The organism is uncultured Tessaracoccus sp., assembly GCF_947286155.1.
Lineage (GTDB): Bacteria > Actinomycetota > Actinomycetes > Propionibacteriales > Propionibacteriaceae > Arachnia.
Genome location: NZ_CAMYPD010000002.1, coordinates 1 through 113424 on the forward strand (window position 1 = coordinate 1; position 113424 = coordinate 113424).

The 113424-nt window shown below is 64.1% G+C and carries 98 protein-coding genes and 1 pseudogene; 32 read left to right on the forward strand and 67 right to left on the reverse strand.

Translation table 11 applies throughout. The features are described 5' to 3' along the window. The 3 genes from Q0X68_RS00635 to Q0X68_RS00645 form a co-directional block, all read left to right on the forward strand. The coding region (locus tag Q0X68_RS00635; protein ID WP_297746050.1) for an NADP-dependent isocitrate dehydrogenase at positions 1 to 1293 on the forward strand (1293 nt) is incomplete at its 5' end. 115 nt (positions 1294 to 1408) lie between these two features. Continuing rightward, on the forward strand, positions 1409 to 1789 hold the full coding sequence (locus Q0X68_RS00640) for a helix-turn-helix transcriptional regulator (protein WP_297746053.1): 381 nt from the start codon (positions 1409 to 1411) through the stop codon (positions 1787 to 1789). A 5-nt stretch (positions 1790 to 1794) separates the two neighbouring features. Further along, positions 1795 to 2724, forward strand: a complete 930-nt coding sequence (locus Q0X68_RS00645) for a cation diffusion facilitator family transporter (RefSeq protein ID WP_297746056.1) — start codon at positions 1795 to 1797, stop codon at positions 2722 to 2724. Positions 2725 to 2791: 67 nt separating this feature from the next. Here the strand turns inward: Q0X68_RS00645 and Q0X68_RS00650 are convergent, their stop codons facing one another. The 6 genes from Q0X68_RS00650 to Q0X68_RS00675 all read right to left on the reverse strand — a co-directional run bounded on the left by Q0X68_RS00650 (position 2792) and on the right by Q0X68_RS00675 (position 10418). After that, positions 2792 to 4954 (reverse strand): glycoside hydrolase family 3 N-terminal domain-containing protein, encoded by a 2163-nt coding sequence (locus Q0X68_RS00650; protein WP_297746059.1) that lies wholly within the window; start codon positions 4952 to 4954, stop codon positions 2792 to 2794. 64 nt (positions 4955 to 5018) lie between these two features. Then, positions 5019 to 6026, reverse strand: coding sequence for an ABC transporter permease (locus Q0X68_RS00655; protein WP_297746062.1), 1008 nt, complete (start codon positions 6024 to 6026; stop codon positions 5019 to 5021). Position 6027: 1 nt separating this feature from the next. Then, a complete protein-coding gene (locus Q0X68_RS00660; RefSeq protein ID WP_297746065.1) occupies positions 6028 to 7011 on the reverse strand; it encodes an ABC transporter permease in 984 nt (327 codons plus the stop codon). Then, a complete protein-coding gene (locus tag Q0X68_RS00665; RefSeq protein ID WP_297746068.1) occupies positions 6999 to 7784 on the reverse strand; it encodes an ABC transporter ATP-binding protein in 786 nt (261 codons plus the stop codon). The genes Q0X68_RS00660 and Q0X68_RS00665 overlap by 13 nt, the downstream gene beginning before the upstream one ends. 17 nt (positions 7785 to 7801) lie before the next feature. Then, complete coding sequence (locus Q0X68_RS00670) at positions 7802 to 8638, reverse strand: ABC transporter ATP-binding protein (RefSeq protein ID WP_297746071.1); 837 nt, start codon at positions 8636 to 8638, stop codon at positions 7802 to 7804. A gap of 73 nt (positions 8639 to 8711) precedes the next feature. Then, positions 8712 to 10418: an ABC transporter substrate-binding protein gene (locus Q0X68_RS00675; protein WP_297746074.1), complete on the reverse strand. Its 1707-nt coding sequence runs from the start codon at positions 10416 to 10418 to the stop codon at positions 8712 to 8714. Positions 10419 to 10523: 105 nt separating this feature from the next. Between Q0X68_RS00675 and Q0X68_RS00680 the strand changes: the two genes are divergently transcribed. From Q0X68_RS00680 to Q0X68_RS00690, 3 genes are all read left to right on the forward strand, one after another. Continuing rightward, positions 10524 to 11159: a TetR/AcrR family transcriptional regulator gene (locus tag Q0X68_RS00680; protein WP_297746077.1), complete on the forward strand. Its 636-nt coding sequence runs from the start codon at positions 10524 to 10526 to the stop codon at positions 11157 to 11159. A 481-nt stretch (positions 11160 to 11640) separates the two neighbouring features. After that, positions 11641 to 13683 carry a discoidin domain-containing protein gene (locus Q0X68_RS00685; protein WP_297746312.1) on the forward strand — a complete coding sequence of 681 codons (2043 nt, stop codon included), beginning with the start codon at positions 11641 to 11643 and terminating at the stop codon, positions 13681 to 13683. A gap of 139 nt (positions 13684 to 13822) precedes the next feature. Next, the gene (locus tag Q0X68_RS00690; RefSeq protein ID WP_297746080.1) at positions 13823 to 16378 is read left to right on the forward strand and encodes a glycogen/starch/alpha-glucan phosphorylase; all 2556 of its coding nucleotides are present in this window, start codon (positions 13823 to 13825) and stop codon (positions 16376 to 16378) included. 77 nt (positions 16379 to 16455) lie between these two features. Here the strand turns inward: Q0X68_RS00690 and Q0X68_RS00695 are convergent, their stop codons facing one another. The 7 genes from Q0X68_RS00695 to Q0X68_RS00725 all read right to left on the reverse strand — a co-directional run bounded on the left by Q0X68_RS00695 (position 16456) and on the right by Q0X68_RS00725 (position 24690). Beyond that, positions 16456 to 16785, reverse strand: coding sequence for a DUF2568 domain-containing protein (locus Q0X68_RS00695; RefSeq protein WP_297746083.1), 330 nt, complete (start codon positions 16783 to 16785; stop codon positions 16456 to 16458). A gap of 77 nt (positions 16786 to 16862) precedes the next feature. Beyond that, on the reverse strand, positions 16863 to 18098 hold the full coding sequence (locus Q0X68_RS00700; RefSeq protein WP_297746086.1) for a hypothetical protein: 1236 nt from the start codon (positions 18096 to 18098) through the stop codon (positions 16863 to 16865). A 147-nt stretch (positions 18099 to 18245) separates the two neighbouring features. After that, positions 18246 to 19283 (reverse strand): phosphoribosylformylglycinamidine cyclo-ligase, encoded by a 1038-nt coding sequence (purM, locus tag Q0X68_RS00705; protein ID WP_297746089.1) that lies wholly within the window; start codon positions 19281 to 19283, stop codon positions 18246 to 18248. Next, positions 19280 to 20758, reverse strand: a complete 1479-nt coding sequence (gene purF, locus Q0X68_RS00710; RefSeq protein WP_297746092.1) for an amidophosphoribosyltransferase — start codon at positions 20756 to 20758, stop codon at positions 19280 to 19282. Before purF ends, purM begins: the two co-directional genes overlap by 4 nt. A 146-nt stretch (positions 20759 to 20904) precedes the next feature. Continuing rightward, the gene (locus Q0X68_RS00715) at positions 20905 to 21825 is read right to left on the reverse strand and encodes a sugar ABC transporter permease (RefSeq protein WP_297746095.1); all 921 of its coding nucleotides are present in this window, start codon (positions 21823 to 21825) and stop codon (positions 20905 to 20907) included. Beyond that, a complete protein-coding gene (locus Q0X68_RS00720; RefSeq protein WP_297746098.1) occupies positions 21825 to 23390 on the reverse strand; it encodes an ABC transporter permease subunit in 1566 nt (521 codons plus the stop codon). The genes Q0X68_RS00715 and Q0X68_RS00720 overlap by 1 nt, the downstream gene beginning before the upstream one ends. Before the next feature lie 76 nt (positions 23391 to 23466). Next, on the reverse strand, positions 23467 to 24690 hold the full coding sequence (locus tag Q0X68_RS00725; RefSeq protein ID WP_297746100.1) for a maltose ABC transporter substrate-binding protein: 1224 nt from the start codon (positions 24688 to 24690) through the stop codon (positions 23467 to 23469). Between the two features lie 194 nt (positions 24691 to 24884). On the opposite strand from Q0X68_RS00725, the gene Q0X68_RS00730 reads away from it, so the two are divergent. Both Q0X68_RS00730 and Q0X68_RS00735 read left to right on the forward strand, forming a co-directional pair. Beyond that, positions 24885 to 25856 carry a LacI family DNA-binding transcriptional regulator gene (locus Q0X68_RS00730; RefSeq protein WP_297746102.1) on the forward strand — a complete coding sequence of 324 codons (972 nt, stop codon included), beginning with the start codon at positions 24885 to 24887 and terminating at the stop codon, positions 25854 to 25856. Next, the gene (locus Q0X68_RS00735) at positions 25853 to 27469 is read left to right on the forward strand and encodes a glycoside hydrolase family 13 protein (RefSeq protein WP_297746105.1); all 1617 of its coding nucleotides are present in this window, start codon (positions 25853 to 25855) and stop codon (positions 27467 to 27469) included. The genes Q0X68_RS00730 and Q0X68_RS00735 overlap by 4 nt, the downstream gene beginning before the upstream one ends. Positions 27470 to 27554: 85 nt before the next feature. Here the strand turns inward: Q0X68_RS00735 and Q0X68_RS00740 are convergent, their stop codons facing one another. The 4 genes from Q0X68_RS00740 to Q0X68_RS00755 all read right to left on the reverse strand — a co-directional run bounded on the left by Q0X68_RS00740 (position 27555) and on the right by Q0X68_RS00755 (position 32161). Beyond that, positions 27555 to 28388 carry an endonuclease domain-containing protein gene (locus Q0X68_RS00740; protein WP_297746108.1) on the reverse strand — a complete coding sequence of 278 codons (834 nt, stop codon included), beginning with the start codon at positions 28386 to 28388 and terminating at the stop codon, positions 27555 to 27557. 166 nt (positions 28389 to 28554) lie between these two features. Continuing rightward, complete coding sequence (locus Q0X68_RS00745; protein ID WP_297746111.1) at positions 28555 to 30735, reverse strand: YhgE/Pip domain-containing protein; 2181 nt, start codon at positions 30733 to 30735, stop codon at positions 28555 to 28557. Next, a complete protein-coding gene (locus Q0X68_RS00750) occupies positions 30732 to 31562 on the reverse strand; it encodes an ATP-binding cassette domain-containing protein (protein ID WP_297746114.1) in 831 nt (276 codons plus the stop codon). The genes Q0X68_RS00745 and Q0X68_RS00750 overlap by 4 nt, the downstream gene beginning before the upstream one ends. After that, complete coding sequence (locus tag Q0X68_RS00755) at positions 31559 to 32161, reverse strand: TetR/AcrR family transcriptional regulator (protein ID WP_297746119.1); 603 nt, start codon at positions 32159 to 32161, stop codon at positions 31559 to 31561. The genes Q0X68_RS00750 and Q0X68_RS00755 overlap by 4 nt, the downstream gene beginning before the upstream one ends. 242 nt (positions 32162 to 32403) lie before the next feature. Between Q0X68_RS00755 and Q0X68_RS00760 the strand changes: the two genes are divergently transcribed. Then, positions 32404 to 32697 (forward strand): HPr family phosphocarrier protein, encoded by a 294-nt coding sequence (locus tag Q0X68_RS00760; RefSeq protein WP_297746122.1) that lies wholly within the window; start codon positions 32404 to 32406, stop codon positions 32695 to 32697. Here Q0X68_RS00760 and Q0X68_RS00765 read toward each other — a convergent pair. Continuing rightward, the gene (locus Q0X68_RS00765) at positions 32691 to 34172 is read right to left on the reverse strand and encodes an aspartate ammonia-lyase (protein ID WP_297746126.1); all 1482 of its coding nucleotides are present in this window, start codon (positions 34170 to 34172) and stop codon (positions 32691 to 32693) included. The genes Q0X68_RS00760 and Q0X68_RS00765 overlap by 7 nt on opposite strands. Then, the gene (locus Q0X68_RS00770; RefSeq protein ID WP_297746129.1) at positions 34169 to 35503 is read right to left on the reverse strand and encodes a dipeptidase; all 1335 of its coding nucleotides are present in this window, start codon (positions 35501 to 35503) and stop codon (positions 34169 to 34171) included. The genes Q0X68_RS00765 and Q0X68_RS00770 overlap by 4 nt, the downstream gene beginning before the upstream one ends. 301 nt (positions 35504 to 35804) lie before the next feature. Here Q0X68_RS00770 and phoA point away from each other — a divergent pair, with 301 nt between their 5' ends. The 3 genes from phoA to Q0X68_RS00785 all read left to right on the forward strand — a co-directional run bounded on the left by phoA (position 35805) and on the right by Q0X68_RS00785 (position 40901). After that, complete coding sequence (phoA, locus tag Q0X68_RS00775; RefSeq protein ID WP_297746132.1) at positions 35805 to 39065, forward strand: alkaline phosphatase; 3261 nt, start codon at positions 35805 to 35807, stop codon at positions 39063 to 39065. A 76-nt stretch (positions 39066 to 39141) separates the two neighbouring features. Continuing rightward, positions 39142 to 39930, forward strand: a complete 789-nt coding sequence (locus Q0X68_RS00780) for a TIGR03943 family putative permease subunit (protein ID WP_297746134.1) — start codon at positions 39142 to 39144, stop codon at positions 39928 to 39930. Continuing rightward, positions 39927 to 40901, forward strand: a complete 975-nt coding sequence (locus Q0X68_RS00785; RefSeq protein ID WP_297746137.1) for a permease — start codon at positions 39927 to 39929, stop codon at positions 40899 to 40901. The genes Q0X68_RS00780 and Q0X68_RS00785 overlap by 4 nt, the downstream gene beginning before the upstream one ends. Positions 40902 to 40911: 10 nt before the next feature. Here the strand turns inward: Q0X68_RS00785 and purL are convergent, their stop codons facing one another. The 8 genes from purL to Q0X68_RS00825 all read right to left on the reverse strand — a co-directional run bounded on the left by purL (position 40912) and on the right by Q0X68_RS00825 (position 51414). Further along, the gene (gene purL, locus Q0X68_RS00790; protein ID WP_297746140.1) at positions 40912 to 43167 is read right to left on the reverse strand and encodes a phosphoribosylformylglycinamidine synthase subunit PurL; all 2256 of its coding nucleotides are present in this window, start codon (positions 43165 to 43167) and stop codon (positions 40912 to 40914) included. A gap of 179 nt (positions 43168 to 43346) precedes the next feature. After that, positions 43347 to 44357, reverse strand: a complete 1011-nt coding sequence (locus Q0X68_RS00795; protein WP_297746143.1) for a hypothetical protein — start codon at positions 44355 to 44357, stop codon at positions 43347 to 43349. After that, on the reverse strand, positions 44354 to 44827 hold the full coding sequence (locus Q0X68_RS00800; protein ID WP_108870367.1) for a SigE family RNA polymerase sigma factor: 474 nt from the start codon (positions 44825 to 44827) through the stop codon (positions 44354 to 44356). Before Q0X68_RS00800 ends, Q0X68_RS00795 begins: the two co-directional genes overlap by 4 nt. Before the next feature lie 62 nt (positions 44828 to 44889). Further along, a complete protein-coding gene (purQ, locus tag Q0X68_RS00805; RefSeq protein ID WP_297746150.1) occupies positions 44890 to 45558 on the reverse strand; it encodes a phosphoribosylformylglycinamidine synthase subunit PurQ in 669 nt (222 codons plus the stop codon). Further along, on the reverse strand, positions 45555 to 45794 hold the full coding sequence (gene purS, locus Q0X68_RS00810) for a phosphoribosylformylglycinamidine synthase subunit PurS (RefSeq protein ID WP_297746153.1): 240 nt from the start codon (positions 45792 to 45794) through the stop codon (positions 45555 to 45557). Before purS ends, purQ begins: the two co-directional genes overlap by 4 nt. 122 nt (positions 45795 to 45916) lie before the next feature. Then, positions 45917 to 49057 (reverse strand): sugar-binding protein, encoded by a 3141-nt coding sequence (locus Q0X68_RS00815; RefSeq protein WP_297746156.1) that lies wholly within the window; start codon positions 49055 to 49057, stop codon positions 45917 to 45919. A 225-nt stretch (positions 49058 to 49282) separates the two neighbouring features. Beyond that, a complete protein-coding gene (locus tag Q0X68_RS00820) occupies positions 49283 to 50638 on the reverse strand; it encodes a 6-phospho-beta-glucosidase (RefSeq protein ID WP_297746158.1) in 1356 nt (451 codons plus the stop codon). Further along, complete coding sequence (locus tag Q0X68_RS00825; RefSeq protein WP_297746160.1) at positions 50635 to 51414, reverse strand: DeoR/GlpR family DNA-binding transcription regulator; 780 nt, start codon at positions 51412 to 51414, stop codon at positions 50635 to 50637. Before Q0X68_RS00825 ends, Q0X68_RS00820 begins: the two co-directional genes overlap by 4 nt. A gap of 158 nt (positions 51415 to 51572) precedes the next feature. On the opposite strand from Q0X68_RS00825, the gene Q0X68_RS00830 reads away from it, so the two are divergent. Genes Q0X68_RS00830 through Q0X68_RS00845 form a run of 4 tightly spaced genes read left to right on the forward strand, consistent with a single transcriptional unit; the run spans position 51573 to position 55770 of the window. Then, positions 51573 to 52934, forward strand: a complete 1362-nt coding sequence (locus Q0X68_RS00830) for an ABC transporter substrate-binding protein (protein WP_297746163.1) — start codon at positions 51573 to 51575, stop codon at positions 52932 to 52934. Between the two features lie 3 nt (positions 52935 to 52937). Beyond that, on the forward strand, positions 52938 to 53840 hold the full coding sequence (locus tag Q0X68_RS00835; RefSeq protein ID WP_297746166.1) for a carbohydrate ABC transporter permease: 903 nt from the start codon (positions 52938 to 52940) through the stop codon (positions 53838 to 53840). After that, the gene (locus Q0X68_RS00840; RefSeq protein ID WP_297746168.1) at positions 53837 to 54646 is read left to right on the forward strand and encodes a carbohydrate ABC transporter permease; all 810 of its coding nucleotides are present in this window, start codon (positions 53837 to 53839) and stop codon (positions 54644 to 54646) included. The genes Q0X68_RS00835 and Q0X68_RS00840 overlap by 4 nt, the downstream gene beginning before the upstream one ends. Beyond that, positions 54643 to 55770 (forward strand): carbohydrate kinase family protein, encoded by a 1128-nt coding sequence (locus Q0X68_RS00845; RefSeq protein ID WP_297746171.1) that lies wholly within the window; start codon positions 54643 to 54645, stop codon positions 55768 to 55770. The genes Q0X68_RS00840 and Q0X68_RS00845 overlap by 4 nt, the downstream gene beginning before the upstream one ends. Positions 55771 to 55791: 21 nt before the next feature. Here the strand turns inward: Q0X68_RS00845 and Q0X68_RS00850 are convergent. Beyond that, positions 55792 to 56643, reverse strand: a pseudogene (locus Q0X68_RS00850) (phosphoribosylaminoimidazolesuccinocarboxamide synthase); the annotation flags it as partial. A gap of 107 nt (positions 56644 to 56750) precedes the next feature. Between Q0X68_RS00850 and Q0X68_RS00855 the strand changes: the two are divergent. Further along, complete coding sequence (locus Q0X68_RS00855; RefSeq protein ID WP_297746174.1) at positions 56751 to 57203, forward strand: hypothetical protein; 453 nt, start codon at positions 56751 to 56753, stop codon at positions 57201 to 57203. A gap of 9 nt (positions 57204 to 57212) precedes the next feature. Here Q0X68_RS00855 and Q0X68_RS00860 read toward each other — a convergent pair whose 3' ends face one another. The 16 genes from Q0X68_RS00860 to purU all read right to left on the reverse strand — a co-directional run bounded on the left by Q0X68_RS00860 (position 57213) and on the right by purU (position 74044). After that, positions 57213 to 58115, reverse strand: a complete 903-nt coding sequence (locus Q0X68_RS00860) for an RNase H family protein (RefSeq protein ID WP_297746177.1) — start codon at positions 58113 to 58115, stop codon at positions 57213 to 57215. Next, on the reverse strand, positions 58105 to 59166 hold the full coding sequence (locus tag Q0X68_RS00865) for an adenosine deaminase (protein ID WP_297746180.1): 1062 nt from the start codon (positions 59164 to 59166) through the stop codon (positions 58105 to 58107). The genes Q0X68_RS00860 and Q0X68_RS00865 overlap by 11 nt, the downstream gene beginning before the upstream one ends. Positions 59167 to 59234: 68 nt before the next feature. Then, positions 59235 to 59630, reverse strand: coding sequence for a hypothetical protein (locus Q0X68_RS00870; protein ID WP_108870391.1), 396 nt, complete (start codon positions 59628 to 59630; stop codon positions 59235 to 59237). 53 nt (positions 59631 to 59683) lie between these two features. Beyond that, a complete protein-coding gene (locus Q0X68_RS00875; RefSeq protein ID WP_108870394.1) occupies positions 59684 to 60466 on the reverse strand; it encodes a hypothetical protein in 783 nt (260 codons plus the stop codon). Beyond that, positions 60466 to 62103, reverse strand: a complete 1638-nt coding sequence (locus tag Q0X68_RS00880) for a putative T7SS-secreted protein (protein WP_108870395.1) — start codon at positions 62101 to 62103, stop codon at positions 60466 to 60468. The genes Q0X68_RS00875 and Q0X68_RS00880 overlap by 1 nt, the downstream gene beginning before the upstream one ends. Further along, positions 62103 to 62402 carry a hypothetical protein gene (locus tag Q0X68_RS00885; RefSeq protein ID WP_297746185.1) on the reverse strand — a complete coding sequence of 100 codons (300 nt, stop codon included), beginning with the start codon at positions 62400 to 62402 and terminating at the stop codon, positions 62103 to 62105. The genes Q0X68_RS00880 and Q0X68_RS00885 overlap by 1 nt, the downstream gene beginning before the upstream one ends. A gap of 56 nt (positions 62403 to 62458) precedes the next feature. Next, positions 62459 to 62857 carry a cytidine deaminase gene (locus tag Q0X68_RS00890; RefSeq protein ID WP_297746314.1) on the reverse strand — a complete coding sequence of 133 codons (399 nt, stop codon included), beginning with the start codon at positions 62855 to 62857 and terminating at the stop codon, positions 62459 to 62461. Beyond that, positions 62854 to 64149 (reverse strand): ABC transporter permease, encoded by a 1296-nt coding sequence (locus Q0X68_RS00895; protein ID WP_297746188.1) that lies wholly within the window; start codon positions 64147 to 64149, stop codon positions 62854 to 62856. The genes Q0X68_RS00890 and Q0X68_RS00895 overlap by 4 nt, the downstream gene beginning before the upstream one ends. After that, positions 64146 to 65357, reverse strand: coding sequence for an ABC transporter permease (locus tag Q0X68_RS00900; RefSeq protein WP_297746190.1), 1212 nt, complete (start codon positions 65355 to 65357; stop codon positions 64146 to 64148). The genes Q0X68_RS00895 and Q0X68_RS00900 overlap by 4 nt, the downstream gene beginning before the upstream one ends. Continuing rightward, complete coding sequence (locus tag Q0X68_RS00905) at positions 65350 to 66930, reverse strand: ABC transporter ATP-binding protein (RefSeq protein WP_297746193.1); 1581 nt, start codon at positions 66928 to 66930, stop codon at positions 65350 to 65352. The genes Q0X68_RS00900 and Q0X68_RS00905 overlap by 8 nt, the downstream gene beginning before the upstream one ends. A gap of 126 nt (positions 66931 to 67056) precedes the next feature. Beyond that, positions 67057 to 68190 (reverse strand): BMP family protein, encoded by a 1134-nt coding sequence (locus Q0X68_RS00910; protein ID WP_297746195.1) that lies wholly within the window; start codon positions 68188 to 68190, stop codon positions 67057 to 67059. A gap of 120 nt (positions 68191 to 68310) precedes the next feature. Continuing rightward, positions 68311 to 69249, reverse strand: a complete 939-nt coding sequence (locus Q0X68_RS00915; RefSeq protein WP_297746198.1) for a hypothetical protein — start codon at positions 69247 to 69249, stop codon at positions 68311 to 68313. Positions 69250 to 69552: 303 nt separating this feature from the next. Further along, entirely contained in the window at positions 69553 to 70257 is a 705-nt protein-coding gene (locus Q0X68_RS13080; protein ID WP_366127441.1) for a C39 family peptidase, read from the reverse strand. A gap of 432 nt (positions 70258 to 70689) precedes the next feature. Continuing rightward, positions 70690 to 71898 carry an aminoglycoside phosphotransferase family protein gene (locus tag Q0X68_RS00920; RefSeq protein WP_297746201.1) on the reverse strand — a complete coding sequence of 403 codons (1209 nt, stop codon included), beginning with the start codon at positions 71896 to 71898 and terminating at the stop codon, positions 70690 to 70692. Then, positions 71891 to 73198 carry a hemolysin family protein gene (locus Q0X68_RS00925; RefSeq protein WP_297746204.1) on the reverse strand — a complete coding sequence of 436 codons (1308 nt, stop codon included), beginning with the start codon at positions 73196 to 73198 and terminating at the stop codon, positions 71891 to 71893. Before Q0X68_RS00925 ends, Q0X68_RS00920 begins: the two co-directional genes overlap by 8 nt. A gap of 6 nt (positions 73199 to 73204) precedes the next feature. Next, on the reverse strand, positions 73205 to 74044 hold the full coding sequence (gene purU, locus Q0X68_RS00930) for a formyltetrahydrofolate deformylase (protein WP_297746207.1): 840 nt from the start codon (positions 74042 to 74044) through the stop codon (positions 73205 to 73207). Between the two features lie 145 nt (positions 74045 to 74189). Between purU and Q0X68_RS00935 the strand changes: the two genes are divergently transcribed. Both Q0X68_RS00935 and Q0X68_RS00940 read left to right on the forward strand, forming a co-directional pair. After that, on the forward strand, positions 74190 to 74549 hold the full coding sequence (locus Q0X68_RS00935) for a DUF485 domain-containing protein (RefSeq protein WP_297746210.1): 360 nt from the start codon (positions 74190 to 74192) through the stop codon (positions 74547 to 74549). Continuing rightward, positions 74546 to 76165 (forward strand): cation acetate symporter, encoded by a 1620-nt coding sequence (locus Q0X68_RS00940; RefSeq protein WP_297746213.1) that lies wholly within the window; start codon positions 74546 to 74548, stop codon positions 76163 to 76165. Before Q0X68_RS00935 ends, Q0X68_RS00940 begins: the two co-directional genes overlap by 4 nt. A gap of 124 nt (positions 76166 to 76289) precedes the next feature. Here Q0X68_RS00940 and Q0X68_RS00945 read toward each other — a convergent pair whose 3' ends face one another. The 8 genes from Q0X68_RS00945 to Q0X68_RS00980 all read right to left on the reverse strand — a co-directional run bounded on the left by Q0X68_RS00945 (position 76290) and on the right by Q0X68_RS00980 (position 83729). Beyond that, positions 76290 to 77198, reverse strand: coding sequence for a hypothetical protein (locus Q0X68_RS00945; RefSeq protein WP_297746216.1), 909 nt, complete (start codon positions 77196 to 77198; stop codon positions 76290 to 76292). A 213-nt stretch (positions 77199 to 77411) separates the two neighbouring features. Continuing rightward, positions 77412 to 78401 (reverse strand): malate dehydrogenase, encoded by a 990-nt coding sequence (locus Q0X68_RS00950; protein WP_297746219.1) that lies wholly within the window; start codon positions 78399 to 78401, stop codon positions 77412 to 77414. Positions 78402 to 78477: 76 nt separating this feature from the next. Beyond that, positions 78478 to 79122, reverse strand: coding sequence for a vitamin K epoxide reductase family protein (locus tag Q0X68_RS00955; protein ID WP_297746221.1), 645 nt, complete (start codon positions 79120 to 79122; stop codon positions 78478 to 78480). A gap of 38 nt (positions 79123 to 79160) precedes the next feature. After that, positions 79161 to 79472: a DUF3017 domain-containing protein gene (locus Q0X68_RS00960; protein WP_108870410.1), complete on the reverse strand. Its 312-nt coding sequence runs from the start codon at positions 79470 to 79472 to the stop codon at positions 79161 to 79163. Further along, on the reverse strand, positions 79465 to 80316 hold the full coding sequence (locus Q0X68_RS00965) for a bifunctional methylenetetrahydrofolate dehydrogenase/methenyltetrahydrofolate cyclohydrolase (protein WP_297746226.1): 852 nt from the start codon (positions 80314 to 80316) through the stop codon (positions 79465 to 79467). Before Q0X68_RS00965 ends, Q0X68_RS00960 begins: the two co-directional genes overlap by 8 nt. A 10-nt stretch (positions 80317 to 80326) precedes the next feature. Beyond that, positions 80327 to 81871: a bifunctional phosphoribosylaminoimidazolecarboxamide formyltransferase/IMP cyclohydrolase gene (gene purH / locus Q0X68_RS00970; RefSeq protein ID WP_297746229.1), complete on the reverse strand. Its 1545-nt coding sequence runs from the start codon at positions 81869 to 81871 to the stop codon at positions 80327 to 80329. Next, complete coding sequence (purN, locus tag Q0X68_RS00975; protein ID WP_297746232.1) at positions 81871 to 82434, reverse strand: phosphoribosylglycinamide formyltransferase; 564 nt, start codon at positions 82432 to 82434, stop codon at positions 81871 to 81873. The genes purH and purN overlap by 1 nt, the downstream gene beginning before the upstream one ends. Further along, a complete protein-coding gene (locus Q0X68_RS00980) occupies positions 82431 to 83729 on the reverse strand; it encodes a DUF6350 family protein (protein WP_297746234.1) in 1299 nt (432 codons plus the stop codon). Before Q0X68_RS00980 ends, purN begins: the two co-directional genes overlap by 4 nt. An 86-nt stretch (positions 83730 to 83815) precedes the next feature. On the opposite strand from Q0X68_RS00980, the gene Q0X68_RS00985 reads away from it, so the two are divergent. Then, a complete protein-coding gene (locus tag Q0X68_RS00985; RefSeq protein ID WP_297746237.1) occupies positions 83816 to 85447 on the forward strand; it encodes a hypothetical protein in 1632 nt (543 codons plus the stop codon). Positions 85448 to 85511: 64 nt separating this feature from the next. Here the strand turns inward: Q0X68_RS00985 and sucD are convergent, their stop codons facing one another. Together sucD and sucC are read right to left on the reverse strand one after the other, a co-directional pair. Continuing rightward, positions 85512 to 86402 carry a succinate--CoA ligase subunit alpha gene (sucD, locus tag Q0X68_RS00990; protein ID WP_297746240.1) on the reverse strand — a complete coding sequence of 297 codons (891 nt, stop codon included), beginning with the start codon at positions 86400 to 86402 and terminating at the stop codon, positions 85512 to 85514. A 5-nt stretch (positions 86403 to 86407) separates the two neighbouring features. Beyond that, entirely contained in the window at positions 86408 to 87583 is a 1176-nt protein-coding gene (gene sucC, locus Q0X68_RS00995) for an ADP-forming succinate--CoA ligase subunit beta (RefSeq protein WP_297746243.1), read from the reverse strand. Positions 87584 to 87757: 174 nt separating this feature from the next. Here sucC and Q0X68_RS01000 point away from each other — a divergent pair, with 174 nt between their 5' ends. Continuing rightward, positions 87758 to 88765, forward strand: a complete 1008-nt coding sequence (locus Q0X68_RS01000; RefSeq protein ID WP_297746246.1) for a M23 family metallopeptidase — start codon at positions 87758 to 87760, stop codon at positions 88763 to 88765. A 488-nt stretch (positions 88766 to 89253) separates the two neighbouring features. Here Q0X68_RS01000 and pcrA read toward each other — a convergent pair whose 3' ends face one another. Next, complete coding sequence (pcrA, locus tag Q0X68_RS01005) at positions 89254 to 91662, reverse strand: DNA helicase PcrA (protein ID WP_297746248.1); 2409 nt, start codon at positions 91660 to 91662, stop codon at positions 89254 to 89256. 64 nt (positions 91663 to 91726) lie between these two features. On the opposite strand from pcrA, the gene Q0X68_RS01010 reads away from it, so the two are divergent. Next, positions 91727 to 92971, forward strand: coding sequence for a phosphatidylserine/phosphatidylglycerophosphate/cardiolipin synthase family protein (locus Q0X68_RS01010; protein ID WP_297746250.1), 1245 nt, complete (start codon positions 91727 to 91729; stop codon positions 92969 to 92971). On the opposite strand, the gene Q0X68_RS01015 is transcribed toward Q0X68_RS01010, so the two are convergent. After that, positions 92972 to 93313 carry a hypothetical protein gene (locus Q0X68_RS01015; RefSeq protein WP_297746252.1) on the reverse strand — a complete coding sequence of 114 codons (342 nt, stop codon included), beginning with the start codon at positions 93311 to 93313 and terminating at the stop codon, positions 92972 to 92974. A 97-nt stretch (positions 93314 to 93410) separates the two neighbouring features. Between Q0X68_RS01015 and Q0X68_RS01020 the strand changes: the two genes are divergently transcribed. Continuing rightward, the gene (locus Q0X68_RS01020; RefSeq protein ID WP_297746254.1) at positions 93411 to 93671 is read left to right on the forward strand and encodes a GlsB/YeaQ/YmgE family stress response membrane protein; all 261 of its coding nucleotides are present in this window, start codon (positions 93411 to 93413) and stop codon (positions 93669 to 93671) included. 280 nt (positions 93672 to 93951) lie between these two features. Here the strand turns inward: Q0X68_RS01020 and Q0X68_RS01025 are convergent, their stop codons facing one another. Both Q0X68_RS01025 and guaA read right to left on the reverse strand, forming a co-directional pair. Continuing rightward, a complete protein-coding gene (locus tag Q0X68_RS01025; protein ID WP_297746256.1) occupies positions 93952 to 94608 on the reverse strand; it encodes a type IV toxin-antitoxin system AbiEi family antitoxin domain-containing protein in 657 nt (218 codons plus the stop codon). A 99-nt stretch (positions 94609 to 94707) separates the two neighbouring features. Beyond that, positions 94708 to 96261 (reverse strand): glutamine-hydrolyzing GMP synthase, encoded by a 1554-nt coding sequence (guaA, locus tag Q0X68_RS01030; protein ID WP_297746259.1) that lies wholly within the window; start codon positions 96259 to 96261, stop codon positions 94708 to 94710. 65 nt (positions 96262 to 96326) lie between these two features. On the opposite strand from guaA, the gene cysK reads away from it, so the two are divergent. From cysK to Q0X68_RS01045, 3 genes are all read left to right on the forward strand, one after another. Beyond that, positions 96327 to 97253 (forward strand): cysteine synthase A, encoded by a 927-nt coding sequence (cysK, locus tag Q0X68_RS01035; protein WP_297746262.1) that lies wholly within the window; start codon positions 96327 to 96329, stop codon positions 97251 to 97253. Positions 97254 to 97276: 23 nt separating this feature from the next. Then, the gene (gene epsC / locus Q0X68_RS01040; protein WP_297746265.1) at positions 97277 to 97837 is read left to right on the forward strand and encodes a serine O-acetyltransferase EpsC; all 561 of its coding nucleotides are present in this window, start codon (positions 97277 to 97279) and stop codon (positions 97835 to 97837) included. Positions 97838 to 97936: 99 nt separating this feature from the next. Next, entirely contained in the window at positions 97937 to 99343 is a 1407-nt protein-coding gene (locus tag Q0X68_RS01045; protein WP_297746268.1) for a sodium:proton antiporter, read from the forward strand. A 297-nt stretch (positions 99344 to 99640) separates the two neighbouring features. Here Q0X68_RS01045 and Q0X68_RS01050 read toward each other — a convergent pair whose 3' ends face one another. The 3 genes from Q0X68_RS01050 to Q0X68_RS01060 are packed head-to-tail and all read right to left on the reverse strand — an operon-like array spanning position 99641 to position 102794. Then, positions 99641 to 101275: an ABC transporter permease subunit gene (locus tag Q0X68_RS01050; RefSeq protein ID WP_297746271.1), complete on the reverse strand. Its 1635-nt coding sequence runs from the start codon at positions 101273 to 101275 to the stop codon at positions 99641 to 99643. Beyond that, a complete protein-coding gene (locus Q0X68_RS01055) occupies positions 101272 to 102159 on the reverse strand; it encodes an ABC transporter ATP-binding protein (RefSeq protein ID WP_297746274.1) in 888 nt (295 codons plus the stop codon). The genes Q0X68_RS01050 and Q0X68_RS01055 overlap by 4 nt, the downstream gene beginning before the upstream one ends. After that, positions 102156 to 102794: a TetR/AcrR family transcriptional regulator gene (locus tag Q0X68_RS01060; RefSeq protein WP_297746276.1), complete on the reverse strand. Its 639-nt coding sequence runs from the start codon at positions 102792 to 102794 to the stop codon at positions 102156 to 102158. The genes Q0X68_RS01055 and Q0X68_RS01060 overlap by 4 nt, the downstream gene beginning before the upstream one ends. A gap of 94 nt (positions 102795 to 102888) precedes the next feature. On the opposite strand from Q0X68_RS01060, the gene Q0X68_RS01065 reads away from it, so the two are divergent. The 5 genes from Q0X68_RS01065 (at position 102889) to Q0X68_RS01085 (ending at position 105218) form a co-directional block, all read left to right on the forward strand. Then, on the forward strand, positions 102889 to 103047 hold the full coding sequence (locus Q0X68_RS01065) for a CopG family transcriptional regulator (protein ID WP_297746279.1): 159 nt from the start codon (positions 102889 to 102891) through the stop codon (positions 103045 to 103047). Beyond that, positions 103044 to 103751 (forward strand): hypothetical protein, encoded by a 708-nt coding sequence (locus Q0X68_RS01070; RefSeq protein WP_297746282.1) that lies wholly within the window; start codon positions 103044 to 103046, stop codon positions 103749 to 103751. Before Q0X68_RS01065 ends, Q0X68_RS01070 begins: the two co-directional genes overlap by 4 nt. A gap of 61 nt (positions 103752 to 103812) precedes the next feature. Then, positions 103813 to 103950 (forward strand): hypothetical protein, encoded by a 138-nt coding sequence (locus Q0X68_RS01075; RefSeq protein WP_297746285.1) that lies wholly within the window; start codon positions 103813 to 103815, stop codon positions 103948 to 103950. A gap of 340 nt (positions 103951 to 104290) precedes the next feature. Next, positions 104291 to 104686 (forward strand): globin, encoded by a 396-nt coding sequence (locus Q0X68_RS01080; RefSeq protein WP_297746288.1) that lies wholly within the window; start codon positions 104291 to 104293, stop codon positions 104684 to 104686. Beyond that, positions 104676 to 105218: a hypothetical protein gene (locus Q0X68_RS01085; protein ID WP_297746291.1), complete on the forward strand. Its 543-nt coding sequence runs from the start codon at positions 104676 to 104678 to the stop codon at positions 105216 to 105218. The genes Q0X68_RS01080 and Q0X68_RS01085 overlap by 11 nt, the downstream gene beginning before the upstream one ends. Before the next feature lie 483 nt (positions 105219 to 105701). On the opposite strand, the gene Q0X68_RS01090 is transcribed toward Q0X68_RS01085, so the two are convergent. From Q0X68_RS01090 to groES, 6 genes are all read right to left on the reverse strand, one after another. Then, entirely contained in the window at positions 105702 to 106775 is a 1074-nt protein-coding gene (locus tag Q0X68_RS01090) for a hypothetical protein (protein WP_297746294.1), read from the reverse strand. Between the two features lie 377 nt (positions 106776 to 107152). Next, positions 107153 to 107452, reverse strand: coding sequence for a chorismate mutase (locus Q0X68_RS01095; protein ID WP_297746299.1), 300 nt, complete (start codon positions 107450 to 107452; stop codon positions 107153 to 107155). Then, positions 107449 to 108555: a GuaB3 family IMP dehydrogenase-related protein gene (locus tag Q0X68_RS01100; RefSeq protein WP_108870438.1), complete on the reverse strand. Its 1107-nt coding sequence runs from the start codon at positions 108553 to 108555 to the stop codon at positions 107449 to 107451. Before Q0X68_RS01100 ends, Q0X68_RS01095 begins: the two co-directional genes overlap by 4 nt. Before the next feature lie 18 nt (positions 108556 to 108573). Further along, positions 108574 to 110088, reverse strand: coding sequence for an IMP dehydrogenase (guaB, locus tag Q0X68_RS01105; protein ID WP_297746304.1), 1515 nt, complete (start codon positions 110086 to 110088; stop codon positions 108574 to 108576). Positions 110089 to 110233: 145 nt separating this feature from the next. Continuing rightward, positions 110234 to 111823, reverse strand: a complete 1590-nt coding sequence (gene groL, locus Q0X68_RS01110) for a chaperonin GroEL (protein ID WP_108870440.1) — start codon at positions 111821 to 111823, stop codon at positions 110234 to 110236. Between the two features lie 12 nt (positions 111824 to 111835). Further along, positions 111836 to 112135 carry a co-chaperone GroES gene (groES, locus tag Q0X68_RS01115; protein WP_108872290.1) on the reverse strand — a complete coding sequence of 100 codons (300 nt, stop codon included), beginning with the start codon at positions 112133 to 112135 and terminating at the stop codon, positions 111836 to 111838. A gap of 472 nt (positions 112136 to 112607) precedes the next feature. Here groES and bioB point away from each other — a divergent pair, with 472 nt between their 5' ends. Then, the gene (bioB, locus tag Q0X68_RS01120; protein ID WP_297746309.1) at positions 112608 to 113393 is read left to right on the forward strand and encodes a biotin synthase BioB; all 786 of its coding nucleotides are present in this window, start codon (positions 112608 to 112610) and stop codon (positions 113391 to 113393) included. The last annotated feature ends 31 nt before the right edge of the window (positions 113394 to 113424 follow it).

A 113424-nucleotide genomic window follows, 5' to 3' on the forward strand; every position in this document is an offset into this window, starting at 1 on the left:
GGTGGAGCGGAGATTCGCGCCGCCTTCGACGAGGCGATGGCGAACGGCCCGGCGCTGGCGATGGTGAACTCCGACAAGGGCATCACCAACCTGCACGTGCCCTCCGACGTGATCGTCGACGCCTCGATGCCGGCGATGATCCGCACCTCGGGCCACATGTGGGGCGCCGACGGCGAGGAGCACGACACCTTGGCCGTGCTGCCCGATTCCTCGTACGCCGGCGTGTACCAGGCAGTGATTGAGGACTGCCAGGCTAACGGCGCGTTCGATCCGACGACGATGGGCACCGTCCCGAACGTCGGGCTCATGGCGCAGAAGGCGGAGGAGTACGGCTCGCACGACAAGACCTTCGAGATCACCTCGGATGGCCGCGTTGAGGTGGTGAACGCCGCTGGCGACGTGCTGCTCTCGCACGATGTTGAGGCCGGCGACATCTGGCGTGCGTGCCAGACGAAGGATCTCCCCCTGCAGGACTGGGTGAAGCTCGCCGTCACCCGCGCCCGCGCTACCGGTTGGCCGGCCGTCTTCTGGCTCGATGACGCCCGCGCACACGACCGCAACGTCAAGGAGAAGGTGGAGCGTTACCTCCAAGACCACGACACCGACGGGCTCGACATCCGCATCATGTCGCCGGTTGAAGCGACGAAGTTCTCCGTCGAGCGTATCCGTCGCGGCGAGAACACCATCAGCGTCACCGGCAACGTGCTGCGCGACTACCTGACCGACCTCTTCCCCATTCTCGAGCTGGGCACCTCGGCGAAGATGCTCTCCATCGTTCCGCTCATGGCGGGTGGCGGCCTGTTCGAGACCGGGGCTGGCGGTTCCGCGCCGAAGCACGTGCAGCAGCTCGTCGAGGAGAACTACCTCCGTTGGGATTCGTTGGGCGAGTTCCTGGCGCTGGCTGCGTCACTCGAGCAGTTCGGCCAGGCCAACGACAACGCCGGCGCCCGCGTGCTCGCGAAGGCACTCGACGCCGCGAACACGTCGTTCCTGCTCAATGACAAGTCGCCGACGCGTCGCCTCGGCGGCATCGACAACCGCGGTTCGCACTACTGGCTCGCCCGTTACTGGGCCGAGGAGCTCGCGAAGCAAACCGACGACCAGGCCCTCGCCGAGAAGTTCGCACCCGTGGCGAAGGCGCTCGTCGACGGCGAGACGCACATCGTCGACGAGCTCGTCGGCGTGCAAGGCAACCCTGCGGACATCGGCGGCTACTACCGTCCCAACCCCGACAAGGCGGCGCAGGTGATGCGTCCGTCCACGACGATGAACGCCGTCATCGACGCGCTCTGACGTCACATCCAATCACCGACGGCGCCCTCCCCAACGCATTCGGGGAGGGCGCCATGTGTTTGACCGAGATCCGCACCCGTCTTGCAATATCGTCATCTAGCGCTATCATCGCTACATGACGATTAATTCTGAGGTGGTCGTCGACAATCACGCGACCGAGGCCTATGCGCATCTGTTTCAAGCGCTCGCCGAGCCTGCCCGGCTGGCGATCCTGCAGCACCTCGCATCCGGCGAGCACCGGGTGCGTGACCTCGTCGAGCACATGGATCTCGCGCAATCCACGGTGAGTAAACACATCTCGTTTCTCGTGGAATGCGGCCTGCTCACAGCTCGCCCCGAGGGGCGCACCACCTGGTACGCACTCGCGGAGCCTGCGCTGCTGAAGATCCTCGTCGCAGCCGCCGAGCAGATGCTCAACTCCACCGGCCGTGCCGCCCAGCTGTGCAGTCACCTGCACAGCTCCTCAGAAGACGATTCCGCTCCCACGAGGAGTTAAATCGAATGGGTGCCGAACACGCACACACGCATGGGGCCGACGTGCATCGTCGGAAGCTTTGGATAGCGTTGGTGATCACGTCGACGGTCGTCGTCGCGCAGTTGGTGGGGTCGATCATCACAGGCAGCCTCGCGCTGCTCACCGACACCGTGCACGTCGTCGTGGACGCGTCTGGACTCGTGCTCGCGCTCAGCGCTGCGACCCTCATGCGCCGGCCCGCCGATACGAGCCGAACGTGGGGCTTCCGCCGCGCCGAGGTGCTCGCCGCCCTCGCCCAAGCCACGGTGCTGATCGTCGTCGGGTGCTATGCGGCTGTCGAAGGGTTGCGACGCCTCTTCGATCCCCCACAGCTGCACGGCCCTCTCGTGATGGCCTTCGGCGTCGTCGGGCTGATCGCCAACCTCGCATCCATCGCGGTGCTGCATTCAAGCCGCGACGCCAACTTCAACATGCGCGCCGCCTTCCTGGAGGTATTCAACGACGCCCTCGGTTCACTAGGCGTGATCGTCGCAGGCATCCTGATCGCCACGACGGGATTCCAGCAGGCCGACGCGATCGCGAGCCTGCTCATCGCAGCGCTCATCGTGCCCCGCGCGATGATCATCCTGCGCGGCACGCTGCGGGTACTGATGGAGCAGACCCCCGAGGCACTCGACCTCGACGAGGTGCGCGCCCATCTCCTGGCGCTCGAGCAGGTCAAGGGGGTCCATGACCTGCACGCATCCACGATCGCCACGGGCCTACCCATCGTCACCGGGCACATTGTCGTCGACGACGAGTGCTTCCACGACGGCCACGCCGCCGAGGTCGTGCAGGCGGCACAGGACTGCACCGCGCGCCACTTCAACATCCGCCATGCAACCTTCCAGGTGGAACCAGCCTCGGCCGCGGCGCATCCCGGGCATGTGTGCTTGGAAGAGCGAGCAAGGATCTGAGGTAGCTTCCCACACCCCGCTCGCGCTCATCGCCCGAACCGCACACGCCCCAAGCTGGCCCTGGTGCTTACACGCTCTCTGTGACAGTGAAACTGGCGGCGAGGAGGTCCTCTGTTCTCGACGAATGCCCGATGAGCACCTCGAACTCACCCGGTTCCACCACACGGTCTCCGGCCGCGTTGACAATCGTGCACTGAGAGACAGGCAGGACGAGATGAACACGTCGTGTCTCTCCAGGTTGGAGTTCAATCTGTTGGAAGGCCTTGAGTTCCTTATCAACCCAGCTCACGGAAGTGACCAAATCTCGAATGTAGAGCTGCACAGTCTCTAGTCCCGGTCGATGGCCGGTGTTAGTCACTTCTACGCTGGCACGAAGTTCGCCGTCTGCTGCGAGTTCGGCGGTCTCCAGCTTCAAGCAGGAGTAGGCAAATTCGGTGTAAGCGAGGCCTTCGCCGAATACATACGTCGGCTCTTGGGTCAGGTCTGCATATCGGTCTCCGTGCTGACCACGAATCTGGTTGTAATAGGTCGGCTGTTGCCCAGCATGGCGTGCGAACGAGATAGGTAGGCGCCCGCTCGGCTCGATCTGTCCGTAGATCAATTCTGCAATCGCCTGGCCTCCACGCATACCCGGATTGGCAGCCCAGATGAACGCATCATGGCGCACATCCTCAGGGATGATCAGTGGCTTTGAAGCCACCATCACGATGATCAATGGCTTGCCCGTCGCTGCCAGGGCTTGCAACAGCGCATGTTGTCCGCCAAGAAGCTCCAGCGTTGCGGTTGATCTGGCCTCTCCCACCAGCTCGATGCAGTCACCCACCACCGCAACGATCACATCCGATCTCTCGGCTAGTTTCACGGCCTCACCGAGCTGGGCTTCATCGATCGGTGCCGAGACCGCGATCGGCATTCGAGGTTGGCCGTCTGGGAACGCGCCGCGTGGATCAGGCTCAGAGATAACAATCTCCGCACCCTTGGCATAGCTGACCTCAACACCTTCCGGAGCCTGTTCCCGAAGCCCATCCAGCGCTGTCGCGATCATCTCCCGCGGATGCCCGTTGGGCATCCAATCGATCTGTCCGGAGGATCCTGCCCAGTCGCCAAGCTGTGTCTGGGCGTCGTCGGCTAGTGGGCCGACCACTGCGATGCGCAAGGGAGTGTTATCGAGCGGAAGGATGTCCTCGTTGCGTAGGAGCACCAGCGAACGGCGGGCGATCTCCAGATTCACTCGTGCATGCTCAGCGCTACCGATAGAACGCTGTGCAGATGCATCGGGCTCCCCCGCGTCTTCAAATAGACCTCGTCTGAACTTGAGCGTGAGAATGCGTCGGACAGCCTGATCGATCAGCTCTTCGTCAACAAGGCCCAGATCGACGGCATCCTGCGCCCCCTGGAAGAATTGTGGTGTCGTCATGATGACGTCGTTGCCTGCCCGAATTGCGGCAGCGGCGGCATGCGCGTGATCTGGTTGCACCTTCTGTTCCCACACCATTCGCCCCACGTTGTCCCAGTCAGTGACAAGTGCGCCACGATAACCCCATTTGTCGCGGAGCACATCGGTCAGCAACCATTCATTGATGGTGATGGGGACACCGTCCATGGTCTGATAGCCCAGCATGAACGTCGCGCACCCTTCCTTCGCCACTCGCTCGAAGGGTGGAAGGAACCAGGATTCCAGCTTGCGCCTCGAGATATCTGCTTCACTCGCATCCCGTCCACCCTGAGTCTCCGAGTAGCCAGCGAAGTGCTTGGCGGTCGCCATGATCCCTGACGACCCGCCCTCACCCTGATAACCGGCGACCATGGCTGAAGCGAGTTCCCCGATGAGGAAGGGGTCCTCCCCAAAAGTCTCATTGACGCGACCCCATCGCAGGTCTCGGGCGATACACAACACCGGTGAGAAGGTCCAATGAATCCCAGTTGCTCGGGCTTCCATCGCTGCGATCGCTGCACTGCGACGGACCAGGCCCGGCGCCCAGGACGCAGCCATACCGAGCTGCGTGGGGAAGATCGTCGCTCCTTCCCAGAAGGAGTGCCCGTGAATCACATCTTCTGCAACCAGTAGCGGAATTCCGAGCCGGGTCTGCTTCACAGCCGCCTGGGCACGAAGCACCTTCTCCGGCGATGTGTGCAGAATAGAGCCGACATGCCAGTCGTGCACCAGAGCCTCGACATCGCCGCGCGCATCGAGTTGAAGCATCTGACCGACCTTCTCCTGCAGCGACATCCGCCGAAGTAGGTCCTCCACTCGTTGTTCCACCGGCAGCGTTGCATCTCGGTAGGCAGGCGTCTCACTCATCTCCGTGTTCCTCCTGATCACGGTTTCGGTTGGGTTCAGTATTCGATTCAGCTGCCCGTCTCACGGGGGTGCGCGATCCCCGGCCCAAGGACTTCCTCGAGCGGGAGCGTTCGCCTGCGGAACGTAGGCGGGGGTTGACGTACTCGTCGATGCCGAAGTTGATGAGCGCCAGTGACATGCCCAGCAGCGCGATGCAGAGTCCGGCCGGCACATACCACCACCAGAAATCCGGGAATGCCCCGTTCTGTTGAGCCCAGAAGAGCACTGTGCCCCAGTTCAGGTTGGTGATTGGGACGACTCCGATGAAGGCGAGGGTGGTCAGGCCAAGCACAGCAGCATTGACTGTGCCCACGAAGCTAGATGCAATAATCGCCGCCAGGTTCGGGAGCATCTCGACCGTGATGATTCGCCATAGCGATTCGCCGTTCAGCCTTGCGGCCTGAACGAAATCACGGCTCTGCAGGGACATAGTCTGCGCGCGTAGGACTCTGGCGCCCCAGGCCCATCCAGTGATCGCCAGCACTGCGGAGACCAGAAGCAGGCTTGGGTTTTCGTACTGAGCAGCCACGATGATCATCAGCGGCAGTCCGGGAATAACCAGGAACACGTTAGTGATGGCCGACAGCGTCTCGCTGCGCCATCCTGCAACCATGCCTGCGGTGACACCCACGAGAACCGCCACCGCGGTGGCGATCACGCCAGAAATCGCTCCGACGATCAACACACCCCGTGTGCCGTAGATGATCTGACTCAACACGTCCTCACCCAAATGGGTAGTGCCGAGCAAATGTGCAGCAGATGGAGGCTGTCGAAGTGCGGAGTAGTCCTTGGACAGCGGGTCATATGGCGCGATCACATCGGCCAGCAATGCCACGAGTACGAAGAAGCCCAGGATTGATAAACCGATCAGGGATTTGCGGTTGCGAAATGCTGCGAATCTGTTCTTCGTCGCCTTGCCCGTGCGCTGAGGCGCCGCTTCTTGTGTCACGGAAACAGTCATGTCAGACCTCCGCCTGTCGAGCTCGCGGGTCGAGGATTGCGTAGGCTACATCCGCCAGAATGTTGGCGATGAGCACGGAGAGCGTGATGACCAGGAAGATTCCCTGCATCAGTGGATAATCCTTGGCGTTGGTTGCGTCGAGCAGCAGTTTGCCGATGCCCGGGTAACTAAAGACGAGTTCCATCACGAGGGTTCCACCCACGATGAAGCCGAGCGACAAGGCGAAGCTTGAAAGCTGTGGCAGAAGCGCGTTGCGCGCAGCATAGCTGACGATCACCCGGCGGCGCGGTAGCCCTTTGGCTTCTGCAACGGTGACGTAGTCCTCGTCCAGAACAGTGATCATCATGTTGCGCATTCCCAGCACCCAACCGCCGAGAGAAGTGAGCACGATTGTCGCGACGGGCAGGATCGCATGGGTCACAACTTCTCCGATGAATTCTCCGGTCCAGGCAGGTGTGACGCTCTTGCCGTAGGCATGCGAAGCAGGCAGCCATCCAAGGCCTGAAGAGAAGATCGCGATCGCGATGAGTCCCATCCAGAAGTAGGGGACGGTGGAGAAGAAGGTCGTGATTGGGACCAACCAGTCGGTGGCCCCTCCCCGCCGCCAGCCGATGATCACGCCAATGCCCGTACCCAGCAGGAACGAGATGACCGTTGCGACACCGACCAAACCGATGGTCCAGGGCAGCGCAGTGGAGATGACCTCGCCCACCGGAGCGAGCCCGTGAGAGAAGGACGAACCCAGATCACCGCGGAATAGGAGCCCCCAGTAGTCGAAGTACTGCTGCAGCATCGTGCGTTCCGTGTCGAGCCCGAAGAGAACCTTGAGCGACGCGATGGCTTCAGGGCTGATGTTGCCCTGATTCTTCTGCAGATAGGCGCTGACCGGGTCTCCCTTCAGCATTCGAGGCAGCAGGAAATTGATCGTGAGCGCAGCCCACGCTGTGAACAGATAGAAGACCGTGCGGCGAATCAGGAATCGCATCGTTTCGCTCCTTCCAGATCGCGAAAATGCCGCTCCGGGTCCGGCGACGCGTCCCTCAGCGCCCGGGTGTAGGGATCTCTGGGGCGGAGAATGACGTCGTCGGCAGGCCCGTGCTCCACCACCTGCCCATCATGAAGCACCACAATCTCGTCACTGAAGTGCCTTGCAGTAGCCAGATCGTGCGTGATGTAGAGCACTCCCAGGCCGTGCTCATGCTGCAGATCGGCAATCAAGTTGAGCACGCCCAGACGAATCGACACATCCAGCATCGACACTGGCTCGTCTGCGATGAGCAACTCCGGTTTGGTTGCGAGCGACCTCGCGATCGCGATGCGCTGCCGCTGCCCTCCGGAGAGCTCATGGGGCAGACGTTCGATGAGCTGTTCAGCATCCAGCTGCACTTCCTCCAGCAGGCGCAGCACGTCGGCACGTTGGGCAGACTGCCCGCTCAGGATCAATGGGCGTTCAAGGTGCTGACGAATGGTGCGGTACGGGTTGAGCGATGCGAAAGGATCCTGAAACACCATCCGAACGCGCTGGCGATGGGCGCGCAATGCGCGGCCCCGCTTCGGGATGCTCTTGCCGTCAAAGGTGACCTCACCAGAGGTTTGACGCTCCATGCGCATCAGGATCTTCGCGATAGTGGATTTTCCAGAGCCGCTCTGCCCGACGAGCGCGATCGTCTGCCCTGAGCTCAGGCTGAGCGACACGTCATCGAGCGCGAGAAAGGCGCCTTTGCCGCGCACCTTGTATTGCTTTGTCACGTTAGTCATCTCGAGGGTCACCATGCTCAGCGTCCTCCTCGGATGAAGTCGCCTCGTTCCCCCGTGAGGCTCGGGAAAGATTGCAGCAACCGGCGTGTGTATTCATGCTGTGGTCGGCGGAAGATCTCTGACGCCGTGTTGAGCTCGACGATCTCTCCCTCCCGCATGATCGCGATGCGATCCGAGATTTCGAGCAGCAGGGGAAGGTCATGGGTGATGAAGATGACCGAGAATCCGAGTTCCTCACGTAGCGCGGTGATCTCCTGCAAAATCTCTCGCTGGACTAACACATCCAGAGCGGTGGTGGGTTCATCCATCACCATCAGAGCCGGGCGCAGCGCCAGCGCCATAGCGATCATTACACGCTGCCGCATCCCGCCAGAGAGTTCGTGAGGATAGGACCGCAGGCGAGATGCGCCCACCCCCACGAGGTCCAGCAGATCACCGCACTCCTTGCGACGCTGTGTTCGATTCATTCGAGGGCGGTGCGCCCGGAACACATCATCAAGCTGGTCTCCGACTCGGAGCACGGGGTTCAAGGAGTTCATCGCCCCCTGGAACACCATAGAGACCTTGTCCCATCGAAACGCCCGCATGCGCTCGTCAGAGAGGCTGTACACGGCCACAGCCTCACCCGAAGGATCGTGGAACGTCACATTTCCGCTGGTTACTACCGCCGGTGGCTTCAGCAACCGTTGAATTCCATAGGCCAGCGTCGACGTGCCGCTGCCCGACTCGCCCGCGAGGCCGAGTGTCTCGCCCCGCTGCAGCCGGAGTGTGGCATGTTTGACTGCCTCCACCCGTGGATCGACGTCGTAAGTGATGCTCAGGTCATCAACCTCGAGCAGGACTTGTTGGGCCATGGGTACCTCTCCGTCTGTGAGGGGCCAGTCAATCTGACAGGCCCCTCACAGCTCCTTGACGCGATGATTCTTCTTAGGCTGCCTTAAGCTTGCTCAGCACAAGGACCACTGCGACGTTGGTCGGGTCCGGTACCGCGTAGGGATCTTCCTGCGTGGGCCAGCCTTCGAACTGACGAGTGTTGTACACGCCGATGTTGGGACGCGTCCCAACCGGCATGCTCGGCACTTCCTCAACGAAGATCTCCTGGGCCTGGGCTAGGGCCGCTGCACGGTCGTCTTCGTTTGATGCGGTCGCGTACGCCTCGAGCGCCTTAGTAGCCTCGGGGCTATCGAATCTTCCGAAGTTGTAGTCAGCCGCTTCTCCCACCGGCTTCAGCCAGCGCCCGTCCATGGTGTCACTGTAGATGTCGTAGGGTGTGGCACCAGTGTCGGTCCAGTGCAAGATGGCCTGGAATTCGCCCTTGGACTTAGCCTCCCACCACGTGTCGGCGTCGGGTGTGTTGAGTGCTGCCTCGACACCGAGCGCCTTGGCAGCATCGGCTATCAGACTGATTCCTGTGACGTAGTCGTTCCATCCCTGCGGAACGCTCAGTTTGAAGGTCACAGCCTCACCCTGGGGGTCAAGCAGCTTCTGGTTGCCGTCCCAGGTGTAGCCAGCGTCTTGGAGCACCTTCTTGGCACCGTCGACGTCCACCTTGTACTCCTGGTTCTTGTACTTATCGACGATGAAGGCGTCACCAGCAGGAGTCGGCAAGCCAGTCACCGACATCAACGCCGGGACACTCCCCTCACGAGCAATCTCCGCATGCTTCGCCCTATCAATCACCATGTTCATCGCCTTGCGGAAAGCAACGTCGTTGAACGGCTTCGTCGTAGCGTTGACAAACATGGTGTCGACTCCCAGACCGGCGGGAGCCCAATATCTGTTGTGTTCCTTGTCCTTGCTCAGGAAGGCACTCTCAACGTTGGGGATGAATGCTTGAGCCCAATCGGCGTCTCCACTGGCCAGGGCATTGGTCAGGGCCGTGTTGTCATTGTACGAGACGTAATAGAGTGTCGCCACGGCCGGCGTACCCTTCCAATAATCGTCGCGGGCAGTGAGTTCAACACTCTGTGAGGTGAACTTGGAGAGCTTGTACGGACCTGTGCCGACTGGCTCCTTGTTATCAAACTTGACCGGATCGCCCACTGACTCCCAGACGTGCTTCGGCACTATCTGACGCTGGAGCACCTTGTCGACCTTCACGAAGACAGATTTCTCGAACGTCACCGTGACCTTGTCCCCATCAGCCGAGACATCCTTGATGCCAAGGTTGGCTCCATCTAAAGCAGGGCTGTTTTTCACCAGTTCGAAGGTGAAGGCGATGTCCTGGGCAGTGAACTCCTTGCCATCACTCCATTTCACTCCGTCGCGCGCAGTGAACTCGATCGAGGTGTAGTCATCGTTCCACTGGAATTCCTTGGCCAGCCAAGGCTCGGGCTCCGCACTTGGGTCGATCAGATTCACGATGGCCAACGGCTCGTAGATAACATTGCTGTAGGAGAGTCGGGACGCAGACCCATCGCCTACGAACGGATTGTTGTTCTGGGTCGTAATCGGCCCATCCGGCTTCGCGATGGTGAGCGAACCAGTACTTCCACCGCTATCCCCCGTGTTCCCCTTGCTGCCATTGTCCGGATCTCCGCCGCAGCCCACCAGGCCGATAGCGAATGCCAGACCCAGGGCTACTGCTTTCAAGGCTCTCAGCTTCATTGCTATTTCCTCCATCTCATCGGCCACATCGCCGAAACTACGAAATAGCTTACCTACCGGTAAGTCAGCAACACAAGGGGTACCCTCAGTTCAACGCAGATCCTGCATCCGAGCACGTGAGGTGATGATTCAATGAGCCAGCCGCGTCAACGAGTAAGCCGCGCCGCGCGACGCCAACAGATTCTGGACGCCGCCACACGGGTTTTCGGATCAAAAGGCACCAGCGCCGGCACCCTGCAGGAGATCGCCGATCAGGTCGGCATCACCCGCGCAGGAGTGCTGCACCATTTCGGCTCGAAAGACAACCTCTTACAAGCGGTACTGGAATACCGGGACCGCTCCGACGTCGCCGAGCTCCCCGAGCAGCATGTACCTCAAGGAGCCGATTGGTTTCACCATCTCGTCCACACTGCTGTCGAGAACACACAGCGCCCAGGCATCGTCCAAGCCTATGTCGTCCTGTCCTCGGAAGCCGTAACCGAGGGGCACCCCGCTACCCCGTTCTTCCAGCATCGCTACTCCGCACTGCGAGAGGAGGGTGTGGCAGCAATCCGAGAAACATGGCCCCACGCAGACCTAGACCCCAAGAAAGTCGAACTTGCGGCGGCTTGCATTCCCGCCATCATGGATGGGCTGCAGGTCCAATGGCTTCTAGATCCCGAGCGCATTGATCTAGCCCAAGCTACAGCTTTCTGCTTTGAGGCCCTCCTCAGCGCAGTCCTCCCTTCCGACGCTGAGCCACTTGAATTGCCTGTAACCCCCTCATGAGCTGGGATACAGCCCCAATTTCGACGATTTCCTCAAATCGCCTACCAACTGGTCAGTAAGTAGTGTAGACATACTTCTATCCCCGCAAGCGCATCACTATGACCGCTCATTGGGGAGGGCACTCCGGTGGGCACGAGTCGTCGACGCTCGCGCCATCGCAGCGCTCGACTCGCACTCTGGGCCGACAGGGCAGTCCGGCTGACAAGGTGCGAAGGATGAGGAAACCACACCACTACAGGAGATCGCAATGAAGTCCAGATTCATAGTGAATGGGGCACTTGCAGTGGGGCTTGCGATTGGCGCAGCATCATCGCCGCCTCCCACAGCCGCCGCTGATCCGCTGCCCGACGAAACGCTGACGGTACACATCACAGACCCGACGAACGACCTTCGACTCGCCAAAAGAACAGTGCAGTGGCGATCAGGCGCAGGATCGGACAGGAATGCGATTCCGGTTGACCCAACGCGCCGTTACCAGAGCATGATCGGTTTCGGAGCCTCGATGACAGACTCCTCCGCCCGCAATCTTGCGAGCCTATCCCCGGCACAACATCGGGCAGCCATCGAGGATCTCTTCGGCGCAGAGGGCTTGCGCCTCAACCTGCTGCGAGTTCCACTGGGCGCATCGGATTTCAGCGGACAGGGCTCGTACACCTATAACGATCTGCCCGCAGACCAGCGCGACGATAAGCTGCAGCACGTCTCGCTGGACAGGGATCGCGAGAACGTATTCCCCCAGCTCCAGGCGGCCAACAGCGCCGCAGGCTCCAAGCTCACGCTGATCGGCTCACCATGGACCGCGCCCGCATGGATGAAGGAGTCACAGAGCCTCCACGGAGGGAGCCTGCGCAGCGATTCGCAGGATGCGTTCGCCCGCTATCTGGCTCGAGTCGCATCGCTGTACCAGCAGATCGGATTACCACTGGACTATCTCACAATTCAGAATGAGCCCCTCCATACATCTGACGGCTATCCCACCATGCAGATGGACGTCCAACAAGCTCAGGCTATAACCCAGAAACTCGAATCAGAACTGACGACGAATAGCCCAGAAACCAGAATCCTCACCTACGACCATAACTGGGACGTCAGCGCCTATACCTCTCAAGTGCTCGCCAACGCCGGTAGCACCGTTGAGGGCACCGCATGGCACTGTTACGGCGGTCAGGCTATAACCCAAAGCCAGGTACACAACGCGTTCCCCGGACGAACAGCCCACCTTACGGAATGCTCCGGAGGTGACTGGCAGGGATCGACAGCCGACGCTTTCGCAGGGACCATGTACGTACTCACGCAGGCACCAGCCCACTGGGCGCGCAGCGTTACGCTGTGGAACCTGGCACTCGATACGAATCACGGCCCCACCAATGGCGGCTGCGACAACTGTCGTGGCGTGATCACGGTGCATCCGGACGGCACCTGGAACAAGGAGATCGAATACTGGGCATTGGCACACTTCAGCAGATTCGTCGAACCAGGGGCGAGACGGATCGCGTCCGGCACGCTAGCTGGAGTCAACAACGTTGCATTCACCAACCCCGACGGCACACATGTACTCGTCGCCCACAATACAGACGACACTGAGCGAGAAGTGAGCCTTCGCTTCGGCGACCGCCACGCATCGTTCACCATTCCCGCCCATGGGGCGGCTACCGTCTCTTGGCACGGCCAGGGGCAGGAATTGGCGACGGGAAGCGTCGACCTGCATTGGGGGAACGGACTAACCGCGACGTTCGACCAGGCGGTTATCGAAGACATGGATTCCATCCTCATCGATGGGAGGTGGTTCCACTGGAATGCTCCCGCTGGGGCTGACCCACGCATCCCGGGCAAGCTACAAAGCCTCGACCGCTCGCGTTGGCGTGCTTCCGCTTCTAATGAGGCCTCCGAGGCGGACAAGGCCATCGACGGCGATCCATCAACGCGTTGGAGCAGCGGCATCGGATTGAGCGACGGACAATGGCTCCAGATCGACCTTGGCGCCCGGACCGAATTCGACCGCATCGTCTTGGACAATGCTTCCTCGCCCAACGATTTCTCGAGACGCTTCAGCATCGAGGTCTCCGACGACGCCCAACACTGGCGACGCATCGCTCGGGTTGCAGGGACTCCGTCGAACTCTCAGGTGCAGCTCGCGCCCACTTCGGCCCGCTACGTGCGAATCCTCAACCACAGCAACTCTGGCAGCTGGTGGTCCGTCCACGAGGTGGACGTCCTGAGAACCATCACTGATACTTCACCGCCGGCTGGCACGCTTCTGACAGCTGAGGCAGCACTCGGATCCGAGATGAGTCTCCGCGGCTGGTTCAATGCCAGCGATGTAGGCCAACAATTCGTTACAAAGTTGGGGAGCGTCACCTTTACCGGCGAACTGCCACCCCAGGGGGCCTTCACTCTCGCACACGAGGGCAGTGACTCCGTGGATGCACCGAGTCCCGACGACGACGTCGATGATGAGCCTTCACTACCGGCGCCACCCAAGCCCGACAAGCCACCCATCGGACTACCCTCCACTGGAACCTAATTCATGCCCGCTGTGCCGGGCCAGTACGCAGATCCTGGCCCGGTACTCTTCTACCCACTTCATGCAAGTCGTTGCGCAACGTTACGCAACGACTGCAACGCCCGTCGACAGGCCCGCCCTGGGTCGGTACGATGCAGGCATGGCTGAAACTGCGCATTCGAACGGCAACTTCCAGGCCGACGAGACCCCCAACGTTGATCACCGGGTATTTGGTCCTTCAAGCGAGCCGACCCACGCGTTGGCAATCGCCCCTGTCGCTACACCCCCGCACACGGTTGACGGCTTCGTGAAGGAGTTCCTGCACGAGCTCAACACCACGCAGGGCGTGACCCTCGAGACGGCCAGCATTAACGACCAGTACATGGCGTTAGCGCTCACCGTCCGCAACTACCTGATGGCCCGCTGGCTGGAAACCACCAAGGCAAATCAGCGAAACCACAGCAAGACCGTCGGCTACCTCTCCGCCGAGTACCTCCTCGGCCGCCAGCTCGGCAACGCGTTGCAGGCTTCCGACCTCAGCAAGATCGCAGAGGAAGGCCTCAAGCAGTGCGGCATTGAGTTGTGGCGTCTGCGGGCACAGGAAGTCGAACCGGGCCTCGGCAACGGCGGCCTCGGCCGACTCGCCGCCTGCTTCATTGATTCGCTCGCGACGATGAACGTGTCCTGCATTGGCTACGGCATCCGCTACGAATACGGCATCTTCCGCCAGACCTTCGTCGACGGACGCCAGGTCGAGCAGCCCGACACCTGGCTCGCGCTCGGCTCCCCGTGGGAGTTCCCGCACCCCGAGGCTTCCGTCAAGGTGAACTTCGGCGGCCACACCGAGAGTTACACCGACGACAACGGCCGCGAGCGCACTCGCTGGGTCCCCGCGTGGGACGTCCAGGCGGTGCCCTACAACTACATGGTGCCGGGCTTCAAGAACGGCTGCGTGAACACCCTGCGTCTGTGGTCGGCTGAGGCGACGCGCGCGTTCGACCTCCAGATCTTCAACGCGGGCGATTACGCGCAGGCGGTACGCGCCCAGACCTTCGCAGAGAACATCTCGAAGGTGCTCTACCCCGAAGACTCCACCCCGCAGGGCAAGGAACTCCGCCTGCAGCAGCAGTACTTCTTCGTGGCCGCGTCGATCCGCGACTTCATCCGCAGCCTCGAGGACGACTTCGACCTGCACAACCTCCACGAGCGCATCGTCTTCCAGCTCAACGACACCCACCCCGTCATCGGCGTCCCCGAGCTCATGCGTGTGCTCATCGATGAGGAGGGTTTCGAGTGGGACGAGGCCTGGGAAGTCACGTCGAAGTGTTTCGCATACACCTGCCACACGCTGCTGCCAGAAGCCCTCGAAGTATGGCCGACGGAGCTGCTGGGCCGCCTGCTCCCCCGCCACCTGGAGATCATCTACCGCATCAACGAGGAGTTCCTCGACGAGGTGCGTTCCGCGTTCCCAGGCGACGAGGTGCGCGTCGGGCGCATGTCCATCATCGCCGAGTACCCCGAGCGTTCCGTGCGCATGGCGCACCTCGCGGCAGTCGCCGGCATCAAGATCAACGGTGTCGCCGAGCTCCACTCCCAGCTGCTGCGCGACAAGGTGCTCAAGGACTTCGCCGAGCTGTGGCCCGACAAGTTCACGAACGTCACGAACGGCATCACGCCCCGTCGCTTCATCCGCATGGCGAACTACAAGCTCTCGGATCTCATTAGCGACACCATCGGCAAGGGCTGGGTGAACGACCTCGAACGCCTGCGCGAGCTGGAGCCCTTCGCGGAAGACGACGAGTTCCGCGCCCGGTTCCGTGAGGCCAAGGCGTTCAACAAGACACGCCTGACGAACCTCCTCGCCAAGCGCGACGGCATCGAGCTCCCCGACGGACACCTCCTCGATGTGATGGTCAAGCGTCTGCACGAGTACAAGCGTCAGTCGCTGAAGCTCATGCACATCGTCTCGCTGTACGAGCAGGTGATCTCCGGCAAACTCCAGGCCTCGGATATCACGCCGCGCACCGTCGTCTTCGGCGCGAAGGCCGCCCCCGGCTACCGCCTGGCGAAAGACACCATCCACCTCATCAACAAGGTGGCCGAAGTCATCAACGCCGACGAGCGCCTCGAGGGGCGCCTCAAGGTGGCCTTCCCGGCGAACTACAACGTCACCCTCGCCGAGAAACTCATCCCAGCGGCCGACCTCTCGGAGCAGATCTCGCTCGCGGGCATGGAGGCCTCCGGCACAGGCAACATGAAGTTCGCCCTAAACGGCGCGCTCACCATCGGTACGGACGACGGCGCCAACGTCGAAATCCGCAAGTTCGTGGGCGACGACAATTTCTTCCTGTTCGGCATGACCGAGCCGGAAGTGGCCGAGCTGCACCAGAAGGGCTATCAGCCGGGCGAGTACTACTCGAAGGACCCGCAGCTCAAGGCGGCCGTCGACCTCATCTCGTCGGGGGCCTTCTCCGACGGCAACCGCAGCACCTTCGAGTCGCTGGTCTCCAGCTGGCTCTACCACGACCGCTTCATGCTGTTCGCCGACTTCGCCTCCTACATGGACAAGCAGGCCGAGGTGGAAGCGAAGTACGCCGACACCGACGCATGGACGCGCTCCGCGATCTTGAACGTCGCCCGCTGCGGCTACTTCACCTCCGACCGCTCCATGCGCGACTACATGCAGCGCATCTGGAACATCACCCCAAGGTTCTAACCAACCGATATCACTGCACGAAGCGTGGGCTGACGAACGTCGGCTCACGCTTCGTCGCGTCGTAGGGTGACCTAGATTTAGCGTCCGGTGGCGGCAGCCAACGCGCGCGAGAGCACGAAGGCAGACACCGCGAGCACGAGGGCAAACACGAGATGCCCAATGGAGGCCATCCCCACCACCGCGATGCCGTACACGACGATCTTCGTCATGGCCGCTTTGGCCGGGGTGCGGGTTCTCGACGACGGTGCAGCCCAGCGCGCCCAAGCGGCCAGCACCACGCACACCGCTGCCACAGCCACGATCCATCCGACGAGGCCACCGCCGGCTCGGGCATGAAACACAACGCCAATCGACACCCAGGTGAGCAGCTCCACGAGAAACACGAGCATGAAGAGGATCGCTGTCACAGCACCCTCCGATCGCTCCTATTGAAATCGTTTCCTCACACTGTAGCGGACGCACGGCTCAGGACAGGCAGGGACCCTCAGCGCTTTGCCGTCGAATCCCATAGTGCAAGAAAGTCCTTGCCCCACCCGTATGGCTCTCGCTGCTTGGCCCCACTGAGCGTGTTGTACGCGTCCTCGGCCCTGCCGTCGGCAGTGCTCCAGAAGAGGAGATACTCATCGTAGGCCAACTGGATCTGGGCCCGGCCTTCCCACTGATGCGCCCGGAGCACCTCGACGATCCGCCGATAACCCTCCTCCGACTTGAGGTCCGGGCCGTCAGACGGCGCCTGGAACTCGATGTCGAAGGTGCGCTTCGCCGTGCCTCCCTTGGGCTCGTAGGCGCGCGTCTCAGTCATGCCGGCCTTGTGTGCGTCCACGACGATGGGCCCGACGACGCGCCACAACTCCGGCCGCATCCCGAACCCCTTTCCCGCATATCCAGGAGTGACTCGCACATCGAAGTCGGGGAGGCCCTTCCACTGTTCAGACGAGACCAACGCCACGACCTTGGTGAACGACTCGATATCCGGCACGTCGAGAGCGTAGGAACCGCGGAAGTCCGTGGACCTCAGACGTGCACCCGTCGTCGCCACCTGTTCGGCCACCTCCGGCTCGTGAGGAAGCCCCTCACGAAGCTCAGACTCCTTGCCCCGCACCTGCCGCCCATCGGGGAACACGAGGCGCACATCGTAGCCCTTGAGTGCAGCAGACTCCTTGCCGATCGCTTCGACGACGCTCATCGCCTGCGTGGAATCGCGCACCGCCACCGTCATCCTTCGCTGCAACACCGTGAACTCGCCAGTCTTCGACGACGCATGCGCAAGCACCCGTTCATAGGCGGCGAACTGCTCGGCCTGGTCCGGGTTTCCGGGGGCGAGCTCGATCGTCGAGCTATCACCCTTGATACTCAGGGCAGCGCGATCACTGTCGACGACATCGGCTGCGATGAGATCGCGCATCACTGCGACGGGTAAGGCCTCGTCGGAGAGCTTCACCTGCGCTCTGAGATTGGTAATCGACCCCTGCACCACGGGCTTGTCCGCAAGCCAGCGGATCCACCGTAGGTCGGCCGGCCCAGGTTGCCGGCCATGATGGTCGTGCTCGTACTCCACCGGCACCTTCCACGGCCCGTGCACGATCATCACCTCCGGCTTACCGTCGCGGCCGGCGTCGTTCACGAGTGAAAACAGGGTCTCGCCGAGCGCTTTGAGGTCGTCACATTGCGGGTCAATCTCGATGGTCCACGGCTCGGTATCGTGCTCGAACCGCTCCACGCATTCCGTTTGCCCGATACGCTTGAGCGCCTCGGCAGGATCGAGCGACGACTCCCCCCCGCAGGCAACCTGCGAGTAGTAGTAGTACCAATCCGATCACCCACACACGTCGCATGCGTAGAAGTGTAAAGGCCAGCAGGCTCAGCCTCAGACGAGCACCGCGGTGCCCGGGCCCTCGGCGTCTGTGATTTCACCCAGCACCCAGGAGCTGATGCCGCGCCGTTCAAGCAGCGCGAGAGCGCCGTCGACGGATTCCGCGGGCATGATGGCCGCCATGCCCACACCCATGTTGAGCGTGGCGTCGACGTCGGCGTGCGAGAGCCTGCCCACCTGCTGCACCAGCTGGAAGATGGGCGCGGGCGTCCACGACGAGCGCTGCAGGCGCGCGCTCAGCCCGTCGGGAATAACGCGCGCGAGGTTCGCTTCGAGCCCGCCACCGGTGATATGCGAGAACGCGTGCGTCTCCACCTCGTCGATGAGCGCCAGCACGTCGAGGGCATACACCTTCGTCGGCTCCAGCAGCTCCTCGCCCAATGTGCGCCCGAGCTCGTCGACGTGGCGGTCGAGCTGCCAGCCCGCCTCCTGCAGCAACACGTGCCGCACGAGCGAATAGCCATTGGAGTGCAGGCCCGACGAGGCCATCGCGACGACGACGTCGCCCGCCTGCACCCGCTCGGGGCCGAGAATCTTGGCGCGCTCCACCACGCCCGTCGTGGCGCCGGCGACGTCGTACTCGTCGGGACCGAGCAGGCCAGGATGCTCCGCAGTTTCGCCACCGACGAGCGAGCACCCAGCGGCGACGCAGGCGTCGGCGATACCACCGACGATGGCCGCGATGCGCTCGGGAACCACCTTGCCACACGCGATGTAGTCGGTGACGAACAGTGGCTCGGCGCCGGTGACGACGAGGTCGTCGACGAGCATGCCGATGAGGTCAAAGCCGATCGTGTCGTGCTTGTCGAGAGCCTGCGCGATGGCCACCTTGGTGCCCACACCGTCGGTGGAGCTCACCAGTACCGGCTGTTCCATGGCCTTCAGCGCGCTAGCGTCGAAGAACCCGGCGAAGCCGCCCAGCCCGCCCAGCACCTCAGGGCGGCGGCTGCGTGCCACCGATGCTTTCATCAGCTCGACGGCGCGGTCACCCGCCTCGATGTCGACGCCCGCCCGCGCGTACGCGTTGCTCACAGCTCCTCCTCGTTCGTGATGCCGAGCAGTTTGCCCTGCTCCTTAGGAATACGGATGGGATAGTGGCCGTCGAAACAGGCCCGGCACAACTGTGACGCCGGCACCGTCGTCGCCTCGGTCATGGCGTCCAAGGAGACATACCCGAGCGAATCGGCCCCGATGGAACGGCAGATGTCGTCGACGGTAAGCCCGGGCGCGATGAGCTCGGCGCGCGTGGCGAAGTCGATGCCGTAGAAACACGGCCACAGCACCGGCGGAGACGAGATGCGCACGTGCACCTCGCTGGCGCCGGCCTCGCGCAGCATCCGAACGAGGGCGCGTTGGGTGTTGCCGCGCACGATGGAGTCGTCGACGACCACGAGCCGCTTGCCGTCGATCACCGAGCGCAGCGGGTTCAGTTTCAAGCGGATGCCGAGCTGCCGGATGGTGTCGGACGGCTGGATGAACGTACGCCCGACGTACGCGTTCTTCACCAGCCCGAGCCCGAACTCGATGCCCGACCCTTTCGCAAAACCGATAGCCGACGGCGTGCCGGAATCAGGCGTAGGGATCACCAGGTCGGCATCGACGGGATGCTCGTGCGCCAGACGCCTACCGATCTCGACGCGCGTGTCGTACACGCCCCGCCCGGCGATCGTCGTATCCGGGCGCGCCAGGTACACGTACTCGAAGATGCAGCCCTTCGGCTGCGGCTCGGCGAACCGCTGGGTGCGAAGCCCGGCCGCGTCAATGGCGACGAACTCCCCCGGCTCAATTTCGCGGATGAACGATGCGCCGACGATGTCCAGCGCCGCAGTCTCGCTCGCCACTACCCAGCCTGTGCGCAACCGGCCGAGCACGAGCGGGCGCACACCCTGCGGGTCGCGCGCGGCGTACAGCGTCGTCGGGGTCATGAACACCAGCGAGAATGCGCCCTTGAGACGCGGCAGCACCTCGAGCGTGATGTCTTCGAGAGGCCGATCCCCCATCGACACCATGAGCGCGGAGATGAGGGCCGTGTCCGACGTCGAATCCATCGCGGCATGCTTCGACGCGACCTTCGCATCCGGCGCGAGCTCGCGCAGCCACGCCTCCAGCTCGTCGGTGTTGGTGAGGTTACCGTTGTGCGCGAGCGCCAGCCCGGTGCCGTCGGGGCGCGAGCGGAACGTGGGCTGCGCGTTGTTCCACGTCGACGAACCGCCGGTCGAATACCGGGTATGCCCGACGGCGATGCCGCCCGGCAGCGACTTCAGCGTCGACTCATCGAAGACCTGCGCCACCAGACCCATGTCTTTGAACACCATGATGCGCTCGCCCGACGACACCGCCATGCCGGCGGATTCCTGGCCGCGGTGCTGCAGGGCGAACAGGCCGAAGTAGGTGAGCTGGGCGACGTCCTCGTCGGGCGCCCAAACGCCGAACACACCGCACTCGTCGCGAGGTGGGGTGTCGGTGGGGTCGGGCTCGTGGGTGAGTTTGCCGTCGGGTTGGAGCACCCCCTCATCGTATCCGTCTGCTGCAGACCGTGCATGACACGGTGTGGTGTACCTTCCCCAGAGCAACAAAGGAGGCCGGGCCGATGCGGATTACGCACCTGAGCCCGGCCTTCCGTCCCTTGCCCATCACTAGCTTGGGATTTTCGTCATCCCTTCACACCACCAGCGGTGAGCCCGCTCACGATGTACTTCTGCAGGAACATGAACAGCAGGATGACGGGGATTGCGGCGAGCACGGCGCCTGCCGCGAACAGCGACCACGGCGCGTTGCGCTCGTCGGAGGCCCACACGTAGAGGCCGACGGCGAGCGTGTACTGCTCAGGGCGCTGTAGCACCACGCGCGCAAGGATGAACTCGCCGTAGGTGCCGACGAAGCTCAGCAGGCCGACCACCGCGAGGATGGGCGAGACCAGCCGCATGATGATGCCCCAGAAGATCTGGGCGTGCGTGGCACCGTCGATCTTCGCCGCCTCGTCGAGCTCCTTCGGGATGGTATTGAAGAAGCCGTACATGAGGAACGTGTTCGCCCCCAGCGCGCCGCCCAGGTAGACGGCGATCAGTCCGAGGTGCTGCCCGAGCCCCAGGGGTGGGTAGATCTCCTGGATGGTGAGCAGCAGCAGGAAGATGGCGACGAAGGCCAGCATCTGCGGGAACATCTGGATGATCAGCAGGAACGTGAGCCCGCCGTGGCGGCCCTTGAAGCGGAACCGGCTGAACGCGTAGGCCGCGCACGCCGCCATGAGGACGGTGGCGATGGCGGTGACGCTCGAGACGAACAGTGAGTGCAGCGCCCACTTCGGGAAGTCTGTCTCCAACAGTCTCTGGTAGTGCTCCCCCGTGAACGCCTGGAACAGGTTGTTCGAGCCGGTGAGCGTGCCCCTCGGGTTCACCGATGCAGACACGACGTACAACAACGGCAGGATGCAGTACACGATGAACACGATGGCGAACAGGTGCTTCCAGCCCACCGACTTGCACCAACGCCACCACGCGCCCTTGACCTTGCGCTTCTCCGGTGCGGGCTGCGCGCCGGACGTTGGCTTAGAGGTTATCGATTGCGTACTCATCACATGATCTCCTCAAGCTTGCGAGTCTGACGGAAGCCGAGCCAGGCGATGATGCCCACCACCACGAAGATGATGATCGACAGCGCGCTGGCCACGCCGTATTGCTTCTCACCCTCGAACGAGATGGCGTACACCATCGAGATCAAGATGTCCGTTTCACCGACGTTGAACGGCGCACCCGGATAGTTGGGGCCACCGCCGGTGAGCATGTAGATCAGCGAGAAGTTGTTGAAGTTAAACGCGAAGCTCGAAATCAGCAGCGGCGCTACGGAGACCATCAGCATCGGCAGCGTGACGTTGAAGAACCGCTTCACCGGACCCGCGCCGTCCATGATGCCCGCCTCGGTGAGCTCGCCTGGAATCGACTGGAGCGCACCGGTGCAGATCAGGAACATGTATGGGAAGCCCAGCCACAGGTTCACCATGAGAATCGACAACTTCGCGAGGTTCCCGTCGCCGAGCCAATCGATGGACGCGCCGCCCAGGAGTGTCTGGTTGATGAACCCGAACTGCCTGTTCAACATGCCCTTCCACACCAGCGCGGCCAAGAAGCCGGGGAAGGCGTAGGGCAGGATGAACAGCGAACGGTAGAGGACTCGCCCCTTCACCCGTGGATCGTTGAAGATCACGGCGATGAGCAGCCCCAACGCGAACGTGGTGAACACCGAGAGGAACGCGAACGCGAACGTCCAGCCAAGCGACCCGAGGAAGAACTTCGACACCTCAGGGTTGGTGAACAGGAACGTGAAGTTCTTCAACCCGACGTTCACCCGCCACCCCGGCTCGAGCTTCTTTCCGTCCTCAGAGACGTAGTTGCCCTTGGACTCGTCGGCCTTGAAGACAGTGCCGTCGGTGTTGGTGAAAGAGTCGTCGGCCTCCTCGTAGTGCAGTGACGGCGTGGCCTGCGTCGCCGTCGACCCGTTACGGGTGCGCAGCGATCCCTCGTTGGCGTCGTCGCTGATGGGAACGCGCAGACCGAGCACCTCGTCTTGACGAGCGATGATGTCTTGCGTCGACAGTGCGGTGGCGCCGTCGGCTTCCGTCACCCGGTCACCTTCGACGGTGGCTCCCTCGAGCGGCTCCAGTGCCTGCTCTGCGGTGCCGAACATCGCGGCGCCGTCACGCACGACGGCAAACCCCAGCTCGCCATCGCGCTCCATGACCGTGACGGGCAACTGCACGTCGCCCTCTACCTCGGAGGTGGCGAGGATTTGCTCGATGGCGTGTTGCTTGGTGTCGGAGTGCCCGTCGCCATAGTTCGTGAACGCGACGTAGCCCGTCATGCCCATGACGTAGACCTGGTAGATGATCAGAAAAATCAGGCCGGGGAACAGATACTTTGCGGGAATAGCCCGCTTGGAGAAGTAGATGACATCGGCAATAGCCAGCGAGGCGACGAGGAACACGAGGATGCCCCAGCGTTCCTGGCCGTAGCAGGCGAGAATCCCATAGATGCCGAATGCGTTGACGAGCCCCATGAGCAGGAGCTTGACGTAGAAGCCCGGGCGCGAAAGATCCCGAGCGTGTGAGAGAGGTGGGCGCTCCACCTTCGTTGCTGTGCTCAACTTGCTGCCCTTCGATACTCAGTAGGGGCGGGCTTGGCATTACCGTAGCCCGCCCCTATCCGATAGCGAGGATAAATCAGATCTTCGACTGGATGTTCTTGATCATCGTCTGCCACGCCGCCTTGGCGTCGGGCGACTTCTGATCGATGATCTGGATCTGGGTGTTGCCCCAGAACTCCCACACGGCGTTCATCTCCGGGATCGTCGGCATGGGCTGGCCATCCTTGGCGGCGTCGTTGAAGCCAGACATCAGTTCATCGGAGACGGCATCCGCGGATTCCGTGAGTGCGGGCACTCGGCCGCCCAGCTCGTACAGCTTGTCCTGCGCTTCCTTGGAGCCGAGGAAATCGATGAACTGGTTCGCCATGAGGGCGTTCTTGCTCTTTGCGGAAACGTAGACCACCTGCACACCGACGAACGGGGCCGACGGCTTACCGCCTGCCGAAGGCACGGGGAGCACGGAAATGTCCATGCCAGCCTTCTGGAACTCCGCGGTGTTCCACGGGCCGGTGATCATGTACGGGCTCTTGCCGTCGAGGAATAGCTGCTTGGCCTGGTCGCCGCCAATGTCGCCGGAGAGGACGCCTTCCTTGCCGAGCTTCTGGATGTATTCGGCGAATGCTTCACCCTCAGGGCCGGCCATACCGAGATCGGTGGTGTACTCGTTGTCCTTCATCTCGAACACGGGAGCGCCAAACGAGGTCTGGATGGGGTACATGTGGTACGGATCACCCTGATCGCCCTGCTGCACGAGCAGCGGGTACTTCGAGCCGTTGCTCTTGCCCTGCTCGATGAGTTTGTCGAGCGTGTCCGGGGTGTCCTTGGCCAGCTTGTTGTTGCGCACCAGCGCGATGTTCTCCAGCGCGTAGGGCATGCCCCAGACCTTGCCGTTCTGGGTCACGGCCTGCACCGCGACGGGGTTGAATGCATCAGCCTTCGACGCGAAGTCGATGGGCGAGATCACGCCGTTTTGCACGAGGTTGCCGAGCCCGTCGTGTGCGGTAACGATGAGGTCTGGGCCCTGGCCCGAGCCTGCCTGGGCGATGAAGTCGTTGGCGATATCAGCCGTCGGCTTCTGCACGACGTCGAGCGTCACGCCGGAGCTTTCCTTGAACTGGGCACCCAGTTCCTTGAAGGCGCCGATGCGAGTTTCGTCGGCCCAGATGGTGAGGGAACCGCCCTGCTTGGGCTGCTCGCTCTTCGAGCCTTCCGAGGGTTTGGTTTCGCCACCACCGGAGCCTCCACACGCCGTCAAGGCGAGAGCAGCAGCCGCTGCGATAGCGATCAAGCGCTTGTGCATGAGATCAATCTCCTTTGATTCCGACATTTCCGAGAACTGCACCCGCTGCAATCCCCAGCTGAGGGCCATTCAAGCACGTTCAAGGGTAAGTTGCAAGCGTTCCTGAAAGCTTTGCGCAACTGTTACATCTTTGTTGCAATGGCGTTGCTGGGGGCTGTAACGTTACGTGCACTAATGGTCCCGGAGGTACAACGATGATCACGACGACCCTGGCCGACATCGCCGCGGCCGCTGGAGTGTCCACCGCCACAGTCTCGCGAGTGATGAACCAAAAACCAGGCGTCAAAGACACCACTCGCAACGCCGTGCTGCGCGCACTCGAAGCCGCTGGCTACGAAGCCCCCACCAAACTCGCCACGCGCGTCGTCGCCATCCTTGTGCCTGAACTGTCCAACCCCGTGTTTCCGCAGTACGCGCAAGAGCTCAGCCTCGTCCTCTACGACGCTGGCTACTCGGCCATCGTGTGCCCCGTGAGCCAAGGTGGATACAGTGAGATGCAGTACCTCGACACGCTGCGCTCATCCGAAATCTCAGGCATCATCTCTGTCTCCGGTGCATCGGCCGACTCGCTCGCGTCGAAGGCGCCCTACCAGATGCTTACCGACGACCACATCCCCGCCGTCTACATCAACGGTTCAAGCGACGACATCGCCGCGCCCTTCTTCTGCGCCGACGATCACGCAGGCATTGAGCTCGCCGTCGAGCACCTGCGCGGACTCGGCCACGAACGCATTGGGCTCGCCATCGGCCAACCGCGCTACATGCCCACCACCCGCAAGGCGGAGGCATTCTTGGCGCTCGGATTCGACGAAGTCGACATCGAGTACACCGAATACACCGCCGACGGTGGCGGCCGCGCGGGCAGACGTCTGCTGGCCAGCGATCACACGGCCATCATCTGCGGCTCCGACGTGATGGCCCTCGGCCTCATCCAGGAAGCATCCCGCCAGGGCCTCAGTGTTCCCGCTGACTACAGCGTCATCGGCTACGACGATTCGCCCGTCATGCATCTCACCAACCTCACCACCGTCCGCCAGCCCGTGAACACCATCAGCGAGGCCGCCGTCGGGGCTCTGCTTGCGATGCTGCGCGACGAGCACGTGGCGGCCAACGAACAACTGTTCGCACCAGATCTGACCATCCGAGACACGACAGGAGCACCATGACAACCACCGCGTGGTGGCGCGACGCCGTCATCTACCAGATCTACCCCCGCTCATTCGCCGACGCGAACGGCGACGGGTACGGCGATCTCGCTGGCATCATCTCGCGGCTCGACCACATCCGCGACCTCGGCGTCGACGCCATCTGGTGCTCGCCGTTCTACCGCTCCCCCATGAAGGACGCCGGCTACGACGTCGCCGACTACCTGACCATCGACCCGATGTTCGGCGATCTCGACGACGCCCGCCAGCTGATCGACGAGTGCCACCAGCGAGGGCTGCGGCTCATCGTCGACCTCGTTCCTAACCACACCAGCGCCGACCACGAGTGGTTCCAAGCGGCACTCGCCTCCACACCCGGCTCGCCCGAGCGGGCGATGTACCACTTCGCTGACGGCCGCGGAGAGCATGGGGAGCTGCCGCCGAACAACTGGACCTCCATCTTCGGCGGCAACGCCTGGACGCGCCTCCACGATGCCGACGGCAACCCCGAACAGTGGTACCTCCACCTGTTCGACACCACGCAGCCGGATCTCAACTGGGACGACGAGCGCGTGCGCGAAGGCTTCGACGAGATCTTGCGGTTCTGGCTCGATCTCGGCGTCGACGGATTCCGCGTCGACGTGGCGCACTCCCTCGTGAAGGCCCCCGGTCTGCCCGACGACGACGCCGATTACCGGATGATCTCGGGCGGCCAGGGCCCCATGTGGGATCAGGACGGTGTGCACGAGGTGTACCGACGGTGGCGGGCCATCCTCGACTCGTACGAGGGCGAGCGCATCCTCGTCGCCGAGGCCTGGGTGGACGACGCCGACCGGCTGGCACTGTACCTGCGCGCCGACGAGATGCACACCGCGTTCAACTTCGGGTTCCTCACCTGCGAGTGGGATGCCGAGCACTATCGCGAGCAGATTGAGACGTCGCTCGCGGCGGATGCCAAGGTGGGCGCACCCACGACGTGGGTGCTGTCGAACCACGACACCATGCGCCATACATCCCGGCTCGGACGCAAGGACGAACCGGGCGTCCACAAGGAGTTTCTCGGCCCCGGCGATCCGCAACCTGACGAGGAGCTCGGTCTGCGGCGCGCCCGCGCCGCAACAATGCTCGAGCTTGCGCTGCCCGGTTCGGCCTACATTTACCAGGGCGAGGAGTTGGGCCTGCCCGACCACACGACCCTACCCCACGAGTACCGCCAAGACCCGGCTTGGTTCCAGTCCAACCACGAGGAGCTGGGCCGCGACGGCTGCCGCATTCCGTTGCCCTGGGACGCCGAGGCGCCGGGGATGGGTTTCTCCCCCACCGGCAAGACGTGGCTGCCCCAGCCGGAGGGTTACGCGCACTACGCGGCGACCCAGCAGCGCGGCGTCGAGGGCTCCACGCTGGAGTTGTACCGTCGGCTCCTGCGTCTGCGCAAGGAACTGGGGCTCGGCGCCGGTACGCTGACGTGGCTCGACGCCCCCGAAGGCGTGCTGATGTTCGACAACGCTGGCGTGCAGGTGATCGTCAACGTCTCGGGTAGCCCCGTGCCCGTGCCCGCTGGGCGGGAAGTGCTCGTCGCGAGCCACCCCGTCGAGAGCGAGATCCCGGCCAACACCACGGCTTGGCTGCGCTGACCCGTCGATGTTGACCGTTATCCTCCACGCCTGACGATTTCTGCCGAAATCAGGGGCCCGAAAAGCTTCTCGTGGAGGATAACGGTCAACTTTTCTGACTGAGCGCCTGCCGGATTTGCGGCACGAGGTCGTCGATCGTCTCCCACGTGAACCGCAGCACCTGCCATCCGGCGAGGGTGAGCAGGTTCTGCTTCATGCGATCGCGTACGAACGTGGCGCGCTCCTTGTGGAACTCGTAGCCATCGAGCTCGGCGATGAGCTTGCTGCCGCCGAACAGCAGGTCGGCGGGAAAGGCCATGCCGCCCACCTGCACGGTGGCGTTCGCTTTCCAACCCGTGATGCGGGCGCGTCGCAGCATGGTGTGGGCGAGCCGCTCGAACTCCGACCACGGCACGTCCCTCGACTCCCACAAGATGCGCCTGGCAAGGCGATTGCCCGTGTGCCCAGGCACATGGCTGAGGGCCAGGTGCATGTCAGCGACGGTGGCCACGCCGCGTCGCAGAGCCTCGTCGACGGCCTGGCCGCCCAGCTCCTTCACGAGCTGCACGGCCGACAACGCAGGCGCCGCGACCTTGTAGTCGTCGTGCCAGATCATGACGTCGGGGTCGAGCGACGCGCGCCGCACCGTGAGCCACGCCACCGGGGATTCCTTACGGGCGCCCCACAGCTCGATGTCGTCGATGGGCAGGTCGTCCCACCACGTCACGCGAGCAGCAGCGGCACCGACGAGGGCGTGGTCGGGCGCCCACGCCATGGCGGCAAGGACACGGGTCTCCCACGTGTCGGGCACGTTGGGATGGGCGTAGACGCCAGGTAGCGGCGACCACGCTTTGCCTCTGCGGCGCATGGAGCGCAGGGCGTTGGCGAGATGCGGGTGGTCTCTGACAGCGATGATGGGCTGGTTCGCGAAAATGTCCATGCAACAGGATTGGTAACCAGCACCCCTCCACGCCCGTTTTCCACAGGGGAAATTTTGGGGGAAGAGCAAAAAGTTGACCGTTATCCTCCACGAGAAGCGTTTGATCCCCTCGTTTCGGGGATTTTCTGCAGGCGTGGAGGATAACGGTCAACTGCGCTGGCGACGATCAGCGCGGACGGATCGAGAAGGCGTAGTCCGCCGTCGACTCCGACGTGATCATCGGCGGGTGCAGGTCGCGCATGCGGAAACGCTGCCTGCGCCGGATGAGCAGCACCGACGCGGTCACCGCAAGCGCCAGCACCCCGGCCAGCACCCCAATGCACATCCAGTACGTGGCCATCGATCCGCCGGAGATCGTCACCCTAAAGGCCGTCACGGAGTACCACATGGGTGATACGGGGGCCAGATACTGGAACAGCGGCGGCAACATCTGCACCGGGAAGGTGCCACCGCTGGACGGAATCTGGATGATGAGCCACACCAGGAACAGCGCGGTCTGCGGCGAGCCCAGGATCACCCGGAACATGTACGCCAGCGACAGGAACGACAGCGACGAGACGGTCAGCAGCAGGAAGAACAGCACCGGGTGCACGGGGTTTAGGCCCAGGAAGAACCACAGGCCGAATCCCATGAGCCAGGAGGCCACGAGGCCGATGGCGGCGATCGGTCCGAGCCCCGTTGCCGCGATGCGCAGCGGGTTGCCTCGGCCGGTGAGCGCGCGCCCGGAGATGGTGCGCACGACGAGGAACCCGGAGATGCACAGGATCCACAGGCCGATCGATGCGAACAGGGGTGCCAGGCCGCGTCCGTAGTTCTCGGCATCGTGGTCGACGACTTGCTTGAGGTCCACCGGGGAGCTCATCACGACGGCCAGGTTCTCTTGTTCAGAATCGCTCAGCTGCGGCAGGCGCCGGGCACCTTCGTCGAGCCCAGTGTGGAGCTTGTGGGCACCGTCGGAGAGCTGCGGGACCGCGGTGTTGAGCTGGCCCACCCCGTCGGTGAGCCGCACCACGCCATCGACGACTTCAGGGATCGAGTCGGTCACCGAACGCGCCTGCGCACCGACGTTGCGCAGGGCATCGCGGCCGTCTTGGATGCCCTGATCGACGGTGCCCGCGCCGGCACGCATGGCCGCGACCCCGTCGTCAATACCGCCCGCCTGCTTCCGCGCGTTGTCGAGCGACGACTGCGCGTTGCGGGCCGCCTTCTCCAGGCCGCTCGTGTCAAGCTGCAGGTTGATGCCTGCCGTGAGCGTTGCAGCCTGGTCGAGCTTCGAGGTGAGCGTCACATGCGAGTTTCGCGCCCCGTCGAGCTCGCGCGTGAGCGCGATGAAATCCTTGTCCTTGGCGAGTTCAGGGTACTTCGCACTGAGGCTGCTGGAGTGCGTGCGCGCCCGGTCGACGTGGCGGTTCAGTTCGACGACGAGCCCGCCGCCGTCGCTGTTGATCTCGCCCTGCACCTTGACCAGCTCGCCTGCCTGCTCGCGAATCTTCGGTAGTTGCCCCAGTGCGTGGTTGATGAGCGGGTCGACCTGCGCGGCAGCCGCCTGAATGCTCCCAGCAACGGCCGCCCCAGAATCCGCGACGGTGCTCGCCCCGGAGCGCATCTGCGCGGCACCCTTCGACATCTCATCCACCGACGCGCTCACACCGTCGAGCCCCTTCTCAACGGCATTGGCGGTGTCGACGAGGCCCTCGGTCTTGCTGGAAGCTTCGAGGAGTTTCTCGTGCATTTCCGCGACGCCGTCCTTGACCTGCTTGAGCCCGTCGTCGAGCTGCCCCGCACCGTCAGCGGCGTCCAGCATTCCCTGCCGGATCTCCTCCAGCGAGCCGAACAGCGCCCGGAAATAGGCGTCGGAGACGGTGGAGTCGAGGGTCTTCGCGAGCGTGTCCTCGGCTTTACCTGTGAGCGAGCCGATAATGAACCCGTTGGCGTCGTCGCGATGCATGGTGATCACGGCACGTTTCGGATCGTAGTTGCCGGCGCTCACGAGGTTCGACGAGAAGTTTTCGGGCACCGTGATGACCATGTAGTACTCGCCCTCGCGTAACCCTTCTCGCGCCTCCTCCTCGGAGTCTAAGAACTGCCAGTCGAATACGGGACGGTCGCGCAGCGCCTCGACGAATTGGCCGCCGCCGTCGATTTCCATGCCCTCGAATTTCGTGGGTTTGTCGTTGTTGACTACGGCAACCTTGATCTCGTCGATGTTGTCGTAGAGGTTCCAGTTGGCACCCAGATAGATGACGCCATAGAGCAGTGGCAGCAGCAACACGAAGATGAGCGCGAGGCGGGGAACGCCCTTGAAGCGTCGGAATTCATAGCGCACGAAGTGGGTGATCGACCTCATACCTCAGCCTCCTCGTCATGGCCGTCGTCTTCGGTTGGCGTGTCATTGTCATCGGGCACCGAATCTTCGATAGGCCCCGCGTTGCGAATACTGGCCACCACCACGTCGGGATCGATCTCGAAGGGTTCCGCCTTCGCCATGCCGATGATGGCGAGCCCTTCGTCAATAGGCCTCGACGATTTCTTCTTCTGCGACGGCAGTGTCACCTCGACGGCACCCGCTGGCGCTGTGCCTCGGTCGAGGGTGGCGGCGATCAGCACCGCGTCGTCGAGGGACAGCATCCTCGAAATGAGCTCGAACATCAGCGGCTGCTGTTCGTGCGGCACCAGCACGTCCGCATCGTCGAGCACCACGACCTTCGACGGCCGAAGCATAACGAGCCCCACCGACGCGATGGTGCGCTCGAGCGGTGTGAAGTCTGCCATCTCGGTGGTGCGGTCGAGGCGGAAGCCGACGAGCCGCTCCAACTGATCTGCGCGAGCGACCCCGTCGTGGACGGAAATGCCTTCGAGAAAGCAGCGCTCGAACACGGACTCTCGCAGCGTCAGGCGGTCTTCTGGCGCGACGTAGTCGCCCAGCCGTGCGACGCCCGTGAGCGCCATGGCACGACGGGGGTTGGCGATGGCGTCGATTCCGTCGATGGTGAGGCTGCCAGTGGCGGCGCGCAGTCGGGCGGCCAGCGCGAGCAACAGCGACGACTTCCCGCTGCCCTGCTCACCGTGCACCACGCAGATCTGTCGGGCGTCGAGGGTGAGGTCGAGTGGGCCGAAGATGCGCCCACGAGGGCCTTCGGCTTCCAGGTTCTTGGCTTCGAGCACGGCATTCATGCGAGCAATCCTTTCATGCATCGGGCCAACGCTTCGCGCGCCAGAGAAAACGATACGACGGCAGGCGCCGCCACACATTCCATCGTCAACGAAGTGAGCATGGTGAGTGCGCCGAAGGCGATGTTTCGACGCCGCTCCTCACTGTATCCGCTCGTCAGGGGATGGCCTGCGAGCACCTCTTCCACCATAGCCATGCGTCGTTCGAGCAGCGTGGTGTAGCCGTCGCGCACCTCGTCGGCGTGAACGGCGAGCATGCGGAACTCGGCGAGCGTGCGCTGGTGGGTCACCGCGTCGGGTATCTGCTCTACCAGCACTTCCGCGAGGCGCTCCGCGACGAGCTCCAACTCGACGACGCCCTCGATGGCAGCGCTGAGGCGGGGCTGCAGGTGCTGCACCGACGCCATAATCCACCGCTCACAGGTGGCGACGTACAGCTCGGGTTTGGATTTGAAGTTCGAGTACACCGCGCCCTTGGTGAATCCGGCGCGCTCCGCAATCTGATTGAGGCTCGCCCGCTGATAGCCCTGTTCGGAAAATACTGCTTCTGCGGCGCGCAGCAGCTCTTGCTGCACCTCGCTGCGGGTAGGCCTGGTGACCATGAGCACTCCAATACCGTCGGTTTTGCATACCCAGGGTATTGACTTCTCGGCTCTCTTCCAAACCGCCAAATGGAGCCTGGACCACCCCGATTACCCAGACACATCTCTTTGGGGGATAATTGGGGGACGGCAATGATCGCCGCACACCCCATTTGCATCGGTGGTGTACAGATAGGCCTAACGTCTCGTTTACGCAGCGCGGCGCAGAACGACACAGAGTTCACAGCAGAAGGGAGAAGGCAATGACTGAGATGACCGTTACGGTCGGATCAACCATTGGGCTGCACGCACGCCCAGCTCGCATCATTGCCCAGGCTGCCCAGACTTTCGACGCTTCAGTCATTTTGGTCCACAACGGCCAGTCCGTCGTGGCAAGTTCCCCGCTCATGATCATGTCGCTCGGCGCAGAGCACGGTGCAGCGGTGACGGTCGTGAGTGAGGACGAGTCTGCAGCGAGGGCAATCGCTGACCTCGTCGAGCAAGACTTGGACGCAAGGGATCGCCCACTCGCGTCCAAGTCCCCGCTCACTCAGTAGTGTTCGAGGCGGTCCGCAGAGTCGAGATCGCTCTCAATTGCGGCGATGAGCTCAGGCGTGAGCGTGGGCATCGTCTGCGTTTCCGGCCCCTGATTCGACAGCTGGGCCGGGTTCATCATGGCGTCCACCTGCGCTTCGTCGAGTAGACCACGCTGCACGACGAGCTCCCGCACGGTACCTTCGCCTCGCAGCGCGGCCTTCGCGACGTCGGCGGCGGCCTGGTAGCCAATGGCCGGCGATAGCGCCGTCACGACACCCACGGAGTTGTTGACCATCTCCGCTAGGTGTTCCTCGTTGGCCGTGATGTCGTCGACGCAATTGATGCGCAGCGTCCGGATGGCCCGACGTAGCCACGTCGTGTTCTGCAGAATCACGTGCGCCATCACGGGTTCAAAGGCGTTGAGCTGCAGCTGCCCCGCCTCAGAGGCCATCGCCACCGTCACGTCCGAGCCGGCGATGACATAGGCCACCTGCGATACCGCCTCCGGGATCACCGGGTTCACCTTGCCTGGCATGATCGACGAGCCAGCCTGCCGGGCGGGCAGGTTGATCTCGCCCAGGCCGGCCTGTGGACCAGAGGAGAGCAGACGGAGGTCATTGCAGATCTTGCTGATCTTCATGGCGGCGCGTTTCACCACCGCCGACGTGGACATGAACACGCCGGTGTCGCTCGTCGCTTCGATGAGGTCGCGCGCGGTGGATAGCCCCGCCTCACCCGTGATCGCACGCAGGTGCTGCATCACCGCGGGGGCGTAATCGGCGTGCGCGTTGATGCCGGTGCCAATCGCCGTCGCCCCGAGGTTGAGGCTGAACAGCAGCGGGAGGAGGCCTTGCAGACGCTCGATGTCCTGGGCGAGCGTGGTGGAGAACCCGTGGAACTCCTGCCCGAGCGTCATGGGCACGGCGTCCTGCAGCTGGGTGCGCCCCACCTTCAGCACGTGGCGGAACTCGCGGCTCTTCAGATGGAATGAGTACTGCAGCAGCTGCACTTCCGCGATGAGCTTCTTGATGGCCGCCGCGATGGCGAGCTTCACTGCCGACGGGTATGAGTCGTTGGTGGACTGCGCACGGTTCACGTGATCGATGGGATGGATGAACGCGTAGTCACCCTTGGGGTGGCCTGCGATCTCCAGCGCCCGGTTCGCGATCACCTCGTTCACGTTCATGTTGGTGCTCGTGCCTGCGCCGCCCTGGATCACGCCGACGACGAACTGGTCTTGCAAGCGTCCGTCGATGATGTCTTGGCAGGCCTGGTCGATGTAGCCGGCGCGTTCGTCGTCGAGTTCGCCGAGGTCAGCGTTGGCGCGTGCCGCAGCCTGTTTCACCTGCGCAAACGCGCGGATGAGGTCGGGGTACACGCCGATCGCGCGCTTGCTGATGGGGAAATTCTCGACGGCCCTGGCGGTGTGCACGCCCCAGTAGACGTCGGAGGGAATCTCCAGCTCGCCCAGCGAGTCGCGTTCGATGCGGCTCATGCTTGGACCTCCGCGAGGTTGGCCAGCAGCTGCGCCTCGGCGTGACAGGCCTTGCCGAAGTCGTCGAGGCCGAGCGACTCGTCGATGCCGTGCATGCGCGAGTACGGGTCAACGACGGCGGTGACGAGCACGAGCGCGTCGGGGTTGCGGCTGGAGAAGTCGGCGACGATCGGGATGGATCCGCCGCAGCCCATTTCGACGGGTTCCTTGCCGAACGCTTCCTTGAAGGCCGCGACGGCGGCATGGGCGCGATCGTCGGTGAGTTCGAGGAAGCTGCCGGACCCGCCACGGCCAGCTTCAACCTCCACCTGCGCACCCCAGGGCGCATGCTCAAGAAGATGCTTCTTCAGCGCTTCGCTGGCGCGCTCCGGATCGTCGGTGGGTGCGATGCGCACGCTCACGACGGCGCGCGCGCTCGGCACGAGTACGTTCGACACGTCTTTGACGGGCGTGGCGTCAATCGCGAGCACGGATGCCGTCGGCTTGGTCCACAGGCGCGCGGCGGCAGGCCCGTCGCCAATGAGTTCGACGCCGTCGAGCAGGCCGGTCTCCTCGCGCAGGCGCTCGTCGGAGTAGTCGACGGCCACGTCGTCGGAGCTCACCAGGCCCTCAATCGCGACGTTGCCTCGCTCGTCGTGGAGCGTGGCCATGAGGCGGCACAGCGCGGTGAGCGCGTCGGGAACCACGCCGCCATAGGCGCCGGAGTGCATCGGCGTCTCGAGTGTCTTCACCGTGACGGTGGCGTCGACGAGGCCGCGCAGCATGGTGGTGAGCGACGGCGTACCCACCTCCCAGTTCGTAGCGTCGGCGATCACGAACACATCGGCGCTGGTTTCCTCGGGGTACTTGTCGAGGATGGCGGACATCGTCGGGGAGCCCTGCTCCTCTTCCCCCTCGATGAGCAGCTTGACGCCCACCGGCGGCTTGCCGTCGAAGACGCGTAGCGCCGCGAGGTGCACGGCCACGCCGCCCTTGTCGTCGGCAGCGCCTCGGCCGAAGAGCCGCCCGTCACGCTCGGTGGCCTCGAACGGGCTTGAGCTCCACTGCGTGACGTCGCCGGTGGGCTGCACGTCGTAGTGGGAGTAGAGCAGCACCGTGGGCTGGCCTTCGGGTGCCGGGAAGTGGGCGTAGACGGCGGGCTTGCCACCTGCCTCCAGGAAACGAACCTCAGCGGCTCCGGCCTCACGGATGAGGCGAGCCACTTCTTCGCTGGCGGCGACCACGTCGTCGTGGTGCTCGGGCAGGGAAGAGATCGACGGGATGGCGACGAGACGCTTGAGATCGTCGAGAACGCCAGGCAGGACACGTGCGGATGCTTCGGAGATGTTCACCTCTCGCAGCCTAGTGCCCCGGGCCGAACAACGGGGCTCCGACGTGCAATCTGCGTGCGGAACGGCTCTCCGCGAGGGGTAATGACATCGATTCACAACAAGCCCACGCCAGGTGAACATCAGGTGTCCATTGCGTATCTGAATGCCCGTTCACGCTTGTCATCCCGGAGTTCCCAAGTTTGACGATTGTTCACGAAACGGTCATCTGTTGTGTGGGTAATAGTTGATTGCGAGCGATGAGATGAAGGAGACCTCAACGAGATGCTGGCTTCCAGCATCCGAGCTGCAAGAAAGGCGGCCCATGTCTCATCGTTCATCCAAGCGTCGCACGGCCTCCCTGGCCGCGCTCACGCTGACCGGCATGATCGGTTCGCTGGCGATGACTGCGTCCCCCGGTGACGCGGCCAGCGAACCGACGACCCGCACCTACAACGGTCCAGAGTCCTGCATCACCATCGACGCGGCCGGCAACGTCGTCGCCCCCGGCCCCGGCGATTGCGCCCAGTACGGTAAGGCCGGCCAGGGCCGCACCGACGCCACCGCCCGCAACGTGATCCTCATCATCGGCGACGGCATGGGCCAGCAGGAAATCACCGCTGCCCGCAACTACCTCAAGGGTGCGGCAGGCCGCTTCGAGGGCATCGACGAGCTCACCTCGGAGGGCATGTACACCCACCACTCCATCGACGCCAGCGGCAAGTTCAACTACGTGACGGACTCCGCCGCTTCCGCCACCGCATGGTCGACCGGCACCAAGACGTACAACGGCGCGCTCGGCATCAAGATCGACGGCAAGCCCGTCGAGAACATGATCGAGATCGCCAAGAAGGCTGGCATGCGCACCGGCAACGTCTCCACGTCTGAGATCCAGGACGCCACCCCTGCTGGCATGGGCTCCCACGCCGTCGGCCGCAAGTGCTACGGCCCGGAGAACACGAAGGAAGGCAATAAAGGTTGCTTCGGCGACTTCTACAACTCGCAGTACCGCGAGAACGGCGGCCTCGGCTCTATCTCCGAACAGCTCATCGAAACCCGCGCCGACGTCACCCTCGGCGGCGGCGCCAAGGCCTTCAACCAGATCGTGCAGGAGAGCGGCCCCGGCCGTAACCCGTTCCTCACCGGCGTGGATGGCATCAAGCAGACCGAGTGGACCGCCGGCAAGTCGGTGCTCGAAAACGCCAAGGACAACGGCTTCCAGGTGGTCACCACCGCCGACGAGCTCTCCGCTGTGACGAAGGCCGATCAGGACAACCCCGTGCTCGGCCTGTTCCACGACGGCAACATGACCACCCGCTTCGCCCCGTACCAGGCGGAAGTGGGCGGTGCGAAGAAGGCTCCACACACCTGCGAGAAGCAGGACATCGGCACCCAGCCGGAGCTCCCCCTCATGGCGAACAAGGCCATCGAGCTCCTCGACGACCCGAAGGCTGAGAAGGGCTTCTTCCTGCAGATCGAGTCGGCCTCCATCGATAAGCGCGCCCACGGCTCCGATATCTGCGGCCAGATCGGCGAGACCGAGCGTCTCGACGAGGTGACCAAGGCTGCGCTCGACTTCGCAAAGAAGGACGGCAACACCCTCGTCGTCGTGACCGCCGACCACTCACACACCACGCAGATCGTCTACGACGAGGCCGACAATGTCTCGGCCACCGCTCGCATTCTCACCGCGGATGGCGCTCCGATGACCGTCTCCTACGGAACCATCCCCACCGAGGAGATTGCCAAGGGTTCCACCCAGCATACTGGCGCCCAGCTCCGCGTGGCTGCCTTCGGCCCCGGTGAAGAAAACGTCATCGGCCAGACCGACCAGACCGACCTCTTCTACACGATGCTGAGCGCGCTGGACCTCAACCCCAATAAGAAGCAGACCTCGACCGACGCGGCGCTGAAGAAGCCCGTCGCGGCTTCGAACCCGAACGAGACCTGCTTCAAGGTGGACGCGAACGGTAACGTCGTAGCTCCCGATGCGGGCGAATGTGGCCAGTACGGCACCGAGGGCCAGCAGCGCTCCAAGGAGCAGGCCAAGAACGTCATCCTGTTCATCGGCGATGGCATGGGCGACTCGGAAATCACCTCCGCCCGTAACTACCTCTACGGCGCCAACGGCCGCCTCCCCGGCGTCGACGCGCTCGACTACACCGGCTCCTACACGCACTGGGCGCTGGATCCGAAGACCGGCAAGCCCTCCTACGTGACGGACTCCGCCGCGTCGGGCACCGGCTGGGCCACCGGCACCAAGACCTACAACGGTGGCGTGAGCGTCGGCCTCGACGGCACCCCGAAGGCCAACCTGCTGGAGATGGCCAAGGCCAAGGGCATGAAGACCGGTAACGTGACCACCTCTGAGATCCAGGACGCCACCCCGGCTGTCATGGGCTCGCACGCGCTGAACCGCAAGTGCTACGGCCCGGAGAAGGAGAAGAACTCGAGCTCCTGCCAGACCGGCGCAACCGAGGGTCAGTACCGCGAGAACGGCGGCCTCGGTTCCATCTCCGAGCAGCTCGTGGACACCCGCGCCGACGTCACCCTCGGTGGCGGCGCCAAGGCGTTCGACCAGACCGTGCAGGTGAGCGGCAAGGCCGGCTCCACCGAGTGGATGGCTGGCAAGAGCGTCGTCGACAACGCCAAGGCCAACGGCTACAAGGTGGTCACTACCAAGGCTGAGCTCGACGCTGTCAGCGCTGCCGATCAGAGCACCCCGGTGCTCGGCCTCTTCTCGTCGGGCAACATGCCGCGCAACTTCCTGCGCAGCGTGCCGACGACCGACGGCGCTAAGAAGGATCCAGAGGAGTGCAAGCTCAACCCCGAGCGCTCCGACGATGTCCCCACCATGGCTGACATGACCGGCAAGGCACTCGACCTGCTGAAGAACGACAAGGGCTTCTTCCTGCAGGTGGAGGGCGCGTCGATCGACAAGGCTGACCACGATTCCGATATCTGTGGCCAGATCGGCGAACTCGACGACCTCGACCAGGCCGTGCAGGTGGCCCGTAAGTGGGTGGCCGAGAACAAGGAGCCCACGCTCATCGTTGTGACCGCCGACCACGCTCACACCTCGCAGATCGTGCAGAACAGCGTGCTCACCTCGGGCCTCGTGACCAAGCTCCGCACGGCCGATGGCGACGAGATGAGCGTGAACTACGCCACTGCTCCCACCAACGAGGCTGCGGTCAAGAACTCGGCTTCGACGCACACTGGCGCTCAGCTGCGTATCGCAGCCCAGGGCCCGTCGGCGGAGAACGTCCTCGGTTTCACCGACCAGACTGACCTCCACTACACGATCGTCAACGCTCTGGGCCTCGACACCAACGTGCCGGCCGGTATCCCGTTCGTGCCCAGCGGTGATCAGAAGACCCCGACGCCTGACGACCAGGGCGACCAGGGCGGCGACAAGGGCGATCAGGGCGATCAGGGCGGCGACCAGGGTGGCGACAAGACCAACCCTGGCAAGAGCAAGCCGAAGCCCGGCATGCCGAAGACTGGTGCGGATGCCTCCACCGGCGCGATCTTCATGCTCGCGCTGATGGCAGGTGCCGTGCTGATCGGCCGTCGTAACAAGTAACCCACTCCTCGCGTGGCCCGGTTCCGGCTAGCTTCATCGCGCCGGGGCCGGGCCACGTGCCACCATTGGAAACGCCATGTCTTCACCTTCTGCTCCTGCCGCGACGCGGAAGTCCGCGACGGCACAGTCCCTCGGTGCAACGTGCTTGTTAGCCCTTGCCACCGTCGTGTTCGGGATGCTCACCTCCGGCAGCTACACCAACTATCTCCAGCCGTGGTTCAAGCCCTATCTGCTCGCGGCGGTGATCGCGATGGTCGCGCTCGGCATCTGGACGCTGCTCAGCGCCAGCGACGCCATCGCCGACGCGGAAGACGCCGCGAACGCAGAAGCCGACAAACAGGCCGACGTGGCTGAGCCCCACCATCACGGCACCCCGCGGGTGGCCGGATTCTTGTTCGTGCCCGCGCTGGTGTTCGCACTCGCCGCTCCTGCCGCGCTCGGCACCGACGCCGCCGCCAAGCGGCCCGCATTAGAGAGCGCCCAGGTGGCCAAGCACAAAACCATCGATTTCGAGCCGCTGCCGGCGCAGGGACTCACCGACCTCACCGTGCAGGACTACTCCGACCGATTCGTCTGGGGACGCCCCGAAGACCTCGTCGACAAGCGCGTGCGGATGCTCGGATTCGTCTCCAAGCCGAGCGAACTTGCGGACGATCAGTGGACGGTCAACCGCTTCCGCATCTACTGCTGCGCCGCCGACGCCAACCTGTACAGCGTGGCGGTCACGGGCGCAGATATGCCCGATGGCGAGAACGTCTGGGTTGAAGTGGAGGGCTTCCTCGATGAGCAGGCCAGCAAAGACTACCCCGTGCTGAGCGCCGTGGACGTCAAGATCGTCGAGGAGCCCGCGGAGCCGTACCTATGAGCAACTTCATACGCATTTGGCTCGCGCCTTTCATCGCCGTCCTCGCGCTCCTGGCTCTTCTTCGCACGCTCGACGCCAACGGCCCGATGATCCAATTGACCGGCGCTGCCTCGACGTTCGGCACGCTGCTGCTTGCCATCGTCGTGCAGGCCTTGCCGTTCCTCGTACTGGGCGTCCTCGTCTCCGGCGCCATCGCGGCGTGGATGCCGAAAGATGTGCTCGCGAAGGTGACGCCCCGTTCACCATGGCTCGCCGTCCCCACCGCCGGTGCCGCCGGCATGGTGCTGCCAGGGTGCGAGTGCGCGTCGGTGCCCGTATCGCAGTCGCTGATGCGCCGCGGGCTCTCGCAGGCGGCAGCCTTGGCGTTTCTGCTGGCCGCCCCCGCAGTGAACCCCATCGTGCTGGTTGCCACCGCCGTGGCCTTTCAGGGCAACCCCATGATGGTCTGGGCGCGACTCGCGGCGTCGCTGCTCGCCGTCGTGGTGATCGGCTGGGTGTGGATTGCCGTCGGTAAGCAGGAATGGATGAAATCGCAATCAGGGCACGAGCACGAAGGGCAGTCCAAGGCGGACATCTTCCGCGAGACAGCGACGCACGACCTGCTGCAGGCCGGCGGTTTTCTCGTCGTGGGTGCTGCCGCTGCGGCGGCGCTCAAGGTGTTCGTGCCCGCAGGCGTGCTCGCAACACTGACGGAGAACCCGTGGCTGGCCATCCTCATCATGGCGGCGCTAGCCGTCGCGCTCTCGCTGTGTTCCGAGGCCGACGCGTTCGTCGTCTCGTCGCTCACGACGGTGTCCCCCACCGCTCAGCTGGCGTTCCTCGTCGTGGGCCCGATGGTGGACATCAAACTGTTTGCGATGCAAAGCGGCGCGTTCGGCACGAAGTTCGCGACGCGTTTCATGCCGCTCACGCTGGTGGTGTGCATCCTCTCGGCCGCGCTGGTGGGCAGGCTGATGTTCGGGACGTTCTGAGCCGCCCGCGTTAACCCAGGGCTGCTGGCAGCGGCGCTTCCCAGGCCGCGCGGGCCTCGTCGAGGGAAATGGAGAACTGGCCGACGAATTCGAGCTGGTTGTCGCCGGTGACCTCACCAATGCGCGTGATGGGCACACCGTGGGTGGCGCACAGCTCCTCGAAGCGGGGCAGGCCGGCGCCGGAGAGCGAGACGAGCGCGCGGGCCGCGGATTCGCTGAAGAGGTCGACGGTGGCGTCCTCTCCGGGGAGCGTCACGGCGAAGCCAGCGCCATGACGGAACGCGGACTCCGCGAGCGCGACAGCGAGCCCACCCTCGGACAGATCGTGCGACGAGGTGAGCAGCCCCTCCTTGGCCGCCATCTGGAACACTGCGGCGAGCGCTTTCTCTTCCGCCAGCCGCACCTTGGGCGGCATGCCGCCGAGGTGCCCGTCGTGGAGCTGCGTCTCCCAAATGGAGCCAGAGAGTTCCTCGTCGGTGGTGCCGAGTAGGCAGATGGCGTCGCCGGTGTATTGGAAGCCTGACTTGATGCGGGTGGCGACGTCGTCGATGACACCCACGACGCCGATGGTCGGCGTCGGAAGGATGGCGGTGTCGCCGGTGGAGTTGTAGAGCGAAACGTTGCCGCCGGTGACCGGCGTGCCGAGCTCGCGGCAGCCGTCGACGAGCCCCAGCACCGTCTCGACGAATTGCCACATGATCTCGGGATTTTCTGGGTTGCCGTAGTTGAGGCAGTCGGTGATCGCGACGGGTTGGGCACCGGAGACTGCGACGTTGCGGTAGGCCTCGGCGAGCGAGAGCTGCGCGCCCAGGTAGGGGTTGAGGAACGTGAAGCGGGAGTTGGCGTCCATCGCCATCGCGATGCCGAGGCCGGTCTCCTCGTCGATGCGGATCATGCCCGCGTCGTCCGGCTGCGCCATCACGGAATTGCCGCGCACGAAGCGGTCGTACTGCCTTGTGATCCACGTCTTGTCAGCGATATTGGGGTGCGCGAGGACGTCGAGGAAGGCGCGCTTGAGCCCTTCGGGCGAGTTGTCGCGCGGGAGGTCTTCGGCCCGGTTGCCGTTGACCTCGTCGAGCCATCCGGGGCGCCAGTAGGGGCGCTCGTAGACGGGGCCGTCGTGCGCGACGGTGGTGGGGTCGACGTCGACGATGGTCTCGCCGTGCCAGTCGATCACGAGGCGGTCGCCGTCGGTGACCTCACCGATGACGGTGGCCTGCACGTCCCACTTCGCACAGATCTCCATGAAGCGCTCGATCTTGTCAGGCTCGACGACGGCCATCATGCGCTCCTGCGATTCGCTCATGAGAATCTCTTCGGGCAGCAGCGACGGGTCGCGCAGCGGCACCGTATCGAGCTCGATGTGCATGCCGCCGTCGCCTGCCGATGCGAGCTCCGACGTGCCGCACGAGATGCCGGCGGCACCGAGGTCTTGGATGCCGGAGATGAGGCCCTCGGCGAACAGCTCGAGCGTGCATTCGATGAGCAGCTTCTCCATGAATGGGTCGCCCACCTGCACGCTGGGGCGCTTCGCCGGGCCGTCCTCGTCGAATGCCTCCGACGCGAGGATCGACGCGCCGCCGATGCCGTCGCCGCCCGTGGCCGAACCAAACAGGATCACCTTGTTGCCGACGCCACGCGCGAACGCGAGGTGGAGGTCTTCGTGGCGCAGCACGCCGACGCAAAACGCGTTGACGAGCGGGTTTGCCCGGTAGGTGTCGTGGAACTGCACCTCTCCCCCGACGTTGGGCAGGCCGAGGCAGTTGCCGTAGCCGCCCACTCCGGCGACGATGCCGGGCAGGACGCGCTTGGTGTCATCGTCGTCGAGCGGGCCGAAGCGCAGGGAGTCCATCACAGCGATGGGGCGGGCGCCCATGGCGAGGATGTCGCGCACGATGCCGCCGACGCCGGTGGCGGCGCCTTGGTACGGCTCAACGTAGCTGGGGTGGTTGTGCGACTCGGCTTTGAAGGTGACCGCCCAGCCCTGGCCCACGTCGACGACGCCGGCCTGTTCGCCGATGCCCGCCAGCAGCGGGCCGCGCGGGGTCTCCTGGCTCAGTTCGCCGAACTTTGTGAGGTGCACCTTGGATGACTTGTAGGAGCAGTGTTCCGACCACATCACCGAGTACATGGCGAGCTCGCCCGAGGTGGGGCGGCGGCCGAGAATCTCACGGATGCGCGCGTACTCGTCGTCCTTGACGCCTAGGGCAGCGTAGGGCTGTTCCAGGTCGGGGGTGTTGATCGCGTTCGAAACTGTGTCTACCACGCATCACAATCTACCTGGTGTGCCTCGGTTGCGGGCGCCACCTCCGAACCGGGCGCCTGGGCACTCGAAAAAGTTGACCGTTATCCTCCATCAGAAGCTTGCGGACCCCCGTTTTCGGGGATTTCTTGCAGGTGTGGAGGATAACGGTCAACTGGGGGGCGTCGGGCCTCAGCGCATCGCTACTGGGCGAGCGGCTTGAGGGTTGATTGGATCGTCACTGCATCGGCAGGCACGTGCGCCTCGGCGAGTTGGTGAATAATCGTTTCGGTGGCTTCATCGATGAACCAGGCAGACACCATGACCCCTTGGTTGTCTTTGGACACGCGCAGGTCCGGCACTTCCCTGCGCAAGGGAACCAGCGCGTCGTGCGCGGCTTGGATCTGCTCGCGGCTCGGCACCTCTTCTCGTGCCTCGACGCACAGCTCGCCTTGCCACACCTCTCGCAGGCTCTTGAACGCGCCCTCCGCGTCTTGTCTGACCACCACGTTGAAGGCGTTCGAACCATCGCTCACCCACAGATCGACGTAACCAGGCAGCGCCTCAGCTTTGCGGACGAGCGCATCACGGTCGTTTCGTCCACCCTTCTTCGCGCCAGCCAAGGGATCCTCACACAGCTGCGGGACGTCAGCAGGGTCTTCTTCGTCGACGGGTTCCGCACCCTTGGGCTGCTCCAGCGTCGGCTGCTGGGTCAGCGTGAAGGTTTGCTTCGTGCTGTCGAAGTGCCCGACGACCCACGCGTCCGCAATGCGGAACTCTGGCGCTTCCGCGTATTTGCTGGCCTCGATCTTCTCCCAATCGATCTCGCCTGTCACAGTCGGCCCTTCACACTGCGGCGGCGCGCTCTGCATCACCGCAGTACACATCATCACCGGGGACTTCGCGTCCTTGCGCAGCAACGTCACCTGTCCCGCGACGAGTTGCTGGCCGGGCTCAGTACTCGGCGACGAGGGCTGCTCGGAGAGCACTTCCTCGCTCTGCGTCGCTCCTGGAACGGCGTCCACATATGTCGACGGCCCTGTGGGCGTCCCGGTCTGTAGGAACACTGCTCCGACCGCTACCAAGGCCACTGCCGCCGTTGCGGTGCCAGCGGCGATGGTTTGGCGCCGACGCCGACGCTTGCGCACACCGCTCGCAAGGCCACGCGTAGACATGCTGGGCGCGAGTTCTTCAAGTTGATCATGCAGGTTCATGCGAGTTCCTCCTGTTCGACCAGCCCGCTGTTGCGCAGGACCTGGATTCCTCGGTGGAGGTGGGCTTTGACCGTCCCTTCCGGCATGCCAAGCGTTTTGGCCACTTGCGGCACGGTGAGATCGTCGAAATAGCGCAACGTGATGACCGCTCGCTGTGGACGGCTGAGCGTGCGCAGGGCACGCGCAAGGTCCAGCCGCACTTCAACTCGGGCATCAGCATCGGACCGTTCCGGCATATGTTCGACGGGTTGCTCATGCCAGCTCCGCCGACGCCACCAGGAGATGTACGTGCGGTGCAGGGTCGTGCGCACGTACCCCTCGAAACGATCGTCATCCCCGTCATACTTGCTCCAGCACTTCACGAGTGCGGTCTGAAGCAGGTCCTCGGCGTGCTGCCGATCCCCGGTGAGCAGCCACGCAGCGCGGAGCAGCCGCTCACCGCGGTCGAGGATGAATTCGTCGAAGCCCATGTGTTACCTCCAACCAGTTACACGCTTTCGAGTACGTGAACCGTTGCAGGCGGGACGAACAATTATCGCTGGAGGAAGGTCAGCACGGATTCGAAGAAGCGGCGACCGTCGACGGACGTGGCGGTGAGTTCCTCGACGTTGTGTTCGGGGTGCGGCATGAGGCCGACGACGTTGCCGCTCTCGTTCGTGATGCCGGCGATGTCGTTGGCGGAGCCGTTGGGGTTGTCGAGGTAGCGGAACACCACCTGGTCGTTGTCTTCCAGCTTGCGCAGCACCTCGGGTGCCGCCTGGAAGTTACCCTCACCGTTCTTGAGCGCGATGGTGATTTCTTCACCCTTGTTAAACACGCACGTCCAGACGGTGTCTTTCGTTTCGACGCGCAGACGCTCGTCGCGGCAAATGAACTGCTGGCCAGCATTGCGAATCATCGCGCCTTCGAGGAGCTGCGCCTCACAGAGAATCTGGAACCCATTGCAGATGCCGAGGATCGGCATGCCCTTGCGCGCGGCGTCGATGACGGTTGCCATCACGGGGCTCAAGCTCGAGATCGCACCACAGCGCAGGTAGTCGCCGTAGGAGAATCCGCCCGGCAGGATGATGGCGTCGACGCCGAGGATAGAGTCCGACGCATGCCACAGCGGCACTGCTTCAGCACCGCTCAGACGCACCGCGCGCAGCGCGTCGTGATCGTCGAGCGAGCCGGGGAATGTGACGACGCCGATCTTGGTCATTCGACCACCACGTCGAACGACTCGATGACGGTGTTGGCCAGCAGCGTCTCGGCCGCGGCACGGATCTGGGTGAGTACCTCGTCGGTGACTTCACCCTCGACGTCGATCTCGAATCGCTTTCCTTGACGCACGGTAAGGCCCTGGAATCCGAGACGGTGCAGTGCGCCGGTGACGGCCTTCCCCTGGGGGTCGAGAATCTCCGGCTTCGGCATAACGTTGACGACGACGCGTGGCATAGCCAGCAGCCTACCGGTTCCCCACGAGAGATTCCCGTCGGTATTCAAATGTGTGGGGAATGCGTCAAGAGGGGACCGAGGCTTGCACCTCGATCCCCTCTCATCCACAGCCAGTTACTGCGTCAGCATCCCGTCCTCGGCATGCCAGGCTTGAGTGGCTTGTCGATGGCGCCCGGGCCGTCCGGCTTGTCGGGCTTGTCGACGACGCCCGGGCCGTCTGGCTTGTCCGGCTTGTCGGGCTTCGGCTGGTCGCCGGCGGGCTGGATCGGGTACGCCCAGGCGGTCACGCCGTCGCCGTTATCCTTACCCTGCTCTTCCCACGAGAGCAGCAGCTCGCTGTCAGATGCGAGCTCGGCCAGCACGTCGCTGGACACGGGAATCGTGAACTTGCCCTTGCCAGCCTTCACCTCGACGGAACCGTCGGCCTTCAGTCTGCCGCCCATGTCAGGAGCCCACTTAGGCGCCTTGCCGTCTTCGTCGGAGCAGGCGTCGAAGCCGTCGGTGTCACCTGCACAGCTGGACGTCCACACAGGCACGAAACGAGGGTCGCCCTTCCAGACGAACCCGCGCAGCGTGCCGGCGGCCAACGCCTCGTAGCTCACGACGATGTTGTCGCCCTCGAAGCTTATGTCCGTCACGGTGAGGGAATCCGTCGGCTGCACGCCAGACATCGTCACGCCGCGCATCGCCGACTGGTGGATGGTCTGCGGCGACTCCACACCCTTCAACGCAGTGTCCGGGATGACGGGATCGCTCGCCTCGATCGAGCGGTCCGCCGGCGGCTCGTAGCCCTCGAGGTACGCGTGGCCCCAACGGTAGGGCTCGGACTGCTGGCTACCAAAGGCCGACCACGCGGTGCGAGTCTCGCCGATGAAGTCACGGTTGTCCGAGTCGTAGGGCGTCAGGTTGAAGCCCATGTACTGCGGATCGGCCTCGTTGGTGGCCGCGTCGCCGGTGGGCGCGGCGCTGGTCGGGCCGACCGCGGCCGGGAGCACGTCAAGCGGAACCTTCACCTCCACCTCGTACGTGCCACCCTCGTACTTGCCGTTGGCGTCACGCTTCACCTGCGCCGCTACCTCGACGCCAGGAGCGTTCGGAGCGTTGATGATGGTCTCGGCCAGCGGCCCAGAGGAGAAGCCCTGGTGGTTGTCGGCGTCGCGCGACCAGCAGGGGCCGTTCTTGCCGTTGCCGTTCTTGCCCTCCGGGTCGTCGGTGAAGGGGAACATGCCGAGCTTGAAGGTGCTCGAGGTGTCCGCGGAGTCGCCGCGCGGGTCAGCGAGCAGCTCCACCGAGTCCACCAGCCAGTGTCCGAAGCAGCGGTCGGGGGTGGCTGCTGCGCTCGCGGTGTCGTCGACCACGGTGATGTGCGCGTAGAGCGCATCGTCGTACCAACCGAGCTTGGCCTCGGAGCCCTCGCCGCAGTCCTTGCCGTCAGGGTCGCAGTCGTCGCCTTCCCACTTCTTTCCGACGGGGATCGCTTCGCCAGCGTAGGCGTCGTCGGCCTTACCGTCGATCGTCGGAGCCTTGTCGAGCTGTCTAATCACGGTCGACGGCACCAGGTACATCTGCAGCGTCTCTTCCGACGTGCTGGACGCCGTGGTGGTCGTGGCCTTGAATTCGACCATCTCGCTGCCGGTGGCCTTCGGATCGGTGTGCGTCACGGTGAAGCTCACCGTGGCGGTACCGTCGGGCTTGACGTCGCTGAACGGCTTCGTCGCCTCGTCGACGACGAATCCCTCCGGAACGCTGAGCGCAACCTCACCAGACTGCGTCTGATTGGTGCGGTTCGATACCTCGACGTTCACCGTCTTCGTCTCGCCAGCACCAATGTTGTCGGTAGCCGGCGAACGTCCGTAGTTGTGCACGCCATTCTTCTCGTTCCATTCGTCGAGTTCCGCCGAGTTACCGGAACGCTCAAAGAGACCCTGTACCTTCGGCACAGCCTGCACCCGCGTGTTGTTCCACGCGGTCTTGCCGCCGCCCTTGAACGATGCCGCAAGCTGCTGCAGCGCCACCGGCGCATCCGCCGACGGGGTGACGGTGAACGTCGCCTTCGCCTGGGCCTTGCCGCCCACCTGCACCGGGTCGCTCACCGTCCAGCCCTTCGGCACGTCGAGGGTGAGGGAACCCGTCGGAACGGTGCCTTCCGGCACCTCGAGCGCGACGTCAACCTTGAACGGTTCGCCTGCCGCCACGTGGAACTGCTCGGGCGTGATGCGGAAGATGGTCTCGAGCGGGAACCCGCCGGCGTCGGGCACGGCAGCGCCCTGGAAGAGGGCATCGTCCTTGTCGCCGGCGTCGGTGCCGTTGGGCTGCATCGGCACGACGGAGTCCAGCACTGCGAACTGGAGGCACTCAGCATCCCATGGGTCCTTCTGCATAACCCTCGCCTGCGTGGGGTGCGCACGTCCGCCTTCGCGACCCACCTGCGCCCACGTCTTCGGAGTGCCTGCGGCGATGCCCGCGGTGTTGCCCTTCACCCACTTATACGGCGACTCGTAGCCAGACCACGTGCCCACCATCGTGAAGGGGTTATCGGCGTTCGGCTTGTATCCGACGTTGCAGTTGGGCGCTTGCTGCGCGCCCTTGCCGTCGTATTTGAAGCCCCATCCGGTGCGCTGGATGACCTTCTTCACCTGCCACGGCTGCACTGCTCCGACGCCCTCGAACTGCTCGGGGAAGCGAGTTGGGTCGGCAGCAGCTGCGACGGCCTCCCACACGAGCCGGCCGGAGTACTGGTGGTTGCCGTGCCCGTAGTCGAAGTTCGGGGGCCAACCAATTATCACCGACGGGCGCGTCTCGCGAATCACGCGCACGACGCGGCGCAGCGTGTCCTCCCCGTCCCAGGCGCGCTTCGTCAACGGCGCCGAGGTGTTGTAAAAGAAGTCGACCTTGTCGATATTGAAGATGTCGACGGTGCCCGTGCGCACGTGCGAGGCGCGGTCTTCATTCTCACGACGAAGCCCCAGGTCAGGGCCCGACTCGTTGCCGACGGAGTTCGACCCGCCTTCCCCACGGGTGACCATGATGATGCCGCACTTGATGTCGTAGAGATCTCCCCACACGCCACACGGTGTCGTGAAGGACGCATCATCGTCGGGGTGCGACCACAGCGCCATGACGTCGATCTTCGACGCCTCGCTCGTGGTGGAGATCGCGGGCCGCCCGAATTCGAGATCGGGCGCGGGATCTGCGGCGGCCAGCGTGGGCACGCTGAGCGCTACCGCCGCCATGCCCGCGGTGAGCATGCGTAGACGTTTCATCAATCCTCCATTGATTGATCTGGTACTTCCCGGCACTCGCTCAACACGTAGTCAGCGCGAATACCGCCTCGTCGAGCAGCCATGCCCGACGCTGCACCGCACGCTACCGGAGGAAACACTCACTCGCAGGCAATTCTCAGCATTTTCTTCCCTCTTTCGCGCAAAACCACACAGGAGGGCCCACCATGAACCCTCCTGCGATCGAAGTTGATTGCTATGTATGCGTTACCGCTCAAGGATGGCGGCGATATCGGCAGAATGCTCGAGGTAGCCGTCGAGCAGTTGCTGGCCCTTCGTCGGGGAATCCACCAGTGGGTGGGTGGCGAACCCCTCCCAGGCCGCACCGGCGTCGCCCGTGACAGCAGCATCGAGAATGCAGCGCTCGGCGCCGCGCAACCTAGACATCCGCCCGAGCTGCTCCAGCGAAGGCGCGGCAACCTGCTTCGGGTGCACCCCGTTGCCGTCCACCACACAGCCGACCTCGATGGTGAGGTCATCCGGCAGCTCCGCGACGATGCGCCCGTCCGAGCCTGCACCGTTGGCCACGTTGAGGATCATCTTCTCCGACGTGTTTGTGGCGATGGCCGTCATGAGCCGCAGCGCTACTTCCTGGTATCCGCCACCGGCGATGTCCTCCTCGCGACGCTCCTCGTCGCGCCCCTCGGCCATGTAGGTGGCCTCGCGGGTGTGCAGCGCGTCGCGCCACACCTTCAGCGGCGACTCACAGCACTCGGCGCTGGCCGCGTCGTAAAACTCCCGCTGCTGGGCCTGCAGGAACTCGCCACGGGTTTGCCCGGCATCGAGAATGCGGCGGATGGCATCGTCGGTGTGCAGGTAGTAGTAGAGGTACTCGTTCGGCAGGGCGGCCATCTGGCGCACGTAGTCGATACCGATGATGCGCGCTTCCTCGATGCCTTCGATGAGGGCATCGTCGGCGAGCAGCGTGGGCAGAAGATCATCGCCGTCAATGCGCACCTCACGCAGCCAACCGAGGTGGTTGAGGCCAAGGTAGTCGTACTCGACGTCGGAGACATCCTTGCCAAACGCTCGAGCTACGCGGCGCACCAAACCGATGGGGGTGTCGCAGATGCCGACGACGCGGTGGCCGAGCACCTGCTGCATGGCCTCGGTGACGATGCCAGCGGGGTTGGTGAAGTTGATCACCCAGGCGTTCGGGGCCTCGCGAGCGATCGTCTCCGCAATCCTGCGCATCACAGGGATGGTGCGCAGCGCGTAGGCCAACCCGCCGGGGCCGATCGTTTCCTGGCCGAGCAGCCCGAGGTTCAGGGCGACGCGCTCGTCGACGGTGCGCGCCGCGGTGCCCCCGACGCGAATGGCGGAAAAGACGAAGTCAGCGCCGCGCACGGCGTCGGTAAGGTCGTTCGTGACGCGCACCGACGTGGCGCCGTCACCGATCTGCGCCGCCATCTCTGCGGTGATGCGCTCAATTACATGCAGGCGGGTGGAGTCGACGTCGAAGAGCACGACCTCGTCGACATGCATCCCGGTGACTTCCTGCGCCACTGCTTCGTATACGAGCGGCGTGCGGAATCCACCACCGCCAAGGATCGCTAGCCTCATTTCATCTGCTCCTCACTGCGCGCCACGACGAGCGCGGTTTCATCGGGAATCGCCAAGCCTTGCGGCTTCGCGTCGGTTACCAAGTGGCTAAAAGCGTCCAGCCCGCTCACTCGGAGGAAGCCGGAGCCGGGGAATTTTTCTGCGTCTGCGAGCAGGTACGACGAGCTTGCACAGCGCATCAGTGCTCGCTTGATGGGCACCTCGCTCGGCGTCGAATCTAGGACGGACCCGTCGTTGGCGACGCCAGCAGTGCCGAGGAACGCCTTGTCAACTCGCATTTGGCTGAGCATCTGCTCCGCCCAGGTGCCCACCATGGAGCGATAATTCGCACGCAGCAGGCCGCCCACGACGACGAGATCCACCGCTGGGGCTTGCGCCAGGGCCTCCACCACCGCGAGCGACGCGGTGACCACCGTGAGCGATTTGTCCACCAACACCTGGCACATCGCGGCCACCGTCGTGCCGCTGTCGAGCGCGATGACGTCCCCATCGTCGACGAGTTGCGCGGCGGCGTGCCCGATGGCGAGCTTGGCATGGGATGCGGACTCGGCCACCTCGCTGAAACTGCGCAGATCGCGCTCAGGTCGGATAGTGCCCATCGCGTCGCCTGCACCCCCACGAAGGCGGCGCAGCTTGCCGGCTTTGGAGAGCGCGTCGAGGTCGCGACGCACCGTGGCTTCGGAGACACCCAACGCCTCGCACAACTGTTGCACCGTCACGAACCCACGGTCGCGCACGGCGGAGACGATGCGGAGATGTCGGTCTTCGGTGAGCACGCCATAAACGTAGCATCCAAACAAGCAACTTCAGTCATTTTTACGAAAAAGGTGGCTGATTCGCTCATGTTCTGACATGCTTGGGCAGTAGGACCGGTTTCGCACACTTGCGCGTTAGCGGCCGAAGTATCAGTGAAGCTACAGGAGAGAAGGACAACATGCGACGTCGCAAGTTCCTCGTGCTGGGTCTCGCCCCGGCACTTGCAATCGGCACGCTGTCGGCGTGCGCGCCCGGCAGTGGCGATAACGCCTCGGGCGAGACACCGTCGAAGGCACCCAGCGAAATCAGCACCGACCCAGCCAGCTTGGGCGATGTCGAGTTGAAGGTATGGGACCAGGAAGTTCGCGGTTCCCAGAACGACGCCCTGGAGGCCCTGAACAAGGCCTTCCAGGAGAAGTACCCCAACATCAAGATCAAGCGCACCAGCCAGTCGAACGACGACCTGCAGCAGCAGATCGCGCTCGCGCTGTCCGGCAACGACGTGCCCGACGTCGCGCAAGTCAACAACGCCCGCGGTGACATGGGCCAGTACGTGGCTGCCGGCCAGCTGGTGAACCTCGAGCCCTACGCCGAGGCCTACGGCTGGGCCGACCGCTTCGCTGAGTCCGTGCTGAGCAAGGTGCGCTACTCCGACGATGCCAAGACCTTCGGTGAAGGCAACCTGTACGGCGTGCCGCAGACCGGTGAGATCGTCGGCCTGTTCTACTCCAAGAAGAAGCTCGAGCAGCTCGGCATCGAGGCTCCGACGACGTGGGACGAGTACTTCGCCGCGCTCGACAAGGCGAAGGAAGCGGGCGAACAGCCCATGGTGCTGGGCAACCTCGAGCAATGGCCCGCGCTCCACGTCTTCGGTCCGCTGCAGGCCAACTACGTCTCTTCCGACGAGATCGTGAAGCTCGGCATGGGCAACGCGGGCGCCGACTGGACGTCGGATGCCAACAAGGAAGCCATGACGCAGTTCGCCAAGTGGGCGAAGGACGGCTACTTCGGCTCCTCGCCGAACGGCACCGACTACGACCCGGCCTGGGCGAGCTTCGGCAAGGGCACCGGCGTGTTCCTGCCCGCTGGTAGCTGGGTGGGCGCCGACCTCGAAGCCACCATGAAGGACGACCTCGGGTTCATGGCTCCGCCACCCGGCGTCGACGGCAAGCTCGCCACCACCGGTGGCACGGGCATCCCGTTCTCGATTCCTGCCAAGTCGAAGAACGTCGAGGCGGCTGCGGCCTACATCGACTTCATCACCAGCGACGAGGCCATGAAGATCATCGCCGAGAAGGGCGGCATGCCCGTGAACAACACGGCCGAGCTCGCGCCGGACTCGGGCGTGCAGCACGACATCTTCACCGCCTTCGACAAGGTTTCCTCCGAAGGCACCCTGCTGCCGTACCTTGACTACGCGACTCCGAGCTTCGCGGACACCGCTGGCCAGGGCCTCCAGGAGGCGCTGGGCGGACAGAAGTCTCCCGAAGACGTGCTCCAGTCTTTCCAGGACGACTACTCGAAGTTCGTGGGTGAGTAACTGATGTCGAAGAAGGGTCGGGAGCGGCCGTCGGCAGTGGTACGAGGGCGGTGGACGCCGTACCTCTACCTGCTCCCGGCCCTCCTCATTTACGGAGGATTCCTGCTCTACCCCGTGGTGCGGACTGCCCAGTTCTCGCTGTATGAGTGGAGCGGATTCGGGCCGGCCACCTTCGTCGGGCTCGACAACTACACGTCGCTCGTGACCGATCAGCGGTTCCTCGCCGCCATCAGCCACGCGTTCTACCTCATCTTGTTCTACGCCATCCTGCCGCTCATCGTCGGCCTGATCCTGGCCGCCATCCTCCGACGGGGCAACGTGCGCGGGATGGGTGTGTACCGGGTACTCATTTTCGTGCCGCAGGTGATTGCGCTCGTCGTGGTCGCCGTCGCGTGGCGCCAGATCTACACCCCCAACGGCACGCTCAACTCCATGCTCGGCTGGATCGGAATCGAATCGGACATCGGCTGGTTGGGCGATCCGAATCTCGCGCTCACCGCCGTCGGCATCATCGGGTTCTGGCTCGAAACTGGCCTCGTGATGTTGCTGCTGCTGGCGGGCATGAACCGCATCCCCGGCGAGCTGTACGAGGCTGCCCGCCTCGACGGCGCCGGTCCGATCAGTGAGTTCTTCGGCATCACGCTGCCCGCGGTTCGCCCTGAGATCGCCACCTCGCTCGTGCTCACCATCATCGCCGCGCTCAAGACCTTCGACCTGGTGTACATGACCACCAGCGGCGGCCCAGGCACTGCGACGACGGTGCCCAGCTACGAGGTGTACAACCGCGCCTTCCAGCTCAAGCAGGTGGGTTCCGCGTCAGCCGTGGCAGTGTTCCTCACCGTGATGGTGTTCTGCATCAACATCGTGGTGAACCGCATCGGCGAAGAAAAGAAGGTGTCGCGATGAAGGTATCCGTCGGTGAGAAAGCCCTCAACTACGTCATTTTGACGCTCTTCAGCCTGTTCGCCATCTTCCCGATCATAACCATCGTGCTGACGGCCCTGTCGCCGCAGCTGGGCGTCTCGGAGCCCGGCCCGCACTGGCACAACATCGTCGACGCCTGGAACCAGGGCGCGTTCGGCCCAGCGCTGCTGCGTTCGCTCGCCGTCGCAGGCTTCGTGGTGCCCGTCGCGCTCGTGCTCTCGATTCTGGCTGGCTACGCCTTCGGCACCATGCGTTTCCGGGGCTCGACGATCCTGTTCTACCTCTTCCTATTCGGCATGATGGTGCCCGCTGAGGCCATCATCATCCCCCTGTTCTACGACCTGCGCTCCATGCAGCTCACCGACACACTCTGGGCGGTGGCCATGCCACAGGTTGCCCAGTCCATCGCGTTCGGCACGTTCTGGATGCGCGCCCAGTTCCGCGCCATGCCGAGGAGCTTGCTCGAAGCCGCCGCGATCGACCACTGCTCCGGCTTCACCGCGCTGCGCAAGGTGTTCGTCCCTCCCGCCACGGGCTCCATCGCCACCGTCACGGTGCTCATGTTCATGTGGACATGGAACGAGTTCATGATTCCGCTGGTCATGTCGCCGGGTGCTGAGTGGCGCACGGCACCGCTCGGCCTATCCGTGTTCAAGGGCCAGTACACCGCCGACGGCGCGCTCATGGCGGCGGCTGGACTCATCATTGCCGCGCCCATCGTCGTGGTGTTCCTGATGCTGCAGCGGTACTTCATTGACGGCATGTTGGAAGGATCTGCAAAAGAATGACCGACCACGAACACCTCGACGACTTCTGCGAGCACTGCTGGAATTGGGACCCGCTGCGGGCCACCCGAACCCCCGACGATCCCCCACTCGACGTGCTCAGCACCGGCACCGTCTTCTTCGACCTCATCTTCACGGGGTTGAGCCGGATGCCGAAGCCGGGCGAGGAGCTGTACACGTCAGGAATGGGGTCGTGCCCAGGCGGCATCGCGAACCTCGCTACCGCGCTCGCGCGCCTCGGCCTGCGCACCGGGCTCGTCGCGGGCTTCGGCGACGATGCCTACGCCGATTGGCTGTGGGAGACCCTGTCCGACGGGGAAGGCATCGATCTGTCGTCGTCGCCGCGGTTCGAGCATTTCCATTCCGCCACGACGGTGGCGATGACCGTCGACGACGACCGCGCCATGGTCACACACATGCACGAGCTTCCTGCTCCGCTCGAGCCCTACATCCTGGGCGCCCCGCAGGCTCGGGCCGCGGTGCTGGACCTGGCCGGCGAGACGTCGTGGTGGCCCGCGCTGGCCGCCCGCGGCACGTTGCTGTTCGCTGACATCGGCTACGACGACACGGGCAAGTGGGATCTGTCGGCGCTCGAGCCGTTGCGCCACTGCCACGCGTTCACCCCCAACGCGGTGGAGGCCATGCACTACACCCGCACAGACTCCCCCACCCGGGCGGTGCGGAAGATCGCCGAGCTCGTGCCGTTCGCCGTCGTCACCGACGGTGTTGCCGGCGCGTACGCCATCGACCAAACCACCGGCGAGGAGGCGTACTGCCCCGCGGTGGCCACCGAAGCCATCGACGCCACCGGCGCGGGCGACGTGTTCGCGTCGGGGCTCGTGCTGGGCACGCTGGCCGGCTGGACGCTCGAGCACCGGCTACGCTTCGCGGCGCTGTGCTCGTCGCTGGCGGTGCAGCAGTTTGGTGGCTCGCTGGCGGCGCCAGGCTGGGGCGATATTTCCGACTGGTGGCGCTGCCTGCTCGCCCGCGCCGAGGGCGGCGACCTGAAGGCGGAGTACATCCGCCACGACTACGCCTTCCTCGCCGACGTCATCCCGAGCCACGAGGTGGCCGGCGTCCGGAGGGCGGAGGGCACGTTCGCACTCCACTCCGACCTCCACGACTGAGCAGACTCAGACGAACTCGCTTCCGGTGATCCTCCGGTAGGCCTCCAGGTAGCGTTCGCGCGTGGCGGTGACCACGTCGTCGGGCAGCGCCGGGGGCTCAGAGATACGGTCCCAGTCGGACTCGTGGGTGAGCCAGTCGCGCACAAATTGCTTGTCGAAGCTGGGGAGCGACGCGCCAGGCTTCCAGGTGTTCGCGTCCCAGAAGCGGGATGAATCTGGGGTGAGTACCTCGTCGGCGAGCACGAGTTCGCCGTCGCGGAGCCCGAATTCGAGTTTCGTGTCGGCGAGGATGATGCCGCGCTGGGCGGCGATGTTGGCGGCCCGGGAGTAGATAGCTAAGGTGGCGTCGCGCAGCGAGTTGGCGAGCTCTTCCCCGTGCAGGCGGGCGATGGTGGCGAAGTCGACGTTCTCGTCGTGGTCGCCCAGTTCTGCCTTGATCGCGGGCGTGAAGATGGGTGCGGGAAGCTTGTCGCCGTCCTGCAGAACGTCGGGCAGCTGGATGCCGCACACGGTGCCCGACGCCTGGTACTCCGCCCAGCCAGAGCCGGTGAGGTAGCCTCGGGCGACGCATTCAACCGGCACCATGTCGAGACGCTCGACGATCACCGCTCGGCCCGCGACTTCGTCGGGCACTTCGTCGGTGACGAGGTGGTTTGCGACGTCGGGGAATTGCTTGAACCACCACGAGCTGAGCTGCGTCAGCACCGCACCTTTGTCGGGAATGAGCGTGGGCAGGACGTGGTCGAAGGCCGAGATGTTGTCCGTGGCCACCATCAGGACGCAGGGGCGCCCGTCGATGTCGACGTCGTACAGCTCACGCACCTTTCCAGCGTGGCGAAGGGGCAAGCCGAGCGCTTCCTGGAACTGGTTCACACTCACGATGCTAGTCGCTGCAGGCACGTGCGGTGCGAGAACGGGTAGCTCGTGTTGTCATGCGCGGATGCGGCCGCTGACCCCAGTGCTCCCATATTCTCGAAGGTATGCGACATCTTGTTCGGCTCCCGGTGCTGCTCATCGCTGTGTGGGCGGGCCTGGCGTTCACGTTGCTGTTCGGCGTCGATTGGGGGCTGCAGCAGCTCCTGGCAACGCGCCACCTGCTCGGGGCCGGGGCCGCCGGCGGTCTGATCTGGCTGGCCGGGCTGTTGATTCCTCTCGAGCACCCGAGGAGAGACCCGCGCTTCGGCACGATGTGGACGATCGTGATGTTCTTGATCGGCATCGTCGGCGGGATTGTCGCCTACCAGGTGACGTACTTTCTCGGCGCCCCGGAGCAGCAGGAGCACTACACGCTGGCCGACATGGCTGGGATCTTCCTGATTCCAGCCATCATGGCCGGGTGGATCGCTCTCGTCGCGGCGATCGACCTCACGCTCGTGACGCGCGCCGGGCCTGCACAGCCCATCTCAGCAACACATCGATGGATGCACCGCTGAGCTCCGCCGTCAGCGCTTCGTGACCTGCGCGAACCGCAGCTTCCAGCCGTCGCCCGTGCGCTGCCACAGGTTGAATCGCAGCTTGGTGCGCTGCTGCCAGCGCATCCCCACCACCCCGTCGGCGTACTGATCGATGCCGAGCACCTCGAAGCCCTTGTCATCAAGCGGTTTCCAGGCGCCATACGACGCGTCGATGACCTGCCCGTCGACCGAGTGCGAGATCACGTCGGGGTGCAGCAGCTTGCGCAGCTTGGCCTCGTCGGTGCGCACTTCGTCGGAGAGCAGCTTCTTGGTGAGCGCCAACAGCTCGCCCTTGACTCTGGACGATGCTGTGCCAGGCGTGAGGCTCACGGGCTCCGTTTCGGCCGCGACGGTGAGCAGATCGGGTTCTTCCTCCCGCTGCCCAATCTCGAAGGCCGACTCCGACGTGCAGACGGGGGCGCCGTCGAACCCTGGCCCGACGTCGGGGCGACGCCCGGATTGGAATGCTTCGGCGGCAGCGCGGGCTCGCGCGTCGGCGGCCTCGTTGAGGTGATGCCCCGCGTGACCCTTCACCCACTCGAACGCCACACTGCGGCCGCGCATGGCCTCGTCGATGGCCTTCATGAGCTCAACGTTCTGGACGGGTTTGCCGTCGGCTTTCTTCCATCCTTTGCGCTTCCAACCGGCCATCCATTTCGTGACTGAGTTGATGACGTACTGCGAGTCGCACAGCACCTTGAGCGGGCGCGGATCGTTCGCGGTGGACTGCAGCAGTTGCAGCACCGCCATGAGCTCACCCATGTTGTTCGTGCCGCGCTCCCAGCCGCCGGCCGCCCAGCAGCTATCGTCGATGTACCACGCCCAGCCCGCCGGCCCGGGGTTGCTGAGCGATGACCCGTCGGCGGCAGCTACCAGCTCGTCAGTGGCCATAGCCGGGGAGGATGACGCGCTCGAGCAGGTCAAGCTTCTCGTCGTGGTGCAGGAACGACGCCTGGAGTGCGTCGACGGTGATGCGCTCGAAGTCGTCTACGCCCCATCCGAAGGCTTCGGAGACGCGGGCGAACTCGCGGCTCATGGACGTGCCGGACATGAGGCGGTTGTCGCAGTTGATGGAGATGTTGAAGCCCAGGTCGAACAGCAACCCGACGGGGTGCTCTTCGATGGAGTCGGCAACGCCCGTCTGCAGGTTCGACGTGGGGCACACCTCGAGCATGATTTGCTGGTCGAGCACGTACTGCGCGAGGCGCCCCAGCGCGAGCTGCTCGCCGGTGAGGTCGATGTCTTCGACGATGCGTACGCCGTGGCCGATGCGGCGCGCTCCGCAGATTTGGACCGCCTCGAACACCGACTTCGGGCCAACATCCTCGCCCGCATGGATGGTGAAGGGGAAGTTGTTTCGACGCAGGTGCTCGAAGGCCTTCGCGAAGCGGGTGCAGGGGAAGCCGTCCTCGGCGCCTGCGATGTCGAAGCCAGCGACGGAATCGTCGCGGAAGTCGAGGGCGAGCTGGGCGATGTCGGTCGTCGGTTCGCCGTGGCGCATCGAGGTGAGGATCTGTCGCGCAGCGATGGTGCGCCCGTCGGCCTGGGCCGCAGCGACGCCGTCGGCGATACCGTCGCGTACTGCCTCGACAGCTTGCTCGAGCGTGAGATCGCGCGTGACGTGCTGCTCGGGCGCCCACCGCAGTTCCGCGTAGGCGACGCCGTCGGCAGCCAGGTCTTCGACGGCCTCCTTCGCGACGCGGATGAGGTGTTCGCGGTTGCGCATGGCCGCGACGGTGTAGTCGAAGGTCTGCAGGTAGGACGGCAGCGAGCCCGAGTCGGCTTGCTCGAAGAACCAGTCTTCCAGGGTGTCGGCATCCATGCAGGGCACCTCATGACCGATGTCGCCGAGGTGATCAATGACGGTCTGCCCTCGCAGCCCACCGTCGAGGTGCTCGTGCAGGGCCACCTTCGGCAAGGCCTTCAACTGTTCCATGTCCATACGCGTCAGCCTAGCCCTGCGCTCCGACAACGTCGACACGCGTTACCTGCGGGTGAGCCTGCAACGCATCAATGCCGGGGAATGCCGTAGAAATCGGCGATGTCATCCACGCTCACAACGGCTTTGTCAATGACGTCCTTAAACCGGAGAGACTGCTTCTGATCTGCTGCCACGACGTCAATCGTCACCCGCTCAATGTTGCGGTAGTTGCCTCGGTGCACCTCGACGATAGCTCGCCCCACCTCGTCGAGTATGCTGCGGAGCTCATCGCGAGACGTAGCGTCGGTATCGACGCGGCCCGAGATCCATCCGTTCTTCGAGAAAAACATTCCCACGAGCGTGTAGGTGAACTCGCTCGTTGCAGTAACTCCGTTGATTCGCTCGATAGCGTCGACGAGTTGCTGATTCAAGTCGGTCTCGTCAGGTTCCGTTTCGCGGCCGCCGCTACAGCCAGAGAGTCCCATGGTGAGTACACCTCCTGTCGCAGCCAGTATGACCCAACGTCGCGCGACGGCGTTCATGCCCGTCCATTCGTCAAATCAGCCAACTGATGGATGAGGCTCCCGCCAAGATGGCCAGCAGGTACGCGAACGATTCCCGGCTGGCCGGGCACCATATGGTAAAGGCCGCGTGCTCCAATGGACCACGCGTCGTTGAAGTGATGGGTGCCGTCGGGGAACTCTGCCATACCAATCGCAAATACACTCGCCTCGGGGTGCAGTGCGTCACGAGCATCGTCGGGAAGATCCGGCATATCAGGAACCCTGCGAAGCAAGGCCGAAGGATCGTCTCGTAGGGAATCCGGGACATTCTCGAGCACAACAACGATGGGCTCATATCCCGCACCGGGACGGATCGGCGTCGCACGGGCGTCGTCGAGCGGCGGCAGTACGCGACGAATGAGGCTCCATATCTGGGCGGTGGGGGCCAAGGCGACCTCGATCATGGGATGCGCGCCGACAACCTCCGGCCCATCCGGCCCATCCTCAACTTTGCACCGCTGAGTGATAGCGACGCAGTCCTGGTTGCCAACGAGCAGGGATGATTCGAACACGACATCTGCGTACTGCGACACCAGCTGGAGAGCGATCTTCGCGGTGCGGGTGAGTTCCAGAGCGATCCCCCACTGGGGGTCGAGGCCGGCTGGGGTTTCTATGCCGGCGGCCGCCCAATCATCGCGCAGGTCCTCGTCGACATGCGGCAGCTCTGGGCCCGTGATGAGTTCGGTTGCGCTTGCCCAAGCCTGCTGACCGACCAACCCGACGCGCAGCGGCCCCTCGGTGTGCATCGTGGAGGTCATCAACGGTACTCCCGTCCGAACTGCGTCTTGTAGGTCGTCGTGTCCCCGTGCAGAAAGTGGCGGTATTGCTCATCGAGTTGACGCACTGCCGCCACATTCTCAGGACTTCCCTGGCCGCTGCTGAGAGTCGCAATATCTTGCTGATAGGTGGTCTGTTGGTGAGTGTACGTCGGCAAGTAGTCGCCCGGCCCATTCTGGCCCGAATGGGGCATGGTGATGTTCGTAACGTTCGATGTGGGATCGACCGAGCCGTTGACGCGCCTGCCGTCGAGATCGGCTCTCGGGATCGGATCGTACTGCGTCTGGAAATTAGTGACGGGCACGCTGCGGTCCATGTTGAGGGTCTCCGTGGGCGATCCAGCACTCACGATGCCTTTCACGTCATAGCCATCCAGATAATGCGACGAAGTGATCATCTGACCAGCGATGATGCCGCCCTGCGAGTGGCCAGTGAGCAGGAGTTCCGGCTTGCCCTCGGGCACCGGCAAGCCGCGCTGGCGGCGGTACTCGATGTCTTGCTGGATGGCTTGCTGGACCGCGTCGGCGGCACCCTGCGTCGCAGCAGTCGGTCCTTCCCCAATGTGGGCGAAGTTGGCGGACCAGTCCAGGCCCGACGGCGCGCCTCCCCAACCAGCCTTGGTAAACATCTTTTCCGCGGTGCCTGGAATCGATGCAATGTATCGAACCTGGCCATCCGCGCCGACCACGGCCGTCACGGTCACCGAGTTGCGATCAGCGTCCCCCCGGTTATAGGCATCCATAGTGATGTCCATGAGGTCATTGATGCCGGCGATTTCGCCCTTACCGGCCACTCGCGTATCACCTGTCCATGGCAGTCCGTCGTCGGCAATGTGCTGGTCTTCACCCGTAATCGCGTTAGCGATGATACCAATTCCGCGTGCCGCTACGGTGATGGCTTCGCCACCCACCTGCGAGATGTACGGGGGCTTTCCGTCCTCAACCCAATCCGTAAACCACTGGGGAGGATTGTCGATGCCATCCTTCAGCCGGTCCCAAGCCGCGCCAGCAGCATCGATACGTGGCTGGACGTGCTCATCCCACTGATCGGATGCCCAGGAGAGCCCGTCTTCAATGCGATCCCCCGTCCAGTCGATGGCGTCTTCCACGCCATCGCGAATCCCCGCACCCAGTTCGCGGAGATCACCCAGCCCGTCCTGCCACAACAGCTTGGCCGCCAACTTGCCATCGGTCGTATTCAGCCGGAACGTGAGCGACACTACTGACGCGGCGAGACCAGCACGCACGAACGGGCGCCGGGGATCGATATTGAACCCTGCGACGTCGGTGATCCACCCCCAGTCTCCGATCTCGAACTGCCACCGGTGGGCTTTGTCGACTGTGCGGCGTTGAGCATCCTGGATATCGCTCAACGACGATGCTGCTGTCTCCAGTGCCTCGGCGATCGGATCCAGTTGTTTGATCTGTCTGTCGATCGCTTCGCATTGGCGTTCTCGTCGCTTATGTTCAGCCTCCGCGGCACGGCCCTGCCATTGACCTACGTCGAGGGAACGTAGCCCGTCGCTCACCTCACCGAGCGTTCTCGATGTGGAGCGGAGGTCGGCAGCTTGCGCCGACAGCTCGCTGGGTTGCGCCCGGAGTCCGTCACCCCACTGCATCAGATGCCCTCAAAGAATGACTCAACCTCTTGACACGCCCGCTGCTCACACTGCTCATACGCGCTGGCGGTCTCCCCCATTGCTTGGGCGTGCGTCTCGAGCTGACTGACGATCTGTCGGGAAGAAGTCTGGAACTCCGAGTCGAGGGACGCGGCACGTCCCGCGCTCATAGAACCGGGGAGAGCATCCGAGACACGGTGGATGCGCATCGTCTGAGATGCCGACGACGCGACGTTGGAAATCGTTTCAAGGCGTCCCCTGGCCTCACTCAGCACCGACCAATCCACTCGGAAATCCATAGGGGGCATTATACGACGCCAGGAGGTCAAACCGATATGTCGAGCGGCAGGGTCTCCTAGCTACGCACTCGCTCGAGGTCGTTCGGGCCGAAGCCTTGCGGAAGCGCCTGTTCCCATGGGAGGTCCCCCTCCGGGGTGCGCACGACGAACCCCTCCCCCGCGTGCTCATGCAACAGCTGCCGGCAGCGACCGCACGGCATGATGAGCTCACCGAGCTTGTTGACGCACAGGAACGCGACGAGCTTGCCGCCGCCCGACTTCCACAACTCGGATATCAGACCACACTCAGCGCAGAGCGTCATGCCCAGGCTCGCATTTTCCACGTTGCATCCCGAAACCATGCGGCCATCGTCGACGAATGCCGCCGCCCCCACCGGGTACTCGGAATAGGGCACGTACGAGAATTTCGTCATGCGCTTGGCCTCGGCGAGGAGGGCGTCCCAGTCGGTCATCAGTGGCTCTTCTCGTAGTGCTGGCCGTCAGCTGCAGGCGGCCGCACCCGGCCGATCAACCCAGCAACGGCGACGATGGTGATGAGGTACGGCAGGGCGGAGAGGAAGTCGCCCGGCATGGGGGTATTCAGCGGGCTCAGTGTCTGCGCGAGCTGTCTCGAGAAGCCGAAGAACAACGCCATGCAGGCCGCCAGCACCGGGTGCCAGCGCCCCATAATCACCGCTGCGAGCGCGATGAAGCCATTGCCGGCAGTGACGCCCGTCGTCTGGAACGCGCCCGAGCTACCAATCGTGAAGAACGCACCGCCAAAGCCCGCAAAGACGCCGCCGAGGAGCACTGATTGGAACTTGGTGCGAATGACGTCGATGCCGACGGTGTCTGCGGCGTGCGGGTGTTCACCCACCGAGCGCACGCGGAGTCCCCACTTCGTTTTGTAGAGCATGAACCACACGAACGCCACCGCGATCACCGCGATGTACGTGAGCGGACGCTGGACGAACAAGATGGGGCCGAGGAACGGGATCTTGCTGATCACCGGAATCTCCACCGGCGTCATCACGGAAACGGAGTTCAGATTCGACGAGCCCTTCACCAGCTGCTCATACATGAAGCCGGTGAAACCTGTCGCAAGCAGGTTCACCACCACGCCGAGCACCACGTGATCGACCAGGTACTTCAGCGTGAACACCGCCAGCAGCAGCGCCGACAGCACGCCGGCAAGCACTGCAGCGAACATGGCTGCCCAAAGATTCTGCGTGAGGCCAGCGACGACGCTCGCGGTGAACGCGGCCGTCAGCATCTGACCTTCGATGGCGACGTTCACCACGCCCGCTCGTTCGGACAGCACGCCGCACAACGCACCGAGCACGATGGGTGTGGCGTACTGCAGCGTGCCGTTGAGCTGGTTCGTGAGCGTGAACGGCAGCGGGGCATCCGCAGCCGACCAGACGATAAACCCGACGAACAACGCGGTGCCAGCCAGCGTGCCAAGCAGCGTCGACCAGGGCTTGGGGACCTTCCGCGCCAGGAAAAATGCGCCGACGAACAGCATCACCACGGCGCACAGCACCGTCACGGGCAGGGCCGGAACGGACAGCGTCGGCAACTGCACTTCGTCGAGCACGTCAGACAGGGCGATCTGCGAGACGCCGCGGGAAGTCACGCCGCCGATGAGTAGGAGCAACCCGACGATGGCGATCAGCGCACCGGAGGACAACCGGTGGCGTCGCTTCTCCGCTGATTCGACGTTGGTCTTCGTGTCGACCGTCTGCGGGGTAACCGACGTGGTGGTCATGCCGTCACCGCCTTTTCCTCCACAACTTTCACTTTTCGCTCACGCAGGAACGGCAACAGCCATTTCACGAACGCGGGGGCCGCTACGAACAACACGATGAGCGCCTGGATGAGATTCACCAAGTCCGACGGCGTGTTGGCGTGGATCTGCATGTGCACGCTGCCTTCCTTGAGTGCGCCGAACAGCAGTCCGGCGAACAGCACGCCCAGCGGGCGCGAGCGTCCGAGGAGCGCGACGGTGATGGCGTCGAAACCGATGGCTCCGACGATGCCTGCCGACAGCTGGGTGGGATAGCTGGTGAGCATCTCGGGGGCGGTGACCGCGTTCACACCCGCCATACCGGCCAGCGCGCCGGCGAGCGCCATCGTGACGATGGTCACCTGCGACACGTTCATGCCGGCCGTCGCGGCGGCGTGGGGGTTGAGGCCGACGGCCTGAATGCGCAGCCCAAGCGTGGTGCGCTCAAGCAGCCACCAGATGAGCCCAACGCATACCAAGGCCAGGAAGAAGCCCAGGTGGAGGCGTGTGCCGTCGATACGGGGAAGGGTGGCCGACCAGGGCAGCTGCGGGCCGATCGGGTCGTTGCGGCCCGGATCCATGAAGGCGCGCTGCTGCATGAGGTACTGCATCATGAACACGGCGACGTAGTTGAGCATGATCGTGACGATCACCTCGTGGCTACCTGTTTTGGCCTTTAGGAAGCCGACGATGCCGCCCCACAGCATGCCGCAGGAGACGCCGACGAGGATGACGAGCGGCAGGTGCACAATCATCGGGAGCCCCTTCACCGTGAAACCGATGAACGCTCCCCACACAGCACCCATGATGGCTTGGCCCTGGCCACCGATGTTGAACAGCCCGGCGCGAAACGCCAACGCGACGCCCAGACCGGCGAAGATCAGCGGCGTGGCTTGCGCCGTCGTTTTCGTGAAGGCCACCCACGACCCGAACGCGCCTTGCACCAGCGCCGAGTACGTCGTCGCCATCTTCTCCCACGACGCACCGAGCGCGTCACCGGGCCGAGCGAAGAAATACGACCACTTGGATGCGACTTCCGGGTCCAGCACGATCATCACGATGGAGCCGACGACGAACGCCAGCACCAGCGCCCAGAATGTGACCGCGGCGGAGTTGAGCCACGCGGCCCATGGCGCCTTCGGCTTGGGATTCTTCGCTTCGCGCGGCTCGCGAGTTTCGTTGTCACTCACCGGCTTCCACCCCTCTCGCGGCAGTGGCGTCGTCGCCTTGTCCGGCGATGGCATCTTCATAACTGACACCGGCCATCATCAAGCCGAGCACCTCTCTGGATGTGTTGGAAGGCACCACGCCGACGATCTTTCCGCGGTACATCACCGCGATTCGGTCGGCGAGCGATTCCACTTCTTCTAGCTCGGTGGAGACGATCAGCACCGCAGTGCCCTTGTCGCGTTCCTCGACGATGCGCTTGTGCAGGAACTCGATGGCGCCGACGTCGACGCCTCGGGTGGGCTGGCTTGCCAGCAGCAGGCTGAGGTCGCGCGACAGCTCGCGGGCAAGCACCACCTTCTGCTGGTTGCCACCCGACAGCGAGTTCACCGGCGACGACGTCGACGTCGTGCGGATATCGAACTCTTCAACACGTTGGGTGGCGTTGTCAGCGATCTTCCCCAGCTCGAGATTGCCGTGTTTGGAGAACGCGCTCAGATTATTGATGACGAGGTTCTGTGCGACGGAGAATTCCCCGACGAAACCGTCGCGGCGTCGGTCTTCCGGCACGAAGCCCAGGCCTGCGTCGATGGTTTGCCGGGGCTTCGCGTGCGTGACGTCGACCCCGTCGAGGGTGACGGTTCCCCTCGCGATAGGCAGTGTGCCGAGCAAGCCTGCCGCGAGTTCAGACTGGCCGTTGCCCTGCACGCCGGCGAGGCAGACGATCTCCCCGCCGCGCACGGTGAGGGACAAATCGTCGACGGCGACGGCGCCCGACGGTGCCGCGATCGAGACGTGTTCGAGGACGAGGCGGTCTTCCCCCGGCTGGGCCGGTTCCTTCTCCACTTGGAGCGTGACGGGGCGGCCGACCATCATCGACGCCAACTCCACCTCGGAGGCGCTGGGGTCGGGCGAGCCGACCACCTTGCCGCGGCGAATGACGGTGATGTCGTCGGCGACCTCTCGCACTTCGCGCAGCTTGTGAGTGATGAACACGATGGCGCGCCCTTCGTCGCGCAACGCCCGCATCACGTCCATGAGCTCGTCGATTTCCTGCGGTGTCAGCACCGCAGTGGGCTCGTCGAAGATGAGGTACTGGGCTCCCCCTGCGAGCGCCTTGAGGATTTCGACGCGCTGCTGGATGCCGACGGGAAGGTCTTCCACCAGGGCGTCCGGGTCGACATGCAGCCGGTATCGTTCGGAGAGCTCCTTCACCTGCTGGCGGGCCCGTTTGAGGTCCAGCATGCCGGCCGATCCGGTTTCGCGCCCGAGCACCATGTTCTCTGCGACGGTGAACACCGGGATGAGCATGAAGTGCTGGTGCACCATCCCGATACCGGCGTCCATCGCTTCTTTGGGGCCGTGCACGCGTAGGGGTTCGTCGCCAATGCGGACTTCGCCGCCGTCAGCTTCAAGGAGGCCGAAGAGCACATTCATCAGCGTCGATTTACCGGCGCCGTTCTCCCCCAACAGACAGTGGATTCGTCCAGGAACGATGTCGAGTGTGATGGAGTCGTTCGCGACGAAATTGCCGAATCGTTTCGTGATGCCGTCGAGGTGCAGCACCTGGGCGGTGTCGGTGGCGGCAGTGCTCAAGGTTCCTCCTGGCCGTCGTTGGCGCCGTCGATGATCGTAGCGGATGGCCACGCATGGCGCCTAGGCGCCTACATGACTGGGAAGGGCACCCAAAGCAGGTGCCCCTCCCGAGTCATTACTGCATTGTCACTGGTTGTTGAGCGGAGATGCAACCTTGATCTCGCCCGCGACGATCTTGTCCTGGATCGCCTTCAGCTCGTCGGCCAGGCCGTCGGGCATCTTCGACTCGAAGTCGTGGAACGGCGCGAGCTTCGCGCCTTCGTTTTCGAGCGTGCCGACGTACTCGTCGGACTTGAACTCACCCTTCATCGACTGCTGGATCACGTCGAAGACGGCAACGTCCATCGCCTTCTCCACCGAGGTGACGATGACGTCCTTGTACTCGGGTGCGGAGATGTAACCGTCGGTGTCAACCCAGATCACGTTGACCTTGCCCTTGGTTTCCTGGGCGGCCTGCAGCGCGCCCTGACCGGCGGGGCCAGCGACCGGCATGATGATGTCGGCGCCCTGCGAGATGAGGGTGTTCGCGGTGTTTTTGCCGGCGGGGATGTCGCCGAAGGGATCGTTGCCGCCGATGAACGTGCCGTCCTGCTTGTCGTCCTGCCAGCCGAGCACCTGAACGTTGGTGCCCTTCTGCTCGTTGTGGTACTTCACACCCTGGGCGAAGCCGGTCATGAAGATGGTGACCGTGGGGTACGGTGCGCCGCCGAAGGTGCCGACCTTGCCGGACTTGGTCATCGCTGCCGCGGCATATCCGGCGAGGAAGCCGGGCTGGGCCGCGTCGAAGAGAAGCCCCTTGGCGTTCTCGACTCCCTCGAAGGAGCCGTTGTCGACGATGGCGAAGTCGATGTCGGGGTTCTGCTTGGCCGCGGATTCCGTCGCGTTCGCGAGCGCGAACCCGACGGTGATGATCATGTTGCAGCCAGCGCTGATCTGCGACTGGATGTTGCCGGCATACTCGCTCTCAGCGTTCGATTCGATCTGCCCGACCTCGATGCCGAGCTCGTCCTTGGCCCTCATGAGCCCGTTGTAGGAGGTTTCGTTGAACGACTTGTCGTCGAATCCTCCGAAGTCAGAGACCATGCAGGCCTTGAAGTTCTTGGAATCGCCCTTGTCACCGGAGCCCTCCGAAGAGCTTGCGTCGGACGAGGCGGCGGGAGAGTTGCTGGCGTTCGTGGTTTCTGCCGGTGGCTCGGCACATGCGCTGAGTGCGAGGAGCGATGCTGCTGCAAGTGCACCGATCTTGGTGATGGTTTTCACGGGGTTCCTCCTTGGGAGCGTGGGAGACGGCGAGCCGAGACTAATACATGTCCGCCAACCATGAGACACTGGACACCGAATCGTTATCCAAGCGCAACCTTCACCCTGTTCAGAACGACATTATCCACGTATCTTGTCGACGCAGGCACCAGGTTGCGCCACCTGCGAGACAGGAACGTTGGCGGTAGCAACAGAATCTGGATCAGGCCCTTCCCAAGCCAGCGTGACCTCAGTCTCATCTGGTTCCACGACGGCCCACCCCGTCTTCAGCGCCTGAGCAATGCCAGTGCGCAAATCCACAATGTACGCACGGTCCCAAAGGATATCCATACCTAACCGCCCATCAGCCATCGGCTGGACACTGCTGACATACCCTGGGGCCTTCAACCGCGCGAAGCGCTTCGGCTTTGACCAATCGGGATGCCATGCCCACATGTCGTATGTCGTGTCTTCCGAATCAGGATTACCTGAAGGGACAAATGATAATACCCAGTATTCCCCATCAGTCACGAGGTGTCCGCCACGCGAATCCATGGCTGCCAGCGGATTATCCGGCTTTGAGATGACACCGGACTGCAGGTCGATTTGTTCCACGGTAACTGCAGGTCCCTCTCGCTGCGCCTGCCAAACTACCGTGTTGTCATCAACGAACATCCCGTCATATACCGGCCCCTCCACCAAAGTCCGTTCTGCGCCGTCGACGAGATTAACAAGGTGAATACTCCGCACATGCGTGCGGACGGGCTGCGTCCAAACCACGCGGTCACCACGAAGACGCTGCATCGGAAAACCCGGATCATCGGCGCCACCGGTGTATTGACCTATCACTCTTGCCGATTTGGTGGGGTTTTGCTTGTCCCAGATGTGCAGCCGCCATGGAGCACTAATCTCAAGAGAGTCTGCTGTAACAAACAGCACCCAGCGTTCGTTCGCTTGCACCTCGCCTGTGAACACATCGCGTGGCGCTGGGTCATTTGCTTGCTCAACATCACCATCAAATATGGGGTAGTCGTGGCCCTGCCAAGTGGCCACCAGATCACCGTCGGTGTTTGTGATCACCAGGCCATCCCTATCCCAAGCCGTATCTGGCGCTTTCACGATGGGGTCGTCGTCGATCCCTTCTAACGGAGCTACTACGCAGAGCGTTTTCCAATCCACCGCTGTTGCCCGGGAAGGGCTAGGACCCGCTGACGTGACACGGGGAGAAGCGCCACTTGCTCTGCTAGTAGCGACCGGCGTTGCGTTCCCACTTTCGATGGCGCCCGGCGAAGGTGCCTCGCCGGTATACGCACAGCCAGCCGCCGTCACGATGGCTGCACAGAACCACCACCCACGAGGCACCTTCATCCTGCATTCCTTGATTTAGTAGAGATAGCCGCGGTCACCGGCCATTGCCACAACGTGGTCACTTGGCCACGGGTAGTGCGCCGAAAGCCCGTGCTTTCCCCACAGTGATGTGGCAGGTTCTTGAATCTGCGTCCACGCACCAGACTCCTTATACCCACGCACTTCTACGTGGTGACGAATCTCACGACCTGCGGGGTATCCCCCGGGACGCTTACCACTCTTGAGAATCCTGAAGTTGACGATCAATGGGTACCGCTTCCCGCTGCCAGTCCGCCCAGTGATACTTTGCACAAGACGCTTCTTATACAACGCCTTATCAGCACTGGTAGGGGTGTAGCGAAGCGTCTGGATATTCCAGGCAAATCCATGCGATTTACCAATGTTATTGAGAACGCTTTGCATCGCGTAGATGCCCACGCCTAAGCCACTCGTCCCGATGCCAGCTGCCTTTGCCAGCGACGCCTGCGAACGTCGTACCCCCATATGACCCAGGGCCATAGCCATCGAAGCCGGCCCACACCAATTACTATGTTGCTGAGCCTGATGGTTCCGAGGAAGATATGATGACGCCGGAACCGTAGCCATCGGGGCGGTTCCCCCCCCGTGGCGACACTGCATTCCTCTCGTCGAGGATTCTCTGGACTTCATCCGGTACTGCGGATTTGCTCGCCAGGGACGACGAAACCCCATCATCGCCAAATAGGGCAACGCCGTCATCATCCGTCATAGGAAGGTGCGAGACGCCCGTAGAAGGCGGCTCGGGCAGTTTGCCCCGAGAGGTTGGCCCTGCCCCTTCAGGTTGATCATCAGTGCCATCACAGATGTACTTCCCATTGCCTGGATCACAACCGGAATCATCGTTCGGGGCTGCCGAAGCAAACACCCCTACAGCCAGCGTCATCGCCGCGGCGATTCCCATAGACACGGTTCGTCGAACACGCATGCTACACACTCCTTTGTTGTTTAGTGGCTACTCCGATGTACCCACCTAGTGGCAGGATAAGTTTTCCCTAATTTAGATGCAAGAGCTTTCGCAAACTTCTTGCATGCTCCCGGAATGCCTCCCTCTAAACGATGAAGGTGCGCAGTTCTCTGGCACCAGCAACGCAGGCGCCCTTCCGAGCCGACACAGCAGCAGAACCCTGGCACGGTCTACACCACCTGGCGGACCAAGTCAGAGGCGGAGCGCACCATCTGACGAGTCTGCTCTTCCCAGTTCGGCTCCTGGCTGCGGTATGGGCCCGTCGCGAGCGACAGAATCACCGCCGCTGCGCGGAGGCGCAGCTCAACCGGATCGACGCGCTTGTCAAACACACCCACCCAGCGCGTCAGAATGTCCTGCAGCTTGGCGGTTTGCTGCGCATTCATGCGCTGGATCGTCATGAGGTGCCCGACGAGACACGCGAGGTCGTCGGCTCTCCGCCCGGGCCCGACGGTGTCAACGTCGAGCATGCCGACGACGCGGCCGCCGTCGACGCGCACCTGGCCTTCGTGAAAGTCGCCATGCGTGGGCTCGTCGCCCGGAGGATACTGCTCAAGCCCCCGCTCGATGTGGCGCACCGTCCACAGCACCTCGTCGGTGAGTGCAGGCAGGGGCGCGACGACGAGGCGCCCGTAGTGCTCCACCGCGTCCGACCACGGCGGGCGACGCTGCAGTTGCGAAACTGCGGGCGGCATGGCGTCGAGCATGGCGATGAGGTCTTCAGCCTGGCACGGATCTCCCGGCTCGAAGAGCGCCCGCGCCAGCGACATGCCCGGCAACTCGCGCGTCACCAGGAGGTAGTCCGGCGCAGTCATTGCCACTTCGGGCGCGGGTATGCCCGCGTCGAGGAGCAACGTGTGCTTGTGGTGCACGTCGGGGAAGAGACGTTCCCGCAGCACCTTCACATAGAACACCTGCGACTCCGCCACCACTTTGACGACGGCTCGACGCCGCGGCCGGTACCCAATCATGGACAGCGAAAGCTGCTCGCCCGTGATGGGTCGGCTGAACACCTTCCCCTGGTTCAGCACCTCAGCCATGCGATCGGGGAAGGCAGCTCGAGCGAGACCAGGCAAGTCGGGATCGTTCGGGTACAGCCACACCGCGACGCGGCGGTTGCCGTCGTTGAAAATCTGCGCGTTCGCATCCGACGGGGTGGTCTGTCCGCCCGATCGTGCCGACACACCGAGCAGCTCGTCCCGTTCACCGTGCGGCCAGCGGACCTTCGCCATGTAGGTAGCAGTGGTGTACTGATCCGGGGCTTGATCGACGTGGTCTAAGCTCCAGCTCACCAGCTCACCGCCCGCGTGGCGCACAGCTGCTTTGAGCAGATCGCCCACGCCCGGTCCCGTCAACAGCTCCGAACCGTCGTCAAGCATGGGAGTCTTCCCTGCGGACAGAGAACCACGCAGCCCGCCTGCCATCCATCTCCGTCACTTCGAAGGTGAAATCGACGGTGACCGGCTCCGCAGGCATCTCGCTCGGCGCTAGTCCGACGCAGATGCGCGAGCCCACCTCCGGCAACGCACCCAACACCGCCATGAAGTAGCCAGCGACGGTGTCGTACGGCCCCTCGGGGATCACGAAGCCCGTGGCATCGGCGAACTCCTCGATGGTGGCGAGCCCGTCGAACTGGTTCACCTGCAGATGCGCCCGCGGCTCCGGCACGTCGTACTCGTCGGTGATATCGCCGATCAGTTCCTCCATGAGGTCTTCCATCGTGACGATGCCCGCGGTACCGCCGTACTCGTCACGTACGACGGCAATGTGCATGCTTCCCTTTCGCATGGCAGTCATCGCGGGGAGGATGCGCATGGTTTCTGGCAGGTGCAGGATGGGGCGCACGATGCTGCGCACGTCGCCGCCACGCGCGGTTCCCTCCACGTCCATCAGATCGCGTACGTGCAAGAAACCGATCACCTTGTCCGTCGATCCATCCGTCACTGGGTAGCGAGAACGCGGTGCCCCGCGCACCTCTCGGTAGGCCTTTTGGATAGGCATGTCGGCGGGCAGAAAGTCGACCTCGGTGCGGGGAACCATCACCTCGCGGAGGCTCAACTCGCCGGCCTGGAACACCTCATCGACGATGCGACGTTCCTCGTCGCCGAGTGTCTCGGAGCTCGACACCATCTGCCGCAGCTCTTCGTCGGTGACGACTTCCCTCGCCTGTTTGGGGTCACCGCCGAGCACACGCACCAGCGCGTTTGTTGACACGTCGAGCAGCCAAATGACGGGGCGCATCAGCGTCGCGATACCAGCAACCATCGGGGCCAGCATCAGCGAGAATGATTCAGCCCGCTGCATGGCGAGGCGCTTGGCCGTCAACTCGCCAACGACGATGGAGAAGTAGGCGATCACCAGCGTCAACCCGACGAGGGCTAGCGTGTCTGCAAGCCCGGAAGGAACGCCCCACGACACCAGCCACGGAACGACACGCGGGGCGATCGACGAGGCACCGAACGACGCTGATAGAAAGCCCGAGACGGTAACCCCGATCTGCACCGCAGAGAGGAAGTTGTTCGGGTTGTCGGTAAGCTTCTCGATGGCCTGCCCACGCTGTCCGCGCGTGCTGAGCTGCCGCACCTGGGAATCACGAAGGGTAACGAGGGCCATTTCGGCAGCCGCAAAAGTGCCACCGATGAGGATGAAGAGCGCAATGAGCGCGATGTCTAAAGCCATAGATGATTACCGGAAAATCACGGTCCGGTCGCCGTCGAGCAATACCCGGTGTTCTGCAAAGAGCCGCACTGCCTCGGCCAACGTCTGCGATTCCTGCGTCTGCCCCTTGCTGACGAGCTTGGACACATTCATCGAATGGTCCACCCGGGTGACGTTCTGTTCGATGATCGGGCCTTCATCGAGGTCACTGGTGACGAAGTGCGCCGTCGCACCAATCAACTTCACCCCGCGGTTATGCGCCTGTCGGTACGGGTTTGCACCCTTGAAGCCAGGCAGGAATGAGTGGTGGATGTTGATGGCGCGCCCGGCGAGGAACTCACACAATTCGGGGCTGAGAATCTGCATGTACCGTGCCAGCACGACCAGCTCAACGTCGTGCTCGACGACGAATTGGCGCACCTCAGCCTCAAACTGCGCTTTCGTGTCCGGCGACACGTTTCGGTGGGTGAATGGCACGTCGTAGAACTCCGCCAAGGGCGCGAGTACGTCGTGGTTCGCCATCACCCCCAACACGTCGATGGGCAGTGCGCCGGAGCGTGACCGGAATAGGAGGTCGTTGAGAGCGTGCCCCGCCTTCGACGCGAGAACGAGAGTACGCACCTCCCGCCCTGCAACGTCGACACGAAACGTCGCCTGGTATTGATCCATCTGCTCGTGAACGGCACGCTCCAGTTCGGGTGCAGTTGCCCCTTGCACTTCCACGCGGGCGAAGAACTGCCCGGAATCCGGTGACGCGAACTGCTGCATCTCGACGATGTTGCCACCCACCGAGACTACGCCAGCGGTCATGGCGTGGATCAGCCCCGACCTGTCAGGGCATCGCAGCGAGAGAACTAAGTCAGACATGCGATTAGCCTATTGCATTCCGCAATCGACGCTCCTGCTCGCCGATGGCGGACATGATTTCTGTCATAACCCTTGTCATGTGACCCATTTGTCGTGCATCCTCGTTGCAGTCAACCGGCCACGAGCGGCACAAAGGAGTCACCGCATGACCGATCAACAACCATCTCCCCGTATTGAGCCGAGGGGAACTATTCCGGCGGAGGAGTTCCAGCGAGTCCAGAACTCACCTGAGTTCGCCCACCTCAAGAAGGTGTTCCGTGGGTTCGCATTCCCCATGACCGCTGCCTTCTTTATCTGGTACGCGCTCTACGTTCTGCTGTCGACGCTGGCACAAGACTTCATGTCCATCCGCGTCGTGGGCTCGATCAACATCGGGTTCATCATGGGCTTCCTGCAGTTCGTCACCACCTTCCTGATCACCTGGCTGTACATCCGCCACATGAACCACAAGGTGGACCCCCTGGCGGAAGAACTGCGTGATCAACTGGAGAGGAGCGCGCGATGATGCATCTGCTCGAATCTCAGGTGGGCAATCCCATCATCAATATTTCCATCTTCGTTGGCTTCGTCGTCGTCACACTGTTCGTTGTGGTTCGCGTCACGAGCGGTAGCCACAAGAAGAAGTCGGGAGATTTCTACACCGGTGGCGCGCAATTCTCCGGCACGCAAAACGGTTTCGCCATCGCGGGCGACTATCTCTCCGCGGCTTCGTTCCTGGGCATCGTCGGCGCCGTCGCACTGACTGGCTACGACGGCTTCCTCTACTCCATCGGCTTCTTTGTGGCCTGGCTGGTGGCGCTGCTGCTCGTCGCTGAGCCACTGCGCAACACCGGCCGCTACACCATGGCCGACGTGCTCAGCTTCCGCATGCGCCAAAAGCCGGTGCGTATGGCGGCTGCGCTGTCCACGCTGGCCGTCTCTTTCTTCTATTTGCTGGCCCAGATGGCGGGCGCGGGTGGCCTCGTGTCGCTCCTGCTCGGCATTGACGGCGGGATGCAGCAGAGCCTGGTGATCGCCATCGTCGGCGTCTTGATGGTGGCCTACGTGCTCATCGGTGGCATGAAGGGCACCACCTGGGTGCAGATGATCAAGGCAGTGCTCCTCATCGCCGGCGTGCTCATCATGACCATCTGGATTCTCATCAGCACCGGGTTCAACATCTCCGAGTTGCTCTCGAACGCCGTCGAGACTCATAAGGCTTCGGAGAGCGGAATCGGCGAGAAGATCCTGGACCCGATGGGCAAGTATGGATCGAACATCCCTGGCTTCATTTCGCTCTCGCTGGCGCTCGTGCTGGGCGCCTCGGGCCTGCCGCACGTGCTGATGCGCTTCTACACGGTGCCGACGGCGAAGGAAGCCCGCAAGTCGGTGACCTGGGCCATCATCCTCATCGGTTCCTTCTACCTGATGACGATGGTGCTCGGCTACGCCGCGGCGTGGCTCGTCGGCCCCGATGCCATCAAGAGCATGCCTGGTGGCGCCAACGCGGCCGCCCCCGCACTGGCATTCCATCTCGGTGGCGAGATCCTCATGGCCGTGATTGCCGGCGTGGCGTTCGCGACGATCCTCGCCGTTGTGGCGGGCCTGACCATCACCGCGTCCGCGTCGTTCGCGCACGACATCTACAACTCCGTGATGAAGGACGGTAAGGCCGATCCTGGCCAGGAAGTGAAGGTGGCGCGCATCACGTCGGTGGTCATCGGTCTGCTCGCCATTGTGGGCGGTATCGCAGCGAAGGAGATGAACGTCGCGTTCCTGGTGGCGCTCGCATTTGCTGTCGCCGCGTCGGCCAACCTGCCATCCATCCTGTACTCGCTGTACTGGAGGAAGTTCTCGACGGCGGGTTCGCTGTGGTCCATCTACGGCGGCCTGATCAGCGCCTTGGTGCTGATTATCTTCTCTCCCGCCGTGTCCGGCGCGCCCACGGCAATGCTCCCCGACATGGACTTCGCGTGGTTCCCACTGGATAACCCCGCACTTGTGTCGGTGCCGTTGGGATTCTTCCTCGGCTGGCTTGGCTCCGTCGTGAAGCCCGACGGCGACAAGTTCGCGGCGCAGAGCGCCGAGATGGAGGTGCGATCGATGACCGGCGCCGGCGCCGAAGGTGCGCTGGAGCACTAGACCCGTCCGCAACGCTACGTGCGGCCTGTTCCTCCTCGACGGGGACCAGGCCGCATGTGCGTTCTCAGCCAAGCAGCGCGTTAGCTGGCAGATTGTCGCCCAATGACGGGCGCGGATCTGCCACCTAACAGCGCGAGCATGCCCGGCAAGAGCCCTTCCAGCCGCGGGTGCGCAGCGCCTGCGCCAGCACTCGCGCCACTGCACAAGGCTCACGCAGCACTTGGCGCCACGTGAACCGGAGGGTGACCACGCCCAGCTCTATGGCATGCCGGTTGTCGCGCACGGCGTCGGCGTCGCCGTCGTGGAATTTGCTCCCGTCGAGCTCGGCGAGCACCCCGACATCCTCAAACCACACATCGACGCGGTACCCCTGCGCACTGCGCACCTGCCTACTGGGCAGATCGAACCCGTGCGCGAGCAGCACTCGCTCGTGAAAGAGCCATTCGAGCACGCTTTCGACGCCGTCCTCGGCCGCGTCGCACAAGTGCTCGATGAGCGCTCGACGTACCTGCCGCTCTCGCGCCTCAAGCGCTCTGCGCAACAGCGACGGAGTGGTCGCCCCACGCGCACACGCGCGCGTGACGCCTTCAACGAGCGTGAACTCGTCGGCTTCACCGGCGAGATCCAGCAGCGTCGCTTCCGCCGATGTGCGCCGTAGCTGCCCCCACGCGTGCCGCTGTCCTCTGCGGTACACCGCCCGCAGCTTGCCATGTGTCAAGGGCGAACGCCTGCGCGGGCTCCACACGGTGATCGTCGACGGCGGCTCCTGGACGAAACCAAGCACGTGGGCCGCGGCCGCTCCGCCGAGGGCTGCGTCGGGCCCGCCACGCAACAGCGCGGCCCGGGCGAATGGCCACCATGTGACTGAGCCGACGATGTGCAGGCCCGGCGCGAGCGTCGTCCAGTCACGCGCGATGCGACGTAGCGCTTTCGGTGTGAGTCCGCAGTTGATCGCTTGGGCGGTCGAGATGGCGCCACGTTGCGCGGCGAGGAGGTCGAGTAGGGCTTGGGGCATGGGTATGCGTGGCAACATGCAGCCATAGTCGGAGCGCAGTGGTGCATCGCGCCAGGGTCTCGTCGAAACGGACAACACTTCTTCCGACGAGCCGCCCTTAGCTGGCGCTTTCCGGCCCATCATTGGGCGACAAACTGCCACCTAACGGCTCGCATGGCCAGGCATGGAACCCCAAAACGCCAAGCGCCCCCGCAACCAACTGGCTGCGGAGGCGCTTGCGTCGAGAATCTCTCAGATGAGGCCCAGCTCGGTGACAGCCTGGCGCTCGCCTTCCAGCTCGGCGACGGAGGCGTCGATCTTGGCGCGCGAGAACTCGTTGATCTCGAGGCCCTGGACGATCTCTACCTTGCCGTCGGTCACCGTGCAGGGGAACGACGAGATGAGGCCCTCGGGCACGCCGTAGGAGCCGTCGGACGGGATCGACATGGACACCCAGTCGCCCTCAGGCGTGCCCAGGGCCCAGTCGCGCATGTGCTCGACGGTGGCGTTCGCGGCGGAGGCAGCCGACGACAACCCGCGCGCTTCGATGATGGCGGCGCCGCGCTTGGCGACCGTCGGGATGAAGGTGTTCTCGAGCCAGTCCTGGTCGTTCACAGCGTCGGCTGCGCACTTGCCGCCAACCTTGGCGTTGAACAGGTCCGGGTACTGGGTGGCGGAGTGGTTGCCCCAGATGGTCATGTTCGTGATCTCGGTGACGGGCACGTCGAGCTTCGCGGCGAGCTGCGAGATGGCGCGGTTGTGGTCGAGACGGGTGAGCGCGTTGAAGCGATCGTTCGGGATGTCGGGGGCGTTCGACATGGCGATGAGCGCATTCGTGTTGGCGGGGTTGCCCGTGACGAGCACGCGAACGTCGTCGGCGGCAACCTTGTTGAGGGCCTTGCCCTGCGCGGTGAAGATGGCGCCGTTGGCGGAAAGCAGATCGGAGCGCTCCATGCCCTGCTTGCGGGGCATGGCGCCCACGAGCATGGCCATGTTGACGCCGTCGAAGACCTTCTCAGGATCGTCGCCGATCTCGATGTTGACGAGGTTCGGGAAGGCGCAGTCGTCGAGCTCCATGACGACGCCTTCGAGCGCCTTCAGCGCGGGAGTGATTTCGAGCAGGCGTAGCTCGATGGGGCGATCACCGAGCAGCGAGCCGCTCGCAATACGGAAAAGGAGGCTGTAACAAATCTGTCCGGCTGCGCCGGTCACGGCAATCTTGACGGGAGCTGCAGTGCTCACTTCGATGTCCTCTCAAACGTTGGGGTCGGCCTACAACGACGACTCTACCGCGCCCCCGATAGGCACCAATCACCCACTAGAGATAGCGGGGCAACCAGTGCACCACTTCGACGGCCAGAACGAGCGCCAACCAAGCGATCAACGCGATGGTGAACCAACCGCCGCGCACCCAGCCCAGCGCTCGACGGTGCCACTTCCCCGTCGGGAATAGTCGCCCTTCCAGGACGTTCCACTGCGTCATCGAGTAGAAGACGAACGTGGTGGAGATGGTGACGGTGAGGCACCACGGGCACAGCGCGCCGATCACGAACGTGGACTGGTACAGCAGCCAGTAGGCGAACACCAAGCCAAGGAAGTACACGCCGTTGGCGGTGAGCATGAACCATCGCGGGAACTTCACTTTGCACAGTGAGGCGACGGCGATCGTCATCACGACGGGTTCCGAGATCATGCCGAGAAACGCGTTCGGGAAGCCGAACACTGACGCCTGCCACGACTTCCCGACCGTAGCGCAGTCGAGCACAGCGTTGATGGAGCAGTTGAGCTGCGCGTCGGGATTTGCAGCCAACACGATGGCGTCGTACGAGAGCACCACGCTCGCAATCAGTGAGATGATCGCGAACACGAGCATCTCAGTGAAGAGAACGTAGCGGTCTTTCAGTGTCGGCTCGTCGTCCAGCTCAATGTCGGCTCCGTCGAGTTCCGTCTGCGCTGTGGCCATAGCGCACATAGTACCGACGCCGCGCCCCGTCCCCAGCATCATCTGGCTGGCGGAACGACGAACGCGACGACGGCGATCGCCGCGGCCAGCCCAAAGTACGTCACGACGTCGAACACTCGTCGCCGCACGACGAGGAGCCCCGCGATGCGTCGCGGCAGCACACTTCGCAACGCACCCGCGACGCCCATGGCCAACGCAATCGACATCGACGCCTTCCGCCAGTGCCCCAGGAACCCGAACGCGATGCCCAGCCCGACGATCAGCAGGCACACCCCAAGCGGCCAGAGGTTGTTGGGCGCCTCGTCCGCCGGCTTGTCCGGTTTGTCGCGCAGGGGGTCGTTATCAGCCATGGAGCAGTTCTGCGCGGTCAACGACGTTGCTGAGCAACATTGCGCGCGTCATCGGCCCCACGCCGCCGGGGTTGGGCGTGACCCAAGCCGCCTTGCTCCACACGTCGGGCGCGAGATCGCCGGTGGTTTTGCCGTCGACGCGGCTGACGCCGACGTCGATGCAGATCGCGCCTTCCTTGATCATGTCCGCGCTCACCATGCCGGGCACGCCTGCGGCTGCGACGACGATGTCCGCGCGTCGCGTGTGGCTTGCGACGTCGTGTGTTCCGGTGTGGCAGAGCGTGACCGTCGCGTTCTCGCTGCGGCGGGTGAGGATCAGCCCGAGCGGGCGTCCGACGGTGATGCCACGCCCGACGACGCACACCTCCTTGCCGCGCCAGTCGATGCCGTGATGCCGCACCAGTTCGACGATGCCGCGCGGCGTGCAGGGCAGCGTCGCGGGTTCGCCCAGGACCAGGCGCCCGAGATTCACCGGGTGCAGCCCGTCGGCGTCCTTGTCAGGGTCGATGAGCGAGAGCGCCCAGTTCTCGTCGAGGTGCTTCGGGATGGGCAGTTGCACGATGTATCCCGTGCAGGCCGGGTTGTCGTTCAGCTCCCGGATGGCGTTCTCAAGCTGGGCTGCGGTGGCGTCGGCGGGAAGCTCCACCTGGATGGATTCGATGCCCACCTGTTCGCAGTCGCGGTGCTTCATGCGCACGTAGTTGTGGCTGGCCAGGTCGTCCCCAACCAGCACGGTGGCGAGCCCGGGAGTGCAGCCGCGGGCACGCAGCCCGTCGACCCGCTGCGTGAGGTCGGCCTTGATGGCCTTCGCGGTGGCTTTGCCGTCGAGAATCTGGGCAGTCATAGCTCCTCGCTCAGTGGAAGAAGTGGCGGGTTCCGGTGAAGTACATGGTGATGCCCGCTTGGGTGACGGCGTCGATCACCTCTTGGTCGCGCACGGAGCCGCCAGGTTGCACGATCGCGCGCACGCCTGCGTCGATGAGTACCTGCGGGCCGTCCGCGAACGGGAAGAACGCATCGGATGCGGCGACGGAGCCCGCCGCGCGCTCACCCGCCCGGTCCACAGCAAGGTGGCAGGAGTCGACCCGGTTGACCTGCCCCATGCCCACACCGACGGAGGCACCGTCGGAAGCGAGCAAGATCGCGTTCGACTTCACCGAGCGCACGGCGCGCCATGCGAACTCGAGGTCGCGGAGCGTGGCTTCGTCGACGGCGTCCCCGCAGGCCAGCGTCCAGTTGGCAGGGTTGTCGCCGTCGGCGTCGATGGCGTCGATGTCTTGACGAAGCAGCCCGCCGCTAATTTCGCGCGACGCCTGCCCGGTGCGCTGGGGAGCCTCGGCCACCAGGATGCGGATGTTCTTCTTCTTGCTGAGCGCCTCCACGGCCCCCTGCTCATAGCCGGGCGCGACGATCACCTCGGTGAAGATCTCCGCCACCTGTTCTGCCATGGCGAGCGAGACGGGGCGGTTGCAGGCGATGACGCCGCCGAATGCGGAGACGGAATCGCAGGCGTGGGCCTTGCGGTGGGCCTCGGCGACGTCAGCTCCGACGGCAATGCCGCACGGGTTTGCGTGCTTGATGATGGCGACGCAGGGGCTGGCGTGGTCGTATGCCGCGCGGTAGGCGGCGTCGGCGTCGACGTAGTTGTTGTAGCTCATGGCCTTGCCGTGCAGCTGTTCCGCACCGGCCAAGCCACCGCCGCTCGCGTCACGGTAGAGGGCGGCACGCTGGTGCGCGTTCTCGCCGTAGCGGAGGTCTGCGGTCTTCTCGTAGGTGGCGCCGTACCAGGCGGGGGCCTCGTCGCCTTCTCCCTGCCCGCCGAGCCAGGTGGCGACGGCGACGTCGTAGTTGGCGGTGTGCCGGAACGCTTCGACGGCGAGCTGCCGGCGCTCTTCGACGGTGTAGCCACCGTTCGCGAGCGCCTCGCGGAGGCCGGCGTACTGCGAGGCGTCGGTGATGACCGCAACGGACGCGTGGTTCTTGGCGGCGGCGCGCACCATCGTCGGGCCGCCGATGTCGATCTGCTCGATGACCTCGTCGAAGGATGCGCCGGAGGCCACCGTCTCGACGAAGGGGTACAAGTTGGTGATGACAACGTCGAACGGGCGGACGTCGAGTTCGTCGAGCTGGGAGCGGTGGGAGTCGAGCCGACGGTCGGCGAGAATGCCAGCGTGGATCTTCGGGTGGAGGGTTTTCACGCGGCCGTCCAGGCACTCCGGGAACCCGGTGACCGTTTCGACGGGCACCACCGGCACACCTGCCTCCGCAAGCACTCGCGCAGTGGACCCGGTGGAGACGATCTCCACACCAGCGGCGGCGAGGTCTTGCCCGATATCGACGAGCCCGTCCTTGTTGTAGACGCTCACGAGAGCGCGCTGCAGGGGTGTACGTCCAGCCATTACTTCCTCCAATTGCGAACGACTTCGACCAACAATCGTCGCTCCACAACCTTGATGCGCTCGTGGAGCGATTCGACCGAGTCGTCGTCGAGCACGTCGACGGCGCCCTGGGCCAAGATCCTACCGGTGTCCACTCCGGCGTCGACGACGAACACCGTCGCCCCCGTTATCTTCACCCCGGCACGCAGCGCGTCGCGGGCGCCGTGCATGCCCGGGAAGCTCGGCAGCAGCGCCGGGTGGGTGTTGATGGTTCTCCCCTCAAAGCGGGCGAGAAAATGGGGGCCAAGCAGCTTCATGAAGCCGGCGGATGCAACAAGATCCGGCTCGTATCGTCCGACGATATGTGCCAGCTCGCGATCCCACGCCTCGCGGTCAGCGCCCTTGGGCAGGGGGTGGGCGACGGCATCGATGCCGTGGCTGCGTGCGCGCTCCAAGACGCCGGCGGTGGGCTGGTCGGAGATGACAGCGACGATGCGCGCATCCACCTCGCCCGCCTCGATGGCGTCGATGAGCGCCTGCGTGAGCGTGCCCGAGCCTGAGGCCAGCACTACGACGTCGATCATGTGTCCTCCTTCACGATGCCGGTGGTCTCTTCGACGAGGGTGAGCCGCGTGCGGGGCCGCGCGTCGTCGTCGCCGCTGCCCGGACGGCGGATCAGACCGAGGATGAGCCCCGCGACGAGGCCCGACAGACCGAGCAGCACGGGCGCGAAAATGAGCAATTGGTCGACGCGGGCCCCGATGTGCGCGAGGCGATCGACGCCGATCCCGCCGCTGGCCAGCGACGCGAGCAGCGTCAGCAGCAGCCCTGCGACGATACCCGCGAGGCCTCCTGCGACCGCGGTCTCGTCGAACCGCGCGCGTGGCCGCGCCCACGCGACCACCAGTCCGGCCAGCGCGCCAGCGACGACGCCTACCGCCAGCCACCACAGCATGGCCTTCGGCATGAGGCCTGGTTCAGGAACGGCTCCGAGCACGGGAAGTGCGGGGAGCAACCCGACATCGGTGATGTGCAGCGAGAGCAGCGAGCCATCGCCGAGTGTGATGCCCGCGCCCAGAATCCAGGAGCACGCCCACAACATCAGGTTCGGCAAGTAGAGCAGGTGCAGCACCGACAGCGCGATCACGCCGGGCGCATCGATGCCGAGCCCGGAGGCCACGTCGACGATGCGCGCCCGTCCGACGAACACCGCGATGCCGACGGCGACGAGGCCACCCGTCACCAACACCATCATGGTTGCGCCCATGGCCCTGGGCACCGCCTGCAGCCACTCGGGCCAGTGCGCTGTGGGATCGTGGTTCAGGCCGTTCGCCGCGCCCCACAGCCCAGCGATGAGCCCAATGACGAGGCCACCCAGCAGTGAGCGCGCCCCCACAGAGCCGCCGAGCAGGGCGCCGTCGAGTATTGCGACGGTCACCGCGTAGGTGCCTGCGTGGAGGCCAGCCACCTTCCACAGCGTGGATTCGACGTCGACGTGGACCGTTCCGTCGGCATCTTCCTCACCATCGGTAACAGCCGCCCGTCGCGCCGACGCGCTCACTATGGGCAGCGAGAGGAATATCAGCACGCCGGTGAGGCCCAACGGGACGAGCGAGACCTGCTGGCCGGCGATGTCTACCGGCACCCCGTGGGCGAGCGCGAACACAGATGTGGCGAGGCGAAGCATCTCCACGAAACCGGCGTCCCCGTCGCCGAGCCAGGCAAGGGTGCTTGCACCGGCGAGGATGATCCACCCGATCAGAGCGACGCCCGCCGCGCCCACGGCGGTCAGCACGGGCCATGGCCACGAAAAGCCCCGCGCCTGAGGCTCCTCCCGATCATCGACGTCGACTGCTACCGTGCGCGTCACGTCGGCCACGGGTCACCTCCTGCAGATGTGGTCACTTGCGTCACGCCCGGTAACCTAGGATCTCATGGAGGAATCCAGGAAGGATGGTCGAGCACATGTCTGACGACAACGTGCGTCCGCGCCGGGCACTCGCACCCGACGATAGCGCGGACCAGCCCTCCGCTGCCGAAGGACGCGACGAGAACCCCTTCGCACGCCCTAGCGGCGAGCCCAGCGATCCCCCGGCACGGGCACGGCGCTCCTTACCCTTCGACGATGCCGACACATCGCTCGATGAGCCCATGTCCACACCCTCCCCCGTGCCGGGGCCGGTGCTGCCGGAGCACGGCGAGGGCTTCGTCGAGGGCCCGAGGCCTCACCCGAGGCGCTCGGCCATGAGCTCCATCACTCCGCCCGAAGCCTCCGAGTGGGTTCCAGAATCGCCCACTGCCGTCGTCGAGGAACGTGTAGAGCCCAGCGAGAGCATGCCGTGGTACCGGGCTCATCTGCCCGCCATGACCGCCGCGGGCGTGGCCGTCGCGGTGCTTGCAGTTGCCGCAGGGTTCCTCGGATTCAATCAGACGCAGCCCGCTGACCCAGCCCCATCGAACAGCCCCTCGCCGACGATTAGCGCCTCGCCTCAGCTGCCGCGCGTGATGCAGGACGACCTCGTGAGCGTCGCGGATGCGAAGAAGGTGTCAGCCAACGCCGACTGGGCCATCACCGGCACGACGGATTCCATCGAGACACATACGGCGCGGCCAGCATGCCTCAGCACGGAAGCTTCCGACGCGGAGCGCCTCGACTCACTCCAGCGCACGCTGGGCACCACGCAAGACAACCAACTCGCTTTGCTGCACCAGCTCGACGCGTTCCCTACGGAAGCCAACGCGGAACAGGTATTCAACGAACGCGCCGCAGCGCTGGCGAGATGCGACGAGGTGCCCACCCTGGTGCTTTCTTCGTCGAAGGTCACCGGGATCAGCGACGAAGCAATGCAGATCTCGGTGGTCGAAGAGTCGGAGCCGCGCAAGCACCACGACCTGCTGCTGACGAGGAGCGGCAACCTGGTGAGCATCCTCGACGTGGTCTCCACCGACGGCAGCGTTACACCCCAGCACTTGGCGGACGCGGTGCAGCGATCGGCCACCCAGCTGTGTGGCAAGGCCGGTACCTGCGACGCGGCCAAGGCCACCGTCGAGCCTGCCAGCGTGCCTCCCGTGGAGCCGCGCGGATGGCTCATTCCCTCCGATCTGCCCCGCATCAAGGCGGGCGCTGGACTATGGACTACGCAGCCACCCACCGAGCTCACGAGCAAGGGCACCGGCTGCGAGAACATGACGCTAGCTTCTGAGTCCGGGCCGACGAAACGCCAGCAGGCCACCTACCTCATCACGCAGGATGACAGCACGCCTGAGCAGTTCGGCCTCGACGAGTTCGTGTTCACCTTCCAGGACGAGAACGGGGCAGCCAACTTCGCCACCAAGCTCGGCGAGGGTATCGACCAGTGTAAGTCTCGTGTCATGGGCACGAAGACGACGTCGCTCAAGGCGCCGTCGGGCGCGAAGGCGCTGCTGATTGAGCGTGAGAGCGAGAAGGGTGCTGTGTTCTACCAGGTCGCCATCTCGCAGAGGAAGAATAAGGTGGTGTACCTCATGGCCACGGTTACCAAGGATTTCCGGTTCTCCGAAGAGAACTTCGCCAAGGTCATCGAGCGCGCCGGCGTGCGCGTCGGTCAAGGCGACTGATGAACGACGAAGCGGCGGCCCCTCAAGTGGGGGCCGCCGCTCGCGTTTGTTAGGGGTTCGAAGCCTACTTGTCGAGCTTCGCCACTGCCTCGCGGACGAGGTCAGCCGCCTGCGACGGCGTCTCACCCACGCGCACGCCAGCAGCCTCGAGGGCTTCCTTCTTCGCGCGGGCGGTGCCGGCCGAGCCGGTGATGATGGCGCCAGCGTGGCCCATCGTCTTGCCGGGAGGCGCGGTGAAGCCAGCGATGTACCCGACGACCGGCTTCGTGATGTTCTCCTTAATGTAGGCAGCGGCGCGCTCCTCCGCGTCGCCACCGATCTCACCGATCATCACGATGGCGTCCGTGTCCGGATCGTCCTCGAATGCCTTGAGGCAGTCGATGTGCATGGTGCCGACGACCGGGTCGCCACCGATACCGACGGCGGTGGTGAAGCCGAGGTCACGCAGCTCGTACATCATCTGGTAGGTCAAGGTTCCCGACTTCGACACGAGGCCGAGTCGGCCGGGGCCGGTGATCGTCGCGGGGATGATGCCGGCGTTCGACTGTCCGGGAGAGATGAGGCCGGGGCAGTTCGGGCCGATGAGGCGGGTCTTGCCCGACTTCTTGGCAGCGGTGTAGAACTCGACGGTGTCGTGCACCGGGATGCCCTCGGTGATGACGACGACGAGCTCCATCTCCGCCTCGATTGCCTCGAGCACTGCGCCCTTGGCGAACTTCGGCGGCACGAATACGACGGAGACGTTGGCGCCGGTGGCTTCCTTCGCCTCACCGACGGTGTTGAATACGGGTACCGGGTCTTCTTCGAAGAGCACCGACTCGCCGCCCTTGCCCGGGGTCACACCACCGACGATGCGGGTGCCGGACATAATCATGCGCTGCGTGTGCTTACGGCCTTCTTTGCCCGTCATGCCCTGGACGATGACGCGGCTGTTCTTGTCAATGAAGATGGACATGGGTTTCAGTTCCCTTCGCTCGCGAGTTCGGCTGCCTTGCGGGCAGCGCCGTCCATGGTGTCGACGACGGTAATCAGCGGGTGATTCCGATCGGCGAGGATCTGGAGACCGACGTCGACCGCGTTGCCGTCGAGACGCACGACGATGGGCAGCTTGGCTTCATCGCCCAGGATGTCGAGGGCGTTCACGATGCCGTTGGCCACGTCGTTGCAGGCGGTGATGCCGCCGAAGACGTTGACGAACACCGACTTCACCTGGGGATCGGACATGATGATGCGCAGACCGTTGGCCATCACCTCGGCCGATGCGCCGCCGCCGATGTCGAGGAAGTTGGCGGGCTTGGGCTGGCCGGGGAGATCCTCGCCAGCGCCGGCCACGACGTCGAGGGTGCTCATGACGAGGCCCGCGCCGTTGCCGATGATGCCGACGGTGCCGTCGAGTTTCACGTACTGGAGCCCGTATTCCTTGGCCTGCTTCTCGAGGTCTGCCGCACCGGAGGACTGATGGTATTCGTCACGGTCGGCGTGGCGGAAGTCGGCGTTATCGTCGAGGGTGACCTTGCCGTCGAGCGCCAGCACCAAGCCGGAGGCAGTGCGCACGAGGGGGTTCACTTCGACGAGGGTGGCGTCGGTTTCCTTGAAGGTCTTCCACAGCTTCTGGAGGACGGCGCCGATGCGCTCGTAGTCCTCCTCCTTGAAGCCGGCTGCCTTGAGGATTTCAGCGGCCTTGGCCTCGTCGATACCGACGATGGGGTCGAGTTCCACTTTCGCGAGTGCCTCGGGGCGTTCTTTCGCGAGCATCTCAATATCCATGCCGCCTTCGAGGCTGCACATAGCCAGGAAACAACGCTGGGCGCGGTCGAGCAGGATGGAGAAGTAGAATTCCTCGGCGATCTGCGCCCCGGGGCTCAACATCACGGTTTCGACGGTGTGGCCCTTGATGTCCAGACCGAGGATCTGCTCAGCAACCTGAGCGACTTCGTCCCTAGACTTGGCGACCTTGACGCCGCCGGCCTTGCCGCGTCCGCCAGTGCGGACCTGAGCCTTCACGACAACGGTGCCGCTGCCGAGGGTTTCATGGGCTTCGAGAGCTTCATTGACGTTCGTAGCTGTGCGGCCCGGTAGCACGGGAACGCCGAAGCGTTCGAACAGGGCGCGCGCCTGGTATTCCAGGAGATCCACTATGACTCCTCAGGGAGGGGATGATTTCTTGCGTCACCAGGGTACTAGGTGGTCCGCGTACACTTGCAGCTGGCCCCAGGGCATCACATCGGTTGGCAATATCTTGACCCGGTGTTTGAGAATAACCTGAGAAATGCTAAGGTTCCGTTCGGTTCCAGATTTTTGAGGAGTAACGTGAGCGCAGTTTCCGGAAGCGCACCGCGACGCGGTGTCACCGATGCCATCCTCGACGACGACATCGAGGACATCACGTCGGCACCCCAGCGCGCGAAGCGCGGCCGTCGCGCACGGAAGCTGGGTAAGGGCGCCATTGCCGGCGTCGTCGCCAGCACCCTCGCCGTGGGAACCCTCTTCACGTTCGCGTTCGTATCCCGCAGCGGTCAGGACGCATCGCTCGAGTCCATCGATGCCGATGGCGCCGTACCCGCTGCTGCGGTGGAAGCCGCACGTCTCGGCTTTGCTGACCGCTCGAAGGACGCGTCACGCAGCGCACTGCGTGAGAGCATCAGCGGCGCGGCAGCCAACGAGAACGCCCGCAAGCGCACCGCATCGATTGACGAGGCGGCGAGCGACGCGCTCGCTGCGGAGACGAAAGACAGCGCGCAGGAGCGCGAGCGTCTCATGGACGAAGACTTGAAGCTGGTCAGCAAGCAGGCCGCCAAGCTGAAGAAGGAAGCCGAGGAAGCCGAGAAGGCGCTCGAGGCGGCGCGTAAAGCCAAAGGCAATGCCGTGACTGGGATGAGCACCGAAGATGTCGCTGCACTCAGCTCCAGCGGCGCCTCGATGCCCGTGAAGCAGAACTTCCGGATCGGCGCCGGCTTCGGTCAACGCGGCCTGTGGGCCCGCTACCACACCGGTCAGGATTTCCCAGCCCCGGTTGGAACGCCGGTGTACGCCGTCTCCTCCGGTGTGGTCCTCAGCTCCACCGCTGGCTCGTGGGCGGGCACCAACGTGGTGATTCAGCACAAGACTGGAGCCACGCTCTCCGCACACCTGTCACGCCGCGTCGTTTCTCCCGGCGAAGCAGTGAAGCCCGGCCAGATCATCGGCTACGTGGGCGCAACCGGCCGAGCCTTCGGCCCCCACCTGCACTTCGAGTACTACCCCAACGGCACCACGCCCGGCGACGTCTACTCTGCATCCAACCCGATGACCTTCCTGCGCAGCCTGGGCGCGCGCTGAGCCTGGTGTCCCGGCCGTGGTGTCGGCCTGCCTGCTCCGCTCCGACCGTCGAGTAGGCGGCTCTCCCCGACCGTCGAGTAGGCGGCGTAGCCGCCGTATCGAGACGCAGCGAGTGAACAACTTCAAAATCCGTACGCAGATTGACCACCCCCCCGAAATCGGGCACTTCACCTCATCTGCGTACGGATTTTGAAGTTTCGTGGCTGGTGATTTCGATACGCGCCCTTCGGGCGCTACTCAATCACCGGGGGCTCGCGCAGGCGCTACTCAATCACCGGAATACGCGACCTGGCGGTACCCCCGCAGCCAGATGGTTGAGCCGGCCCGGAGGGCCGTGTCGAAACCATCTGGCACAGAAGGAATGAGGGATTCCACCAAAATAGGTGGAATCCCTCATTCCCTATCGACGATGTCCGTCGCTCTGGCTCGGTTTCGATACGCCGCCTCCGGCGGCTACTCAACCACCGGGAGCGGGTGCGGGCCCCGGCTCAGAGCTTCTCCATCGGAGAATGCTTGAGGCTCATGCGCTTCATACCCGCGGAGCCGAAGTCGATGTCGGCCTTGGCGTCGGCGCCGAACCCCATCACGGCGAGCACCGTGCCGAGGCCGAACTTGGCGTGCAGCACCTTGTCGCCGGAGCTCACTTCGAGCGCTGGACGCGACGTGCTGCTCTTCCCAAACCCCGCGGACTGCTCCTGCATACGCGACCGCGATTGCCGCGTGCGCGTCGCCGCCGACGCCGCCCACGTCGTCGAGGATTCACCCGTGCGCCGCCAATCCAGCACATGGGCGGGGATCTCGTCGAGGAACCTCGATGGGGGGTTGTACATCGGCTGCCCAAACACCATGCGCACTGTGGCCCGCGACAGGTAGAGCCGCTTGCGGGCGCGCGTGATGCCGACGTAGGCGAGCCGTCGCTCTTCTTCGAGCTCGTCGTTGGACGTCATCGCGCGCTGGTGCGGGAAGATGCCCTCTTCCAAACCAGTGAGGAACACGGTATCGAACTCGAGCCCCTTCGCGGTGTGCAGCGTCATGAGCGTCACCACGCCGGAGTCGTCGTCGGGTACCTGGTCGGAATCAGCGACGAGCGCCACCCGCTCCAAAAACGCCTCGATGGAGTCATCAGGCTCGGGCATGCCCGCGATCAGCTCCGAGCCTTCCTCTTCGTCGAGATCGACGGTGTTCGCTGCGGCGACGAACTCTGCCGCGACGTTCACAAGCTCTTCGAGGTTCTCCAGCCGGGTGGCGTCCTGGGGGTCGGTCGATGCCTGCAGCTCCGGCACGTACTTCGACTCTTTGAGCAGCCCGAGCAGCACCTCGTCGGCGCTCTCCCCCGCGTCGGCATTGGCGCGCGCCTGGTCGATGATGTCGACGAACGCCTTGATCTGGTTGAGGCTGCGTGTGGCGAGCTGGGCCTCGTCGGCTCGTCGCAGCGCCTCGAAAAACGGGATGCGTTCCCGCGCCGCGAGATTCGCGACGGCGGACTCCGCCCGGTCGCCGATGCCGCGCTTCGGCACGTTCAGAATGCGACGCACCGACACGTCGTCGGCGGGGTTCACCACAGCCCGCAGGTACGCGATGGCGTCCTTGATCTCTTTGCGCTCGTAGAAGCGCACGCCGCCCACCACCTTGTATGGCAGCCCAACGCGGATGAACACCTCCTCCAACGCTCGAGACTGCGCGTTCGTGCGGTAAAACACCGCGGTGTCGCCGTAGTTGCTGACCCGCTCATCACGCAGGCGGTCGATCTCCGTCGCGATGAACTGCGCCTCGTCGTGCTCCGAATCGGCAACCCACCCGACGATGGGCTCACCCTCGCCGAGATCGCTCCATAGCTGCTTGTCGCGCCGCCCCTTGTTGCGGGCGATGACGGCGTTGGCAGCGGTGAGCACGTTGCCCGTCGAGCGGTAATTCTGGTCCAGCACGATGGTCTCGGCGCCCGGGAAATCGGCCTCGAAATCGAGAATGTTGCGGATGGTGGCGCCCCGGAACGCGTAGATGGACTGGTCGGAGTCACCCACCACCATCAGCTCCGCGGGCTCTACCGTCGGCGTGCCGTCAGCGAGCCCGACGGTGGCCTCGCCACACAGTTCCCTCACCAGCGCGTACTGGGCGTGGTTGGTGTCTTGGTACTCATCGACGAGGACGTGGCGGAATCGGCGACGGTACCGCTCGCGCACGTCGGGGAATGCTTGCAGGAGGTTGACCGTCGTCATGATGAGGTCGTCGAAATCCAGCGCTCCGGCTGTTTGGAGCCGCGCCTGGTAGGCGGCGTAGGCCTCGGCGTAGACCTTCTGTTGCGGGGTGACCGCCTGTGCCTGCGCGGTTTCGTGATCGACGAGTTCGTTCTTGTAGTTGCTCACTGCATTGAGCACGCTGCGCACGGGGAACCGCTTCGAGTCGGCCTCCAAGTCGCGCAGCACGAGCGACATGAGGCGCTTGGCGTCGGCGTCGTCGTAGATCGAAAAGCTCTTGGGCAGGCCGAAGCGGTCGATGTCAGCGCGCAAGATGCGCACGCACGCCGAGTGGAAGGTGGACACCCACATCAGCTTCGCCCGGTTGCCGACGAGCTCAATCACGCGCTCGCGCATCTCGGCGGCGGCCTTGTTGGTGAAGGTGATGGCCAGAATTGAGCCGGGGTGGACGTCGCCATGCCCGACGAGGTAGGCGATGCGCCTGGTGAGCACCCGCGTCTTCCCAGAGCCGGCACCAGCCACGACGAGCACCGGACCCCCGGCGTGCGTGACGGCGCGACGCTGGGGCGCGTTCAAACCATCGAGCAGCTCCTCGTCGGAGACATGGCGAACGCTCCCAGTGCGCTCACGCGGGGGCTCTGCCCCGGATGATGACTCCGGCTGGAAGACGGCGGCGAGGTCGGGAAATAGCGATTCAGACATGGCGTTGCCAAGCCTACTGTGCACCACTGACTCAACGCTTCGTTCGTGGTCTAGGCTGAGCACCATGCCTGCACCGTATCGCCCCTCCACTCGCCAGCGTCTGGGCACGGTGGTCAGCCGTGGCGCAGTATTCGTGGTCATCGCGCAGATCATCCTTATGGCTGCCCTCACCGGCTTCGAGGCACTGCGCAAAAAACACCGTAAATCGCGCAAGTTCCCCACCAGCGAGCCGCAGCCCATCCTCATCGACGGCAACGAACTGCAGGTGTACACCTACGGCCAAGATCTCTACGAAGACATGATCGAAGCCATCGACGCGGCCACCGACCGCGTCTACTTCGAGACGTTCATCTGGAAATCCGACCAATGGGGCAAGCGCGTCAAAGATGCCCTCATTCGCGCCTCCAAGCGCGGCGTCGACGTGTACGTCATCTGGGATACCTTCGCGAACCTCGTGGTCAGCCGCAAGTTTTACCAGTTCCCGAAAGGCATTCACCAGCTGCGCTTCCCCATCGTTCGCGGCATGTTCGGCCCGCGGAATTGGGGATTCGACCACCGCAAGCTACTCGTCGTCGACGGCAAAATCGGATTCATCGGGGGCTACAACGTCGGCAGCCTCTACGCCACGGGCTGGCGCGACACCCATCTGCGGGTCGTCGGCCCCGATGCCTCGGAGCTCGAGAATGCGTTCATCGACTTCTGGAACAACCACCGTCGCAAGCAGCACCCCGTCATCGACCAGAACCCCAGACGGAGCTGGTTCTCAAAGTTGCGCATCCACCGCAACTCGCCGCGTATCGCGGTCTATCCCATCCGCAATATGTACCTCGAGGCCATCGACCGCGCCACTGATCGCATCTGGATGACCCACGCCTACCTCATTCCCGACGACGACCTCATCGACGCACTGCGCCAGGCGTCGCTGCGGGGGGTTGATGTGCGCATCATCGTCCCCGAACGCTCGAACCACGTGGTGGCCGACTGGCTCTCCCGCGGCTGGTACACGCGCCTATTACGGGCGGGCATCCGCCTCTTCCTCTACGAACACGCCATGGTGCACGCCAAAACGGCGACGATGGACGGCGCGTGGGTGACCATCGGCACCGCGAACCTCGACCGGCTGAGCCTCGTCGGTAACTACGAGGCCAACCTCGAAATCGCCGACGAAACCCTCGCCGCCCACATGGAAGAGATCTTCCACATGGACCTGTCGAATTGCTACGAACTTACGCTCGACATGTGGCAGCAACGCTCGTGGGTGGCGAAGCTCACGGAAGCGTTCCTCAGCCCCTGGCGCCCTATCTTCTGATCACACAAACACGGCGATGGCCGCGTTGAGGAACGTGAGCCCAAAGATCGTGAAGAAGATGCCGTTGCTGACCTGCTCCTTCGAGCGCTGAGCCAGTACGCAACCAAACACCACCAAAAGCACGACGAGCTTGATTCCCACCTTCATGTGGTTCACATCTGCGTCGCGCATTTCATTCACAGCGACGAGCAACAGACCACTGATGAGCATCGTCAGCGCTCCGTGCCACATCGCCGGGTTGATGGAACGCACCGGGCCCTTCAGCTGTACAAAGGCGCCACCAAACAGGGCCGCGAATCCAACCAAGTGCAACAACAGCAGCACATCACGCAGAATCTCCATGGCCCGGACGATAACAGCTTGTTTGCTAATGGAGGAAACGTGCACTTTGGTGGGCTAACGCCTTGGATATGAACCCCTGGTGTGCAATGGTGTAGCTATGACTCTTATTGCGTACCTCGTCGTTGGTCTCATTGCTGGCGCAATTGCGAAAGCCATCGTCCCCGGCAAGCAGGGCGGCGGGTTCATCCTGACTACTATCCTCGGCATCGTGGGCGCCTTCGTAGGCGGCCTCATCGGCCAACTCATGACTGGCGATTCCTTCGACAACATCTGGTCCATCAGCGGCCTGATCAGCGCTGTCATCGGCGCAATCGTCGTGCTCGTAGTCTTCGGGCTCGTGAACAAGAATAAGGCCTGAGGCTAAGCCACTTTCCAACGTCTAAACCCAGTGCGGGTGGTCACAACTGTGACCACCCGCACTGCATGTTTCAGGACTATCATTCCCACTCGCAACCTCGGATGGCTCCTCGCTGTCGACGAGGGGCGCCGCCTTACTGCTTGTCACAGTAGGTTTTCTCCTCCCACGTTGTCGTACTTGGATTCCACGTCAAGCCATCTGCCATCCCTGCAAGGGCGGGGTCGAATAGCTCACGGGCCAGTTGTGTGAGCCATCTCCAGCGCTGCTGCGCTTTCGTACGTCATAGCGTCTCTTCCTCGTCGGCTAGACCCGAATCCGCCAAGAGGCTTCGGTAGAGGTTCTCTGCTCTCTCTTTCTCGTAGCGGCCCCCTAGAAGCTCCCTAAGCTTCTTGAAACCGAAGCCTCGGTCTGCCTGCCATGCGTCCCGCAGCACGTCGGCAACCAGGGAAAAGTCCTCGTCATCTACAACAAGGTCAAACACGGTGCGCTCCGGCCGGGTCACAGGCAACCCCTGAACGAACGTCACGTCACTTCGCGGTACTGCACGTTTCGCGAACCGTACGGCAGTGTTCCTGGTGTTTACCCTCCGGGGCGCGTAGAGCCGGTACGGCGAGACGTGCAGGTCGCCGATTTCGAGAAGGGCCGATGCGGTGGACCCACCGACGGTGATGCCGTCCCACTCGGCAACGCGCAGCCGCTCGTGGGTGAACCTGGCTGGAGCGGTGAGTTTCCATATCGCCGTGAGCTCGTCAGCAAAGGACGAGCCGGAGCCAATCATGCGGTAAGCCCCGTGCATGATTCTCTCAATGCGGCCGGATGCTACGGCGTCATGTAGTGCGTCGCGAGGTATACCCATGCGAGCAGCCTGTGCCGTAGTGAAAACACCCTCTGACTCAGAGAGTCGCGCTATCGCCTCTACATGGTTCGCATTCCCCATGTTTCAATTGTAGGTTAATACCCTACAAACGCAACACTATACGGCTGCTCTAGGCACTGACTGCAGCATGAAAATGCATGCGAAGGCACTCGACGCCGCTCACTCCCACTCGATGGTGCCGGGGGGCTTGCTGGTCACGTCCAGCACGACGCGGTTGATCTCTGCACACTCGTTAGTGATGCGCGTCGAAATCTTCTCGAGTAGCTCGTAAGGCAGGCGGGCCCAGTCGGCGGTCATCGCATCCTCACTGGTTACCGGGCGCAGCACGATCGGGTGTCCGTAGGTGCGGCCGTCGCCCTGCACGCCGACGGAGCGCACGTCGGCGAGTAGCACGACGGGGAACTGCCAGATGTCGCGCTCCAGGTTTGCCGCCTTCAGCTCCTCGCGGGCGATCAGATCGGCCTTGCGCAGAATCTCGAGGCGCTCTCCGGTGACCTCTCCGACGATGCGGATCGCCAGGCCGGGGCCGGGGAATGGGTGGCGCCAGACCATCTCGTCGGGCAGCCCGAGCTGACTCCCCACCGCGCGCACCTCGTCCTTGAACATGTTGCGAAGCGGCTCGATGAGCGTGAACTGCAGGTCGTCGGGAAGTCCGCCGACGTTGTGGTGGCTCTTGATATTCGCAGCGCCGTCACCGCCGCCTGATTCCACGACATCGGGGTACAGCGTGCCCTGCACGAGGAATTCGATGCCGCGTTCGCCGGCGAGATCTGCGGCGATGGCTTCGAAGGTGCGGATGAATTCGCGGCCGATAATCTTGCGCTTCTGCTCGGGGTCGCTCACACCGGCCAGAGCGTCGAGGAAGCGTTTGCGCTCATCGGCGACGATCAGGTCGACGCCCGTCACGCGCACGAAGTCTTCCTTCACCTGCTGCGCTTCACCGGCGCGCAGCAAACCGTGGTCGACGAACACACACGTGAGCTGCGACCCGATGGCGCGCTGCACGAGCGCCGCAGCGACGGCCGAGTCGACGCCGCCAGACAGCGCGCAGAGCACGCGCTTGTCGCCCACCTGCTCCTGGATGGCCGCGATGGCGTCGGAGACCATCGTCTCCGCGGTCCAGGATGGGCGGATGTCAGCGATCTTGTACAGGAAGTGCTCGATGACCTGCTGCCCCCACTGCGAGTGCATCACCTCGGGGTGCCATTGCACGCCTGCGAGGCGGCGACCCTTGTGCTCAAAGGCCGCGACGGGCGCCCCGGCGCTGCGGGCCAGCACGACGAACCCCTTGGGTGCCTTGGATACCGCGTCGCCATGACTCATCCACACATTGATGGTGTTCGGGATGGATTCCAGCAAGCATCCGTTGTTCTGGATGGAGAGCGCCGAACGACCGTATTCGCGGGTGCCCGTTTCCGCGACGGTGCCTCCCAGCGCCTTCGCCATGGCCTGGAAACCGTAGCAGATGCCGAGGACGGGGATGCCGGCGTCGAAGAGCGCCGGATCTACCTGCGGGGCGCCGTCGGCGTACACCGACGAGGGCCCGCCTGAGAGAATGATGGCGGCAGGTTTCTTCGCGACGAGCTCGTCGACGGAAAGCTTCGAGCTGACGATCTCTGAGTACACACGAGCTTCACGCACCCGACGCGCAATGAGCTGCGCGTACTGAGCGCCGTAGTCGACGACCAATACCCGTTCGTGATTGACGATCATGCGAGGAAGTCTAGTGCCCTGGAGCCGATGGGAATAACCGCGGGTGCAGAGGCGTTTGGAGCGGTATGAACATCTACTCCGACGTGACCGCACTGGTAGGTCGCACGCCGCTAGTGAAGCTCAACCGTATCGCGGGCGACAACGCCACCGTCGCCGCCAAGCTGGAGTTCTACAACCCAGCCAATTCTGTGAAAGACCGCATCGCCGTCGCCATCCTCGACGCTGCCGCCGCCTCCGGTGAGCTGCAGCCGGGAGGCACCATCGTGGAGGCCACGTCGGGCAATACCGGCATCGGCCTGGCGTTCGCCGGCGCCGCGCGCGGCTACAACGTCGTGCTCACCATGCCGGAATCCATGAGCAAGGAGCGCCGAGCCCTGCTGCGCGCGTACGGCGCCGAGCTCGTGCTCACCCCCGGCTCCGAGGGCATGAAGGGCGCGGTGGCGAAGGCCGACGAGATCGCGGCCGAGCGCGGCGCGGTGCTCGCCCGCCAGTTCGCGAATGAGGCCAACCTCCAGATTCACCGCAAGACCACTGCGGAAGAAATCTGGAACGACACCGAGGGCAAGGTCGACATCTTCGTCGCTGGCGTCGGCACCGGCGGCACCATTTCCGGCGTCGGCCAGGTGCTGAAGGAGCGCAACCCCGACGTCAAGGTCGTCGCAGTGGAGCCTGAAGAGTCGCCGCTGCTGCGCGAAGGTAAGCCCGCTCCCCACAAGCTGCAGGGCCTCGGCACCAACTTCGTGCCCGAGATCCTCGACCAGAATGTGTACGGCCAGGTCCTCGGGCGCACGCTCGACCAGGCCATCGAATTCGGACGTCGAGCCGCCAAGGAGGAGGGCATCCTCGTCGGTATCTCCGGTGGTGCAGCGCTCTCCGCTGCCGCCGAGGTGGCCGCACGCCCCGAGAACGCGGGCAAGACCATCGTCGTGATCGTCCCCGACTTCGGCGAACGCTACCTGTCCACTGCCCTGTTCGAGGGCCTCGTCGACTGAGCGAGTCAGCTAGGTTTGGCACCATGAAACACTCCAAGGGATTGCTGCGCTCCGTGTGGGAGCGAATGCAAGAAGACCTCGACGCCGCCATGCGCGACGACCCGGCGGCGCGCAGCAAGCTCGAGGTGGCGCTGGTCTATCCGGGGGTCCACGCCGTGTGGGCCCACCGGGTGGCCAACAAGATCTGGCACGCCTCGCCGGCGCTGCAGCCCCTGGCGCGGGGCATCTCGCAGGTCGCGCGGTTCCTCACCGGGGTGGAGATTCACCCCGGCGCGACGATCGGGCGTCGGCTGTTCATCGACCACGGCATGGGCGTGGTGATTGGCGAGACCGCCGAGATCGGCGACGACGTGCTGATGTACCACCAGGTCACGCTCGGTGGGCGCGCGCGGGGGCGGTTCAAGCGCCACCCAACGGTGGGCGACCGAGTGCTCATCGGTGCGGGCGCGAAAGTGATCGGCGCCATCACCGTCGGGGATGATGCCAAGATCGGCGCCAACGCGCTCGTCGTCAAGGATGTGGCAGCCGGCGCGGTGGTCGTCGGGCACCCCAGCAAGGTGCACGACGGCGACGTCGTCGCGTAGTTGTGGCCCCGGCTGCCATCCGCGAATACTGCAGGAGTAGGGTGAACGGGCACTGATTGGAGGCCCCCACCGGGGCTTCGTCGTCCGCCGGAGAACCCAATGACCATTCCTGCCTGGGGATTGATCCCCTTTGTGCTGATGCTGCTCAGCATCGCCATCTTCCCGCTCGTACCGCCGCTCGCGTCGTGGTGGGAGCGCCCGCGCAACCAGCTCGTCATCGCGCTGGTGCTCGGCGTCCCCGTCGCGTTGTGGATGATTCTTGCGGGAGCGCCGGGGCTGGTCGTGCACGCGGGCTTCGAGTACTTCCAGTTCATCTCGTTGCTGCTGGCGCTGTTCATCGTCTCCGGTGGCATTCACCTGCGCGGAGACATCGAGGCGAGCCCCCAGAACAACACGCTGTTCCTCGCGATAGGTGGCGTGATCGCGTCGTTTATTGGCACGACGGGTGCCGCGATGTTGTTGATCCGGCCCATTTTGAAGACGAACTCGGAGCGGCGCTATGTGGCGCATACGGTGATCTTCGCGATCTTCATCGTCGCGAACTGCGGCGGCTTGTTGACGCCGCTCGGCGATCCTCCGCTGTTCTTGGGCATGCTGCGGGGCGTGCCGTTCACTTGGACGTTTGGGCTGTTCATCGAATGGTTCACCGTGCTGGCCGTGCTGCTGCTGACCTACAACACCCTCGACCACAAGATGCGCCGGCTGGAGGATCCGGCGGCGGTGGAGCTGGATAAAACGCAGCAGGAACCCATCCGGATTGACGGGGGCATCAACTTCGTGTTCTTCGGCGTGATCATCGTCGCGGTGGCGATTGCGCCGTCGGTGGACCTGCACGCCATCGAGGCTGGTACGGCGGGCTGGCTCGACTATGTTCCGGTGCGGGAACTGCTGATGTATGCGGCGGCGGGGTGTTCTCTGGCGTTCGGCTCGAAGCGGGTGCGGTACGAGCTCAACAAGTTTGTGTGGGATCCGATCCTGGAGGTGGCGGCCATCTTCATCGGTATCTTCCTCACGATGGTTCCGGCGCTGCAGTATCTGGAGGGGTTGGCGCCGAAGCTGCCGCTGAACGAGATCACGTTCTTCTGGGTGACCGGTGGGCTCTCAAGCTTCCTGGATAACGCGCCGACCTACGCGACGTTCTATTCGATTGCGGGCCAGCTCCCTGGCGAGCCCCGGATTGGCTTCGATCCAGGCGTGCCGGAGCTGTACCTCGTCGCGATTTCGCTGGGTGCGGTGTTCTTCGGTGCGATGACGTATATCGGCAACGGGCCGAACTTCATGGTGAAGTCCGTCGCTGAGTCGGCGGGCGTCGACATGCCCAGCTTCGGCGGCTACATCAAGTGGTCGTGCATCTACCTGCTGCCGGTGCTGGTGGCGGTGTGCGGCATCTTCGTCGCGCAGTCGCTGGCCTGGCACATCGTGGGCTGGGCGGTGCTTGTGGTACTCGTGGCGCGGGCGTTCATCGTCGGACGCCAAGTGCAGCGGGCGGGATACTCAGAAAACTGACCGTTATCCTCCACAAGAAGCATTTGACCCCCGGTTTTCGGGAGAAATCTGCAGGCGTGGAGGAAAACGGTCATTTCGGGCTGTCGGCCGAGCCACTGGCCACCCCTGGCCGATGATTGAGTAGCCGCGCCAGCGGCGTATCGAAATCACCCCCACCCCGACCGTTATCCTCCACGCCTGCAAAAAACCGCGGATATCAGGGGGTTCATGGCCGCGCGTGGAGGATAACGGTCGCTTTGGCCCGCGGCCCTGCCTGGCAGTGCCATCGACGCGATCCCGGCTGCGCAGAAAGAGCCGTCACACGCGCAGGTCGCGCTGCCGGAACCACCAGAGTGCCGCGACGATGCACGCGGCCCCCGCGCCCACGAGAATGAGCACGTGCCCCCAATCGGCGCCGTGCGCGAGCGGTTCGGACGAGGAGTAGTAGTGGAACGGCGAGAGGCGTGCGTAGTCGGCGGTGTCGGGGCTCAGCCGGAGCATCGCGGCACCGAAGTGCCCGACGACGCCCACCCCCACGGCCGTCCACGTCGCTTTCTGCGGGTTCCCCGTCGCGGCGGCAACGAGTAGTGCCAACCCTCCGACGAAGGCCCCCAACGCGAACAGGTGCGTCGCCGTGCCCAGCACGTGGGATGGCTCGAGCCCCATGTCGGCGATCGCGGAACCCACCCACACGCCCAGGCCGGTGCCGTAGGCGACGATGGCCGCGTACGCGAGCATCGTGAGCGTCGTCGCGACGACGAGCCGGGCGCGCGGCACGGGCGCGGCGAGCACCGGACCGAGCCGGCCCGAGCGTTCCTCCGCGGCCAACCCTGCCGCGGCCACCGCCACGACGACGATGACTGCCGCCGGTGCCATCATGCCGAACGTCTCACCCCAGTAGAATCCGGTGGGTGTCGACATGTCGCCGGCTCCCGCGAGCGCCATCATGTCCATCGGCAACGACTCCATCATGGTCGCCAGCGACGCCTCGAGCGCCGCGTAGATCGGCCCCATAGACACGCCCATGAACAGGCTCATCACCGCGCTCACGACGACGAGCAGGGTGAGGCTGCGGCCGAACGTGAGTCCGAACAGCGATGAGGCACGCCGCGAGAAACGCGACAGCACCGGCAACGACCGCAGTCGCTCGGCGAGCGTCGCCGGCGGGATCGTGCGCAGGTCGCGGCGCGGCAGCCAGAGGATGCCGACGAGGAGCAGCGCCGCGGAGAGGCCGAGCAGCAGCGCGAGGTGGCCACCATCGAGTCCGCTGACGAGCGCCTGCTGATCGGCATACCAGTGCCAGGGCATGAACTTCGCGTAGTCGGCGGTGTCGGGCGAGAGCGGCAACAACCCGGCACCCAGCCAACCGAACGCCAGCACGGCACCGCCGATCGCCCCTGCGAGAGACTTGTTGCCCGTGACCGCCCCGACGGCGAACGCGAGCGCCCCATGGAAGAGGGCATTGGCGCCCAACGCCACACTGAGCGCGCCAATGTGCGCCTCGCCGAGCGACACCGAGTACAGCATCCCCGCCAGGAGCGAGGTGCCCCACAGCGTGAGCGTTGCGACGGCGATCACGAGCACCAGCACGAGCGCTTGGCTCACCACCGTCGCCGTCCGCGAGACGGGGTGCGCGAGCAGGAACGACAACCGCCGCTCACCTTCCTCCCCCGCGATGGCCTGGGCGCCAATCGCCACCGCCACACCGGCGAGCGCCAGGCCACCCATCGTGCCGAGCATCTCGGTGTAGGCGAAGATTTCGGGCGAGGCACCCTCCGGCGTCCCCAGCAGCGCGCGGATGGTCTCCGGCATCTGCTCGTAGATGCTGAGGTCCAGCGACTGGTAGATGCCCAGCCCCATCAACAGCATCGCGAAGACCGCCACGACGGCGGCCGTCGCGCCCTTCCAGTGCTCGGCCAACCCTCGGCCGAGGAGCGCAACGCCCGCGCTCATCGCGGGTCCTGGTAGAAGGCGAGGAAGACCTCTTCGAGGTCGGCGTCCGAGGCCGACAGGTCGAGGATTCGGTACTTGGATCCGACGGCCTGCAGCAGGGAGCCGAGTTCGCCGTCGAAGCTCAGGTGGACGTGATTTTCGTTCACGACGATGTCGCGTGCGCCGTCGACGGCTGCGAAATCGGCGGGATCGGGTTTGGGTTCGACGAGCATGGTCACCTTGCGCACGGCACGGAGGTCGTCGATGTCCTCGACGGCGACCATCTCGCCGTGGCGGATGATGCCCACCCTGTCGGCGACGCGCTGCACCTCCGAGAGCGTGTGGCTGGAGAGGAAGACGGTGCGCCCCTCGTCGGCGACCTCACGCACGAGCGACTGGAACTCGTGCTGCACGAGTGGGTCGAGCCCCGCGTTGGGTTCGTCCATGATGAGCAGCTCCGGCTTGTGCATGAAGGCGGCGATGAGGCCGATCTTCTGCCGGTTGCCGGTCGAGAGTTCGCCGGTGCGCTTGTCGAGGGTCGCATCGAAACGTTCGGCGAGTTCGTCGACGTAGGCCTGGTCGACGCCGCCGCGCAGGCGGGCAAAGAACTTCAGGGAATCGCGTCCGGTCATCTTGGGGTAGAGGGCGAGGTCGCTCGGCAGATAACCGAGCCGTCGGTGGATTTCGACGGCGTCGCGACGGGAGTCGAGACCGAAGAGCTGCGCGGATCCTGCGGAGGCGCGGATCTCGTCGAGAATGATGCGGATGGTGGTTGACTTGCCCGCTCCGTTGGGCCCGAGGAAGCCGTAGACCTCGCCGGGGCGCACATCGAGGTCAATGCCGCGCAGGGCCTCATGCTTCCCGTAGGACTTGCGAAGGCGTGCGATGTCGATGACGGGGTTCATGCTTGGTCCTTGTTGGTCTGGGCTTGGAAGGTTTGGAGCACCTGGGTGACCACCTCGTCGGTGTAGAGACCGGAGAAGACGGCGAACTGGGCAGCGACGTAGTCAACGAAGCCGGGCTCGGCGGAGAGGTCGGCCTGCGTGATGTCGATGCCGATGAGGCGCTCCATGTGCTCGTGGAGCACGAGCGATCCCAACGCGTAGAGGGTGAGCATCTTGGCGGCCAGGTCGACGTCGGGCAGGGGTTTGAGGAGGCCGTCGTCGATGGATGTTTGGATGTAGCCCGCCGCGTCGGCGGCCATCTGGTCGACGAGGGCGTCGATCTGCGGGCTGGACGTGCCCAGCCGTCTGGCGAGGTAGCCGAGGATGTGGGCGTTGCCCGTCTCCCGAAACAGTGCGAGGACGTCGACGGAGGCACCCTGGGCGATTCCCTTCTCCTTCGACTGGCGCACCAGGCCAGCGATGTGAGAATCACATTCGCTGATGAGCGCATCCATGGAGCCGAAGTGGTGGCGGATCAGGCCGGGGCTCAGCCCCGCGCGCTCCGCGACGCCGCGCGCGGTGGGCGTCTGCCCTGCGTCGACAAGCTCGATCATGGCGTCGCGCAGTCGGGCACGCGAGGTGAGATCATCATGCATGATACGAGTGTACAAGAAAATATACACCTGTATAAGGCGACCCGTACACCCCAAGGCATTGCCACATGGATTCTAGATTGCTAGCACCCTAGCCATGGAAACCGCAGTAGGACCCAAGCGCGCACAGTTCAATGTGTATCTGCCGCAGGACCTGATCACGCGCATCAAGCATCGCGGCATCGACGAAGGCCTCAGCCTCTCGGCGCTCGTGGAAAAGGCACTCGAGCAGTACCTCAAGGAGAACTACGAATGACCACCGTCCGACCAATCCTGTACACCGAGCACCCCGAGCAGTGGCTGAAGATCATGACGGCCCTGGGCGGCGAGGCCCTCGTCGACCAGGACGGCTGGGCGCTGGTCCAGCTCGACCATGGCCGCGTCGCCTTCCACTCACCGATGGAGGACTACCCGAAGGGGCAGGTGGACCTGTGTCTGGAGGTCGAGGACCTCGACGAATGGGCCGAGGCCTGCGGCACCACCGTCGAGGATCAGCCGTTTGGCCGCGCGGCCAAGGTCAGCACTGACGACGGCATGAGCCTGGCCGCCCACGCGCCCTCGGCAGGGTCGAACCACCACGACGATGGCCCATTGAGCGTGATGCCGATCTGGGTGACGCCTGACGTGGAGCAGGCCCGGAAAACGCTGAAGACGGCCGGGCTCCGGGAGCGCATCGCCTCGGACTCCGGCGCGTGGGTGGACTTCCAGGCCGACTCCGGGCTGGTCGCGATCCACGGCGCCAGCGAGAGCACCAGGGCGAACACCGTGCTCGGATTCGAGTACGACGGGGATGTCAACGACCTCGTCGCACCGTTGAAGGAGGTGGGCGCGGACCCGGTGGTGATCGACGAGACGTTCGGCCGCACCCTGCAGTTCGCCGATCCCGACGGCGGGGAGCGGATCTGGATCAACCAGACCCAAACCGACCTGTACGGCTACTCCACGCAGGACCGGGTCTGAATCTCAGGACCAGTGTTGGGCGGATTCGGGATGTAGATCCGCCCGGCACTAGCCTCGTGCCATGTCCACCTTCAACGAGCGCGCAGGCGGGACCGCGACGTTCCGCCTGCTCACGCACGAGCGCTGGCCTGGCACATCGTGGGCTGGGCGGTGCTCGTCGTGCTCGTCGCGCGGGCATTCCTCGTCGGACGCCAAGTGAAGCGGGCGAGATACTCAGAAAACTGACCGTTATCCTCCACAAGAAGCATTTGACCCCCGGTTTTCGGGAGAAATCTGCAGGCGTGGAGGAAAACGGTCATTTCGTCCCCCACCCGGTGATCGTGCAGCCCCTTCCCGATGATTCAGTAGCCGCGCCCGCCACTACCCGATGATTGAGTAGCCGCCGAAGGCGGCGTATCGAAATCATCCCACGCCCCGACCGTTATCCTCCACACCTGCAAAAAACCGCCGAAACCAGGGGGTTCATGGCCGCGCGTGGAGGATAACGGTCACTTTGGCCCGCTGCCCCACTGGGAAACCCGGCAACTAAGCTATGCGGCATGGCTGATGGATCGTTCTACGAGCGCGTGGGCGGGCGCGCCACGTTTGAGCAGCTCGTGCGCGAGTTCTACAAGGGCGTGGCCTCTGATCCCCCGCTGCGCGCAATGTACCCGGAGGAAGACCTCGGCCCCGCCGAAGAGCGGACACGCATGTTCCTGGAGCAGTACTGGGGCGGGCCGAAAACCTACAGCGAGCAGCGCGGCCACCCGCGTCTTCGCCTCCGCCACAACCAGTTCAAGGTTACGCCCAAACAAGCCGAGCGCTGGATGCGCCACATGTCGAACGCCATCGATACCCTCACCCTCTCCCCCGACGACGAGCAGCAGCTCCGCGCGTACCTCTCGCGTACCGCGCAAGCGATGATCAACTCCCAGGAGGACGCCAATGACCAGTGATGATGAGCGCCCCATCGCCGTTCTTAGTGTCCCGGTTCGCACAGCACTGCAGAATCTTGGCAGCCAATCACTGCTACTGGGTCGAATCATCGGCTGGCTCGGCCTCACCGCCTTCACAGGCCTGACCGTATTGTGTGGGGTTCTCGCCGTTCTTTCCTTGAACCGCGATGACGTCTCAGATGCTTCCACCGGCTTCATGGTGGCGGCATTTTTCGCTGCCTGCGCATTACTTGCGCTGTTTCTCGTGCGACGCTCCAGGCAGTCATCCCCGCAGCGGCAGCTCATGGAGTCCAACGTCGTCATGACGGTGACGAGCCGCACTATCGAGTTTCCAGAGATTCCTGGTCGCGAGCCAGCGGAATCGTGGCCGCTCGATCAAACTCGCACGCAATGCAAACCTGGCCCCCGCGGCTTTCTCATCCTCTCCACCGCAGGAAAGCGTCCGAGAAAACTTGCCCAGCCCTTCATACAACTACCTGTCGAGGAAGTCCAATGCCGCATCCTTGAAGCTCAACGAGCATTCCGCAGCTAACGTTAGGACGTACGATCAGATTCCTCTGCTTGCGCTGAGTCTGAGCTCAAGCGCTCGACGGTTCCTCCCCAACCGTGGGCTTCTTCGTCAGCGATGACGGCTTGCGCCTCTTCCGCAAGTAGTAGAGCGTCTTGGTAAACGGCCTGGGCCTCATCGATTCCCGGTATCGGGTTACTGTCAAGACCCGTTTGCGAACGCATTGTATGCACTACCTCTTCCGGAGTCCCTTCTGGAACCGGCGGGGCAGGTGCGTCTTTCCCCGTAGATGAGGCTGCATTCAACTCTGCTCGAAATGCGGGGTCTGCCAGCAGCGTCCGAAGTGGACGCCGCCCATTCGCAATCGATTCCAAGCGCTTTTGGAACGCAGGATCATCAGTTCGGGCAGCCCGTTCCAGCAAAGACTCGCGCAATTTCTCCCTGAACTCTCGCCCACCCAACATCTGGCTAGCGAGCGGGTTCATGCGTGGTGTCGACATTAGTTCCTCACCCTTCTGGGAGTGTCACCCATTCGATTTCAGTCGTGTAAGCGCCGATTGTCGCTCCAATGCCCATCATCAGGTTGGCCAAAGCCATAGCCGCTCCGAAGGCAGCGCTGATCGCCTCTAGCGCGGCATAGATGGCCGTGAGAACTCCAGTGACTGCCGTTGCTCCTCCGGTGAAGGGAGCAGCGAGTGCCTCCAAGAAAGTCCCACCCGTGAGGAGCATGGTTATTACTGCGTCCACGACCGCGTCGACGAGCGACCAGATGGCATTATGAAAACCAAATGCCGCTACCGCAGCGTCATGGTATTGATCCGCCAGCTGTGAGAGGGGAGCCTGTGCTCCTTGAATAGCATCCACGGCCGTAGCAAAATACTCACCCGCAGCGGTTGCAGCAGCGTCGTCGTACCAGCCTTCGAACATGAGTTGCATCCTGCAACGCAGCTCGTCGCCCATGTCAGCGAAGAACTCACCGATCAGGTCCCATCCTTGGCTGCACTCATCAAGAGCCATCCAGTCGCCAACTAGCCACTGCGACGCCTTGACGAAAGGATCTTCAAGCCCGAACCAACTGCAGACCTCCGCGATCGCTTTCCGCGCGAGGCTGGCTCCGGGCATCCAATCTGTCCATGACATCACATCCCAGATCCAGTGGTCTAGGTTCGAGTCGATGGGAGTGTGTAGTGAATCTGTCCACCACAACTCGTTGGATTGCACATTCCCGTCTGGCGGCGGACCGACGGGTTCGAGGCCCTCCTCCATTTCGAGGTCGCTCCAAAGCTGTGAGACTTCGTCGAGGTTAGCCTGCTCATTGGCATCATAGGCCGAACGAGTCTCGGTGAGATTCTCGGCCGCATTGCCGAGAAGTCGTTCGCACCCAGTGAAGAGATCACCGACGTTGTCCAAACACTGCTGGTGCGCATCCATGATGGACTTGAACAATATACCGCCGGAGTCGTCTCGGATAACTCCGAAGCCGTTGCCCCCAGCCATACGAGCCTCGCCCAGGCCCACGTCTTCGGTCAGTGCTTCGAGTCCGGCAATGCCGTCGGAAACGATCTCGCGGTCGTAATGCATGCGCACGACTTTAACAATTGGTGGGGTCACTCCTCCGGGCATGAATGGGCCCGACTATCAAGGTGAGAGTGGCGAAGATAGCCGCCACAACAAGCACCGTAGTCACATCAGAAATGCGCCCCAGCACGTGTAGCAATAAGCCTACGACCGCCGCAATTGTGGTCGTCACACCTAGCAAGAAAGGCAGCACTCCTCCCATTCGTTGAGCTGATGCCGACGGCACAGAAGCCGCAGCGCTTAGCAAGACCAGCGTTGGCCCGCCCGGATAACCCAAGAGCGGATACAAGACGGCCGCAAGCCACGCCATGCCCAGCGAAACGGTGGTGAAACTCAGCCACATACGCCACGCAGTGCGCATCCGCCGCTGCGCAGAACGCTCACGATTGCTCATCGCGGATCTGTTCGTGGTGGCGGACGACCTCGCGCACGATGAACTGGAGGAACTTCTCGGCGAACTCGGGGTCGAGCTGGGATTCCTTCGCCAGCGCGCGCAGGCGCTCGATCTGCTGGGCCTCGCGGGCGGGGTCGGCGGGCGGCATGTTGTGCGTCGCTTTCAACTCCCCCACGCGTTGCGTGATCTTGAATCGCTCGGCAAGCAGGTGCACCAGCATCGAGTCCAGGTTGTCGATGCTGTCGCGTAAGCGGCGCAGTTCGGCGCGGGCCTCGTCGTTCGTCATCGGTGGAGGATGAGGTTGCTGCGTTGGAAGCTCTTCACGTCGGTGTAACCCGTCATGGCCATGGCCTTGCGCAGGCCGCCGGCCAGGTTCATGGTGCCGTCGGGCACACGCGACGGGCCCACCACCACTTCCTCCAACGAACCCACCTGCTCGAAGAAGGTGCGCTCGCCACGCGGCAGTGTGCGGTGCCAGGCCTCGGGGCCCCAGTGCCAGCCCTTGCCCGGCGCCTCCGCCGCGCGAGCCAGCGGCGAACCCACCATCACGGCGTCGGCGCCACACGCGATGGCCTTCGCGATATCGCCCGAACGCCCGACGGCGCCGTCGGCGATGATGTGCACGTAGCGGCCGCCGGACTCCTCCAGATAGTCGCGACGAGCCTCCGCCACGTCGAACACCGCCGACGCCATCGGCACCTCGATGCCCAGCACCGACGCGGTGGTGTGCGTCGCGCCGCCACCGAACCCGACGAGCACACCCGCCGCGCCGGAACGCATGAGGTGCAGTGCGGCGCGGTACGTCGCCACGCCGCCCACGAGGACAGGGGTATCGAGGTGGTAGATGAACTCCTTGAGATTGAGCACGTCGTCGCCACCGCCCACATGCTCGGCGGATACCGTCGTGCCGCGGATCACGAGGAAGTCGAGCCCCGCGCCCTCGATGACGTCGGCAAATTCCTGCGTGCGTGCGGGCGACAGCGAAGCCGCGACGGGCACCCCCGCGTCGCGGATCTGCCGCAGCCTGGCTTCGATTAGCTCGCGCTTGATGGGTGCGGCGTAGGTCTCCTGCATGCGCCGGGTGGCGGTCACCTGGTCGAGTGGGCCGGTCAGCGCCTCGTACTGCTCGGTCGGGTCTTCATATCGGGTCCACAGACCTTCGAGGTTGAGCACGCCCAGGCCGCCCAGTTGCCCCATCTTGATGGCGGTCTCCGGCGACATCACCGAATCCATCGGCGCCGCGCAGATGGGAACGTCGAAGGTGATGGCGTCGATCTTCCAGGTGAGGTCCACCTCGGAATCGCTGCGCGTGCGTCGCTGCGGCGCGATCGCGACGTCGTCGAAACTGTACGCAGGGGTGGCGCGGTTGCTGTGACTCAGTTCGTACATATCCTCAATCTTCTCGGGTTATCGGCGCGCGTAGTTGGGGGCTTCCACGATGTTCTGCACGTCGTGAGGGTGCGATTCCTTCAAGCCGGCGGCGGTGATACGCACGAACTTGCCGCGCTCCTGCAGCTCGGACACGGTGCGGGCGCCGACGTAGAACATCGACTGATGCAGGCCGCCCACGAGCTGATGCACGACGGACTTCACCGGCCCGCGGTACTGCACCTGACCCTCGATGCCCTCAGCGATGAGCTCGTCGTCGCTCATCACGTCGGCCTGGAAGTAGCGGTCCTTCGAGTACGACTTCTTGCCGCGCGAGCTCATGGCGCCGAGCGAGCCCATACCGCGGTACTGCTTGTACTGCTTGCCGTTGATGAACACCGTCTCGCCCGGCGACTCCTCGCAGCCAGCCAGCAGCGAGCCCACCATGACGCTGCTCGCGCCTGCCACCAGGGCCTTCGCCACGTCGCCGGAGTACTGAAGGCCGCCGTCAGCGATCAGCGGCACGCCGGCTGGTTTGCAGGCGAGCGACGCGTCGTACACGGCGCTGACCTGGGGCACCCCGACGCCAGCAACGACGCGCGTCGTGCAAATGGAGCCTGGGCCGACGCCCACTTTGACGGCGTCTACACCCGCGTCGATGAGTGCCTGCGCACCCGCGCGGGTGGCGACGTTACCGCCGACGATCTGCACGCCGTCACAGGCTTTGTCGGCCTTGAGTTTGCGGATCATGTCGAGCAGCAGCTTCGCGTGGCCGTGAGCCGTGTCGACGACGAGCACGTCCACGCCCGCTTCGATGAGCAGGTTGGCGCGCTCCCACGATTCGCCGAAGTAGCCGACGCCGGCGCCGACGAGCAGCCGCCCGTGCGCGTCCTTGGATGCGTTCGGGAACTGCTCCGACTTCACGAAGTCTTTCACCGTGATGAGGCCGGTGAGCTTGCCGTCGGCATCGACGAGCGGCAGGCGCTCGCGCTTGTGTTTGCGCAGCAGCGCGGTGGCGTCGTCGCGGGAAATGTCTTCCGGCGCGGTGATGAGCGGCATGGGGGTCATGACGTCGCGCACGAGCGTCGATTCCCACTCGGCGACGGGTGTGAAACGCAGGTCGCGGTTGGTGCAGATGCCGAGCAGCGTGTTGTGTTTGTCGACGACGGGCAGGCCGGAGATGCGGTACTGGCCGCAGAGTTTGTCGAGGTCGTCGAGCGTGGCGTCGGGGCCGATGGTGACGGGGTTGGTGATGCGCCCGGTCTGGGTGCGTTTCACCAAGTCAACCTGGTAGGCCTGGTCTTCCATCGAGAGGTTGCGGTGCAGCACCCCGAGGCCGCCTTGACGGGCCATCGCGATGGCCATGCGGGATTCGGTGACGGTGTCCATCGCCGCCGACACAACGGGCAGCTTCAACGAGAGTTCACGGGTGAACTGCGTAGTGGTGTCCACTTCGGAGGGGATCACGTCGGTCTCGCCCGGCAGCAACAGGACGTCGTCGTAGGTGAGCCCAAGGTAGTCGAATGGTCCGGGTGCTTCAGCTTGTGTCGTCATTCCTCGCCTCTCACGCTCCGTTCAATGGGCACTGCCAGCGATTCTACCCACATGCGCCGCGACGACGGTGCGGCCAGCCACCGCAGATACGTCAGTGCCCCGGGGCCGTGCAGCTCCCGGGGCACCGACGTTTGACGTGGCGAGGTCAGTCGTCGTCTTCGTCCTTGGGCTTGTCCACCACGAGGGTCTCGGTGGTGAGCAGCAGCGCGGCGATCGACGCGGCGTTGGCGAGCGCGGAGCGCGTCACCTTCACCGGGTCAATGACGCCGTTCGCCACGAGGTCGTGGTACTCGTCGGTCTTGGCGTTGTAGCCCTGGCCGACGGGGAGTTCCGCAACCTTCGAGGTGATGACGTAGCCAGGCTGGCCGCCGTTCTCCGCGATCCAGCGCAGCGGCTCAACCGCAGCCTTGGCGACGATCTGGACGCCGAGCTTCTCGTCGCCCTCGAGACCGAGGCCATCCTCGAGCACCTTGGCCGCGTGGATGAGCGCGGAGCCGCCACCGGCGACGATGCCCTCCTCGATGGCCGCGCGAGTAGCCGAGACGGCGTCCTCCACGCGGTGCTTGATCTCCTTAAGCTCCACCTCAGTGGCAGCGCCCACCTTGATGACGCAGACGCCACCGGCCAGCTTCGCGACGCGCTCCTGGAGCTTCTCGCGATCCCAGTCGGAGTCGGTGCGCTCGATTTCGGCGCGCAGCTGCGCCACACGAGCCTCCACTTCGGAGGATTCGCCAGCGCCGTCGACGATGGTGGTGTTGTCCTTGGTGACAACGACGCGACGTGCGCGGCCGAGCACCTCAAGACCCACCTGGTCGAGCTTCAGGCCGACCTCGGGGGCGACGACCTGGCCGCCGGTGAGGATGGCCATGTCTTCCAGCATCGCCTTGCGACGGTCGCCGAAGGCCGGAGCCTTCACAGCCACGGAGGTGAAGGTGCCGCGGATCTTGTTCACGACGAGCGTGGACAGCGCCTCGCCGTCCACATCCTCAGCCACGATGAACAGCGTGCCCTTGGCGCCGATGACTTTCTCCAGCAGCGGGAGGAGATCGTTCATCGAGGAGATCTTGCCGGAGTGCAGCAGGATGTACGGATCCTCGAGCACGGCCTCCATGCGGTCGGCGTCGGTGACGAAGTACGGCGAGAGGTAGCCCTTGTCGAACTGCATACCCTCGGTGAACTCGAGCTCGGTGCCGAAGGTCTGCGACTCGTCGACGGTGATCACGCCGTCCTTGCCCACTTTGTCGAACGCGTCGGCGATGAGCTCACCGATCTGCTCGTCACGCGACGAGATGGTGGCCACGGAGGCCATTTCGTCGGTGGTGGAGACGTCGCGAGCGTTCTTGCGCAGCTCCTCGACGACCGCGTCGACGGCCTTCTCGATGCCGCGCTTGATGCCGACGGGGTTGCCACCGGCAGCGACGGCGCGGAGGCCTTCGTGCACCATGGCCTGCGCCAGCACGGTGGCAGTGGTGGTGCCGTCGCCTGCGACGTCGTTGGTCTTGGTGGCAACTTCCTTGGCGAGCTGAGCACCCAGATCTTCATACGGATCCTGGAGCTCCACTTCCTTGGCGACGGTCACGCCGTCGTTGGTGATGGTGGGCGCACCCCACTGCTTGTCGAGCACGACGTAGCGGCCCTTGGGGCCGAGGGTGACCTTCACGGTGTCGGCGAGGGTGTCAACGCCGCGCTCAAGCGCGCGGCGAGCTTCCTCGTCGAAAGCGAGAATCTTTGCCATGAGTTGCGCTCCTTACTTGGAGACGACGGCGAGGATGTCGCGTGCGTTGAGGAGCAGGTACTCCTTGCCGTCGTACTTGAGTTCGGTGCCGCCGTACTTGGAGAAGACGACGACGTCGCCCTCGGCAACGTCCATGGGGACGCGCTTGGCGCCGTCGTTGTCGAAGCGACCGGGGCCGGTAGCGACGACGCGGCCCTCCTGGGGCTTCTCCTTGGCGGTGTCAGGGATGACGAGCCCGGAAGCGGTGGTCTGCTCGGCTTCGAGGGGCTCAACGAGGACGCGGTCCTCAAGAGGCTTGATCGTGACTGCCACGTCAAACACCTTCCTGTCTGGTTAACCCGGCGGCGTGGCGCCGGGGTGCAATGTCCATTTTGGGTTGCCGAGCGTCGTCGCGGTGCCGCACGGCGTTGGCACCCAACCACGTCGAGTGCCAATCCCAAAGCTATACCCCTATTAGCACTCAATTCAACCGAGTGCCAGAATCTGGCTGCAATTCGACCTCTTCTCCGGGACGAAACCGTGCCGCACGCTGCACCGTCGAACGCATCGTGAGCGCGTCGCCCGCTTGGCATCCGCGCACCGCATCGGCCGACGCGACACGGCCGCAAGGCAGCTCGTCGCCGCTCACCTTCGGGTGTCCGAAAGATTTGCCACACCCTCTTTGAAACCCAGAGGTCCGGCGCAGTGGGGCTCAACGTTTGCACTCGGCGAGGCCGCAGCAAGCGACTGCCGAACGAATGGATAGAGTACGAGTTGAACAGCATTCAAAAAGGAGGCTGCCATCATGGACCTCAATGAGCTCGCCGACCGTGTCATCGCTGGCGGCCAGATCACCCGCGACGAGGCACTCGCCATCTTGCGGCTGCCCGATGCCGCCACCTATCCGCTCGTCGCAGCCGCCGGACGCGTGCGTCGACACTTCCACGGCAACACCATGAAGGTGAACTACCTCGTCAACCTCAAGTCAGGCAAGTGCCCAGAAGACTGCTTCTACTGCTCGCAGCGGCTGGGTTCCGAAGCCGACGTCCTGAAGTACACCTGGCTCAGCCACGACGATGCCCTCGCCGCCGCCAACGCCGGCATCGCTGCGGGAGCCGGGCGAGTTTGCCTCGTCGCGTCCGGCCGCGGCCCCAGCAACCGCGACGTAGACCGCGTCGGTCAAATCATTCGAGACCTCAAGAAGGAACACCCTAATGTCGAGGTCTGTGCCTGCCTCGGCATCTTGAAGGAAGGACAGGCCGAACGCCTCGCCGGCTCAGGCGCCGATGCCTACAACCACAACCTCAACACTGCGCAATCCCATTACGACGAAATCTGCACCACCCATGACTACGCAGATCGCCGCGATACCGTCCAGCACGCCCGCGAGCACGGCCTTTCCGCCTGCTCTGGGCTCATCGCGGGCATGGGCGAAACCGATGAGCAGCTCGTCGAGGTGGCGTTCCAGCTGCTCGACGTCGGGGCCGATTCCGTGCCGGTGAACTTCCTCTTGCCCTTCGACGGCACCCCGCTCCAAGGCCACACAGAGCTCACTGCACACAAATGTGGCTCTTCACAAACCAGGGTGTAGGTAGTGCTGTTGGGGGGTTGCGGCGTGGCGG

Bases quoted from the DNA above. Each gene is read 5' to 3' on its own strand.
- cysK (WP_297746262.1), top strand. From the start codon at position 96,327: ATGAACATCTACTCCGACGTGACCGCACTGGTAGGTCGCACGCCGCTA.
- Q0X68_RS01095 (WP_297746299.1), bottom strand. From the start codon at position 107,452: ATGACGAACGACGAGGCCCGCGCCGAACTGCGCCGCTTACGCGACAGC.
- purS (WP_297746153.1), bottom strand. From the start codon at position 45,794: ATGCCACGCGTCGTCGTCAACGTTATGCCGAAGCCGGAGATTCTCGAC.
- Q0X68_RS00715 (WP_297746095.1), bottom strand. From the start codon at position 21,825: ATGAGTACGCAATCGATAACCTCTAAGCCAACGTCCGGCGCGCAGCCC.
- Q0X68_RS00895 (WP_297746188.1), bottom strand. From the start codon at position 64,149: ATGACCACCACGTCGGTTACCCCGCAGACGGTCGACACGAAGACCAAC.
- Q0X68_RS00815 (WP_297746156.1), bottom strand. From the start codon at position 49,057: ATGAAACGTCTACGCATGCTCACCGCGGGCATGGCGGCGGTAGCGCTC.
- Q0X68_RS00765 (WP_297746126.1), bottom strand. From the start codon at position 34,172: ATGAGCCGCATCGAACGCGACTCGCTGGGCGAGCTGGAGATTCCCTCC.
- Q0X68_RS00885 (WP_297746185.1), bottom strand. From the start codon at position 62,402: ATGGATTTCCGAGTGGATTGGTCGGTGCTGAGTGAGGCCAGGGGACGC.
- Q0X68_RS00925 (WP_297746204.1), bottom strand. From the start codon at position 73,198: ATGGCTTTAGACATCGCGCTCATTGCGCTCTTCATCCTCATCGGTGGC.
- Q0X68_RS00760 (WP_297746122.1), top strand. From the start codon at position 32,404: ATGACTGAGATGACCGTTACGGTCGGATCAACCATTGGGCTGCACGCA.
- Q0X68_RS00920 (WP_297746201.1), bottom strand. From the start codon at position 71,898: ATGCTTGACGACGGTTCGGAGCTGTTGACGGGACCGGGCGTGGGCGAT.
- Q0X68_RS00965 (WP_297746226.1), bottom strand. From the start codon at position 80,316: ATGACTGCCCAGATTCTCGACGGCAAAGCCACCGCGAAGGCCATCAAG.
- Q0X68_RS00755 (WP_297746119.1), bottom strand. From the start codon at position 32,161: ATGGTCACCAGGCCTACCCGCAGCGAGGTGCAGCAAGAGCTGCTGCGC.
- pcrA (WP_297746248.1), bottom strand. From the start codon at position 91,662: ATGTCTGAATCGCTATTTCCCGACCTCGCCGCCGTCTTCCAGCCGGAG.
- Q0X68_RS00940 (WP_297746213.1), top strand. From the start codon at position 74,546: ATGATGCATCTGCTCGAATCTCAGGTGGGCAATCCCATCATCAATATT.
- Q0X68_RS00860 (WP_297746177.1), bottom strand. From the start codon at position 58,115: ATGGCCACTGACGAGCTGGTAGCTGCCGCCGACGGGTCATCGCTCAGC.
- Q0X68_RS00685 (WP_297746312.1), top strand. From the start codon at position 11,641: ATGATCGGTTTCGGAGCCTCGATGACAGACTCCTCCGCCCGCAATCTT.
- Q0X68_RS00935 (WP_297746210.1), top strand. From the start codon at position 74,190: ATGACCGATCAACAACCATCTCCCCGTATTGAGCCGAGGGGAACTATT.
- Q0X68_RS00785 (WP_297746137.1), top strand. From the start codon at position 39,927: ATGAGCAACTTCATACGCATTTGGCTCGCGCCTTTCATCGCCGTCCTC.
- Q0X68_RS00845 (WP_297746171.1), top strand. From the start codon at position 54,643: ATGACCGACCACGAACACCTCGACGACTTCTGCGAGCACTGCTGGAAT.
- Q0X68_RS00855 (WP_297746174.1), top strand. From the start codon at position 56,751: ATGCGACATCTTGTTCGGCTCCCGGTGCTGCTCATCGCTGTGTGGGCG.
- Q0X68_RS00655 (WP_297746062.1), bottom strand. From the start codon at position 6,026: ATGACTGTTTCCGTGACACAAGAAGCGGCGCCTCAGCGCACGGGCAAG.
- Q0X68_RS00740 (WP_297746108.1), bottom strand. From the start codon at position 28,388: ATGGACATTTTCGCGAACCAGCCCATCATCGCTGTCAGAGACCACCCG.
- Q0X68_RS01070 (WP_297746282.1), top strand. From the start codon at position 103,044: ATGACCACCGTCCGACCAATCCTGTACACCGAGCACCCCGAGCAGTGG.
- guaA (WP_297746259.1), bottom strand. From the start codon at position 96,261: ATGATCGTCAATCACGAACGGGTATTGGTCGTCGACTACGGCGCTCAG.
- purU (WP_297746207.1), bottom strand. From the start codon at position 74,044: ATGTCTGACTTAGTTCTCTCGCTGCGATGCCCTGACAGGTCGGGGCTG.
- Q0X68_RS01010 (WP_297746250.1), top strand. From the start codon at position 91,727: ATGCCTGCACCGTATCGCCCCTCCACTCGCCAGCGTCTGGGCACGGTG.
- Q0X68_RS01050 (WP_297746271.1), bottom strand. From the start codon at position 101,275: ATGAGCGCGGGCGTTGCGCTCCTCGGCCGAGGGTTGGCCGAGCACTGG.
- Q0X68_RS00645 (WP_297746056.1), top strand. From the start codon at position 1,795: ATGGGTGCCGAACACGCACACACGCATGGGGCCGACGTGCATCGTCGG.
- Q0X68_RS00680 (WP_297746077.1), top strand. From the start codon at position 10,524: ATGAGCCAGCCGCGTCAACGAGTAAGCCGCGCCGCGCGACGCCAACAG.
- Q0X68_RS01055 (WP_297746274.1), bottom strand. From the start codon at position 102,159: ATGAACCCCGTCATCGACATCGCACGCCTTCGCAAGTCCTACGGGAAG.
- Q0X68_RS00730 (WP_297746102.1), top strand. From the start codon at position 24,885: ATGATCACGACGACCCTGGCCGACATCGCCGCGGCCGCTGGAGTGTCC.
- Q0X68_RS00830 (WP_297746163.1), top strand. From the start codon at position 51,573: ATGCGACGTCGCAAGTTCCTCGTGCTGGGTCTCGCCCCGGCACTTGCA.
- Q0X68_RS00650 (WP_297746059.1), bottom strand. From the start codon at position 4,954: ATGTCGCTGCAGGAGAAGGTCGGTCAGATGCTTCAACTCGATGCGCGC.
- bioB (WP_297746309.1), top strand. From the start codon at position 112,608: ATGGACCTCAATGAGCTCGCCGACCGTGTCATCGCTGGCGGCCAGATC.
- Q0X68_RS00800 (WP_108870367.1), bottom strand. From the start codon at position 44,827: ATGGGCTTCGACGAATTCATCCTCGACCGCGGTGAGCGGCTGCTCCGC.
- epsC (WP_297746265.1), top strand. From the start codon at position 97,277: ATGAAACACTCCAAGGGATTGCTGCGCTCCGTGTGGGAGCGAATGCAA.
- Q0X68_RS00670 (WP_297746071.1), bottom strand. From the start codon at position 8,638: ATGGCCCAACAAGTCCTGCTCGAGGTTGATGACCTGAGCATCACTTAC.
- Q0X68_RS00945 (WP_297746216.1), bottom strand. From the start codon at position 77,198: ATGTTGCCACGCATACCCATGCCCCAAGCCCTACTCGACCTCCTCGCC.
- Q0X68_RS00665 (WP_297746068.1), bottom strand. From the start codon at position 7,784: ATGACTAACGTGACAAAGCAATACAAGGTGCGCGGCAAAGGCGCCTTT.
- purN (WP_297746232.1), bottom strand. From the start codon at position 82,434: ATGATCGACGTCGTAGTGCTGGCCTCAGGCTCGGGCACGCTCACGCAG.
- Q0X68_RS01025 (WP_297746256.1), bottom strand. From the start codon at position 94,608: ATGGGGAATGCGAACCATGTAGAGGCGATAGCGCGACTCTCTGAGTCA.
- purQ (WP_297746150.1), bottom strand. From the start codon at position 45,558: ATGACCAAGATCGGCGTCGTCACATTCCCCGGCTCGCTCGACGATCAC.
- Q0X68_RS01075 (WP_297746285.1), top strand. From the start codon at position 103,813: ATGTCCACCTTCAACGAGCGCGCAGGCGGGACCGCGACGTTCCGCCTG.
- Q0X68_RS00690 (WP_297746080.1), top strand. From the start codon at position 13,823: ATGGCTGAAACTGCGCATTCGAACGGCAACTTCCAGGCCGACGAGACC.
- purH (WP_297746229.1), bottom strand. From the start codon at position 81,871: ATGGCTGGACGTACACCCCTGCAGCGCGCTCTCGTGAGCGTCTACAAC.
- Q0X68_RS00640 (WP_297746053.1), top strand. From the start codon at position 1,409: ATGACGATTAATTCTGAGGTGGTCGTCGACAATCACGCGACCGAGGCC.
- Q0X68_RS00660 (WP_297746065.1), bottom strand. From the start codon at position 7,011: ATGCGATTCCTGATTCGCCGCACGGTCTTCTATCTGTTCACAGCGTGG.
- Q0X68_RS00795 (WP_297746143.1), bottom strand. From the start codon at position 44,357: ATGAACCTGCATGATCAACTTGAAGAACTCGCGCCCAGCATGTCTACG.
- Q0X68_RS01045 (WP_297746268.1), top strand. From the start codon at position 97,937: ATGACCATTCCTGCCTGGGGATTGATCCCCTTTGTGCTGATGCTGCTC.
- Q0X68_RS01100 (WP_108870438.1), bottom strand. From the start codon at position 108,555: ATGTACGAACTGAGTCACAGCAACCGCGCCACCCCTGCGTACAGTTTC.
- Q0X68_RS01090 (WP_297746294.1), bottom strand. From the start codon at position 106,775: ATGCATTACGACCGCGAGATCGTTTCCGACGGCATTGCCGGACTCGAA.
- Q0X68_RS00985 (WP_297746237.1), top strand. From the start codon at position 83,816: ATGTCTGACGACAACGTGCGTCCGCGCCGGGCACTCGCACCCGACGAT.
- Q0X68_RS00880 (WP_108870395.1), bottom strand. From the start codon at position 62,103: ATGCAGTGGGGTGACGGACTCCGGGCGCAACCCAGCGAGCTGTCGGCG.
- groL (WP_108870440.1), bottom strand. From the start codon at position 111,823: ATGGCAAAGATTCTCGCTTTCGACGAGGAAGCTCGCCGCGCGCTTGAG.
- Q0X68_RS01020 (WP_297746254.1), top strand. From the start codon at position 93,411: ATGACTCTTATTGCGTACCTCGTCGTTGGTCTCATTGCTGGCGCAATT.
- Q0X68_RS00955 (WP_297746221.1), bottom strand. From the start codon at position 79,122: ATGGCCACAGCGCAGACGGAACTCGACGGAGCCGACATTGAGCTGGAC.
- Q0X68_RS01060 (WP_297746276.1), bottom strand. From the start codon at position 102,794: ATGCATGATGATCTCACCTCGCGTGCCCGACTGCGCGACGCCATGATC.
- Q0X68_RS00835 (WP_297746166.1), top strand. From the start codon at position 52,938: ATGTCGAAGAAGGGTCGGGAGCGGCCGTCGGCAGTGGTACGAGGGCGG.
- Q0X68_RS00960 (WP_108870410.1), bottom strand. From the start codon at position 79,472: ATGGCTGATAACGACCCCCTGCGCGACAAACCGGACAAGCCGGCGGAC.
- Q0X68_RS00745 (WP_297746111.1), bottom strand. From the start codon at position 30,735: ATGAGGTCGATCACCCACTTCGTGCGCTATGAATTCCGACGCTTCAAG.
- Q0X68_RS00725 (WP_297746100.1), bottom strand. From the start codon at position 24,690: ATGCACAAGCGCTTGATCGCTATCGCAGCGGCTGCTGCTCTCGCCTTG.
- Q0X68_RS01080 (WP_297746288.1), top strand. From the start codon at position 104,291: ATGGCTGATGGATCGTTCTACGAGCGCGTGGGCGGGCGCGCCACGTTT.
- Q0X68_RS00875 (WP_108870394.1), bottom strand. From the start codon at position 60,466: ATGACCTCCACGATGCACACCGAGGGGCCGCTGCGCGTCGGGTTGGTC.
- Q0X68_RS00820 (WP_297746158.1), bottom strand. From the start codon at position 50,638: ATGAGGCTAGCGATCCTTGGCGGTGGTGGATTCCGCACGCCGCTCGTA.
- guaB (WP_297746304.1), bottom strand. From the start codon at position 110,088: ATGACGACACAAGCTGAAGCACCCGGACCATTCGACTACCTTGGGCTC.
- sucD (WP_297746240.1), bottom strand. From the start codon at position 86,402: ATGTCCATCTTCATTGACAAGAACAGCCGCGTCATCGTCCAGGGCATG.
- Q0X68_RS01085 (WP_297746291.1), top strand. From the start codon at position 104,676: ATGACCAGTGATGATGAGCGCCCCATCGCCGTTCTTAGTGTCCCGGTT.
- phoA (WP_297746132.1), top strand. From the start codon at position 35,805: ATGTCTCATCGTTCATCCAAGCGTCGCACGGCCTCCCTGGCCGCGCTC.
- Q0X68_RS01065 (WP_297746279.1), top strand. From the start codon at position 102,889: ATGGAAACCGCAGTAGGACCCAAGCGCGCACAGTTCAATGTGTATCTG.
- Q0X68_RS00865 (WP_297746180.1), bottom strand. From the start codon at position 59,166: ATGGACATGGAACAGTTGAAGGCCTTGCCGAAGGTGGCCCTGCACGAG.
- Q0X68_RS00870 (WP_108870391.1), bottom strand. From the start codon at position 59,630: ATGGGACTCTCTGGCTGTAGCGGCGGCCGCGAAACGGAACCTGACGAG.
- Q0X68_RS01015 (WP_297746252.1), bottom strand. From the start codon at position 93,313: ATGGAGATTCTGCGTGATGTGCTGCTGTTGTTGCACTTGGTTGGATTC.
- Q0X68_RS13080 (WP_366127441.1), bottom strand. From the start codon at position 70,257: ATGATGACGGCGTTGCCCTATTTGGCGATGATGGGGTTTCGTCGTCCC.
- Q0X68_RS00840 (WP_297746168.1), top strand. From the start codon at position 53,837: ATGAAGGTATCCGTCGGTGAGAAAGCCCTCAACTACGTCATTTTGACG.
- Q0X68_RS00750 (WP_297746114.1), bottom strand. From the start codon at position 31,562: ATGAATGCCGTGCTCGAAGCCAAGAACCTGGAAGCCGAAGGCCCTCGT.
- Q0X68_RS00780 (WP_297746134.1), top strand. From the start codon at position 39,142: ATGTCTTCACCTTCTGCTCCTGCCGCGACGCGGAAGTCCGCGACGGCA.
- Q0X68_RS00735 (WP_297746105.1), top strand. From the start codon at position 25,853: ATGACAACCACCGCGTGGTGGCGCGACGCCGTCATCTACCAGATCTAC.